The sequence below is a fragment of the Ruminococcus sp. 8Y-12 genome (assembly GCF_058119865.1).
Map to the genome: position 1 here is coordinate 403,698 of NZ_CM176623.1, position 115,343 is coordinate 519,040.

Sequence of the window (115,343 nt, forward strand, 5' to 3'; positions counted from 1 at the left end):
GTAGGGGTGGGTCAGCCTTGCGCTCTCGCTGACGGATGTACCCGTTCCGTAATGGGCAGGATACCGCCATCCCTCCTGGTAGATCTGATCCAGAGTTTTCCCGTCCCTGACCACAGCCTTCCCTGTCATCTGATCCAGGCTCAGCCCAACAGCCCCGTGGCTGGTCTCACCGCCAAGGTAGAAGCAGTCCTTCCCTGCCTCAGCCTGCCCGTTCCCCACAAAGGGGACTGCGGTGATGCCGTCCTCGTCCTGGCGCGCTCTCTGTACCACTGCCGCGTAGGAGGCGGTGATATTGATCTTTCCTGCCTCCTTTTCATACTGTCCCACAAAACCGGCCGCTGTCAAACCCACAGAGGTCAGTTCCCCTGTGGTGTAGCATCTCTCGATTGCAGTATCTCCCGTACACTTCCCCACAAAGCCGCCCAGAGCGGTCTCCTCATCTCCGCTCACCTGTCCGCTTGCGTAGCAGCCTTCCACCTGCACATTCCGCATATCGCCGGACAGGCCTCCGGCTGCGCCACCCCGGCCCTGCACATTGATGGCAGCAAAGGACTCCTGGATCTTACCTTTCCGGGCCAGACCGATCAGGCCGCCTGTGCTGGCCGCCCCGCCGGTAACTGTGTAAGACCTGTAATCAAATAATGCAGCCCCAGGCTCCGCTTCCGGTTCCAGGTAAACCTTGCAGTTTATTATCCGATTAGTATCCTGGGCCTCATAGACGCCTGCCAGGGCCCCCACATTTTCCCTTCCGCGAACCTTAGGGTTCACCAGATTTACATGGCTGATTGATCCGGAGAACATGGCAAACAGGCCCGCATCCCAATTCCCTTCTATCTTCAGGTTTAAGATCCGGTATCCTGTCTCAGTGGTATCTTTGAGCGCTCTCTCCCCGCTTTCTTTATATGCTGTAAAATCATATTTTCCGGATGGTATGGGTGTGAAGGCCGCCTGGTCATTCCCCCCCTTTAGCTCCCTGTCCCCGTCGGCATTTTCCGCCAGTTCTTCTCTGGGATAGCCCTCCGCTGCCAGTCCGTTATAGTAAGCCAGCGTATTGTTCCAGTCCATATCCTGAATCTGCCGAACAGTGCTGCCCTTTTTATCCCACCTGCTATCCGCGATCTGTCCCAGATTCTGCAGATGCCGGACATTGGACACTGTTATTTGGATGCCGTCCTCCTCCTGTTTGGCCGCAAAAAGGCTGTTTACCTTCTCTCGGTTTTCGAAGGACCTGCTGCCTGTGTCGTCCGGTCCGCTGACCGCAGTGGCTGTCACTGTTATATTTTCACCGGGGGACAGTGTCCCCCCGCTCTTTTTCGTAAAGCTCCTCTCCAGCATCTCCAAAAAAGAATGCCCCTCCGCCAGACTGTCCAAAAGCAGGATGCAACGGCTGCCCGCAAGCAGATTTCCCGCGTCGTCCGACGCAAACTGCTCTTTTGCGATATACCTCTCGTAGACTGCTCCCTCTTCCCCCTCCAGCACAACCAGGTAGCCGGCAAACTGGGCCGGCTGGCCGTAGGAGCTAAGCTTAATGAGCAGTTCCTCACCATTCACCACTTCCATAAGGGGCGTCTTCAGACTTGCCTCATACTCCACCTTTGCGGCAGCTCCCCCGTAGTATCCGATTCTGGCCCTGCCCTGGCTTCTCAAGTCGTCTGAACCGCAGAATTCTTTCGTGCCGCCCTGCAGTCCCCTCTTGCCGCTGCTCTCGTAGGAAAAGAGCGTCCTGTCGCCATCTGAGTAGGAGGCAAAGAACACTCCGTACACATAGCCGTTCACCGGGTCCAGCTCAATCACGATGGATGCCTGGGTACTTACCAGTTCATCATCCAGGCTCTGTCCCGCCTGACTTAAAAACGCCGCTGCCTTCTCTGTATTCATATAATAATATTTTATCTGCTCTGTCTGATCAGCGGCCGCTGCAGATCCGTCAGGCACCCTGGCAAGCGCCCACTCAGAGGTCATCTCATCCAAGTCCAGCTGTCCGTTGGCTTTCATTGCCGTCAGCTTGTTCTGGGCCGCCGTGTAGATCTGCCTGGCACTTTCGTTGGCCTTGATCATATCCATCTTCTTGAAATATCCCATAATGCTGGGGATTGCCACAGCCATAAGGATACCTAGGATGGTGATGGTAACAATCAATTCCACCAGGGTAAAACCCCTTTTATTTTTACTATTTACACTATATGCCATATGCACAACCCCATTCATTTCCCTATCGATAGTTATAACCCATTCTACTCTATTTCGACCGGGCCTTCAACCATTTCCCACATTTTCCTTGTGGACCCGTACTACTGCTCTGTGACCAGAAACTCTGTATATGACACTTAATATAGCAAAAAGAGGACAGGCACCAGTTTCCCCGGAGAAACCAGATGTCTGTCCCTGTATTTTTTCATCAAGCTCTATTTTTGGCACTGCTCTGTTCAAACTGGCTGTTGTACAGCTGAGCGTAAAATCCATTTTTCTTTAGGAGGCTCTCATGATCTCCCTGTTCAATGATGTGTCCGTCCCTCATCACTAAGATCACATCCGCCTCCCTGATGGTGGAAAGCCGGTGAGCTACAATAAAGCTGGTCCTTCCCCTCATCATGCGTGCAAACGCCTTCTGGATGCGTATCTCCGTCCTGGTGTCTATGGAGGAGGTTGCCTCATCCAGGATCAGCATAGGCGGCAGGCAGAGCATGACTCTGGCAATACACAACAGCTGTTTCTGCCCCTGTGACAGATTGCCCCCTGCCTCACTGATGAGCGTGTCATAGCCCTGGGGCAGTCTTTCAATAAAGCTGTGGGCATGGGCCGCCTTTGCCGCCTCCTCGATCTCCTGCCTGGTGGCGTCCGGCTTTCCGTAGGCGATATTTTCCGCAATGGTGCCTGTCTTCAGCCAGGTCTCCTGGAGCACCATCCCATAATTGGCGCGCAGGCTGTCCCTGGTGATTCTCCTCACCGGGCAGCCACTGACCAGGATCTCGCCGCTGTCCACATCATAAAACCGCATCAGCAGATTGATGATGGTTGTCTTCCCGCAGCCCGTGGGTCCCACAATAGCCACCCTCTGTCCGGGCTTTACCTTCAGATTCAGATCCCGAATCAGGGAAACCTCCGGGTCGTAGGAGAATGCCACATTGTAAAGCTCTACGCTCCCGTCTGTCTTCTCCTGCGTAAGCACTATGGCATCCGGTGCATCGGGGACCTGTGGCTCCTGGTCAATCAGGTCAAATACCCTTCCCGCGGACACCACAGCGTTCTGAAACTCCGTGGCCACGCCCGAAATCTCATTGAACGGTTTCGTATACTGGTTCGCATAGCTGATGAAACAGGAGAGCTGTCCCACCGTGATTTTTCCCATAATAGCCATCACAGCGCCTATGATCGCCACGCCTGTGGTTACCAGATTGTTGACAAACCTTGTAGCGGGGTTGGTGATGGATGAGAAGAAGGTGGCTCTTAAACTGCAGTCCCGCAGCTGCTCATTGATTTCCCCAAAGCGCTCCTGTGCCTCTTTTTCGTAGGAGAATGCTTTCACAATCTTTTGGCTGCCAACCATCTCCTCCACAAGCCCGGTCATCTCTGCCCTGGCTTCCGACTGTGCCCGGAACATGGTGAAGGTTCGCTTTGCAATAAAGCTGGCTACGAAAAAAGACATGGGTGTCATCACCACCACAAAGATCGTGATGGTCACATTGATGCTGAGCATAAATCCCAAGGTGGCCACTATGGTAACAATCCCGGTAAAGAGCTGTGAAAATCCCAGCAGCAGCCCGTCTGAAAACTGGTCCACATCTGTGATTACCTTGCTGATGATCTCCCCATACTGGTTGCTGTCAATGTACTTAAGAGGCAGCTCCTCCAGATGGTTAAATGCCTGGGTGCGAATGTCTTTGACCACACGGTAGGTAATCCGGTTGTTGCTAAGATTCATCAGCCACTGGGCCACAGCGGTAGCCGCCACCACCAGGGCAAACCGCACCAAAATGGGCACCAGCCCTGCAAAGTCTACCTTCCCCTTCCCAAGTATCAGGTCAATCCCCTGTCCGGTCAGCACAGGGGCGTAGAGTGTCAGGATCACGCTCACCACCGCAAACACCAGTGAAAGAATCAGCATAGGCAGATAGGGGCGGATCAGGCCCATGATTCTTATATAGATATTCTTATTCTTTCCTATTCCCTTCATCTGTGCAGCTCCTTTTCTGAAAGCTGTGACATGCAAATTTCTCGGTATACCTCACACGTTTTTAGCAGCTCCTCATGGGTTCCCAGACCCGCCTGTATGCCATCGTCCAACACCAGGATGCGATCCGCATTTCTGATGGAGGCTGCCCTCTGGGATACAATAAACACCGTCATTTCCTCTGTTCGCTCCGCGATAGCCCTGCGCAGCTTTGCGTCTGTGGCAAAATCAAGGGCAGAGGCACTGTCGTCCAGAATCAAAATCTCCGGTCTTCCCACAAGGGCTCTGGCTATGGTCAGCCGCTGCCGCTGCCCCCCGGAGAAATTCTTTCCTCCCTGCATAATCAGGGTGTCCAGACCCTCTGGTTTTGAATCTACAAATTCCCTGGCCTGGGCTATCTCCAATGCCTCATAGATCTCCTGTTCCGTGGCATCCTTTTTTCTCCAAAGCATGTTTTCACGGATGGTTCCGGCAAAGAGCACGGCATTCTGAGGTACAATCCCCACCTTTTTGCGCAGCTGTTCAAAGGGATATTCCCTTACATTAACTCCATCCACCCTTACGCTTCCGGCCGCTGCATCATAAAATCTGGGAATCAGGTTTACCACCGTTGACTTGCCTGAACCGGTGCCTCCGATAATCCCCATGGTTTCGCCCCGTTTAACGGAAAAACAGATATCGGACAGGGCATTTTTCCCTCCATTATAAGCAAAATCCACATGGCAGAACTCCACCCCGGCAGAGTCCCTTTGTCCCTCCACCATTGTCTTGCTCTCTTCCATCCCAGGCTTTAGGGCAAACACATCATTGATGCGCAGGGCGGAGGCGGAGGCTTTTGTAAAGGAGACAATCAGATTTGCAAGCGCTATCAGAGCCAGCAGAATCTGTGACATGTAGTTAATCAGGGCAATCAGCTCCCCCTGCGTGATCCCTCCCTCATACACAGTATGGCCGCCCAGCCAGAGCACTGCCAGAATGGCTCCGTTTATAACCACATAAGTGGCAGGATTTAGGAGGGCGGAGATCTTTCCCACCCGCAGCTGGGTCTGCATCAGCTGTGTGCTCTCCTGATCAAAGTCCTCCATCTCATCGCTCTGTCTGGAAAATGCCCGTACCACACGCACACCGGAGAGGCTCTCCCGGGTAAGGCGAAGCACAGAGTCCAGCTTGTTCTGCACCCTTTTGTAAATCGGAATCGTAGCCATCATAATCCCATATATAATCAGCGAGAGAAGCGGTACCAGCACTACGAAAATCCACGCCAGCTTTACATTCACTGTAAAGGCCAGAATGACTGCTCCCACCACAATAAAGGGGGAACGCAGAAACAGGCGCAGCACCAGGTTGACCCCCGCCTGGGCCTGATTGATATCACTGGTAATCCTGGTCACCAGGGTAGCTGTACCCATCACGTCCAGCTCTGTGTAGGAAAGGCTGTTGATGTGGCCAAACATATCCTTTCTAAGGGCTGTGCCAAACCCGGTAGCCGCCTTGGCCGCAAAGTACTGGGCAGTCAGGGAGCATGCCAGCCCCAGGACGCCAAAGGCCACCATCACCGCGCACATTTTCATGATATAGGCAATATCCTTGTCCCGGATTCCCACATCCACGATCCGCGCCATGACCAGGGGAACCAGCAGCTCAAAGCAGGCTTCCAGCAGCTTAAACAGGGGGCCTATGATGCTCTCCTTCCGATATCCATCCAGATATTTGATCAGTTTCCGCATTTGTTATCTCTCTCTTTCATTCTTCTTGGCTTTTCTCATCTCCTTAATCTGTCCGATAAGGCAGACCGGATTTTTACATTATACTATCTATTTTAGAGACTGTACAGGCTTATGTCATGGAAATATGGCCTCTTGTCAATCTGCAGGCAGGCTTTGGCCGATGCTCCCGTGAATAAAGCAGCTCCCTTCCGGGGCCGCAAGTTTAACGCCCACTTGCCTTCCCGGCAGGGAGCCTGCCGATTATTTTGCAAAAACCCTATTGTGCTCTTGCCGGTTCCATCTCTTTATGCATGGGGAATATTCGTGAATTCTGAAATTTCCCTGTTTATGGTACACAGATCCTCCACATTCAGATCATGCAGATTGGTATGTCCAGTGATTCGCGCAAAGGTTTTCAGCTCTTCTAAAGTACACTTCAGGAAATTTCCCACCCTGGACGCCGCCGCATCCTTCTGGAATCTGGCCCGGAGCGTCTCATCCTGGGTAGCCACGCCCACCGGACATCTGCCGGTACCGCAGATCCGGTACTGCTGACAGGCTGCCGCGATCAGTCCTGCTGAGGCCATGGCAACCGCATCCGCTCCCATGGCAATGGCCTTCGCCGCATCGGAGGATACCCGAAGCCCTCCTGTGATCACCAGGCTGATATCTGCTCCTGCCTCATCCAGGTACTTTCTGGCCCGGTACAGCGCATAGATGGTGGGTACACTGGTGGAATCCCTCACAAGCTTGGGGCTGGCGCCTGTGGCGCCCCCTCTTCCGTCAATGGTGATAAAGTCCGGTTTGGCATACACGCAGTACTCCAGGTCCCTCTCAATCCTCCCAGCCGCGATCTTGATCCCAATGGGACGGCCCTCAGAGGCTATGCGCAGCTGATCCACAAGTTCCTTCAGGTCCTCCCTGCTGTTGATATCCGCGAACTTGGAGGGACTGATCACATCCTTACCCAGGGGTTTGTTTCGTATCTTAGCAATCTCCGGGGTTACCTTATCCCCCGGCAGATGGCCCCCCATACCGGGCTTAGTGCCCTGCCCCACCTTTATCTCTATGGCATCGGCATTTCTCAGATTCTCCGGTGTCACACTGTAAAGGTTGGGGACGTACTCAAAGATGTACTTCTCTGCCGCTGCCATCTCCTCCGGTAGAATGCCGCCCTCCCCGCTGCACATGGCACTGCCAGCCATGGCCGTTCCCCTGGCAAGGGCTACCTTTGTCTCCTTGGACAGCGCTCCAAAGGACATATGGGAGATGTAAACCGGATTTTGCAGAACCAAGGGCTTTTTGGCATGTCTTCCGATTACCGTGGTGGTATCCACCTGCGCGTGCTCATCTAAAGGAGGCGGGTTTAGCTGTGCTCCCAAAATCAAGATGTCATCCCAGCCCGGCATGGGCATTCTGGTTCCCATTGCCTCAATAATCGGCCTTCCTGTGACAGCCATCTGGTGAATCTCCCTCATATACCGGCAGGACTCATCCTCTCTGGCATAGGCCGGATCATACTCCAGAGAATCTCCCTTCCTCTCCCTGGAATCTGCCTCCACGTCCGCCGGCTTCCCGCTTTCCTCTACTTTCCGGAAAACAGAGGCCGGATGACCACAAACCGGACATTTCTCCAGCTTCTTAAAGGAAGCCCCCTCCTTTTCCTCGTCATACGTATACCCGCATACACTGCATTTGTACTCAGCCATATGTTCACCTCATCTGATCGAATCAGGCGTTTCCCGAACGCCAATTGCTTTGCTGATATAAATATAACATATTTTGAATATAATTTTGAATTTTTTTTATTTTTTTATTGACAAATGTTTTTTCATTTGGTATCATATCAAACGTACCGCAAAGAGCGATACAAAATGCGCGAGTGGCTCAGTTGGTGGAGCGCGACCTTGCCAAGGTCGAGGCCGCGGGTTCGAGTCCCGTCTCGCGCTTTTTTTATACCCCGAAATCCGCAGTGTTTATGCGGGGTTGCGGGGTTTTTGATTTTCTTGCGGCAACGTCCGCAAATCAGAGTGATTATATCTCTTAGCAATAGTAATTTATCTGGCCAAAGAAACTATACCACTTATTAATTACATCTTGATTTCTCGCTTCAATTATTTCCATTATATTTTTTAATGTTTTTGACGCTATTTTCGTATTATTATTGCATAATAAACATTTACCTGCCTTAGTTATCCAAATCTTTGTTGTATCTTCAGAAGGTATGCCTATTGCAACATGCACATGAACAGGTTCAAGTGGTTCTCCCTCATTTGCCAAAAATAAACAACATAAGAACCAATCTTAAAAATTTGAGGCATTTTCAAAACCTCCGTCTTTTGCAAATCGTATTATTAAATGTGCTGTTGACTCTAAAATCTCCTGATACTTTTCAATATCCTTATTAGAAAAACCTACTACTTCTTCCCATGTATATCCTGGCAAATAACAAGTAGCCGAATAAAAGACGCCTTCTATCGGTTTTTCAATATATACTTTTACTTTTTCATTTTCCAGCAATTCAGAGTGTACAATCTCCGTATTGTCTTCTAGTTGCATAAATGGATACATCATAATTTTCACTCCAATCCTGTTCTTTACTGCGCTTCATTTATACTATTTTCATTAGCAAATATCAATGTTATCACGTCTATCTATATTTTACCACGCATTTTACTTTTTATCTATAAAAAAACTTTTCTAAACACGTATCAATAAATTGTGGTTGTTATCGTTGATGCGGCGGCTGTATTCGCCTTGCAGGCCTTTGCCTTGATCAGTTCATGCGCCGTTCCTTTTCCTTCCCGGAGTTCCTGGACGGTTTTTTTTACATAGGCCATGTTGGTTTCTGAAAAAAGGATCAGTGGCCTGTGTGATTTCAAATGGAATTCGTTTTTCGCGTAAAACTGCTTTCACAAATAGATTGATGGCTGTGGAGGTATTTAGGCCGACATTGGTGCAAAAGGCGTCAAAGCTGGAAGTCCCAGCTTAAACTGCAGAGAAACCTGTCCTCTCAACACTTAAGCACATAAGCCTCAAAATATTTACTCCCAGGGGGTTGTAAAAATTGGTCAATGAACTAAAATGATATTAACCAAACGAGTCAACAGCTGAGGTGAGGACATGTATGAAAAATTTCTGGAGCTGCCCGCTGACAAACAGCAATGCATTATCAACGCAGCCATGGAGATCTTCTCCAAAAACGATTACAAGCGCGCGGTGACGGACGACATTGCCGCAAAAGCCGGAATTTCCAAGGGCTCTCTTTTTTACTATTTTTACAATAAGAAATCCCTCTATCTATATCTATACCAATACACTACCGAGAAGATGGCAGGGCAGATCGTGGATGAGACCTACTGGAACATCACTGATTTCTTTGAGCTGCTGGGATACTGTGCCCGCAAGAAAGCGGAGATTTTGGTGAAGAACCCCTATATTTTGGACTTTGCCATGCGCTCCTTTTATCCCGACAGCGAGGCCCTGTCTCAGGATCTCAACACCTACAACCAGGATTTTTTGGACGGAATAATGGGCACTTATCTGAAAAATGTGGATTTTTCCAAGTTCCGGGAGGGGACGGACCCCCTCTACATTTTCCGCATGCTGATCTGGATGTCGGACGGCTATCTGCACGAAAAGCGTACCCGAAACCTGCCCATCCTGCTGGAGGACCTGATGGATGAGTTTAACAAGTGGATGAACCTGCTTCGTCCCCTTTTGTATAAGGAGGAGTACTTATGAATCACGCGATTGAGCTTAGCCATATCACAAAGGATTATGGTAACAACCGAGGCGTCTTTGATGTCAGCTTTACTGTAAAAACCGGGGAGGTGTTCGGCTTTCTGGGGCCAAATGGAGCCGGGAAAACCACTACCATCCGCCAGCTGCTGGGATTTATCCGTCCGGAAAGCGGGCAGGCACTGATACAGGGAATGGACTGTTTTTCCGATGCCCCCAGGATTCAGAACCTGCTGGGATATTTGCCCGGTGAGATTGCCTTTATGGATGATATGAAGGGACTGGAGTTTATCCGTTTTGCGGCAGGTATGAGGGGACTCAAAAGCCTGGACCGCGCGCGAAAGCTGATGGAGCGCTTTGAACTGGACCCCTCGGGCAAGATTAAAAAGATGTCTAAGGGTATGAAACAGAAAATCGGCATTGTATGTGCCTTTATGGCTGATCCCCAAATCCTGGTGCTGGATGAACCCACCAGCGGCCTGGACCCTCTTATGCAGAACCGGTTTGTAGATCTGATTTTGGAGGAAAAGACAAGGGGCAAGACAATCCTCATGTCCTCCCACATCTTTGAGGAGGTGGAGCGTACCTGCGACCGGACGGCCATCATCCGTCAGGGCCGTATTGTGGATATTGCGGATATGGAAAAGCTGGGCAAAAACAGAAAGCGCATTTTTGAGGTTTCCTTCTCAGACCCACAGGATGCCCTGGCATTTTCCCGGGAGTTTCCGGACTGTACCGTAAAACGGAATCAGGTATGTGTGAATGTATCCTCCGATATGGATGGATTTGTCAAGCTACTGAGCCGTTACACAGTCAAAGATCTGAAGATGCGCACTCAGACACTGGAAGAACTTTTCATGCACTTTTACGGAGGTGAAGACCATGCCAAATAAGACACTTTTTTTAAGGGAACTAAAGGCTAATTACAAGCTGCTTCTCATCTTTGCCGCAGTACTCACTCTGTATCCCGTTGTAATCATCACCATGTTCGACCCAAAGCTGGGTGACAGCCTCAATCTGATGATGGAGAGCATGCCAGATCTGTTTGCCGCCTTTAATATGCAGAATCCCGGCACCACGTTGCTGGATTTTCTCATTAACTATCTGTATGGATTTTTGCTGTTGATCTTTCCCATGATCTTTTTCATTATATTAGCTAACAAGCTGGTAGCCCGGTATGTGGACCGGGGATCTATGGTTTATTTGATCGCTTCCCCCCACAGGCGCAGCCGGATTGTTTTCACCCAGGGCGTATTTTTGGCAGCAGCCTCCCTTGTGCTGGCCGCTTATGTGACTGTCCTGTGCATCCTGGTCTGTCAGGCCGCGTTTCCCGGTGAGCTGGATATCTCGGGATTTGTGATGGTGAATCTGGGGCTGTGGGGACTGCACCTGTTTCTGGCAGGGCTGTGCTTTTGCTTCTCCTGCCTGTTCAACGACACCAGGATCTCCACAGGGCTGGGCGCGGGGTGCTGTATCGCTTTTGTACTGATTCAGATGCTCTCACAAGTGGGTGACAAGCTGGATTTTCTGAAATACGCCACTCCTCTGACTCTCTTTGATCCAAACAGGCTGGCACAGTCAGAGCCTGAGGCCTGGATGTACACCGGAATCCTTTACGCAGCAGGAATCCTGTTTTTTGGGATCGGGATCGGCGCTTTTGCAAAGCGAGACTTGACCCTTTAGGCAAATTGCACAAAAATGTCATTTTTGACCAGGTCATTTTTGAAAAATGACCTGGTCAAAATGGTTATAAAATGGTTGCGCTATAATATTGTCAAGATTATGTAAAAAAGTTTTTTTTTAGGGAAAATTATAGTATAATGAGTGAGAGTTAGTTTTCCATTAATTTTTTCGTAGAAAGGAATTGAACATGCGTAGAACAAAAATCATCTGTACACTAGGACCATCCACTGACAAAGATGGTATTATGGAGGCCCTGGTCCAGGAAGGCATGAATGTAGCCAGATTTAATTTTTCCCACGGCTCCCATGAGGAACAAAGAGGGCGCCTTCGCAAGCTGGAGGAGCTGCGGTCCCAGTACCGGAAACCCATCGCTGCTCTTTTGGACACGAAGGGACCTGAAATCCGGATCGGATGTTTTACAAATGAGGGCATTGAGCTGCAAAAAGGCCAGCTGTTCACGCTCACTGTTGACGAGATAGACGGAACGGAGGAGAAGGTTTCTATTACCTACAAGGACCTCTATAAGGATGTGAAACCGGGAGACTCCATCCTGATTGACGACGGCCTCATTGAGATGGAGGTCAGGGAGATACGCAAAAAGGATATTGTATGCCTTGTCAAAAACGGCGGCCGCGTATCCAACCGCAAGGGAATCAATGTGCCCGGTGTGGAGCTGAATATGCCTTTTGTCAGCCAAAAGGATTATGACGATATCCTATTTGGCATTAAAGAAGACTTTGACTTTATCGCCGCTTCCTTTACCCGAACTGCGGATGATGTCCGGGAAATCCGCAAGATTTTAAGTGATAACGGGGGAGACCACATCCACATTATTGCAAAGATTGAAAATCAGCAGGGTGTGGATCACATTGATGAAATCATCGAAACAGCGGACGGCATCATGATTGCCCGGGGAGATATGGGCGTGGAGATTCCTCTGGAGGAGGTTCCGGTTATTCAGAAGGAAATCATCCGCAAGGTATACAATGCCGGAAAGCAGGTTATCACAGCCACACAGATGCTGGATTCTATGATGAAGAATCCCCGCCCCACCCGTGCGGAGACCACGGATGTGGCAAATGCCATCTACCAGGGGACAAGCGCAATCATGCTGTCCGGGGAGACTGCTGCCGGTCTGTACCCCATTGAGTCCTTAAAGACCATGGTGCGCATTGCTAAGAGAGTGGAGCGGGATATTGACTACAGCCAGATCTTCCGCACAAGCAAGCGCACGGACCAGCCGGATATGACCACCGCTATCTCCCATGCAGCCTGTATGACCGCCATTGACCTGGGAGCCAAGGCCATCATCACAGTCAGCAAGTCAGGGGCAACCGCAAGGATGATCTCCAAGTATCGTCCCGGATGCCAGATCGTGGGCTGCACTACCACCCCGCATACCTGCCGCCAGTTGAATATGTCCTGGGGAATCGCACCCATCCTGATCAAGGAGGAGTACAGCTCTGAGATCCTCTTCCTGCACGCCATCGAAGCCGCACAGCGGGAGGAGCTTGTAAATGACGGGGATATTGTCACCCTGACAGCGGGTGTACCCCTGGGTAAGCCCGGAAAGACGAATATCATCCGTGCATGCATCGTAGGAGAATTTTAGATTTACCTGTGAAATAAAAAAGAATCCTGCGCGCAGGATTCTCCGCCTGCGGCGGGGCTGCCCCGGCTGCCATCTTCCACTCCGCCGCAGTGCGATCCCGCCCGGAGGGCTTTTTATACCATAGGGAATTCCGAAGGACTTTCCTATGGTATAAGAAAAGACGGACAGCGCATTTTTACCGCGCTGTCCGTCCTATTTTTACCTATTCGGATTTTTCTGATATCCTTCGATCCTTTCCTGCATCCGCAGTTTGCTCAGAAATACACCTACAATCCGGGCACATCTGGCAAGGGTAAGCACCTGACTTTTATCCCAATACCTATTTTCACCGCATTCGTCAAATCCGATAAACCCTTTCAGAAGCCTTCCGTCTGAGATACTGCACTGAAGGACTGCCTTGATTCCCTGATTCCCCAAAATTTCCCGCTGAGAGGAGGGCAGCTGATTGATGTCTGTGCAGTAAAAGATTCCTCTTTCGTCAAAATTCCCCATATAATTGTCATAGCCGTCACTGGGCAAATTCTGCAGTTGATTGATCTCAGGTACAATTCCCTCATTGCACCACTCAAAGGTATTGCTAAAATACTTTTGGTCAGAGCTAAACTCGAAAATATAAACACGGCTGACACTGAACTGCCGGCCCATGATCTCCATCAGCAGCTGAAGCGCTGCCTCTAAATCCCCGGCATCGTACAGCAGATCAAACGCGCTGTTGATGAGATTATTCTCAAGCCCGCCAGGAGCCCTTTCACTGTCAATGGCGGTGTGCAGCGTACTCATCCCGCCTACATGCCCTGCATACTCCTGGGCGCTCTCAAATACCGCCTTATTTTTCCCCCACTCTTTTGCCCGGTAGAGAGCGGTATCCGCCTTCTGAAACAGGGCCTTAAAGTCAATAGCGTCTTCGGGAAATATCGCCCCGCCCACACTGCAGGTGAATGGGAAATTTTCCCTAAGCTCTGAGGACAGCTTCTCCGTAATCTGAAGAATCTCCTCCGCCTTTTCCCTTGCATCCTCCACTTTTCGGATTCCATTTAAAAAGACGATGAACTCGTCACCGCCATATCGGCTGACAATATCACTTGATCGAAAGATCTTTTTAAGTCTCTGTGCAAAATTGGCAAGTACCGCATCTCCATAGAGATGTCCCTTGGTGTCATTCACAGTCTTGAAATTATCCAGATCGATGATCAGCAGTGCGTGAAGCCCCTGCATCTTATCTTCCATGATATATTCAATCAGACGCCTGGCGGCTCCCCTGTTATACAGCCCTGTCAGCTCATCCCGCTCCGCCTTCATCATCAGCTTTTCCGTACGCCTCTTATCCCTGTCTATATCCCGCAGCAGCCCGATATATTTGATGGGATGCCCCTTCTCGTCGTATTGCAGGGTGATGCGAAGCTGGTACCACTTGTAATCATCCTCCACGGTCTTCATACGCAAATCCACATCAGGCAGCCTGCGTTTCCCGGGAGTTTTACTGCCCTTCAGCAAGTCCAGCAAACGCTGCAGATCATTCGGATGGGCCGGAATCTCCCCAAGAGCGCCTGGAAGGCTGCCGAAAACCTCCTTCCATTTTCCGGAAATGGAAAGGCCCGAACCCTGAAAAGGCCACTCAAAGATGATGTCATTTGTCTGCTCCATAATAATCCTGTGGCGCTCCAGGCTCAGCATCAGCTCCCGCTCTGTCTCAATCTGCTCTGTTATGTCAATCACAATACAGTAAAATCCTACCTCACCATTCTCTAAGGTGACCCTCTGTCCTTTGTCGTACAGCCAGATTACCTTACCATCTCTGCACCGGACCCGGTACTCGATCAGTTTGGTGTTGCCTAACTTCATCTGTTCTTCCACATCCTGCAGCGTTCTCTTTAGATCTTCCTCAAGAATCAGCTTCTTCAGGCTGTTATGGCACTCTTCTCTAAGCTGCTGCTGTGTATAACCAATCATAGACAAAAAGCCCTCACTCATAAACTGCAGAGTCAAAGCCTCGTCCATCGTACAGCTGAACAACCCACCCGGTATGGAATTTATAATAAGTTGTAAATCTCTCCCCTGAGAGTTTTCTTCAAGTATCATCTCATTCTCCGTCTCTGAAGTATCCGGTATTGTAAAGATCTCCTATACTTATATTATAAATCAGAGTAGGACAATTGCATAGCCCAAAAAAGTTTTATTTCATCTGAGAAATCAGGCAGTCTCCAAACACAGAAGACCAGTCCTGTGCAAAATCATCCACCGCCTTTTGAATCATTGCATTTTCAAAGGCTCCCTGGACAATATCAAGCCCCATGGTGGCAGTCTGCGCACCTGCCAGAAAAGCTTTGTTTACCTGCCCCATATTCTTAAAGCTGGCAGCCAGGATCTTTGTGGCATAGCCGTAAGTCTTTATCATCTGTGCAAAGGAAGCGATCACCTCCTGTGGATCAATACCGCTGTTCTCCATGCGGTTATAATAAGGCGCGATGTAATCCGCACCCGCTTCCATGGCCAGAAAGCCCTGCATCTGTGTGTAGATGGCAGTTGCCGTCACATGTACTCCCCTGGCCTTCAGCGCACGTATTACCTGGAGTCCGGGCAAAGTGACAGGCACCTTGATATACACCTGATCATCCACTTTTTCAAGAATTGCCTCCGCGTCCGCCATCATAGAGTCAAAATCCTGTCCGGTTACCTGGATGTGCAGGGTCTTCTCCATGCCAATCAGCTTACGGATCTTTTTCATGTGAGAGAAGAAATCAATCTTCCCTTCCTTTTTTACAATACTTGGATTTGAGGTTACCCCTGTGATGGGAATAAACCTTCCATAAGTTTCAATCTGCTCCAAATTTGCGGTATCAAATAAATACTCCATTTTCAATTCTCCTTCATTTTATGATGTCAGAGTCAAAAGATATTTTGACCCCTGATATGCACAGGCAGCTCAGACTGCCCTAACATCCAACCCCGCTTGCTCCAAAAATGCTCTGACTTCTCCCGGAATCCCGGTATCTGTGATGACTCCGGAGACCTGCTCTGTTTTCAGAAAAGAGACTGTGCCGGACCTAGTGAATTTTTCTGATTCTGTAAGGACAATGGTATGCCTTGCAGACTGTGCCATGGCCTTCACTGTATCGGAACGCACCAGATTGTCACCAGTAAATCCATTTTCAAATGAATATCCGTCGGTTCCCACAAACAGCTTATCCACCTGAAACTGCTGCGCACACAGCTTTGTCAGAGGTCCCACCATTGCCTGGACCTGGGGCTGATAATCGCCTCCCAACACAACCACGCGCACACTGCTCCCCTTCACATAGGAGGCCATAAACGCGGAATTGGTGACCAGTGTCACTTCCTTTTTACTCTGGGCCAGCTGCTCCGCCAGAAGCATACAGCAGGAACCGGACTCAATCATCACCGTCTCCCTGTCCTGCACCAGCCGGGCTGCGGCTGCGGCAATCCGCTGCTTTTGCTCATAGTGAAACGCCATGCGGTAATTGATATCTCCCTCATCACGAAGCAGGGCATATCCCCTCTCTCTTGCCAAAATCCCTTTTTGCTCCAGGTAGTCCAGATCCTTGCGCACCGTCACCCTGGAAGTTTCCAGCAGAACGGCCAGCTCCGATACCTCAATCTTTCCCCTCTGACTCACCAGCTCAATTAGTTTGGTGTGTCGCTCCTTCAACATTATTCTCTATCCCTCTTTTCCAGTTTTGTCTATTAGTATAACCGAGACTTTCCTTCAAGTCAATAATTACTTTCGTACGAAACTAAACCATTTACATTTGCAACATATTTTGTTATAATTGAGTTCAGAAACCCGTAACGGATCTGTAAAGGAGAAAAATCCATGAAAGAATATCTGATCGCCCACGACCTGGGCACATCCGGGGATAAGGCTTCCCTGTTCTCCACGGAGGGTGAACTGGTCTGCAGCTATACAGTCCCCTATGATGTACACTATTTTCATAAAAACTGCGCGGAACAGAACCCAGAAGACTGGTGGCAGGCTGTGTGCACTGCCACTGCCAAAATCACAGAGGGGATTGACCCCTCCCGCGTGCTTGCCCTTTCCTTTTCCGCGCAGATGCAGTGCTGCCTTCCCGTTGACAAGGAAGGAAGACCCCTGCATCCCGCTATGATCTGGGCGGATCAGAGGGCAGGCCAGCAGGCCTCCCAGCTCTCCCGGCGCTTGGGGGCGGACCGTATGTACGCCATTACCGGCCACCGGGTCAGCGCCTCCTACAGCCTGGAAAAGCTCATGTGGCTGAAGGATAATAAGCCAGAGGTATACCGTGCCACCTGCAAGATGCTTCAGGCCAAGGATTTCATTATCTACCGGCTCACAGGCCGCTTTCTCACTGACTACTCCGACGCCTCTGGCACCAATGCTCTGGATCTGAAAAACCTGTGCTGGTCCCGGGAAATCCTGGACGCCTCCGGTGTCAGCCCGGATAAGCTGCCCGAGCTCTTCCCCTCCACGCACATTGCAGGAAACCTCACGGCCGAGGCCGGCAGCGCTCTGGGCCTGACGCCCTCCACCAAGGTGGTCTGCGGCGGGGGAGACGGCCCCTGCTCCGCTCTGGGCGCTGGCTGTATCCATCCCGGGGAGCTCTTCCTCACCTTTGGCACCTCCGCCTGGATCGGGGGAACTACACGGGAAGTATTTACAGATGAGGAGCAGGCTCTTTTTTGTTTTGCCCACATTATCCCCGGCTGTTACATGCCCTGCGGAACCATGCAGTCCGCGGGAAGCACCTACTCCTATATGAAGGAGACCTTCTTTCAGGATGTCGCTGCCCAGGCTGCCAGGAGCGGTCAGAGTGCTTACTCCCTTTTAAACCAGCTTATTGCCAATTCCCCTGCAGGCGCAAAGGGTCTGATCTACCTGCCCTATATGCTGGGCGAGCGGTCCCCCAGGTGGAACCCACACGCCTTCGGCACCTTCCTTGGCATCAGACCGGAACACAACCGGAATGACTATCTGCGGGCCGCTCTGGAGGGAGTAGCCATGAACCTGGAGCTCATTCTAAAGGCTTACCGCAGGTCCATGACTGCCGACCATCTGGTTCTGACCGGGGGCGGCGCAAAGGGGGACATTGTGGCTTCCATACTGGCGGATGTGCTCAAGGCCTCCCTAAGCCGCCCGGACCATGTGGAGGAGGCCACCTCCATTGCAGCTGCAGTGACTGCCGGAGTGGGTATCGGCCTCTACGAGGACTTCTCCCAGGTATCCCGCTTTCTGAAAATAAAAGACACGACTGCACCTTCCTTAGAAAATGCTGCCGTGTACGACAAATTAAAGCCTGTATTCGACCAAGCCTACGATGCACTGGTCCCTGTATTTGACAATCTGTTTCATATCTAAAAGAAACACGCCGCCTGCCCTTCCCCAATAGCGGGACACGGGCGGGCGCATTTCAAGCCCGTTTGCCGGTATCAGGACTTTTTCTTTCGTCTCTGCGGGGCTTGTGCGTCCTTATCATTCTGGCTGTTTCCCCCAACGTTCAGCACACAGCCGATCCCCATGATAATAAAAAAGATTCCTGCAACTATAAGTGCTGCCTTGGCCAAAAACACTTTTGCCACACACACACCTGTGATGATACTAAAAATACCCAGGGCCAGCAGTACGCCGCCTCTGACAATTGTTTTCATCCTATGCTCCTTTCCGAAATCGCTGTTCCATTCAGCACACAGCCTTTCCCTTGCGGTCAGACCTCATCTATTCACACTCCATTTCTGGCACAGAGATCCTGAAGACAGCACTTATCGCAAAAGGGCTTGGTGCGGGCTGTGCAGACATCTCTTCCATGAAAAACCAGTCTGTGACAGAAGTCGCTCCCCTCCTTTGGGGGAATCAGTTTCCAGAGGGCCATCTCCACCTTTTTGGGGTCTTTGATGTTGTCAACCAGTCCCATGCGGTTTACCAGACGGATGCAGTGGGTGTCTGTGACAATCGCAGGTTTTCCAAACACATCTCCCATAATCAGATTGGCACTCTTGCGTCCCACTCCCGGGAGCTTTAAAAGCGCGTCAAAGTCATCCGGAACCTTGCCGTCATACTCATCCCTCAGAATCTTCATACAGGCGCTGATATCCCTGGCTTTGCTTTTCCCCAGACCGCAGTGCTTCACAATCCTTTCAATATCCTCCGCCTCCGCATCTGCAAGGGCATTTACATCCGGATACTTTTTATATAATTCCTGCACCACCACATTTACCCTGGCATCTGTGCACTGAGCCGCCAGACGGACACTCACCAGCAGTTTCCATGCCTGGTCATAGTCCAGGGTACATCCCACATCCGGGTACTCTTGTTTTAATCGGGAAACAATCTCAAGCGCAAGCTTCTCTTTTGTCATGAATTTCTCCTTTCAACAGCTATTTTATACATTACTCCTCCGGTGAAAAGAACCTGCCCCTCCCGTTCTTCTTCTTCCAGGCTATACAGTCGGAGAGCGCACTCTGCAGCTTTCCAATAGAGATAGGCTTTGCCAGATGTCCGTTCATCCCCGACAGTCTTGCCTGCTTTACGTCCTCTGCAAAGGCATCCGCCGTCATGGCAATGATGGGGAGTTCCTCGATGGCCTCCAGTTTTGAGGCCCGGATCTGTCCGGTTGCCTCATAGCCATTAAGCTCCGGCATCTGAACATCCATAAACACCAAATCATAATAGAACGCCGGATGTGTGCAGACCGCCTCCACGGCTTCCCGTCCGTTCTCAACCGTCTCCACCTTTACACCCAGAATCTCCAGCATCTCCACCGCGATCTGGCGGTTCAACTCATTGTCCTCAGCCAGCAGTACCCGTATACCCGCAAAGGCATTCCTTTTCCCGGTCATTTCTGTTGGTGTTACCGGGGCAGGAGCCCCACATTTTGTCAGGCACAAGGTCACCTGAAATTTAGAGCCCTTCCCATACCGGCTCTCCACCTGAATATCGCCGCCCATCATGGAAACCAGGTTCTTTACAATGGTCATACCCAGCCCGGTTCCCGCTATTTTGCTGATCCTGCTGTCATCCGCCCTGCTGAAGGGTTCAAAGATGTGTTTCAGGTACTCCTGTTTCATTCCGATGCCATTGTCCCGGATGACAAACCGGTAAGTCCCCGTGTTCTGTTCCCGCTGCTCTGTCTCCTCCAGGCTAAAAATGATGTTCCCGCCTGCGGGGGTATACTTGGATGCATTCTCCAAAATATTGACCAATACCTGGCGAATCCTCCTCTCATCCCCGCTCACGCTTACATTCAGATCATCATCCATTTTGACACTAAGGGTCTGTTTCTTTTGTTCCGCAGATACCTGGACCATCTCTGCCACATCCATAACCAGACTTTTCAGATTAAACTCACTCTCCACCAGTTCTGCCGCACCGCTCTCTATCTTGCTCACATCCAGAACCTCATTTATGAGTTCCAGCAGATGAGTGCCCGAACCAGAAATTTTCTCCAGGTAGTCTTTCAGTTTTACCCTGTCCTCCAGATTCAGCATGGCAAGCTGAGTCATTCCCAAGATGGCATTCATGGGAGTGCGGATGTCGTGGCTCATCCTGGAGAGGAACTCACTCTTGGCCTGGCTGGCTGCCTCGGCCTTCTGCAAAGCCTCCTCCAAAAGCTGCTTTGCACGCCTCTCCTTCTCCAGCATTGCTTCCTGCATCTGCCTCTCCTGGTCTATGTTTCTGGAGAGGGTAATCTCCAGCAGGTCATCTGTGCTGGCGCTTTCCACCCGTATCACCTGGGTAAAGCTCCAGTGGCAGTGCCCCTCCTGGTCCATGTGGGGCACCTCCATAGCCACAATGCGTTCTCCGCGCATAAAGGCGTTGATCAGGGCAGAATGCGAGAATTTACTCTGAAACAGCTCTCTGTAATCCGGATGTACTGTGGACAATTCCCTTTCTATGAGTTCCTCAAAGCTTCCCTCATCCCCTGGTTTTTTGATAGGATAACGGTCGTATTCGATCATATGGTAGGTATTTCGGCTTAAATTTACCGCGATCAGCATCTGATATGCCTCTTTTGCGGCAGTTACCAGCTGGCTGATCTCCACGTCCCGCTGTTGTTCCAAAAGATATTCATCTTGAATATCCCGAAAGACAAGAACACACCAGCACTCATCCTCCCCCAGCTGTTCAATCCTGGCGGCAGTAAACTCCACCTGATGGTAAATATTATCCCTGGTCAGACGGCGCATCCTCCTGGTAATCTTTTTCCTTCCCTCTCTAAACTGTCCAAGCAGTGCCTCCCTTGAAAAACTCTCGTTGAACTGCTCCAAGTCCTCTGGGTGCACCACCCTCTGGGCATAATTGCGGTTCTCAACGCCAAAATTACCCTGCTGCGGAATTTCCGTCCACATCATATCCTTTTGGCAGTTGACATAATAGTCTGCCGTCAGATTTACAATAACGCACTCGTCAAATACCTTCACCAGACTCTGCGCATACATCTTCTCAATCTTTTTCAGTCCCTGCTGTTCCTCAAAATTCAGCCGATGCGGTGCTACAGTTATCACTACAGCGTGAATATGCCCCTCCCAAATAATCCGGTTAGCAGTCACATCCACCATTGTTTTCATCAGAGGATCATAGCATATGGAATGGATGGAGGATTTCTCACCCATGGAGTTCAGAGGACAATGGACACACAACTCCGGCCACACCTCATAGCATTTCGCCCCAATCACTGCCTTACCCCTGCTATGCTCCAGACTCCGGCGGTTAAAGTACAGAAGCTGATGGGTCTCCTCCTCTATGACATAGATGCTGATGTCGGTCAGAGAATCCAATAAATTGCGCAAATCACCAGCAGACATAGTTTTCTCCTCTCTTAAGTGACGCTTTCTGCCGCATTGCTGAAAAACTTATCTACATTATACACTTGTCACTCCAAAATATAAAGTATTTTATACCCTGTCACACCTCAAAGGCTGTGTATTCGTGGGAGAAATGGTAACCCAACTTTTCCGCAAGACCCACCGATGCCCTGTTGTGGGCATCCCAGCTTGGATACAGGCCGCGTTTTAAGCACTCTAATATCAGCCGGGCTGCACAGGCGTAAGCCAGTCCCTTTCTCCGATGCTCTTCCTTTGTATCAACCTCTATCTCGATTCCCTCTCTGTATCTGGTGTAGGAGGCTGCACCTGCTGCCAGTTCTCCAGCTCTCAGCGCCACAACACCCAGCCCCAATTTTCTAAATTCCCCGTAGTTCTCAAACTGGGACACCAGATCCCCGCCCCATCCGCTTTCTCGGCATTGTGCGAAGGCCTCCTCATCGATCAGCTTCATAGTATATTCCGGATTCAGGGATTCCACTGCAGATACCAGTCTAGAGCGGTCAAAGATCCCCTCTTCCTTTTTTATGGCGTAGCGGGTAATGGATCTTGCCCTTTCCCCGCAGCAGTTCAAAATCAGCCTCCCCCACTCTTCTGTACGCGGAACCAAAATCAGAGGCCTGCTCGGATCATTTTCCGTCATATATATTACCAGTTCCCGGGTGGGTACTCCGGCAAAAAAGACGAAGTCACCCAAATATGCGGCGGCTGACTGCGGTTCCCTAGAGTCATCGCCATAAACAGTTCCCATGACATTTTGCAGGCAGGACCAGATGATGGTCTCCTGCCATCCCTCAAATAACATTTTCGCCTTTTCTGTATTTTCCAATCTGAATACCGGCATAGTGTTCCCTCCTTTTTTGCAGCAAAAACATGAGATGCATCTACGCAACACCTGTTTCTCGCACACTGCAAACACTCGGCTGGTAATGCTGCGGGCAGCCCGCCTTCCCATCACAGCCTCAGCCCCTTGATATCCTTGATGCGGGAAAGAATCATATTACAACTGCTGCTGATCACCCCGGGCAGGGGGTCAATGACTTCCTCCATCAACTGCTCCAGCTCTTCGCCGGATTCAGCCACTGCATGGACGTGCAGTTTGTTCTTACCGGTAACACGATAAATCTGTGTAATGGTTTCATTCTTCCGCAGAATCTCCGTCACCTGTGCAAAGCTCTCCGGTTTTGTTTCTATCTCAAAGTAGCAGGACACGGCCCCGCTGATCTTCTGCGGGTTTATGATTGCGGTGTATTCTTCAATCACGCCGCGCTTTTCCAAAGACTGGATACGCATCTTTACAGCAACGCGGGAGATCCCTACCAGCTGTCCTATCTCTGAGTAGGACATGCGTGCATTTTGTATCAACAACCGGACAATCTTCTGATCCAGCTCATTCAGACCCCCAAGGAACATGGCAAACACCCCTTTTCTAAATCACTGATATCTTTATTATAGAAGTGTTTTCGTCAAAAGGCAATCTGATAATTGACAGTTTAGCCTGTTATCGTTATAATGATTACGAAACGTAAGAATATACTTACTTTTAGAAAGGAACAGATAAAAATGAGAGGGGATTTAACGAAAGGTCCTGTGATGAGAACCATGCTGTTGTTTGCACTGCCTATGATTTTGGGCAACCTTCTGCAGCAGTGTTATAATGTAGCGGATACTCTGATCGTTGGCCGTTTCCTTGGAGCGGATGCCCTGGCCGCAGTGGGTTCGGCTTTTACCCTCATGACCTTTTTGACCTCTATCCTGCTGGGTCTTTGTATGGGAAGTAGTACGGTCTTTTCGATCCGTTTTGGTCAAAGGGACTTTGATGGTCTGAAAGAAAGTATGTTTACCTCCTTCCTGCTCATCTCTGTTTTAAGTGTCCTGCTGAATTTGCTGGCTTATTTAAATATCAGCCGGATCTTGCTGTTTCTAAATGTTCCATCTGAGATTAGAGGACTGATGTTTGATTATCTGATGGTTATTTTTGCCGGCATCCCGGCTGTCTTTTTCTATAATTATTTTTCCTGTCTTTTGCGCGCGGTAGGCAATTCCGTGCTCCCTCTGCTGTTCCTGGCCCTGTCAGCTGTATTAAATATCGTGCTGGATCTCTGGTTTGTGCTGGGACTGGACAGGGGTGTTGCCGGGGCTGCCGAGGCAACAGTGATCTCCCAGTACGTCTCCGGAATCGGCATCGCGCTGTACACTTGGATCAGATGTCCCGGGCTACGCCTCCAAAAATCTCACTGTCATCTGCGTCTGTCCTGCTTAAAGGAGATCGCGGGCTTTTCTGTCCTAACCTGTGTGCAGCAGTCGGTGATGAATTTCGGTATTCTTATGGTGCAGGGGCTTGTGAACCGTTTTGGCGCCACGGTGATGGCCGCCTTTGCAGCCGCTGTAAAAATCGATTCCTTTGCATATATGCCTGTACAGGACTTCAGCAATGCTTTTTCCACTTTTATTGCCCAAAACTATGGGGCCGGGGAAAAGGAGCGGATACGCAGGGGATTTAAGGGTTCGATACTGACATCTCTTCTCTTTTGCTTTGTATCCTCGGCCGTCATATGGATCTTTGCCCGCCCGCTGATGCTTCTGTTTGTCAGCCCGCAGGAAACCGCCATACTTACAGAAGGCATCCGCTACCTGCATATTGAAGGGGCCTTCTACTGCGGGATCGGATGCCTGTTTTTGTTGTATGGACTTTACCGTGCTTTGGGAAAACCGGGTATGTCAGTCATACTGACCGTCATCTCACTGGGGACACGTGTGCTGCTGGCCTATATTCTCTCTGCCATACCGGTTGTCGGAGTCGCAGGTATCTGGTGGTCCGTGCCCATTGGCTGGTTTTTGGCGGATGCTGTGGGATTGGGTTACTTTGCTCTTCGCATGAGGGGGCGGTTTTAATTCTCTTATTCCTTCGCCTTTAGAGCCTCTACCATATCAATGTGAGGAATCTTTCTGGACACGATCCGGCTTATGATCCAGGAAATGCCCAATGTCCCGGCAATGCTGATCCCCCAAGACACTCCTCTCACCATCACAGGTACGTCCATTGATTCCGGAATGGTGGTGAGCATATAGCACATCAAGAGATATCCGGCAGGTATTCCCAGAAGTATCCCCGCTGCGGACAGCCACACGTTTTGCTGCACCATAATACTGCGTATCTTTTTGTCTGTAAATCCAAGTACCTTCATGGTGGCAAACTCCCGGTAGCGCTCCAGGTAGGAGAGCACACCCAAATTATAAAGCATAATTCCCCCCAGCAGTACAGCTCCGGTAACCAGAAGGGTAATCATCATCACCATTCCCTCCATCATATCCTCAATCCCGCGAGTCAGCTCCTTCTGGCTGGAAATGGTACAAGTCTGCTCGTAGTCTCCAAAGCCCTCTGCCGGAATATCACCCACGACCGCTATGGGTAAATAGCTCTGCCCGGTCTTCTCGTAGGCTTCCCTTTTCATGACAATCCCCTGGCTCATAGTGGTTCTTACAATTGCCTCCACTCTTGATTCACACCAGCTCTTTTCTCCCACATGCTTCCAGGAAATCATATCTCCTTCTTCTATTCCCAGACTCTCTGCTGTCTTTTTGGATAGGGCTGCCCCGTCCCCTATGTCCGTGAATGTCTGCAAATCCTCTGCGAGCCTCCAATATCTATTACTCTCAGGCACTGTCAGGCTTACTTCTTTCTCTTTATCTCCATGCCGGATCACTGCAAAGCCCTCCATCAGATACTCTCCATTTGTCAGACGTTTTAATTCCTCCTGCCCCTCTTTATCGGGAATGCCGGTGATTTTGCACGCATAGTTCTGTTGTTTGGTAAAAGTCCATTCCGAAAGATTATCAAAGGTATCGTATAGTGCAAAAGCACAGAACAATAGAGCGGTACACCCCAGCACTCCGCAGAGTGTCATAAAGCTTCTCAGGCGGTTTCTTAATATATCCCTTAAATTCCAGAGGCTGCCAAAGGTAAGCCGCTTACCGGCATCCCGTTGTCCCTGACTCTGCAAGCGCGCTGCCCGTCCCCAAGTACGCATCCCCGGCAGATTCCCGGTTGTCTGCAACCCAGACTCCCCTGACAGACACTGGGCCGCAGAACCCCGCAGATATTTTCTGCATATACAATAGCTGATGAACAGGGATACCCCCACGCAGAGCAGGGGCAGGACTGCCGCCTCACCCGGCAGGATTCCCTCCCAAACAGGCAGCACATACATGGTTTTTAAAAACCGGTAGATTATCCCGGGCAATACCTGAGTGCCCAGCACATATCCTGCCAGCGCGCCCAGTCCGCACACAGCCACGCTGTGGGAGAGATAATGCCGCATAAGCCTGCTCCTTGTAAAACCAAGGGCCTTTAAAATCCCGATCTGTGTGCGCTGATTCTTCAGCATCCGGTGCATGGTGGTTACGGTAATCATCAGGGCAATTAAGAGAAAGGCCGCTGAAAAGATATTCCCCATACTCTTATGCTGTTCAATCTCATCTTTTATCACAGATACTGTGGGATGGTCTGCTGCCTTAATGGTCTGTACCTCGTCACCCAGAATGTTTTTCAGCACATCACTGCCGGAATCCTCCCGTAGTTTTATTGCGATCTGATTGAAAAAAAGGGGCATCTCCCCTGGAAGAATCTTTGTACTTATCCACGCAAACCCACTCCTTTTATGGTTTGGTACCATCTCATCCCCGGAAACCCCATAGATGTATTCCGGGCTGTAAGCCAGTCCCCGTATGGTGCCGGACAGCTTCATTCCCTGTATATTCAGTGTGATTTGATCGCCTGTCTGGTATCCGTTCTCACCTGCGAAAAGTGCATCCAGCCAAATCCCCTCCTCTTTCCCGTCAAACTCTGCCCCCTCAGTGACATATAAACGGGAAATTTCATTGGATTTAGCTGCATAACAGGTGAGAGAGGCATCGTCTTTTCCCTGCACCGTGGCCGGCAAACACAGACGCCCCTCCGCTTGACGGATTTGCGGGTCTGCTTTCACCTTGCTCAATTCCTCCTCTGAGAATGTTTCTCTGTATGCCCACTCATCAGCAAGATTCTGCTCGCTGCGGAATGTATCAAAATGATTCCAAAGTCCGTTCCACTCACCGGTAATTCCTGAGTATAGAAAACACCCGAAAAACATCATTAGAAAGATCGCCAAAAACTGTACCCTGTTTTTTACAATATCCCTCCGCATCTTCCGAATCAGCATCACCAGTCCACCTCACTTATTTTTAAAGGGCGGGGATTGACTTCCACATCTCTCACCGCCCCGTTTTTGATCCGAATCACCTTATCCGCAGCCTTTGCAATACTGGCGTTGTGCGTGACGATCAGGATGGTCTTTCCCTCCTCCCTGCAGAGTTTCTGCAGCTCCTCCAGCACCATACACCCTGTTTCGCTGTCTAAGGCCCCTGTGGGTTCGTCACACAGCAGAATATCCGGATTTTTGGCAATGGCACGCGCAATGGAGACCCGCTGCTGCTCCCCGCCGGAGAGCTGTCCTGGAAACTTGCGGCCCTGCCCGCGAAGTCCCAGCTTATTTAGCACATCCTCTGCAGGCAGCGCCTCTTTTTTCAGTTCCCGCATAAGCCCTACGTTTTCCTGCACAGTCAGTGTGGGAATCAGGTTATAGAACTGAAAGACAAACCCCACTCTGCGGGCCCGGTAAAGGGACATCTCTTTTTCTGTGAGCACAGTGACCTCCTCACCAGCTACCTTCACACTCCCCTTGTCTGCCCGGTCGATTCCGCCCAGGATGTTCAAAAGAGTGCTTTTCCCCGCGCCGCTCGGCCCCAGGATTACGGTAAATTCTCCTGGCTCCACAGTGAAAGAGACCTCCCTCAGCGCATAAACCGCGTGACCGCCGTTTTCGTAAATTCTGCTTACATTGCGCAATTCTACCATACCCATCTAAACTCCCCCCTTATCCGTAATCAGACCCGCGCAGAGCATTCGGAAGACTTTACTGAATTCCTGTTTTGCCTGTTCCACATTCTTATGCTCCAAAAGAATGTGACGGACACAGGATATGAACGTATTGGTCAAAATATCCACATAAGCGGAATCACTGTCCTCCACTCCCAAGTGCCACGCAAGATGTTTCTTACACTCCCTCACAAACCAGTCACGTATTTGTACAAACCGGGTGGTTTTTAAGTCAAATAAAATCAGCAGCCTCTCATCCATCAAATATGTGAGATCACTGTCGTCGATAATGTCATCTATCTCATCCAGAGCGCTTTTCAGTTCATCATAAGAATAAATTCTTCTGTGCGCCTTCATGTGACTGTCTACCACTTTATGGATAGACTTAATAGGCTCTTCCATGAGAGTCTCCAATATTGCCTCTTTATTGGAAAAGTAATGATAGATATTGCCAATGGTGGTGTTTGCTTTTTTCGCAATGGTCCGCATAGAGCTGCCCTCATACCCATGGATCAGGAATTCCTTTTGGGCCGCCTCAAGGATGGTATCCCTGATTTCTTCTTTTTTTGTCTGCATCGTTTAAGCCTCCCTATGCGGTACATCTTAGACGTTCTCAGAAATGTTTTCAATAGATTTGCCATTTAAAAAATCAAAATATAACAACTGCTCATTTTTCATGGAGAAAGGCCTGCATACAGGCTGAGCTTGGCTGCATTTATTGCAGCAATACCATCTCATCCTCCATTTTTACAAACCCATACCTTTCATACAGTGGTCTTCCCATCTGTGTGGCTTCCAGTGAAATGAATGAAACCTTCCTCTTACCCGCTTCCTGGACCAGCAGCTCCAGCATATGGTACGCAATCCCTCTGCGCCTGTAAGCTGGATTTGTATACATATTCATTATATAGGCCTTCCACCCGGTCGGATTGTGGAAGGTGGGCATCACTCTGAAGAAGCTGACCCCTCCTGCTCCTATAAAGAGATCCCCGTCAAAGACCAGATATCCCACATGGTTTCCGGAGGCTAATGCCTCCTGATAGTATTCCCGTGACTGCTGCTCCACCAATGACATATCAACGGCCCCACTCAATTGATTGGCTGCACGAAGCACCTCTATCCTTGTATTCGTCAATAGGCCGATGTCTGGGGCAGCCGCCCTTTTGTAAGTGTAATTCATATTTGTCTCCTAAACCTTCCTCCTGTTATTTGCGGTTTGGCCTCCGCTTAATCTCCAGCAGTCTTATAAAATCTTTTATCATAGAAGTATCCTTTGGCATAAACATAATCCATTTTCCGTCATGAAACGTCTGGGATTCATCGTACGCCCTCTGAACCTCTGCTGAAAAGCTCTGCCGCTGCGTTTCAAATTTTTCCCGTTCCGCTTTTCCCAGGATCACCATAAACCCCATACCATCCCCGCCTGCGTACAGGCTGCAGAGCGTCTTTCCACCGCGACGGTATTTATACTCATATTTCCAGGCCTTGCCTCCGCTGTTCCAGATCCGATCCATATCATATTTCTCTTCAATAGCCGCACACAATTTCGTCCACACGGAAAAACCGTTTTCTCCCACAAGGCCCTTTATTTCCTCCATATCTGGTATCCAATCCAACATCTGTTCCCGCTCCTCTTTCTTGTCTGGGGTTGGATATCCCTTATCCGTCCAACACTCCAGTTACTATTTTTCAATGCCTCATTCTCTGGTTACCATTTTATCTTATCAAAGTGAATAGGTCAGCTGTGTGTCATGTTTTTATTCTTTGGACACAATAAGCGGGTTCCTTTAAACTTATCTGCTGCCCGGTTTAAACTGCCGCAGGATAGAATTCAGAGACAAAATTGGTATAAATATTAATCTCCAATGGATACTTGATCTGAAAAATGCCCGGCTCTTTCGCATTTATTGGTGTCAGCATCAAGGATGTCTCCTGCAGCCTGTCATCTGAATATGTATATCCAACACAGTCAAAATAATAGAGATATTCCCCTATCCATTCTGCATATCCGTCTGATCCTCCATCCAGAAAAGAGAGAAATTTCACTGGTTTCTCATAGTGGTCGGGATGTTCCAATACCTCACTTAACTGTACAGCATTCAAAGGCATTTCATCCATTACAGGGATAACTCCCCACTGTCCATCGATAAAGACCCATTTTTGAAGGTCCCTGATATAGGCCTCTGCCGCCACATGTCCGGCCCCATACTCCCTTGTTTCTACGTCCTGTGTTTTCAATCCAAGAGTACGTGTGGGTATACCCAATGCATTCAGACATCCGGAGATAACCACCCCATATTCCACACAGCGGTATTGTTGCCCCTCTTCCGTCACACCGTGTAAGATGGAGATCGGGTCACCTTGTTCCGGTACGTTATCTCCGTTATGGGACCAGAGGTTTGTAACCCATTCTGTTACGGTCTTCACCTTTTCAAAATCGTCCTTACACTCTGCGACTAACTTTTCCAGTCCATACTCCTCTTTAAGGGTTTCCAAATACTCCTTGTCATAGCTTGTCCAGGTATCACATCGAAACCCTTCTGTTTTATCGTAAGAGTAGCGATTATTGGGAAAAGCCATGTCTGCCTTCTCATTGTATTCGCATCCGGCTGTCAAAACAGCCAATATCATAATCAATGCTGCTGCTATATTCCATTTCTTTTTCACGTTCATTTCATCCTCCCTATCTCAGCACATATCTCGACTGCTCTCCCTTTGTTTGATAAATATATCTTACACGAAAGTACTGCTTTTTTCAAGGAACAGCGCCACCCTCCTTGGATGGAGGAATCCACTTACCAGGATAATCATACCATGTTTTGCTGAAAAACCTATTGACTTAAAGTTAACTCCAAGTTGTATATTTAACTCAGAAGCTAATCTACGCATCGAAAGATGTAGCCGTACTCTGTTAAATTACTGAGCATGAATTAAAACAATAACAAGGAGGATATTTATGAGTAAATCATTAGTTGCATACTTTAGCGCAAGCGGAGTGACAAAAATGCTGGCGGAAAAGCTGGCAGGAGAAATCAAGGCAGATCTGTTTGAAATTCAGGCAGAGAGGGCTTACACAAATGCGGACCTTGACTGGCAGAACAGTAAGAGCAGGAGTTCCATTGAAATGAATGACCCAAGCTGCCGCCCTGCAATCCGGTCTAAGATAGCAGATATGTCCCAGTACGATGTGATATTTGTAGGTTTTCCGATTTGGTGGTACAGAGAACCGTCCATTGTTGACACCTTCATGGAAGCCTATGATTTTAGCGGTAAGACCATAATCCCCTTTGCAACATCCGGCGGCAGCGACATGGGCAATTCCGATAAAAATATGGCGGCTCTTGCACCCAAAGCCAAGGTGGCAGAGGGCAAACGCTTTGCGGGACAGGTTTCCGGCAAAGAGCTTTCGGACTGGGCAGCAAATTGGCTGTGATTTTCACGGTCTGCGCAGTAAATGCGCAGACCTGCTGAATAATTATGATTCCTCTATAAGGATTCCTTGCGATTCTTATCAGCGGTACACTTCAAAGAATTCCAGGGTGCATCCTGTAAATTCAATATATTCGTTCCCCGACTCCTTTCCCGCAGTCTCCAGCAGGGCTTTGAATCCCGCTTTATCCACAGTACCCGTTTTCATCTCTTTTTCCACAGATTCTTTTGCTTTCTGATTTACACTTTTTATGAAATCCTCCCTGCCCTTCACTGTCAGCTTATCCGCATCTTTAATACGATAAGTAAATTCATATGCCCCCTCAATACCCCCTACCTCCATCTGATCTCCAAATACATCTTCCATCAGGGGGATATGGATGTCTCCGCTGCTGGAAAAGTCCGTATTTTTTCCGGTGTAGACTTCGCGCGTTCTGGTTTGGTACTCATCTAAGGCTCTCTGTACTGTGCCATGCAGATAGTCCCAGTTCTCATCCTTTTCTGATAAGGTGGACACAACCATCTCATAGGCAAAATTCATCCCATCCTCATCTTTCGTATCCTCGGAAAAAGCCTTGTTTATGGTGCGGTTATATTCTGAGACAGACATTTGTTCATAATTCTCAGGCTTTAACTGTTCCATCACAAGATTGTACTGCTTCTTCGTGTAAATGTATTCGCCCTCCGAGGTTGCCTCTGCAGCCTGGGCAACCGTATCCTCCACAGCCTCATACGGAGCGTCCCAATAATAGCTGATGTCGCTGTTTCCTCCCCAGATGATGCCTTCATCCATGGAGTTCAAGAGGTCTTCTAACTGAACGGCAAGGGCCTTTTTCATTGTCTCCTCCTGTTTTAATGCTCCGGCAGGCTGTTCCTTCATATATGCCTCCAGCTTGGTGCTGATACTGTCCAACAAATCATCCCGCTGGCCGACAGTCAGACTTTTGCTGGTGTCCAGATTGTAATCAAAGCCAAACTCTGCGTAACCCCCCGTCAGCCTCACCTTATCTCCGAAGACATCTCCGTAAGTCTCACATTCTGCATAGCCGCTGTGCCATGGGGATTTCTCTCTTTCGCAGGTGTTATAATGCTTTTTTTCACATTCATTCCAGGTATTTCCCAGAGTAATCAAAATAAAATCCGCATTTTCATCCTCTTCAGAGAGTGTGGCAAAGACTCTGCTTAAGATATCTTCTGTTTTGTGATATGCCTCTTCCTCATCCCAGTCCATTACCCTGCGGTTAAACTCCTCCACCGACAGGCTTTCATAGCCATCGGTCCGAAAAGCCAGCAGAAAATCATAATCTGTCTTCGTATATTTTTCCACAGATCCTCCCCATCTGTGTGCATGTCCCCTTGTGCTGCTATATTCCTGGGACTGAGGCATATTAACAGAGGAAGATACACACCCGGACATCACAAGGGCTGCAGCAGTGATGGCAAATACCATGATTATTTGTTGTTTCGTACGAGACATCTGATATTCTCCTTTCTCTCAATAGCTTTCTATATCCATTACCGTTCCCCCTGTGAAAGAAATCTTTCCGGTGGTGGCTTTCTCACCTGTTGATGTCAGCATTTTCTCAAACGCATCTTTTGTAAACGTATCAGAGGTACTTTTATCTGCATTATTCTGCATGACTCGTACAATGTTTTGCAGAAATTCATCTCTTTCCCGGACGGTAAGCTTATCCTGGTCTAAGATGCGGTAGGTAAATTCATAGGATACACGACGGCTTTCCGTCACCACCTCATCTCCATACACATCCTCCTTCAATTCACGATAGGCAGATCCATAAAACTCAGGATCATTTTGTTTCCCCGAATACACTTCTTCCATTCGCGCAGTATACTCCTCAAGGGACGCCTGTACGGTGTTGCACAAGTATGCAGCTTCAGGGTCATCCTCGGGAAGATAAGCTAAAATCTGTTCAAACAGAATCCTCCTCTCCTCATTTTCACTGGATAGTAAAGCGTAAATCCTGCTGTTGAATTCAGCTATGGACATCTCTTCATATCCCTCCAATTTGATGTCCTTCATCAGATCATCATATTGTGCTTTTGTATAGGAAGGGGACTGCAAATTTCCTCCCTCAGCCACGGCCTCCTCTACTATTTCCATTACAGCGCTGCTCTGAGTTTCTTGGGATGGGGTATGGTCAGCAGGTGCAGAAGTAGCAAAAACTATAATGGTAGTTCCGATCAGAGCTGCAGCCACCGCAAGGCTTGCGATTGATTTCTTGGGTGATTTCATAATAGCTGTAATCCTCTCTTTGAGGGCGCTTCTGCAAAAACAGTTAGCCAACGGTGTAAATGCACTCCGTTGTTCTTCCATATTTACAAGGGCCAGAGCATAGTCGCTCCGTGACTTTAGTCCATACATATGCACCACAGATTCATCACAGGAGAGCTCCAGATCACGATTAGCCAATATATACATTACCCATACCAGGGGGTTAAGCCAGTGCAAGCATAAGACAGCAGCCAAAAACCACTTGCTCAGTGCGTCAAATCTGCGGATATGGGACATTTCATGTGCCAGAACAAATCCCAGCAGTGTCTCGTCGGACCAGTCCGTCTTTGCCGGCAGCAAAATAACGGGCCATAGCACACCATAGGTAAGAGGAGCTTCTATTTGATCCGAAAAGCGCACAAAGACAGGCCGCCTCAGACGATGACATTCCATCCAATGTGAAATCCAGGGATCTTCCACAGGAAGTGAGGTTCTGTATATCTGCCGGTTCTTTATATGACAGATCAGGATTGCAAAGGCCAGCAGAACACCTCCGGTCAGCCATATAATCATCCAGGGTGAAGCGGTAAAAGCCGCCTTGTCCGTTGAAACTGCGACAGTCTGTGCCGCTAATTCCGGCGTTAAAATTCCGCTGCGCCTGAACTCGGTCAGTCCAGGCGTTACTGAATAAATACTTGCCGGGGAAGCTATTCGTACCGGCACCAATAATCGGATCAATGCCACAGCCCATAATAAGAGAAATGTTTGTTTGGGCAGCCTGTGCATTGTCAGAGAACGGATAAGAATGATCACTGCAATGATTACAGCTCCTTCCAGGGTCATCTCAATCAGGGACATCATTTATAACTCACCTCAATTCTTTTATTAATTCTTTCATGCGCTCAATCTCTTCCTTTGACAGTTTCTTAGCCCCAAGTAAGGAGGCTACTAATAGATCTGCTGATCCGCCAAAGTTGCGCTCAATCAGCTCCTCTGTTTCCTTTGTACATACCTCTTCCCGGGTCACCAATGGATAGCAGTGAAACCCCGGATCAATGCGCTTAATAATACCCTTATCAATACATTTGCGAATTACTGTATAAGTGGTGGTCTTACTCCAGCCCACCTGCCCGGATAATTGTCCTGCAATCTCCTTGGCAGTGAGGCTGCCATCGCTGCTCCAAAGACACTCCATCACACGCCGCTCTGAATCAAATAGTTTTAAGTCCATTTATCCTTCCTCCGTTCTACTACAATAGAATATACTGTTATTCTATTACAGTAGAATGGATATGTCAAGGTATAAAAGAAAAAGCTGATGACACGTTAATCTCTAACGTATCAACAGCTTATAGTGTCTTTCTAAGATCTGTAGGAATCAAGGATTCTGATTTCAGCCTTTCCGTGATATTTTCATTGTAAATGACAAACCATTATATACTCTTCCTCATTTTCATCAACCACTTCAAACCCTGCTTTTTTATACATTTTTGCTGCATAATTCACTTTTTGCACTGCAAGCGAAGTTTGCTTATATCCTCTTTGTTTCAATAAGCAAAGCATTTCTTTCATCAAAGCAGTACCTATCCCTCTTCCCCGGTATTCTTTATATAAGGAAATAGCAACCGAAGGGGTCGTATCATTGATGTGCCCGTAATCATTCATAATACGAACCCAAACAGCGCCGACTACCTTTGTGCCAACTTCCGCCACCAAACCTATATCATCCTTTTTCTTCCCAAAGTCTGTTAAATATACTTGCAATTCAGGCTGTTTTATGATTGATTCCGGCGGGACAGCCATACCTTCAGGCACAAAGATGGCCTCATACAAAAAGGTTTCAAGCAAACCATATTCTTCTTCTAATATTTCTCTGATGATATACTCCATGGAAACCTCCGATTTATGTTCTTATCTGTTTTAATCGAATATTATTCCACACATACCAACATCTCCACTTTGCACTGCTGTCATACATCTAAATAAGGTACAACTACATCATATAACTTTTTACTCCACTCTGCATGAAACTTTGCCATCTGAAGCCAGTCTGTTTCGTTTTCTATGCTTACACCTTGCAGCTGATATGCAATCTTCGATGATTTTATATCCTCGCCGCGGTTCCAAATCAAAGTTACTCCCAGAGTCTTCTCAATAACATCCTTATACTGAATGATCGAGTCAAAGGCCTTTTTATTTTCTTCCCTCTTTGGCTTGCCAAAATACAGCTCAACTCTGGCTGAATCATAATTTGCTACACAAGCAAGATTAAAACCACTAATACCAATGAAACCATTTATCCAATTTTCCTTTGATGGATTTACATTGCAAAATGAGCCGCCATTCCCATGAGCCTGTTTAATATGCTCTAAAGCATAAGTCCAGTATTTTCTGCGAAGTTCATGTCTGGTGCCGATTTCATCCTCCGCGCCTTCCGTTTCGTCGCGTAGATAAAATACTAAATCTGCAGGGTCTGCATCATATAATTTAAACACTCTGCTTAATACAGACAGCTTGCTCTGTGTGTTTGTGTTCGTCAAAACAAAGATGCCATCACCTATCTCGGCGCTCTTAGTAAAATCAGTTTCATTCATGCTAAAGTGTAATGCAATATTATCATCCGCGGATACAGCAAGTTTTGTAATGACGCTTTTATCTTCAGCGTAAAGAATCTGTAGTACCTTCTGGAACATTTCCACCCAGCTTGTTACCGGCTGTTCCGTGTTTTTGTAACTGAAACGCGCAATCAATCTTCCACTTAAAGCAGCCTCATCGTCAAGCGTACAAGAATCCAGCTGCTTTTCCTGTGGTTTGAAATCTGTGGATGGCGCCGCCCATATTTCAAGAGCACGCTCCAGAAGATACTGATTTCGCTCTTCAAGTTCCGAAAGCGTCCACTTTTCATTCTTCGCAATATATGTATTCATACGAATGCCGCTATCTTCAAAACCATTTTTCATGGTTTTCTTTTCCTCAAAAATGCGATTGCTATATTTAGAATTATAAGCAGTTAAAGTAAGGTTTGCAATTCTGTGCAGCCATGTCTCATGAATCTGCGCGTAATCATCACCCAATGCCTTTACCCAAGCAGGCGTTAAATGCTGCGGCATAATATGTTCAATGGAGTAAATACCATCATAGCAGTGTCTGTATACATCTTTATCTTCTGCTGTACCGTAATTCTCCAGACGTTCTAAGATGTATATCTTATTCTTGCTATTCATCTGAAAAACGGGTCTCTCAGTAAATCGAACAGCAAATTCATCATCATCCGGGAAACGAGCTCTTTCTTTTTTAGACAGAAGCGTATACTTAAACTTTTCAACATAGTCTGTATCCGTACCGTCGTATCGGATGATTTCTCGATGAAGCATCAAGAATATTTTATTCAGAGCATTTGTAGGCAGGTCACAGATCGTTCTTCTGAACAGATAGTTTTCTGCAATCAGAAATACATCTGTTACTTGAGAGCTATCCATTTTACCTTCATCGTGCAATCGAAGCACTTCAAGAAAGAACGGTCTGGTGACTGTCGTCTCCAATCGATTTAATCTATTAATGCAAGCATTCAATGCATTATTCTTAGTACCGCCAATTAGCAAGATCTCATAGCGCTTTGCATAAGCCAGCAAATCTTTCAGCAGGTCTTCTGCGACTAACAATGATGTCTCCACGTATTCCTTGAAGCTAATATAGATCTTCTTCTGAGATGGGATGGCCAATTGTTTTACACTGAGGTAATCTCTCACAAAAGCGCTCACATCATACTTGGTGCATTTCTCGATACGATTCCAATACTTATCGTAATATTCATCCTGCTCCTTTGCCGGAAGTCCCATCAGAATGAAATTTCTGATTTTATCACCTTCGCTCAGGTCAAGGCCTGTCGAGTTGAGGCTCTCAAAAATAAGCTGTGGATTATCCTCATTGTTTAATGTGATATTGATAATTTCCAAACTGCAGATTGCATCAAAAAGCTGGTCAATTGTGATTTCCTGCCTTTGGATTCTATCGTAGAAGTAGTTATAATTTGCAGTTAGATTGGACTCTCTGATATGTTCATCTACACGGTCAAAGAGCTTACCAAAAGCCTCCTGGTCATTTTTAACTGGTTTTAATTTCATGCGGGTTTCCCGTGGCTGATATTTATCAACTAGGAAGTCTTCATAAAGCTGCTTGCCAAGCGATTCATCCTCTGGAACAACAACATTGTTCGAAATCAGATTATACATTGCTAAAAACAGCAAAGATACAGTCGTCAAGCGCTGCTGACCATCGATAACAAGGAACTCCGTATTTCTCCCAGAAGGCTCGTAAACCGATACAAGACTACCGAAGAAATGGCTTCTTCTATCGTTTTTAATTACTTTTATAAGGTCATCGTAAAGCTGCTTGCAGTTCTCCATTTTCCAGTCATAATTACGCTGATAAACTGGGATTATAAAACGCTTCTTTGAACCTTCCATGTACTCTATTAATCTGCACTCTGAACCTTTCATTTGGTTTTATCTCCTTTATCCAATGTTGTTTCAATCCACCAGGGATCAACAAATACAGTCCATTTTTCATCATCCGCAAACCATTACCTCTTTGCCGTCCGACAAAATACGATTCACTTTCTTGCCGAAACAAACAACACGGTACCTGTTATGTAGGATTCAATATCAGTAAATCCAGCTAATTCGAAGAACGCTTGCAGCTCTTCCTTGCTATATACCCTCACATCACCTGTTTTGGTAAATGGAAATACCACCGTGTTGGCAAGCCACCGCACCACTGGAGAAAAAAATGGTTCCGCAATAAAAACTCTCCCTTTTTTCTTCAATACCCGCATACATTCATTGGCAAATTTCTGGGGTGTTTCAAAGTGGTGAAATGCACAAGACACTGTTATAACATCCATACTCTCGTTTTCAAAACTGAGAGGAGTGCAGGGACCAACTGCAAATGTACAAGCCGGGTATCTTTCTCTGGCGACAGCAATCATATTTTCAGAAATATCAACACCAAAAGCATTGACTTTCGCCCTTTTGGAAAGTTCTCCAAGCAGATACCCATTACCGCAGGCAACGTCCAGAATATTATCTCCGTCCCTGAGCACAGCCTTATTAATAATTTCTTTTTTATGGGGTCTTGTGTAATTGCCCTCCGGGGCAGAATCATATTCCTGCGCCATATCATTATATACTTTTTTGGACTGTTCCGTCTTTTTTCCCAAATCCACTCCTCCGAAAGATACACTTTCTGCATTCTTTATTATTGCTTAGGAAAGCGATCCGGCCTTTCCTAAGATTACTGTACATACGAATTGCTGAGTATATAAAATTCCTCCTGGCTTGTCTGATGCCGCTTCTCCATCTTTTCTAAAGTATCGTCAAAACGCTGTGCCTTTTCCTCATCAAGCTGCATAACCGGGCTTTCATAATAAACCCATTTTCTTCCATCAAAAGTACCCTTTACCAGTTCCTTTACCATCATCGCAGCCGGATATCCCCCGTTTTCCGTACATATGTTATATTTTTTACAGCTTTTGAAACCACGTGCGACATAATTACCAGGATTTCCAAATATCACAATGGCATCATATCCAAGAGCCGCCGCTTTTTCAAAAGAGTACTCCATCAGCATTTTTCCATACCCCATCCGCTGGTATTCCGGTAAAATGCAGACCGGCCCAAAGGTTAAAACCTGTTTTTCCTTCTTTGCCTCATCAACCAGCTTTGCTTTTGTATACATGATATTTCCAATCAATCTGTCATCTTCTTCCATCACAAAGTCCAGTTCCGGCACAAAATCTTCATGCCCACGCATGATATGGACCAGATAATGCTCCACGCACCCAGGAACATATAAGTTATAAAAAGCCTTTCTTGTAATGGCTTCTACTTCCTCATAATCTCCTATTTCTTCATTTCGAATAATCATTTTCACTTCTCCCTTTCATGCTGGCTTCAGCCTTTTTTCCTTTAATTTAAAAGTCATCTAAACTATAGTCTATAATACCTTCAACTACAGATAGCGAATAATCTATCCGTACTTATACACGCTCCGTAATCCACTGATTCAGCACCATCAATTGCTCCGGCGTGTGAAACCAGTGTTCACCGTTTTTCATAATCGTAAGAGATGCATGGAACTGCTCTGCAAATTCATCCACTGTCTTAAGCGCTGTCATATTATCATTACCAGCATAAAGAATATCGGTCTGGCACTGCCATTGTGTAATGAGATGTGCTTTTACATATTCATAATATTTCCATGATAATATCTCTCCAAAATCCGTAGGAATTAAGGATTCCTTTTTTAATCTTTCTTCGGACACGCCTGCCCACTGCATCATATTCTGAATCAACTTTTCCATGTCCAGAACAGGTGAGACAAATAAACACCTCTTAAATTCCGTACCATCAAAGCTCTGCATAGCAAACCAGGCACCGATACTGTTCGCCCTCAGTCCTACGGTTTTAAAGTGCTGCTGCATATACTGCAGAACGGTTTTCAACTCCGGCACAACGCACCATGGGTTGAATCTGTCTTTTTCCTGTTTCCTCTCCCCATGTTCCGGCAAGTCAATGCTCAAAACCTGCCAGCACTTTGTGCAGGCTATTTCTGCAAAGGATTCCGCTTCCTCCTTAAATCCAAGCTTTCCATGAATATATAGAAAACACCTATCGGAAACCTCCCCATAGAGAACTGCCGGAATCTGATCAATCATTATCTTACTTTCTCTCATAGTATTCCCCCATCTACCCTTTTCTTCCCAAGTACCTGCAAATGCAGCATAACAGCCGAAAAGCCCAATAATATCGCCGGCAATCCACAGCAGCACCCAAAATTACACTTTCTTTGAGCAAAGTTAATTTGATTTATCTTTATCATATTCCAATGCCCTGTACTCTTTTTGCAATTCCTGTGACAGTTCTTCTTCGCTTGGAAGATATAGCTTATACTTTGACGCAAAAATCTGCGTTTCATTTTCTGGTAAGGTATACTTTACTATAGATTCACTTTTATCCGCACAAAGAACAATTCCTATCGGTGGATTATCCCCCTCATTCATCAATTCACGTTCATAGTAATGTACATACATCTGCATCTGTCCTAAATCCTGATGTGTCAAATCTCCGATTTTTAAATCAATTAATACAAAGCATTTCAAAATGTAATTATAAAAGACAAGATCTATTCGAAAATGCCGTCCCTCAAATGTAAGCCTCTTTTGTCTGGCGACAAATGAAAACCCTCTCCCCAATTCTAAGAGGAATTTCTGCAGATGTGTTATCAATGCTCCTTCAAGGTCGCTTTCATAGAAATCATCATTCGGACTTAAACCCAAAAACTCTAATACATATGGATCGCGTATAATATCCTCTGGTATTTTTACAGGCTCCATTTTCTGGATTTCCTCCGAAACCTTTTCTTTATTCTGACTAGATAGTAGTCTTTCATAAAAGAAAGAATTAATTTGCCTTTCCAACTGCCGTGTGCTCCAATTTGATTTTATTGCTTCTTCTGTATAGAATTCACGGGCATTTTTATTTTCAACGCGCATAAGCAGTCGATAATGTGTCTAGCTTAATTCGCTACGCAGTGCGTAGCTTTTTGGAAAAGTAAGATAAAACTGACGCATATTTTTAAGATTTGCAGCAGTGAATCCCTTTCCAAAATCTGCGGTCATCTGTTTGGATAGTTCTGCTATTAGGCTAGTTCCATATTCCGCCTTTTCCTCACCACCTTGCTGCTCTACGATAATTTTTCCTATATTCCAGTATGCTTCCACCATCGCAAAGTTTGCAGTTTGATATACTTTGTTTCTGGCTCGGAATAGAATTCTTTTAATTTGTTCATAAAACTGTTGTTCCATAGCTTCTCCTTGTCAAACTCTCTCTTTATTCTTTGTATAAGACATGATAAACTCTTTAGAAATAAATAGCAAAATGGAAACAATCTTTCTCATTTCCTAAAAAACAAATATATTCCTCTATTTTATAACCTATAGAACTAAATGAGAGTTTTTGATAAGCCAATCCATATTTGTATTCCAAATTAGAATTATAGGTAGGAATCCTTGGTCTGAGTAAAAAAGGAAAATATCATAATCTTCTTTTAAATTTAAGTGTTTGTCCACCACTTCCTATACCGAGTTAGATTATTTTTGAAAGTGAACTCACACAATGAAGCCATCCTAAGATAAACCCTACTTTCCTTTTATTACCATTATCAATTTCAGCTTATAACCAATTAAAATCATCTTAATATTTCTTCCATGTCTCACCTGCAGAATATTTACCTGAAGTCCCTTTCCAATTTTTCAATACTTTATTTCTATCTTAAATAAACTCTTTGATAATATATACTAGTCGATGTGTGGTTCCACCCTATTTTCCCCCTTTTCCTTATATGTTCTATTTATTACCTTTCTCATTTATACAGCTCAAACTTTTCAGTATCAAAAATGATTTAATATTTTATATCGATTTACACAAACACTCTACATCAAGCAAAGATGTTAAGAATCTCATTATTATGAAACGAGAATGAGAATGCCTGATATTATTATAATTACAATAATGGATCAGGCAACTATCCTCATTCAATATAAATAAAACTATTATTTCAATCCACAGGAATATTTTTCCTGACATTTTTATTATATCACTCATATAAGTATATTTCAATAGGTTTATTTATAAAAAAATTTCTTATTGTATTTATCTGTTTAGAGTAGTTGAAAAATTCTCACAGAACAACGAAAGACTATAAGTAAGTACATATATATTAAAGAAGAACGTTATTGTATAAACACTTTTTATACTTCTTACCTTATCTATTAAAATTTTTTCGCTAGTCAGTTTGAGCTTTTGCCAAATAGTAAGGGTTTTGCAGGATTGTCTTTTCTTTCCAACAAAACCCTCCTTTTATACTCTATGACGTTACCCCATCTCCACCCAGACGGAAACTTATCCATTTCACCTCTCATAAAAACACAACTCCATTTTCTCCAAACAATCCCAGCAAACCCGCATAGAATCAAAGTTTCCGCACGAGAAGCACGGCGGTCTCCACATGCGGTGCGATTTACCCCTTTCAGAGGTTTTTCACCCCTTTGAAGCTTGATTTACTCCACCAATTTTAGGCTCTTTTTCTCCCTGTTTTTAAAATCGTTTCCCCATATAACAATCATGGCTACAAGTGTTCTCAGCTATGCTTAGATTGTCTATTTGTTAAAAAGCAAATTAATGTATTTTTGTATCCTATTTTTTCTCTCTACTACTCTTTAATTTGTTTTCTAACTTCATTTAATTGTTTCTGGAACGGGGTTAACGGCTCATTACTATTTTCCCTTAACTCCCTGCTGGCCGTCTCCTCGTCTTCATAAACTCTGTCATATCTGCTTTTTATTTTCCCGACCTTGATATCTTCCATCAAATCGTTAAGAAAACTTTTAAAATCCCGGTTGTCATCAACCAACCGGTTTATCGTATCCCAATCAAGGGAATCCTTCTCCTTCGCTGAAAAGAGTATTTCACTCTGCATAAAGTTTCAGCGTCCAACCGGATTACTCCAATTTCAAAGGCATTATTTAGCCTCCGCAACTCATCCATCAGTTCCGGTTCCTCCGATATATGGAGCGCAGCCAGGTATCCTTCATGCGTCCAGCTTTAATTGGATACCGCCTGGAAATAGCATTCCCGCAGGTTTGACAAACTCAAACTAATCTTCATCTCAAAGGAATACAATTTATATGGATTGACCTTCAGCACATCGAACAGCTTCAGTGTATTTTCCGTATAAGAATTAAACGGAAAATGAACCCCGACAATATCGGGATGCAGCCATCTGTTCTTGCCGCCTTTCTCCCTCTTGGAAACTTCGAGGTAGATTGTTTTTGTCATACATTTAAAATGCTCATCTGCGCAGACAAAGCTGGACAGAAGAATATGTTAATCCCGTTCATGAAACCTGCCCGTATCCCTGCTGCCATCCGTTTCCTGAATTTCCTTCGGGTCTGACGTGAAAGCTTTTCCATTCAGATAAAATTTCGCTGGCCTTTTACTAACCTGTGTAAATATCGACTCGGGATTATTTTTTAAATCAACGTAAATCCTGGCCGATAAAGTGCGGACAGGAGTCTTTCCGGAGGAAGCCAGTCTTTCATCAAGCCCCTGTTTACATCCTTCCTCCCACATTTCCTCTACGGATAATGGCCTGTCTGAATTCTCTAATACCTCTTTCGCAAAATCAATTAAACCAAATGCCATCCCCATTTCTCCTTTACCCTTTTTATGGATGAATATACCGGGGAACTCCCGAACGATGTGATTTAAGAACTGTAATGCCAGATAAGAATAGTTTAAATGATGAATCTACATTTTACAAGAGTCATTTCTTCGGTTTTGAGGGTTTCCTATTCCATTTCAGCACTACGCCCCGCTGCTCTGCTATGGACTGGAGCTGCTTTACCGCAAAAGCTGACTTTTCTTTCAGCGTAAAACTTTCCAACTGTTTTTCTTCCACAAGATGCCCTACCACTGTTTTCAAATCTTCTAAATCCAGGAGGTTGACCGCCAGACAAAAGAAGCTTTTTCTTCTACCGTCATTATAGCCTTCCAACAGAAGCTTCAATATTTCCAGCTTCTGCATTTGCCCATAATTGTAGGCTTCCACACCCATTACCTTCATTTTTTCAAAATCCTGCTTCCAATTCCGGTGTGTGATAAAGATATCGTACTCATCTGCCCTCCCATATTTATCACAGGGAAACTCCTGACATTGATTACAGTATTCTATCTTACCATGCTGGATACTGCACTTTGCTATTTTACAGGATTGGTTCCCCTCTCCGCCTCCACAGCCCGGACAATGTCCGTCCAGCTTCATAGGGCATAGCCCGCAGTTCAGGCCGCAGAGGGAGAACCATAGGTTGTCTCTTACGAAATCTTTCAATTTTTTACTCCTTTGAGATTACTTTCCGGTATTTGGCTCCTCAAGCATCTATCTCTTCACCGTTTGACATCCTCTGTATCGGGAAGAACATATAGCCCTGTCCATTCTCTGCCGGACAATTAAAATCATGGACAGCGCCAGCTAATTCCATCCCCTGCTCTTGCATATATGAAATGACTTTTGGAAATATATTTTCTTCTGTACATTTCACATAGAGATACTCATATCCCGGAATCGTCCACTTTGTCCATCCTTCTGGAGCCTTGGCCCCATCAATCACCTCTACCCCTGCAAGGTAGACTCCCTGTGAATAATTTTCTTCCCAGGGTTTGAATGAATGGGAAAAATCAGACATGATGCCCCAAATTCCACTGATATTTCCAGCCTCATCTTTCTTAGCAAGATGCTCTATCTCTGCAAAATGGCTATTTGCCTCATTCCACAACCGCTGTATAAATCCTTCCCCATCATCTGTAGAACCTTCTTTACCAATCACGGAAAAGGGGGCCTTAATACATCTTTCTATCTCCATCTGTCCACCTCCAATTTTTCCTTTCCTTCCCAAGTATCTGCACACATGTTTTTTGTAACTTATGTATTCCTCTCCAAAAGCCACAGGCAAGTATTTCTCCTCCTGAAGTATCTGCAAATGCAGCAGGACAGCCGAAAAATACCGAATTCCTGCATTTGTTTCGCAGAATGTACCAACGCCTAGTAAAAATTCGGCATTGGTTCCTCTGGGTATCCGCCTTCCATGTTGAGAACATATGGCCATTTTCCTGTATCTGCTACTATAAAACCGTAAATAATTCCCATATGGCGATGCCAGTGTCTGAATTGCCCCAAAATAAGACAAAATCTGGTAATATCGCACTTTTCCGGTTTCGAAGAAAGTTCCTCGTCCTTTAAATCTCTTATATACACTTTTATTTTTTCTTCAATCTGACAAAAATAATTCTCTAATTGCTCTCTTTTCAGGCATTCGTCCTTTGGTATGATATTTAAATCTGCCAAAGTTTCCGTATGAAATTCAGGATTTTGATAGGAGGAATCGCACGGATTCATATACCATCTATCCATAGAATATAAAGTATGATAAAGGTACTTCCACATAGGAATTCCATCATACCGCTTATTCCAAAGCTCATTTGGAATACAATTTATCAGGTTCTCTGTTTCCCATAAAGCCCTGTTTGTTAAGAAACGGATATCATCGCTCAACATTACATTCACCTCCCCCTATACCTTTCCACTTTTGGCTAATTCCAGTTACTATATTCCAAAAAAGCAATTCGTTAAAACTAATTGGTTACATATTTTACAAAATCCTCATTTTCAAAATCTCCGGCGTTATCCCCGTCTCCCTATCTGCGGAAACTTATCCATCTCACCATCCGCAAAAACACAACTCCATTTTCTCCAAATAATCCCCTAAATCCGCCTAGAATCAAGGTTTCCGCACGAGCAACGCCACGGTTTCCACATGAGTATCATTGTCCATACTTTTACTCGCTCCGCCTGAAAATCATGCTTACCTCTTAATTTAGGAAAAACAGCATTTCAATCATTTCTTTCCATTTTTCTTTGCTGCACTGTGAATATTTTTAATACTATCTAAATATTCTTCCTCAACCGGAGACAAATTTTGCACCTGATATTTTCTATACTCCTCTGTTGCTTTTTCAATTGCCTGTGCATGGCTAAATGTTCCTGCACCCTGCAGTACTTTTTCGCCTGTCGTTTTCAAGACATTATCCAAATGTTCTACATAATCTGCCATATACATAGGATTATGCCGCATAGCCTGAATTTCTGCAAAATCAAAATATCCCGACACAATATTATTTAAAATTTTTAATTCTTCATCATTGAGATAATTCTTTGCAATACTTATATCCTTTAGTGCCGGAAAATCACCTGAAAAGCTTCTCAATCCCATAAATGGCTGACTCGCATCTGCTCGCTCATATATAACTTCTGCTGCCGTATGACCATGAGCCGCATAATGCAATTTGTTTTGTACCATTTTGAAGAATGCCACGGACTCACTACTTTTGGGATTGTAATCAACACTTGTTGCATACAAATCCAGCACCTGTCGATACATGACCTTCTCCGATGAACGAATGTCCCGTATGCGGTCTAATAACTCTTTCCAGTAATTTCCGCCTCCCAAATTTTTCAATCGTTCATCATCCATTGTAAAGCCTTTTATCATGTACTCTTTTATTCGTTCAGTAGCCCAACGGCGAAAATTTGTTGCAATCTTGGATTTCACTCTATATCCAAGAGAAATAATCATATCAAGATTGTAATGGATTGTATTGTAGTTTTTTCCATCTGCTGCAGTTGTTCGGAATTTCCGAACAACTGACTGTTCATCTAACTCGCCTTCTTCAAAAATGTGCTTAATATGCTCACTGATATTAGATTTGCTAGTTTGATAGAGTTCACATAATTGTGCCTGTGAAAGCCAAACAGTCTCATCTTCAAATTTGACATCAATTTTTGTATGTCCGTCTTCCGTTTGATATATGAGAATTTCGCTCCCAGTTAGATTGGTGTTGTCTTTTTTACTCACCACCATTCAATCCCCCTTTATATTGGATATTGCCATTTCTATAAACTTTCTACTTCATTCTATATACAACTCTCTTAGGTAGCTTTACTCTCCGTAGCCGTCAAATCAAGCTTATCCATCTTAAGTTCTACCTCAATATGATAGTCTGAATGAAGTTTGGACAATAGACATACCGTCTCAACATGCGGTGAAACGGATATTTTATACTACATGGCAAAAGCATATTCATTACAGAATAGTTGGGTATATTTCTTCGTCAATTTTACTTCTCATACCTCTTTTGAATAAAAATCACCCCTTTATGAATAAATTTACCCCTTTTAATACCCCTCCCATAAAAATAACTCTTTCTTTAAGCAAAGTTATTTTGATTTTTCATTGTCATATTCCAATGCCTCATATTCCCTTTATATTTCCTAAGAATGCTCTTCTTCACTTGGAAAATAGCCTATACTTTAACGCAATGCATTAATATATATTAAATTATCAATAATTAAATTCGAGGCATTTTTTCCTTTATTTCTTTAAATTTAATATTTTGCTTTTCTACCTCTTCTATTTCTTTTCTCAAGTTAAATTTAATAACAGGCTTCTCATCATATATTCATTCTTTATCTTCTAAACTAATAGCAAATAATTTTAAATTATCATTTAAAACTCTTTTATATGGTAACGTGGAATTGCCCCATTTATATAAATACCTGTCGCGACGCCTGAATCATTTGTCCGTAATTCTGAAAGTCAATTATCTCTTTTGTACCATCAATAATACTATCTACATATTCACCAAAGTCATCTAACTTGGTATTATTAGAGGGAAGAATCATCAGAAACAGCTGCGTTGATATAGGAAAAAAAATAAAATTATTGCTATCAGTAATATAATTATCTTCAATTTTATATGATTTTAGTTTTTCATTATATAGAACAACTGGATTATCACTTGTAAAAATTTTTTTATCATTAAGCTTAGATCTAATTAAAATCCAATTTCTATCCATTAATATTTGGCGAGAAAGATTTAATGTAATTTCGTGGTTTGCTAATTCAAGATATTGATTTTTAGCAAATGCCTCTAACCCTATTTTAGAGATATAAGTTTCTCCTGTTCGCTCTTTTAACAAATCCAACTTTTCTTTTGTATTTTTTAAAATAAGCGGAATCTTAGGACTAAAAGAATTATAACTATGCCTTCTCCACTTTTCTGTTCGAAAGAGTTGTGTAATAATAATTATTGACATCTTGTTTTTGACTTCATCCACTAAAATTTTCTCCGTAGATTTTAACTTAGTACTTTTATTTATGATTTTCTCAAATGTTTCTGGCAAACTATTTTCTATATTCATAGAATAAAACTCTTCCCAAATCAACTCATTGTTTCTTAAATAATCTCGATAAAAATCTCTCTTAACAGCTAAATCTTTGGGGGATGCATAATATTCACAAATTTTCAATTTATCAAATACCTTAATTTTACCACTATCATTAACAAAATATTTTAAATAGCACTGGGGAACAATATGATGTCTTCTCGGTATATTATTCACTTATATCTCCTTAATTACAAATATTAAACTATTCTTCTCTATAAATAAGTCTGATTTCACGTATATTTTTTCCACCGATGTTATCATCTAATTAATCATCAGCCATTAAAAATCCTTCTTTTTCGTAAAATTTTCTTGCTCTCAGGTTTTCTTCTAGACCCCACAAAAATATATATCTATAATCTATTTTCTTCAACTCGACAATAACTGAGTCAAAAAGGATTTTGCCAAAACCTCAGTTCATATAATCCGATAATAGATAAATAAAAATAATTTCTCTCCACCCGTCAAACTAATTAAAACGTGATTCACAAAAACTACTTGTTCCCACAATCCTTCCGTTATCAACGCTAACCAGCATACTCCAACTTGATTTTTCTAAATTTATAATCCAGCGGTCTTCTGGAATCGATTCAAGATAATCCTGTGGTATTATGCCTTTATATACATATATCCAACTTTTAATCATTTATCCTGCTGATTATCATTTTGTCATCAATCGGCGTAATATACCGGACCTCCGCAACATCCTATATTTTCTCTAAGTCCCGTTTACTACACCTAAGGTAAACCGTTCATAATAAAAGTAGTATTTGGAATGTGAAAGAAATGGCCGACCACGATTTTGCTACATAGTATATCTTTTGCTAAACAGTAAGGGTTTTGCCAGATTGTATCTTATTTCCAACAAAATCCTCATTTTCAAACTCTCCGGCGTTATCCCCGTCTCCCTATCTGCGGAAACTTATCCATCTCACCATCCGCAAAAACACAACTCCATTTTCTCCAAATACTCCCGCAGCCCCGCCTAGAATCAAGGTTTCCGCACGAGAAGCGTGACGGTTTCCACATGCACCGTCATCCCAAACTGATCCACCGCCTGTCCCCTCACCATCTCATACCCTCTCTCCCTCAGATACTTTAAATCCCTGGCCAGAGTAGCGCTATCACAGCTTACATATACCACCCTTTTAGGTCCCATCTCCACGATGGTATCCAACAAGCTCTGCTCACACCCTTTTCTGGGAGGGTCTACTACGATCACGTCTGCATAGACTCCATGCTCTTTATATTCCCTGGGAAGCACTTCCTCTGCCTTTCCCACATAAAATTCCACATTCTCAATTCCATTTATCCGGGCGTTGTTTTTGGCGTCCCGGATCGCAGCCGGGACGATCTCCACCCCGTACACCTTCCTGGCCTTTTGAGCCAGAAACAGGGAGATTGTCCCGATCCCGCAGTAGAGGTCCCAAACCGTCTCATTTCCAGTGAGTCCCGCGTACTCCAGAGCTTTGCGATAGAGCTTCTCCGTCTGCACAGGGTTGACCTGGTAAAATGAGAGAGGGGAAATCTGATAACGGATATCTCCGATATAGTCCTCGATATACTCCTTACCCCACAGAGGCAGGATCTTTTCCCCCAGAATCACATTGGTGCGTTCCCTGTTCACATTCAGTGTGATACTGGTCATACCCTCTAAATCTGTCAAACTCCTCACCAGCTTCTCACTTTTGGGCAGATTCTCCCCATTGATGACCAGACAGACCATGATTTGCCTGGTCTGAAAACCGTAACGTATCAGCACATGGCGCACCAGGCCCTCCCCGGTATCCTCATGATAGGCAGATATGCCCTCCTCTTCCATAAAAGCAATCACTTTATCCAGGATCTCTTTGTTTACCTCCACACCCAGGGCACAGCTGCGGTTTTCGATTATACTGTGGGTCCTTCCCGCGTAAAATCCTGTGACGATCTTTCCATCCTTGTTTACTCCCACTGGGAATTGGGCTTTGTTTCTGTAGTGAAAAGGCTCATCCATTCCAACGATGGGCTCCAGTTCTATATGCTCATAGCCCCCGATGCGCTTTAGATTGTTTTTCACTTTGTTCTCTTTGAACTTGAGCTGCTCCTGGTAGGCCATTTCCTGGATCTGGCAGCCACCGCATTGACGGGCCACCGGGCATTTAGGCTCAACGCGAAAGGGTGACGGCTCTATGACACGGATGAGTCGGGCGTATCCGTAATGTTTTTTCATCTTCATGATCTTGGCTTCCACCACATCCCCGATGACTGCGTCCTTTATAAACAGAGCAAAGCCGTCCATCTTTCCGATGCCGGCTCCGTCTGTTCCTATATCTTCTATCTTTACTTGTATGATATCGTCTTTCTTCATATACTTGTTTTCCTGATGTTGGACTCAAACAGCCGGTTGTATCCCAGCCAGCTGCTGTTCTCTCCTCCACTTTTCAATGCTTCTTTAAAGGTTTCCATTTTTGCATCCGTGTTGTCCGCAAAGTTCAGGGCTACTGCCTCCGCCAGAGCAGGCTTTTTGGGTGATCCGTACTCCAGCTCTCCATGGTGCGCCAGAATGCAGTGCTTCAACTCTCCTGCTAATCTTCTTGGAAATCCCGGGATGCGCAGGACACTGGCTCCCACCAGCTCCGCTCCCATGTAGATATGACCCAAAAGCTGCCCCTCGTCCGTGTAGTCGTTTTCCGGAAATACAGACAGCTCCTTCATCTTTCCCACATCGTGAAAGAGGGCTGCGGTAAACAGCAGATCCCTGTTTAGAATCGCGTACTGCTTTACATAGAAGTCACACAGTTTGACCACGTTCAGCGTGTGCTCCAAAAGTCCCCCCACAAACCCGTGGTGGACACTCTTAGCCGCTGAGTGAAATTTAAATGCCTTGATGAACGCTTCATTGTCTACAAAATAGCTGTCTGTCAGCTGCTTCAGGTAGGGATTCTCAATGAGAGCCACGTAGTCCAGCAGCTCCAGGTACATCTCTTCAATGTCCCGTTCACTCACCGGAAGATATTCCTGGGGGTCATACTCCCCCTCTGCTGCCTTGCGGACCCGCTTGATGTTCAACTGCAGAGCCCCCTGGAAACTGGTCACATCCCCCACCACATCCACATAGTCCAGGGCCTCAAATTCATCGATTCCCTGTGAGCCGGGGTCCCAAATCTTTGCGTCAATGCTTCCTGTCTTGTCCTGCAAAATTACATTCTCGTAAGTCTTTCCATTCTTCGTCACCGCCATCTGTTTAAACTTGCACAGATAAATATCCCCCAACCGGTCGCCTTCTCTTAATGTCTCAATATACTTCATGTCCCTTAAACCTTTCTAATCTTATCTTCTTTCCCTAATGACCTCTTCCGGGTCTATTTTCTCTGCCACAACTACCCCGAGGCTCACGATCCTTTTTCTTAACTTCCCTAAGGCTCCTGCTGCATCTATCCTCTCCCTAAGGTCACCGCCACTTCCATATCCACATATCCATCCAGGGTACTGCGTTTCAGCCCTACCATAACGATCTCATCCGGCCTGTGCTTCTGCAGCTCCTCCACGTACTCCTCCATGGTCCTCACCGGCTCTCCGCCGATACTTACCAGAATGTCTATACCCACCTTGATTCCGGCGTACATGGCCGGGGAATCGGCTGCCACGCCTTTGATGTAGATGCCGCAGGGCATATCCTGATCCTTAGAGATGGTTTCTGTGATTTCCTTTCCGGTAATTCCCATGTAGGTCCACTCTTCATTGTTGGCCAGGGCCTGTATCAGCTCCCTGATGTCTGAGAGCGCCAGAGCACTTAGGGTGATCTGGTCACTGCCCTGACGGAAGGTCTGCGCAATGATGCCAATGATCTTTCCGTCCAGGTTCACCAGGATACCGCTTCCCTGACTGCTTCCTATGATATCGGTGGTCAGCACCTCGTACTCCTGGTCCACCGTGGAGATGGGCACTGCAGAGGTGATCATTCCAAAGGATATGGAATTGCTGTTGCCCACAGGGCTTCCCAGGGCAATCACCGGGTCTCCCTGCTTCACCACATAGGAGTCACCCAGGTTGGCCTTGTGAATGGTCTTCTTCGTCTCATCATCCAGATAAACAAGGGGCACCTTTACCACAGCCATTCCGGAGGCGCTGTCCTGCTTCACCAGTGTGGCCTCTGCAGTGGTTCCGTTGCTGAAGGTGACTATGATCCGGTCGGCTCCCTCGATGGTGCGCTTCTCCGTCAGAATAAAGAGCTCCTGCCTGTTTTTCTCGATCATCAACCCCGAGGCCTGCACATGATTCTCTATCACTTCATTGAACCAGTCCTCATTGCTGCTCTCACCGGTGACTGTGACGATTGAGGTTGCAGCCTCCTCCGCCACAGAGGCCATCTTCCAGTACAGCTGTTTATAGTCTGAGATATCCAGCTCCTTTTTCTGTATTATGGTCTCTTCCTTTTTTACAGGGGCTGTCTCACTCTCTGTCTGGGTTTCAGTCTCTGTCTGCGTTTCCCTTGGCGTCTCTGTCTGCGTTTCACTTTGGGTCTCGCTTTCGGTCTCATCCTGAACGATCACGATCTGGGCCGGGTCGTCCGGCTCCCCGAACTGTTTTTCCGCCCACGGCATCACTGCCGCAAAGGTGAAGCCTGCTACCGCCCCAAAGATCACTGCCAGCGCTACTGCCTGACAACCCCGTATAAACCACTTCTTTTTATAGAAGGGTTTCTTCTTTAACTGTTCACTCATAAAAGTAAATTCTTTTCTTTCCTTCTCCGGCATAAAAGCAATCTCCTTTTATTCTAACATTCCCCCTGGTTATTCCCCATATATTCGCCTATTTTACCAAATATATATGAACAATCTATGAATTTGGAGAAATTTTAGGTTTTCAATTGTTTTATTATGGGTTACAATGAAGTGATGACGAAACAGACTTTAAGGCAAAACAAACAGGTGAATGATATGAATGCAAAAGCATTAAAAACTTTAGAATACGATAAAATAATTGACCAGCTGGCTTCCTTTGCGGGCTCTCCCCTGGCTAAGGAGATCTGCCGCAGTCTTGTGCCCTCCACAGATCTCCATGAGATCCGCGCGGCTCAGAGGGAAACCAGCGATGCCCTGTCACGTATATTCCAGAAAGGGAGCGTATCTTTTTCCGGTGTGTCAGATGTCCGCGGCATTTTAAAGAGGCTGGAGATCGGCAGTATACTGAGCATCGGTGAGCTGCTTTGCCTCTGCAAGCTGCTGGAGGCGTGTAACCGGGTGAAGGCCTACTCCCGCAGGGAGACTGAGGAGGGTGAGAGGGATTCTCTGGATGACATGTTTGAGGCCCTGATGCCTTTGACTCCCCTCTCCGCTGAGATACGCCGCTGCATTGTCTCTGAGGACGAAATCAGCGACGATGCCAGCAACACGCTGCGTCAGATCAGACGGTCCATGAAGCAGGCCAACGACAAGATCCACTCCCAGCTGACCTCCATGGTGAACGGCTCCGCCAGAACCTACCTTCAGGACGCAGTTATTACCATGAGGAACGGCCGCTACTGTCTGCCCGTGAAGGCAGAGTACAGAGGGCAGGTACCGGGCATGATCCACGACCAGTCCTCCACCGGCTCCACCCTCTTTGTGGAACCCATGGCTGTGGTGAAGCTGAACAATGACTTGAGAGAGCTGGAGCTGAAGGAGGAGCAGGAAATCGAAGTGATTCTCTCCAATCTGAGTGAGATGGCTGCCGGGGAGGCTGAGATCATCTCCGAGGACCTGACCCTGCTCACAGATCTGGATGTGATCTTTGCCAGGGCCATGCTCTCCCGCTCTTACAATGGGACAGAGCCCATTTTTAATGAGAAGGGATGGATTCATATAAAGAAGGGACGCCATCCCCTTCTGGACAAAAAGGCTGTGGTTCCCATTGACATCCATCTGGGAAAGGATTTTGACCTCCTGATTATCACAGGCCCCAACACCGGCGGAAAGACGGTTTCCCTTAAAACAGTGGGGCTTTTCACCCTCATGGGGCAAGCCGGACTGCACATTCCTGCCTTTGACCGATCGGAACTTTCCATCTTTGAGGATGTGTTCGCAGATATCGGGGATGAGCAGAGCATTGAGCAGTCTCTTAGTACCTTCTCCTCCCACATGACAAACATTGTATCCATCCTGGAGCGGGCAACGGAGAAATCCCTGGTGCTGTTTGATGAGCTGGGGGCCGGAACAGACCCCACTGAGGGCGCTGCCCTGGCCATTGCCATACTCTCCAGCCTGCACCGCAGGGGAACCCGTACCATGGCTACCACCCACTACAGTGAGCTAAAGGTCTTTGCTCTATCTACACCGGGCGTTGAAAACGGCTGCTGCGAGTTCAATGTGGAGACGCTGCGCCCCACCTACCGTCTGCTCATAGGCATCCCGGGAAAGAGTAACGCCTTTGCCATTTCAGGAAAGCTGGGACTTCCCCAGGAGATCATTGAAGAGGCCAGGACACATCTGTCGGAGCAGGATGAGAACTTCGAGGATCTGATCACGGACCTGGAAAACAGCAGAGTTACCATAGAACGGGAGCGGGAAGAAATCAACCGTTACAAAGAAGAGATACACACCTTAAAGGAACGCCTGCAACAAAAGCAGGATAAACTGGAAAACAGCAGAGAGGCCATCCTGCGCAAAGCCAACGAAGAGGCCCAGGCCATACTCCGGGAGGCCAAGGAGTACGCCGACACTACCATGCGCAACTTCAATAAGTTTGGAAAAGCCAATGTCTCCGCCAAGGAGATGGAGAAGGAAAGGGAGCGCCTGCGCACGAAGCTCTCCGGTGTGGAAAAGAACCTGTCCCTAAAACCAGACAAAAAGCCCAAAAAAGAACTGAGGTCCAGGGATTTACAGATCGGAGATTCCGTAAAAGTCCTGAGCCTGAATTTAAATGGAACCGTCAGCACCCTGCCCAATGAAAAGGGCAACCTTTATGTGCAGATGGGCATTCTCCGTTCCCAGGTCAATATCAGTGATCTGGAGAAATTGGATGAACCCTCTGTCACAGCTCCGGGCTATCAGAGAACCGGAGCCGGAAAGATCAAGATGTCCAAGTCGGCTTCCGTGGGAACGGAAATCAATCTGCTGGGCAAGACCGTGGATGAGGCCATCTCAGAGCTGGACAAATACCTGGATGATGCGTACCTGGCCCATATGCCCTCTGTGCGTATCGTGCACGGGAAGGGAACCGGCGCCCTGCGAAAGGGCGTACACAACTACCTGCGCAGATCCAGGATTGTAAAAAGCTACCGCCTGGGAGAATTCGGAGAGGGCGACGCGGGTGTGACTATCGTAGAGTTTAAGTAACAGTTCAGGCAGGTGTGCGCATTTACTGCGCATATCGTTAGAACATGATTCAAGAGTGTATAAATACCATCGCCGCAGGCGATTTTAATGGATTTATGCAAGATCAGGGCAGCTTGAATAAACTGTTACAAGTTTAAAAAATAGACGCTGTTTGGAGGATGTAAAATGGTTGCAAGACAGAAAATAATGATTGTAGACGATGACAATAATATTGCGGAGCTGATTTCCCTGTATCTCACCAAGGAGTGCTTTGACACCAGAATTGTAAACGACGGGGAAGCAGCCCTCAGGGAGTTTGATTCCTTTTCTCCGAACCTGATTCTGCTGGACCTGATGCTTCCCGGCATTGACGGCTACCAGGTCTGCCGTGAGATCCGCCAGCGCTCCTCTGTGCCCATCATCATGCTCTCCGCCAAGGGGGAGATCTTTGACAAGGTGCTGGGGCTGGAGCTGGGTGCGGATGACTATATGATCAAGCCCTTTGACTCTAAGGAGCTGGTGGCCCGCGTAAAGGCTGTGCTGCGCCGTTTCCAGCCTGAAAAAACGTCACCCGGCAGGCAGACCGGAAAGATTGTGGAGTATCCGGATCTGGTGGTCAACCAGACCAATTACTCGGTTGTCTACCGGGGCGAGACTGTGGACATGCCTCCCAAGGAGCTGGAGCTCCTCTATTTCCTGGCCTCCTCCCCTAACCAGGTGTTCACCAGGGAACAGCTTTTGGACCATATCTGGGGGTATGAATATATCGGAGACACCCGCACTGTGGACGTACATATCAAGCGCCTGCGGGAAAAAATCAAAGACCATGACAGCTGGTCCATATCCACCGTCTGGGGAATCGGCTATAAATTCGAGGTGAAAAATCAATGAAAAAACGGCTTTACCTGAAGTTCATCATTGCCTATCTCTGTTTTGGCATTCTGAGCTTTGTAGCTGTGTCCATTGTCACTGCCAGCCTGATCCAGAACCACCTGGTAAAGTCCAAGACAGAGGCCATGTACAAGGCCGCCAATATGGTGGCTGCCGGCAGCCTGGTTCAGTCCTACAAGGAGGAGACCTCCCTGCAGGATATTTACTCCAGCCTTTCCTCCCTGGCTGCCTACCAGTCCACAGAGATTTGGCTGATGAATACTCAGGGGGATATCCTCCTGGATACCTCAAGGGAATACGACCCGGACACAACGGAAACCATTGAAGAGTTTGACCCCACACAGCTTGCGGGAAGCTATTACCAGCAGGGAGACTTCTTTGGTCATTTTTCTGATGATGTCCTCAGCGTAGTGGCCCCCATTACCTCCAACTACCGGGCCAAGGGCTATATTGCCATGCACTACAGCCTCAGTCAGCTGGATTCAGAAAAAAACAGCTTTTTAAATGTGAATTATATTTCACTGGTGATTGTTTTCCTGCTCTCACTGATCATCATTCTGGCCTTTACCTTTATCGTGTATCTGCCCATCAAGAAGATCATCGCAGGAGCCAATGAGTACGCCAGCGGAAACTTAAATTACAAGCTCCCGGTGGAGACGGACGATGAGATCGGCTACCTGGCTGCCTCCATGAACTATATGGCAGGGGAGATTAATGAATCCGGAGAATATCAGAGAAAGTTCATCTCCAATATCTCCCATGATTTCCGCTCCCCCCTGACCTCTATCAAAGGATATGTGGAGGCCATGCTGGATGGGACGATCCCGCCGGAAATGCAGGAAAGGTACTTAAAAATTGTCCTCTCTGAGACCGAGCGCCTCAATAAACTCTCCAGCAGCCTTCTCACCTTAAATAAGCTGGACGGCAAAGGGACTATGCTGGAGATCACAGACTTTGACATCAATACTGTCATCCGCAACACTGCGGCCTCCTTTGAGGGCACTTGCCAGAAAAAACAGATTTCCATCCGCCTGCTCTTTGACTCTGAGGTCCTGAGCGTGTCCGCTGATATGGGAAAAATCCAGCAGGTACTGTACAACCTGATTGACAATGCAATTAAATTCAGCCGCCCGGACTCCACCATCTTTATTGAGACAACGGAGCGACATGAAAAGGTCTTTGTATCCGTCAAGGATACAGGGGAGGGAATCCCCAAAGACAGCATTAAAAAAATCTGGGAGCGTTTCTATAAGACAGACCCCTCCAGGGGCAAAGATAAGAAAGGCACCGGACTTGGGCTGGCAATCACAAAGGAAATCATACAGGCCCACAACGAAAACATCAATGTGGTAAGCACTGAGGGCGTGGGCTCTGAGTTTACCTTTACCTTGCCAAAGCCTAAGCTAAAAGAATAGGGAATGTGAAAAAAAATGTGGGGTGTCACCCGTCAGCGAAAACTTAACTGCTGGGTGACACCCCATTTTATTTTATAATTGCACAGGCCTGTTGACTGCTGCTTACTTTCTATCTATGTTCCCTGACCACCTTTACCAGCTGAATCACAACCGTGGGAATCACAGCCAGCAGATAGACCGTTCCCACCTGTACCGCTGAGAGCGGGTTAATGGAAAATGCACTGTGCAGAAACGGCACAAAGAGTACCAGGTTCAGAAGCACCATACCGGCCACAAACGCTCCCAGGCTGTACCAATTACCCGAAAATCCGATTCGGAAAATGGAGTGGTTGCTTCTGCAGTTAAATCCGTGGAACAGGCGGGCTGCCGTCAAGGTGGCAAAAGCCATGGTACTGGCCAGGCCCCCATTTCCCTGCTTCATGCCAATGTGAAAAGCGGTCATGGTACAAACAGCAATCAAGCCACCCTGCAGAAGAATCCGGATCATAAAGTCTTTTGTGAGGATTCCTTCCTTTGGGTTCCTGGGTTTCTGAGAGAGCAGATCCTTCTCCGCAGGCTCCATGCCAATTGCAAGAGCAGGAAGGGAGTCGGTCAGCAGGTTGATAAACAGTAGGTGAACAGGCGCAAAGGGCATGGGCAGCGCCATCAGGGACGCATAAAGCACGCCCAGGATACCCGCCATATTTCCGGAAAGCAGGAACTGTATGGCATTTTTGATATTCCGGTATACATTCCTCCCGTTTGCCACAGCCTTGATGATGGTGGCAAAGTTATCGTCCGTCAGGATCATGGATGCAGCGTCCTTCGATACCTCCGTCCCCGTGATGCCCATGGCCACGCCGATGTCAGCCTTTTTAAGAGCAGGCGCGTCATTGACACCGTCTCCTGTCATGGCTGCGATATTTCCATTCTTCTGCCAGGCCTCCACGATGCGGATCTTATTTTCCGGTGAGACTCTGGCGTAAACGGAAATCTTTTCAATGTTCCGGTCAAGCTCCTCCTCGCTCATGGCATCCAGCTCGGTCCCTGTCACTGCCATATCCCCGTCCTGGAAGATGCCGATCTGTTTTGCAATGGCGCTGGCTGTGATTTTGTGGTCTCCTGTAATCATGACAGGCCGTATTCCGGCGCGCTTGGCATCCGCCACCGCTGCTCTGGACTCCTCCCTGGGAGGGTCCATCATGGAGATCAGCCCCAGGAAAATGTAGTCGGATTCATCATCCAGTGAGAGGGTATCCTCCTCCTCCACCTCCCGATAGGCAAAGGCCAGAACCCTCAGTCCATTTTCAGAAAAGCGAAGATTCTGCTCCAGGATCTGTTTCTTGTCTTCTTGCGAAATTGGACAGACGCCCTCTGAGGTTCGTATTCGTGTGGTCCTATCCAACAGCACATCCACAGCCCCCTTTGTGAGCAGAGTGGGCACCCCGTGGAGTCTGTACTTTGTAGTCATAAGCTTCCGATCGGAATCAAAGGGAATTTCCTCCATCCTGGGCATAAGCTCCCGGATCACCGCATCGGGGATATCGATATCCCTGGCCATCTCCACCAGAGAGAATTCCGTAGGATCACCGATCCCCTTTCCATCCACAATTGTGGAGTCATTAGCAAGGATGGCATCGTACATCAGATACCGGTGCAGCTGATTGGTCAGATCGATCTCCTCGGGTTTCAGCACTGTTCCGTCCAGATAGATTTCCTGTACGGTCATCTTGTTCTGGGTCAGGGTCCCGGTCTTATCTGAGCATATAACGGAAACGCAGCCCAGGCTCTCCACCGCCTTCAGCTCCTTGATAATAGCGTGCTCCTTAGCCATTTTCTGGGTCCCCATGGCTTGTACAATGGTTACAATGGAACTGAGGGCCTCCGGAATAGCAGCCACAGCAAGAGCCACGGCGAACATTAAGGAATCCAGAATCGGCATCCTGCGGTAAAGGCTTAAGCCAAACACTGCCACGCAGATCACCATGATCACCATAGCCAGCTTGCTGCTGAACTGGTCCAGGCTGATCTGCAGCGGAGTTTTCTTCTCTTTCGTGGCATTCATGAGGCTGGCTATCTTTCCGATCTCCGTATCCATACCGGTTCCCGTCACCACCACGGTAGCGCGGCCGTAGGTGACCAGTGAACTGGAAAACACCATGTTGATTCGGTCCGCAAGCGGGGCCTCCTCTGCAATGAGGCGTTCGTTTTTGTCCACATTGGTTGACTCACCGGTGAGAGAGCTCTCGTTCACTTGAAGGGAAAAGCTTTCTAAGATCCTTCCGTCTGCCACCACCAGGTCTCCGGCTTCCAAAAGAAGAATATCTCCTGGAACCACTTCCTTAGAGGGAATCTCCAGCTTCTGTCCGCCTCTTTGCACCTTGGCGCTGGGAGAGGACAGAGATTTCAGACTGTCCAAGGATTTCTCCGCTTTCTTGTGCTGAATTGTCCCCAGCACTGCATTCATGATAATCACAGCAACAATGACCACTGTGCTTTCCACATTTCCGGAAATCATGGAGATAATTGCCGCTATGATTAATATTACTACAAGCAGGTCTGCAAACTGGGACAAAAAAACCTGCAGGGTACTTTTTCTCTTCCCCTCCTGCAGCACATTTTCCCCCTTTTCCTCCAGCAGTTCCCCTGCCCTTTCGGGTGTAAGCCCATCAAGCCGGGTCTGCATCTTCTCAAGCACCTCTTCCCCCTTCATCTGATACCAATTGCTCATGGCTTTTCCTCCTTTTCTCCATTGCACAGTTTCTTTTCCTGCGAAACAAAATATACACTCCATCATCAACCCACAACATAACAAAAGACTTCCAATATACTTATTTATAAGAATCCGCAGATTCCCGTAAATAAATACATTAAAAGTCTCGTAACCAAAAAATATGGCATGCACCACCAGGCTGAATCAACCGCGATTGTTGACAGTGCATTAAAACTACTCCCCTTTAACAGAAGTATTTAATTTTTGCTGTTAAATAAGTATAACGGCTTACCGGGTGGTTGTCAACCATTTTTTGGATAACCTCTTCGACATCTGACAACTCTGGTTACTGTGAACATGTGCACAGTAACCAGCTCTATGTACACTCCTGGTTTTTAAGGAACCGCTCCAGCATCTGCATCTCGTCCTCAAAGAGGCAGTGCCAGGTGCTGTCCGCCTTTATTTTACAAAGACACTCTCTTAGTTCCATCCATAGGACAGACTCCACCTCCTCCTTCTGTATCCGCATCCGCTCCGGCTCCAGTTCACAGAAATACACATACACCGCGCTCAGCTCGTGGTTGTTCCAGGGCTTCCCATAAAATTCTGAATGGATCAGTGCATCATGCATTCCCACCAGCTGCAGCTGGTTCGGACAGGCCCTGACTCCCAGCTCCTCCCACAGCTCCCTGACGGCTGTGTCCAGGTAATCTTCCCCCGCCGGGAGATGTCCCGCGGAGGAGATGTCATAGCATCCCGGAAAGGAATCCTTGTCGGCGCTTCTCTTTTGAAGCAGAATCTCCCACTCTCCTCTTTTGTTTTTCCGTACCAGCCACACATGGGAAGTTCCATGCAGATCTCCGTCCCGATGTACCAGAGACCGCTCCTTGACCTGTCCGGTTACTTTTCCGTCTGCTGTGCGTATATCAAAGTACTCCATCTTTTTCCACCTCTGCGTACGCTCTCACGATTCCCATCAGGATTTCCACCACTTTTTCCATCCCCTGCACAGTGATGTGCTCGTAAGGCCCGTGGAATGCGTATCCCCCTGTTCCCAGGTTGGGGCAGGGCAGCCCCATGAAGCTGAGCCTGGCTCCGTCTGTGCCTCCCCGGATGGGATTTGTCACCGGCTCCACCCCTGCGGCTTTTGCTGCTTTTCGCGCATTCTCTATGAGGTGAAAACAGGGTTTGATCTTCTCCGCCATATTTCGGTACTGTTCCTTAATTTTCAGACAAACCGTATCCTCCCCGTATTTTTGGTTAAGCGCATCCGCAATCTCATGAAGCCTCTGCAGCTTTTCTTCATATTTCGCCTTATCGTGGTCACGGACAATGTAGGACAGGGATGCTTTCTCCACATTTCCCTCCATCTCCAGGAGATGGTAAAAGCCCTCGTAACCTTGCGTATCTCTGGGTGTCTCTTTCTTTGGAAGCATCTGATTGATCTCCATGGCAGCCAGGGCTGCATTGACCATAGTATCCTTTGCGCTCCCGGGATGGACATTAAAACCGTTTATCTCAAATGTCGCGCCTGCGGCATTGAAATTCTCATATTCAATTTCACCCTCCGCCCCGCCGTCCACTGTGTAGGCAAAGTCAGCTCCAAAGCCATCCACGTCAAAATAATCAGCCCCTGCCCCAGTCTCCTCATCCGGGGTAAAACCGATGCAGATCCTTCCATGGGCCGTCCCGCCCTCCATGAGCCTCTGGGCCAAGGTCATGATCTCAGCCACTCCTGCCTTATCGTCAGCCCCCAGGATTGTGGTTCCGTCACTGGTAATCAGTGTTCTCCTCTTCAGGTCAGCAAGGCCTTTGAAAACCCTGGTTTCCAGAGTACGTCCACTGTCTCCAAGAAACAGATCCTTCCCATCGTACTCCTCATGAATCAGAGGTTTTACCTGCTCCCGGGCAAAATCTGACACCGTATCCATGTGGGCGATAAATCCAATGGACGGACATCTCTCACATCCCTCACTGGCTGGTATGGACGCGTACACATAGCATTTCTCATCTACCCTGGCATCCGTGATCCCCATCCCCCTCAGCTCTTCTACAAGCATACGGGCCAAATCAAACTGGCACCCTGTAGTGGGCACTGTACTGCTTTTTTCATCACTGGCTGTGGGTACCTGCACATAGCGCAGAAACCGCCCGGCCACACTTTCCCTTTGTATCGTCATAGGCCTGTCACCTCCATTTTCTTCGCTACTATTGTATCAAGACCACAGTGGAAAGACAAGGCCCCATCTATTTTTCAGACAAACCCTCTTTTTGCCAAAATCCTCTTTTCCGCAGAGGAAAAAATAAACTTATCAATACAAATGCCAACCACAATAATTACCAGCATAACTAGCATCACCTGGTTAATGTCCGCCAGATCCCGGCCCAGAATCAGAGTATAGCCAAGCCCCGTGGAGGCAGACATGACCTCCGCAGACATAAGGGCTCTCCACGCAAAGGACCAGCCCTGCCTGAGTCCCGCGATCAGGGCGGGCAGGCTTGCAGGGAAAATCACTTTCAAATACAGTGCCTTTTTCGAAGCTCCCATGGTTCTGGCTGCTTTTAGATAAATTGGATTGATACTCCTCACCCCGTTTTCTAAAGCCAAAGAAACACTGAACGCAGATCCCATGATCACAACAAAGAGAATGGCCTGCTCCTTTAGCCCGAACCATAAAATAGCAAACGGCACCCAGCAGACACTGGGCAAAGACTGTATTCCAAGTATCAGGGGCTTTAAAGCGCTGCCCACAGCCCCAAACTGTACCATAATGATACCTACTATAACACCGATCACAATGGCAATCAGAAAGCCGGACGCAGCCCGCAGCAGACTGTAGAGGACAGCCATCAACAGGGTTCTGTCCGCACAGAGGCTGACCAGAGTTTCCACCACACCCAGAGGGCTTGGCATGGCGTAAGGTTTCCATATTTCCAGCACATTTACCCCAACTGTGTACGCGCACTGCCAGATGGCAAGCAGTATGATATAAATGAGGATCTGTGTTCCGATTTTCCTATTCCTGGTCATATTCTTCTTTTGCAATTTTCACTACCTCCCTCTGTACCAGCTCCAGTATTTCCTTACGTATTTTAATAAATTCCGGTGAATCAATTTTTCTGGGCCTTGGCAGATTCACCTGGTAGATATGTTTGATCTCCCCCGGATTGTCCGAGAGCACCACAATCCGGTCTGCAAAGAACACTGCCTCCTCCACACTGTGAGTGATAAAAAAGACGGTCTTTTTCGTTTTCAGCCAAATATTCTGCAGTTCATCCCGCAAAATATTGGTGGTCTGCTTGTCCAGGGCTGAGAAGGGTTCATCCATCAGAAGTATCTTGCTGTCCAAACACAGCGCCCGGGCCAGGGCGGTCCGCTGCTTCATCCCTCCTGACAGCTGGTGAATTGGATAATCCTTAAAGTGATAGAGCTGGACCATCTTCAGATAGTACTGTGCCCTTTTCTCCTGCTCTGTCCGGTCAAGCCCGGCCAGTTCCATGCCAAACCGCACATTCTCTGCCACGGTCAGCCAAGGAAAAAGAGCCGCTTCCTGAAACATGACGATCCGGTCCGCCCCCGGCGCCTTTACCTCCTGCCCGTCTACCAGAACACTCCCTTCCGTAGGTGTCTCCAGTCCCGCGATCAGGTTTAAAAGAGTGGACTTTCCGCATCCTGACGGGCCCACCACACAGATGAACTCCCCTGGTTCTATTTCCAAATTGATATCCTTCAGGGTCTCCTTTTGGGTTCCCTCAAAGCTCTTGCTCAGATTCTTTATTGAAACGGTCATCTTTACCTCCCTGTTTCCCGTATTTTTTTGTAATTATTGTAGCTATTTAACAGGTCTGCTCGTTTACTGCGCTGACTGTAAGAAAAACCATTTATTTAAGCAGACTGCTATCAATGATATCCTCGTTGGGCAACTCGTCTATAAATCCTTCCTGCTTATTCAGCTTGGCAAACTCTGTTATCGAAGCCTCCGGAATCACGGTGGAAAAAATCAGCCTCTCATATGCCCTCTGCAGCACTTCATCCTCAATCCCCTTCTGCGTCGCTTCCTCGATCTCCTGGTTTGCCAGTTTCCCCGCTTCTTTGGGGTTGGCATTTATATAATCTGTTGACTCCTGGTGCGCCTCTATAAACTTCTCCACCACATCCCTGTGCTCTTCCAGGAATTCTTTCCGCACCACCACCACAGCTGTGGCGTAATTTCCCTCCATCCACACCTGATCATAGTCCAGCAGAACCTTGGCCCCATTCTGTTCCAGAATGGTTCCCCAGGGTTCCGGCACCAGAGCGGCGTCAATATTATCCTGATCCATCAAATTGGCCACATCCGCATTGGAGGCTGCTACCACATTTACCGTGCCCCCCTCCGCTTTCGTTTTCAGGCCATTCTCCTTCATGAGGTTGAGCAGGGAAAGGTGCTGGGTATTGCCCAATTGGGGGATGGAAACATTTTTCCCGTCCAGATCCTCCACGCTCTCAATGCCTGCACCGTCCCTCACCACCAGCACCGCCCCGGCATTTGCAGCCCCGGCAATGATCTGCACATCCCCCTGGGATTTGATATAAGCGCTGATTGCGGGTACAGGTCCTATATAACCCATATCGATCTCTCCTGCGAAAATGGCTTCCACCTCAGCGGGACCTGCATTAAAAGAAATCCAGTCCACTTCCGCACTCTCCCCCAGCTTTTCTTCCAGCAGCCCCTGGGACTTCATCACCAGAGCCTGTGAGTGAGTTATATTGGGAAAGTAGGCCACCCGTACCTTATCCTCATTCTTTTTTCCGCATCCTGCCAGAGCCGCGGCTGCACACAGAACGAAGCCTGTGAGTTTTACGTTTTTCCAGATATTCATATTTCCATTCCTCCTGCATTGACAAATATTTTTATGGTTTTATAATGAAAACATACCGAATCTTTTTCCTGCGGCCTGTACAGCAAAGGCAGAAACCTGCCGAACAGTTGCCGCGAACACCCAGATAGTAACACATAGAGCGGAAAGATTCACCCCAAATTACACAAACGTTTTCACGGAGGTTTACATGTCTTTAAAGAAAATTGCCCAGATAACCGGAGTCTCCCCTTCCACCGTTTCCAGGGTCCTGAATAATAAAAACCATAAATGTGCCTCAGAGGAGATAAAGGATAAAATATGGTCCGCTGCCAGAGAGCTGGGGTATCTCCCCAATGAGAGCGCAAGAAACCTGAAAAAAGGGGCGTCTTCTGCCTCTGCGCCCTTAAAGGTCTCTGTTCTGCTGTCCAGATTTGACTCCCTGGAAACTGATCCATTTTTTAAAGAGGTGTTCCGCCACATTGAAACAGAACTCTTTGAGCAGCACTGCATCCTGAATCACGTGCTGTACGCCCGGGATCTGATGGACAGCTCCTTCTGTGACAGCGGCTCCACCAGCGGGCTCATGATCTTAGGCCGGTGCCCCCAGTCCCTTCTCCCAAAGCTCAAAAGCCATTACCGGAACATTGTGGGAATCGGCCGCAATCCTACGGAGTATGAGATTGATGAGATCGTATGCGACGGAGTCATGGCTGCACGAACAGCAATGGAGTATCTGATTTCCCTTGGACACAGGAAGATTGCCTATATCGGGGACTGCAGCTCCGAGACCCGTTTTACCGGTTACCATGAGTCTCTCATCTCCCATAAAATCCCCTTCCACTTTCAGAACGTTCACCCCACAGCCCAGACAGAGCCTGAGGGCTATCTGGTGATGCGCTCCATCATGGAAGGCACGGATAAACCCACTGCTATTTTCTGTGCAAACGATGTCACAGCTTTGGGGGTACTGCGGGCCTACCATGAATTTCCTCAGACAGAATACCAGCCCTCCGTGATTTCCATTGACAATATCGAAGCTGCGCAGGACACCACCCCTCTGCTCACCACCATCAATATACCCAAGGAAGATATGGGACGCCTGGCGGTTACGCTGCTGATCAGCCGCATTCGGGGAAAGCACACGGAGAATGTGCGCCTGGAGGTACCCTGCAGGCTGGTGGTAAGAGAGAGCTGTTATCTCTTAAGATAGGATACGGTGTTTCATAAATTACTATAAAAAGAATAGAGCCTGCCCGGGAGATTCTCTATGAACCTCCCGGACAAGCTCTAAAACCATTTGAACATTTACTGAATCTCAATTAGTTTCGGCTTATCTTCAATTTTCTTCTGTGTCTCTTTGGGAACAACCAGTCTCAAAATTCCATCCTTAAATCCGGCCTTGATGTCTTCCTGCTCCAAATGATCTCCCACATAGAAAGTTCGCTTGCACGTTCCTGTATAGCGCTCCTTGCGGATGTAACGCCCCTTCTCATCCTTCTCTTCTTTGTTGTCTGTCCTGTTTGCGGAGATGGTCAGGTAGCCTTCCTTCAACTCTGCCTGGATATCTTCCCTGGCGTATCCCGGAAGCTCGATGTCTAACGTGTAAGTGTTTGCGTCCTCTTTTACATCTGTCTTCATCACCTGCGCAACATTGTTGTCATAGCTGCGGCTGAAAAACGGGTCTCTAAACATCTCATCAAATAAATCAAAAGTTCTTAACATAGTTCATTCCTCCTTGAATAATTTATCTAAATGTTTACTTGTTTTATTTGTTATATATTTTATAGCACAGATTGTTAGCACTGTCAAGAGGTGAGTGCTAATATTTTTAATTTTTTTTTGCAAACCCTAAAATAAATGGTTTGCAATTACTTTTCCTCCTAGAGAGGAACTATACTCAGACAATACGCTTCGCAAACATCTCCGCATTGATATGCCAATATCCATCCTCTTTTACGGTTACATTCTGCCAATGAAAACGGTTCTCCTCAATCTTGGTAAAAACCCACTTTCTCCTTTCATCATCAAGGTACGTCAGTACGATCATACCGTCTTGTTTTCTTGCTTCAAGCCGTATTATATTTCCTGTGTAACCATAAGCAACATCCCATGCGTGCGTTTTGGGATTGTAAATGCGAAGTGAAGTACCATATTCATAATCTGGCAAGATAATCACATCCTGAATCGCCATTCCTTCAAGAACCCATGAAAAATGCCACTCTCCTTTTATTTCGAAAGAATCGTTGCGGTCAATATAGTCGATTTGCCAGCTGCCAATAAGCTTTCCAAAATAATTGTACTCATCGGGCAGTTCTATATTTTTACTTTTGCTTACCAGTGCTTTTAAAAAATCTTGCATATTCTAATTCCTCCTTAGTCAGATCCAATTTTCCAGCTGTACTAACCTGAGGTTAGCTTTCTAAAATTGCCCTAATATATTTATATTCTTTGCAATGTTTTCAAAATACCCGCTCAAACTCTTTCAATTTCTCCCTGGCCTCAGCGCTGAGGCTGCGGGGTACCTGAATCTCCACCACCGCGTACTGGTCTCCATGGACGGAGGGATTCTTCATGGAGACAATGCCCTTCCCTCTCAGACGGACCTTTGTTCCGGGCTGGGTTCCCGCTTTGATGGTACAGAGTACCTCCCCATAGATTGTACGGATCTTTACCTCCCCGCCCAGGGCAGCGGTTGTAAATGGGATGGCAACCGTGGTATACACATCCATTCCCTCCCTTTTAAACCCAGGTTTCTCTTTCACTGTAATTTTCAAAAGCAGATCCCCGGCCCGGCCGCCACCAGTGCCAGCCATACCCTTTCCCTTTAGTCGGATTGTTTTTCCTGTATCTATGCCCGCAGGAATATTCACCTCATAAGTGCGCATGTTTCCTGCGCTGTCCTGCAGACGAATGATTTTATTACCGCCCAATGCTGCCTCATCAAAACTCACCTCCACATCTGCATGCAGGTCTGATCCTTTTGTGCAAAATGCGTCTTCACCAAATCTGCTGCCTTCAAACCCTTTTCCCCCATATTCCTCTCTCTGAAATCCATGTCTTTGAAAGCCCCCGCTATAATACCCCCTGGTACCGGTGCCGCGAAATGCATCTCCGAAAAAATCGCTGAATAAATCATCCATATCTCCATTTCCCTGGAAATGAAATCCCTGATATCCCCTGTATCCATTCGCCTCTGCGGCCCCCTCCTCAAAAGCGGCGTGGCCAAACTGGTCATACTGTTTCCTCTTTTCCTCATCTCTCAGAATATTATAGGCCTCTGTGACCTCTTTGAACTGCTCTTGGGCCCTTGCATTTCCTGTATTGCTGTCAGGGTGATATTTTTTTGCCAGCTTCCGGTATGCCTTTTTGATTGCGGAGGCATCGGCATTCCGGTCCAGACCTAAGATTTCATAATAATCTCTCTTAGCACTCACTGTCCTCACCTTCCTTCTTTTATAATAAAAACGCATGGGTCTCGTAAAAAATAAGAGGCCAAGCAATTGACCTCTCGTTTTTTACGTCCTCCAGGCATGCCTGTGTTTTGTTCTATATGTAATATAACATCTATTATCAGTGATGTCAAGAGAGGCGCATTCATTTTTTTGTTTATTTATTTATTCATTTCAATCCACGCTCGGTAATTTAACAGAGTACGACCACATCTTTCGATGCTTGATTGATTTCATGTCAGTGGGGAATACCGATTTCTCTCCACCTATAGAGGCGGGAGAAGCCTCACTTATTTTGTTGAAAACTCATGTGCCTGACTGGCTGGAAAAGGCCGCTGAGCAGGGTTATAAATTCTTTATGAAAACGCGCTCTACCTCATCAGCCACCTCTTTGCAGGCATCCGTACATCTCATAATGTGATCATATATCTCCCGCCAGGCGATGGTATGAAACACATCAACAGTATTACAGTGGAGAGCTCTCATACTGTCCAGAAGCAGCCGGTTCTCCTCCTTTGCCAGGGCATTGATATGTAAAATCCGTTCCCTCCATTTCCTGGAATGTTTGAAATCAGCCAGCTCCTTTAGAAGCTCACACATCTCTTCACAGCACCGGATAGCAATCTTTAGCATGCTGACTGCCTCCGGGCGTATGATCTGTATATCATTCATATACATACGAAGAAACACTTTCTCGACGCTATCTGTCACTTCATTGATCCGGCTGCTCAGTACCAGGATATCCTCCTTATCCATTGGGGTTATGAAGGCTTTTGCCAGCTTCTCCACCATCTGAAGTCTTTTTTCATCCGCCGCCCGCTTCATTTTATGAATTTCTTCCATGACAGCAGACGCTTTACCTGCCTTAAAATTTGCCAGGTGATCTCTGAGCATAAGGGCTGTCCTGCGGGAAATTTCCCCACAGGCGGTTAAATTTTCGAAATAATAAGAATCCTGCCTATTGGACATGCTGCCTCCCCTCCCTTAGCGATTTCTCTTAAAAAATATACATAAACAGCTTTGCTGTCACAAAGCTGATCAGTCCGCAGCCTGGAAAAGTAAAGACCCATGTCAGCATCATGTCCTTTACAACGCTGAAATTAATGGAAGAGAGACGTTTCACTGCCCCCACCCCCATAATCGCGCTTGTCTTTGTATGTGTAGTGGAGACAGGTATACCCAGCAGGCTGGAGTACAACAGGCAGGCTGCTCCAGCCAGATCAGCCGCAAATCCCTGATAACGCTCCAGCTTTACCATATCCATCCCCACTGATTTGATAATTTTTTCTCCTCCCACACTGGTTCCCAGCGCCATGACCACGCTGCACAGCAGCATCATCCATACCGGTATCTCCATACCTGCCACAGAACTCTGTCCATTGGAGAGTGCCATTCCCAGAAACAGCACGCCGATAAATTTTTGTCCGTCCTGAGCCCCGTGCATAAAGCTCATGGCAGCCGCACCCGCAATCTGGGCTCCTGCAAAAAAGCGGTCTGTTTTGCGCAGCTCCAGGCCATGACACAGACTCGTAATGATTTTACTGATTACCCAGCCGTTAATAAATCCCAGAAACAGGCTGAGCGCCAGGCCATACAGCACCTTCACCCACTCGCTTCCATTTATCCCGCCGATTCCCTGGTTGATTGCAATGGCTGCTCCGGACAGACCTGCAATCAGACTGTGGCTTTCACTTGTTGGAATGCCAAACCAGGATGCCGCCACACTATACACTACGATCGATACCAGAGCAGCACACAGTGCAATCAGGGCATCCTGGGTGTTGTTTCCGAACTCAACCATATTGCTGATGGTAGATGCAACAGAATTGTTAATCTGAGTCATGACAAACACTCCCAGAAAGTTGCATGCAGCGCCCATCCAAATAGCAGTTCGGACTTCGAGGCATCGGGTAGTCACACAGGTCGCAATGGCGTTGGGCGCATCGGTCCATCCATTGACAAAAATAACCCCCAGCGTGAGCACGATCGTAATCGCTAATATCGGATTACACGTTATTTCTCTCCAGAAATAGAAGAACGAAACATCCATAGATAGGTATCCCTTTCAGCCTGAATCAGATGGCATTTTCAAATTCATCGATATTATCGGCTTTCCCGATTACCACAATGATATCTGACCCTTTAAAGCGGTAATCAGGCTTAACTTCAATGGTAGTCAGTATGCTCACATCTACCTTTTCTCCAATGCATACAATTACCACATCACAGTTTTGGATGCCAACCTCTCTCAGTGTCTCGATGCTCAGATTCTCAGATACAAAAGCATAATCCGTATACTGGCGCATCTCCTTTATCTTTCCCTCATCCCGGTCCACGACAATAACCTCTCTGCCGGACTTGGCCAGTGTGACAGCAAGCGCTGTGCCAAAACGGCCCAACCCGATTACCCCATAGGAGGCAGATGACGATTTTTTTCTCATATTTAAATTCCTTTCTATGTTTTAACCAATTGTAATAGTCTCTTCTGAATAGCGTGTATTGGGTTCCGGATGATTGATCCATATGGAAAGGAGCGTAACTGCCCCCAGTCTTCCAATAAACATAACTAGAATAATCACCATTTTGCCCGCAATACTCAGTTCCGGAGTGATGCCGGTTGACAGGCCTACCGTTCCAAAAGCGGAAACCACCTCAAAAAACAGCTGTATAAAGCTGCATTCCGGTTGGAAAACACACATAAAAAAAGTTGCCAGGCATACTACAGCACCGGAAAGGATTGTAAGCATACACGCCTTTGATATATTTTGCTTTGATATGCTCCGGTGAAACGCGTTGGCTGTCTTTTTCGTATACATACTCCTTGTGGCTTGAATCAGCACAAAGAAGGTACTCGTCTTTATGCCTCCTCCGGTTGAGCCCGGAGAGGCGCCGATAAACATTAGTATACACAGAACAAACAGCCCCGCATTGGTAAAGGCTCCTATGGAATAGGTGGAAAATCCGGCTGTTCTGGCAGACACACTTTGAAAAAAAGCGCCCAGCCACGAAATATTTTCCGTGGCCTTGAGCAGAATGGTTCCCGCGATGAGCAAAACGGCGCTGGTGATCAACACCACTTTGGAATGCAGGGAAAGTTTTCGAAAACGCCTTTGCTTCAGCATATCCAGGATTACGAGAAAACCAAGTCCCCCAAAGAATATCAAGGTACAGGTAGTCAGGTTTAAAAGGAGATTGTTCTGATACGGAATCAGGTTGTGCATTCCCCCCAGGATATCAAATCCGGAATTGTTAAACGCTGCAATAGAGTGGAATATACTGATACCCAGAGCATGTACCGGCGGATAATCCTGGCTGAAAACCAGAAAGCTGAGCAATGCTCCCCCGGCCTCAAAGCACAGCGTCATCAGCAAAACGGATTTAACTAACCGTACAATCCCCTTATAGCTGTCTATGTTCAGAGCCTCTTTTACTAAAAGCCTGCCTTTAATGCTCACACGCTTGCCGGCAGCAATCATAAGTCCAACCCCCACAGAGGTTACCCCTAAGCCGCCGATCTGTATCAGCGCTGCAACCACTCCCTGCCCAAAGGCAGTGAAGTGCTCCGCTGTGTCAATGGCAATAAGGCCAGTGACGCAGACCGCACTGGTGGACGTAAACAACCCATCAATAAACGAAACATTTGCCCCCTCCCTTACGGAGACGGGCATTAAAAGAAGCAGTGTCCCCAGAAGAATCACTGCTGCAAACCCCATGGTTATCAAGCGGCCCGGAGGCTGACGCTTGAAAAAATTGAGAATACATCTCATTTTATGCACCTTACCTTTTTAACGCGCACGCTGCCTATGGCACTTCCACTTATCCAAAATAGGTCCCCCAGGTATTGCATCAATAGAAGGGTACGCAAAAAGAGACCAACAGGCCGGTCAGCGAATACTGGTTAACAGTTGCAAAAGTGCCTACACCTCTTTTTTCCATCTTTTTTCTGTCTGGTGATTATATCGCACAAGAAGCGTGCCATAGGATATAGATATGATTGAAGGTATGCAAAAAATGCCCTCTTTAGAGATATCCACAAAGAGAAACTTGATATTGATAAAACCGTTAAAATTAGCACCAGGTTCTTAAGCGTTCGTTCTTTTAACTGCCGCATCCTCACAGCCGTGTTTTTCTGCTCTGGCTGTATGAAGTCTGCCGCATTGATATGATCACTTTCCATATGAATCACATCTCCCTGTTGAGAGGATTCTTCATATACCCGATGAATTCGTTCTGTATCCGCTGCCCTTTCTAAGGGCAGCCAAAAGGGCAGAAATGTACTGATTAGAATAATACACAAAACAGCGTAAATAGCCTTATGCTTTCCTCTCATTCTTCTGCCCTCCACGGAAAATTATATATAAATTAACACCAAAGATATGAAATGTCAAGACAAATCGGAACTCTGCCTGTCTCCCAGATAAAAGCGATTTTTGTCCACCCTGATCAGCCTCTCTCTCTGCATTTTGCCCAGCTCATTTGACATGGCAGAGCGGTCCACGCTGAGGTAATCTGCCAGTTGCTGACGGTTGAAAGGAATAGTAAATTCCTGGCTCTCATTCTTCATAGCCTGATAGGACAGATAGGACAAAAGCCTGCCCCGTATCAGCTTGGAAGACGTATGGAGAATCCTGCGTGACAAATTTAAATTCTTCTGTGCAGATATGGATAGTAAATTCCGAACCAGCTTGTTATGATGGGAACAGGAATTGGAGCATACCTGAAGCATCTTTCCTACATTTATAAAAAGTACATCTGTGGGTTCTGCAGCAATCACATTCACCATCAGCTTTTCTCCGGGCAGGCAGGCGTAAGTCTCCGCAAAGACCTGCCCGGGCTCCACCCTGTCTAAAACGCTGCGGTTGCCCCAGATATCGTCGTTTTCAATAAGCACGCTTCCGTCAAGCACGATTCCCACGGCCGCAGCCGTGTCACCGATGTGGTAAATCATTTCTTCTTTTTCAAAATGACTCTTCCTGGCTCCAAGGCACTCCAGCATACGCTCCACTTCCTGTGCTGATGTTCCCTTGAAAAGGGCCGTTTTCGACAGACTGAGAAAATCCATTTCCATCTCCTTTTTGTTGTTTTAACAACATATCTTTTCCAATCAATATATTATACTTAGCACGTAAAGTCAAGGACAGACAGGTATGAGCAAGGAGGATGATAGCCGTGATTGCAAATACTTTAGATATGTCCTTTTAAAAAGGAGAATAACGATATGGAGAATAAGATGTTTTGTTATCAATGTCAGGAAACTGCTGGATGTACCGGATGCACACAATCAGGGGTATGTGGAAAAAAACCGGATGTGGCGGCCATGCAGGATCTTCTGGTATACGTTACAAAAGGGATTTGTGCGGTAACCACCCAATTGGCCACAGAGGGTACGAGTGTATCCCGCGAAGTGAATCATCTCATAAGCACCAATTTATTTACCACCATTACCAATGCAAACTTTGACAAAAAGGCTATTGTCGCTCGCATTCTGGAAACGCTGGATAAAAAGCAGGAGCTGCTTAAGCTGGTACAGAAGAAAGAGCTTCTGCCAAAAGCTGCCCTCTGGAATGCCGGGGAAGATGCGTTTTTGGTAAAGGCAAAGGAGGTGGGCGTACTTTCCACAGAGGATGAGGACATTCGCAGCCTGCGTGAACTGATCACCTATGGGCTGAAGGGGCTGGCCGCATACTCCAAACACGCCAATGCCCTGCTTATGGAGGACCCAGAAATGGATGCCTTTCTGCAGCGCGCACTGGCTGCCACACTGGTTGATTCCCTGTCCGCAGATGATCTGATAGCCCTCACGCTGGAGACCGGAAAGTACGGTGTCAACGGGATGGCTCTTCTGGACCGTGCCAATACCGAGGCCTACGGCAGCCCTGAAATCACAAAAGTAAATATCGGTACAGGCACGCGCCCGGGCATACTCGTTTCCGGCCATGATCTGCATGATCTGGAAATGCTCCTCAGACAAGCTGAGGGGGCAGGCGTAGATGTATACACACACTCTGAAATGCTGCCTGCCCATTACTATCCTGCATTTAAAAAATATTCGAATTTTGTGGGCAACTATGGAAATGCATGGTGGAAACAGACAGAAGAGTTTGAAAGCTTCAACGGTCCGATCCTTATGACAACCAACTGTATTGTCCCTCCCAGGGACAGCTATAAGGACAGGTTGTATACCACCGGAGCGGCGGGATATCCCGGATGCCGGCATATACTAGGAGAAATCGGGGAAGAAAAGGATTTTACAGGGATCATCGAACATGCAAAACGCTGTACGCCTCCTGTGGAGCTTGAGCAGGGTGAAATTGTTGGCGGCTTTGCACACAATCAGGTTCTCTCTTTAGCAAATGAGATTGTAGCTGCAGTTCAGTCTGGGGCAATCAAAAAGTTTGTGGTCATGGCAGGCTGCGACGGACGCGCAAAATCCAGAGATTATTACACGGACTTTGCCAGGGCACTCCCCAAAGATGCCGTCATCCTCACCGCCGGTTGTGCAAAGTATAAGTATAATAAGCTTGATTTAGGTGATATTAACGGAATACCGCGGGTACTGGATGCGGGGCAGTGCAACGACTCCTACTCCCTGGCTATAATTGCCTTAAGGCTAAAGGAAGTGTTCGGACTAGAGGATATCAATGAACTTCCCATTGTCTATAACATTGCCTGGTATGAGCAGAAAGCTGTCATTGTTCTTCTTGCTCTGCTATACCTGGGTGTAAAAAATATACACCTTGGCCCAACCCTCCCCGCCTTCCTCTCGCCTAATGTGGCAAACGTCCTTGTAGAGCGCTTCGGCATCGCAGGTATCCGCTCAGTGGAGGAGGACATGGAACTGTTTTTTGGGGGAAACGCAATCTAAACGATTTTATGGGGAAATGTAGCGGCGCACGTCACGCAGGGCACAAGAGGTGTCCGGAGCGTGACGTACGTACTATTTACCTACCGGTATCGAATGTTATGGTCCCAAGCTCTGTCACCCGATCATTCAGAGACACTTTCTCCTTCTCCTCCAAAGTTTCCTCATCGATCTCGTAGCTATAAAATCCTCCGTCTGCGTCCCTGGTGTAACTGTCGATGCCATCGGCATTGAACATGATAAGCTTTAGTGTCACAATCCCTGTCAGCACCTCCCCCTCCTTATCACCATTCTCTCTTCCCATCTGGACGGCATTTCCCTCACCGGACTCCACGTCAAACCACACCATGTTTCCATTTTGATCCTTTCCGTACAGGTAAAGATCAAACAGATTTTCCTCAAGTTCTTCTCCTTCGTATAGGAAATCAATCCTTTCACCCATGGCGCTGCTGGTATAATATAAGAATTCCACTTCTTCAGATTCAAATGTAATTTTCTGATTCAGAGGTAATTTTAGCGTATCATTGGACAATTTCCGGCTGTCAGCAGAAAATTTATATTGACAGGTCTCCCCCTGCCAACTGCAGACTGTCTGTATCTCTACCTGTGATTCTTCTATGTCTTCTGCATCTCCACGTTCATAGCACCACACAATCTGCATAAAGGACTGCTCGGAAACCTCGATCTCATTGCCTTTTAGCTTCAGCACCTGACCGTTCATATCTGTGCGGATATCAAAGACATCCGGATTTGCCTGCACGGCTGACTGCGGTTCCCGGTCCTGCTCCTGGTCTCCCACCTTTTCCGCAAATATAGTTCCGCTTCGGGCTGCCCCCTTCTCTATGCTCATACTTTCGCAAAGCTTATCCATCTCCTCCTGGCTGCCCTCTAAGGCTGTGGATACATAAAGGTATTTTTCATCCATCAGAACCGACTTGAGTGTGACCTGAAGCCCACCCAGCTGATTTGTCTCATTTACCACATCCTCATACTCATCAAGCCTATCGCTCACCCCCCAGAACTGAGCCAGAGACATTCCAATGCTCTTTACAGCGGCCACCACCTGGGTGCGTACCGGTTCCCAACAGAGTATAACTGCCAGTGCGGCTGCCGCCGCCAGTCCCGCTCTCCCCCATACCTTCCGTCTGCGGTTCGCGGACTGTTTCGCAAGCTTTTCTATCCGCTTCCTCTGTGCTCCTGTCATAGGGATCTCCTCAAACTCATCCAAATCGATCTGCGCCCCATTCAGGCAGCGATAAATCTTCTCGTTCATTTTAACTCCTTTCCTGCTGAAACCTACTGCGCAGCTTCTTTTTCCCGCGGGAGATATGGTTGTAAATTCTGTCCTTTGACATTTTGTGCCTGCTGCTCACTTCCTCTATATCCAATTCCTCCACATAAAGGTCATAAAATAGCTGCCGGTCCTTTGGATTTAAACTGGATAAAAGCAGCTCCACTTCCTCTGAGAGCTCCTGCTTCTCCGCAGTCAAAGGCTCCTCCCAGGCGCCTGCTGATGCCTCATCCAGTGCAACGGTATCCAGCATTCGAATCTGTTTTCTTTGATAATCAATGGCGCGGTACACGGCAATGGCTGCTGCCCAGTTTTTAAAACTGCTTTTGGACGGATCATAACAGTCCGCATGATTCCAGATATTCAGAAATACATCGTCCAGACATTCTTCCTGGAGTTCCAAAAATGCGTGAAGCTTTTTTCGTATGATACCCCTCAGCAGGCCGCCGTAGCATTCCATCACATAGCGCAGTGCTTTTTCATTGTGCTTTTGCAGCTGATCTACATAATTCTCCTCTGTTATTTTCATGATCTGCTCCTTTTTCATGACATCATTTGTGATACACTAATGAATACGCAATTCACAACAGATTTCTATCCGCGGGATACCATTTAGGCCAAACTTTTTCGCTATTGGGTATATTCGCCCCTATTTGCGCATACACAGGCATGAAAACAGGGAAGAAATCCACACTGACAGACTTCTTCCCCTGTTTTATCCACATGATTCACTTTTCCATCCTCATTTTCCCCCGGTACTTATTTCGTGAACGATGTTCGAGTGTGACCGAACACAACCGCTTTACCATCAAAGCTGGACCATACGGTACATGGTATTTTTGTGAAATAGTATGTAGAAAACAGCATCCCCGTTATAGAAAGGCGGTATGTAATTTCAAACAGTGCCGCGTCCATCTGAAAGTATAGATCCTGTTTTCCTATATCCTGACCGTCAAGCCAGGACTTCTGCTCCTCTGTCAGCACACTCCTGGCCTTCTCTCTCTCAGTCTCCGAGAGTGTACCATAGTAAAAGTCCACCCAGGAGTCCTGCCATCCATTTTCCTGAACCTGCTCCTCCAAAAACACCCTGAGCTGCTGCCCATGACCATCCAAAATCATGTTCTTATATTGTGCAAACCCGTCTTCCACCCGCGCGGGACAGAGAGCCCCTCTTTTCTTCAGATTCTCCAACGTGGTTTTTCTCATCCTCTTTTCCTCCCCATCTTGCGCTGTTCACTGGCTAATACCGGTTATATACATCCTCCGCAAAGCAAAGCAGATCCTTAATCTCTAAAACCCTCCCGTCATTCAGCACTGCCCTTCCGCTCATTCTGCCGAACACCTGATGCTGGTCGGACTTCACCACCAGTGCATTGATCACAGCCGACCGGTCCAGGAGGGGGACAAAGTCCATCTCAAAGCGCAGGTCACTGGATGTGATTTTCCAGGGGTACATGTAGCCCTCCTTGGGTATATGAAAGGTGACATCCTCCAGCTTGTGTCCCTGTCCCTCATAAAATAGGATGTTTTCAGTGGCCGCCCGGGTGTCTCCAAACCCATATCCCAGATTGAAGCCAAAAGGTTTCCCGTCCACCAATCCATTGCCGGAAGACCAATACCACCTGTTTTGGTATGTCCATACCCCTCTTCCCCAATCCAATGTGCCGAAATCCGACTCAGGGTGAAAGCGATATTCCCGTCCATCGTACCGCATCACACCTCTTGCAGGCATACAGTTGATCTTCTGGTTGTAGTAGAATGCTTTCCGGCTTTTCTGCCATGGTGTTGCAATCACCATGGTGTCCGTCTTCGGCCGTTCCAGGGTGATGTCACAGGAAAACGGCTTTTTATCCTTAAAATTTTTAAACTCACAGCGAATCCGCCGTTTGCCGGGACTCACCTGAAATTCCATATGCAGCCGTTTATCCCGGTATATGGTGTACCCCTTCTCCGATGTGGAGGGCAGATGCAGCTTTCCCATGGGAAATGGCGTCAGTATTGTGCTTGTCTGTTCCCAGGGTATACGGAAGTCAAACAGAGTGACAGACTGAAGTCCAAAATACCCGTTGTCAGAAATGGTAAACGCTGCCCCAAAATCCTTCCCCAGCACAAGGTAATAGTCCCATTCCTTAATCCGAAATGCCGGCGCTTTCACTTTGTTCCTGTTGTAAACCTGAAGCAGCTGCCTGGACCACCCCGGTTCCCGCAGACTGCCGTCATACTTTAAGAGTTCCTGAACCTTCGTAACCTCATGATTTCTCATCACGCATCCCCCGCTTTCTATACTCTGATTGTAACGTATTCTCACCCTGAAAGCAACCTTCGATCCCCTCTTCATTTCTTAGAATGTCTTATTTACATTCTGCCCTTTCCCTTTTATAATGAAGGTAATACGACATAAAATTACCCGTCGCGCCAAACGCGAAGGGACCAGGATGAGGGAAAAATATGAAAGAGCTGGAACGTATTGAAAAATTAGTACGCATTCACAGGCAAAAAAGGCGCAAGAAAATGCTGGCCATCTCCGGAGCAGCCGCACTGCTGCTGGTCATAAGCGGTACCGCGCTCTATCTTACAAAGGATACCTGGCTGAAGCCAAAACCTGCAGCCGGGTCCTCAGTGGAGTCATCCACTGGAATCAAGTCAGAACAATCCGCTCCGGCCGGGGCAGCGGGACAAGTCTCCGGAAATAACGGGTCTTCTTCAGACTCTGCATCCGCCCTGCCCGCAGAAGCAAAGATCACCGTCAGCCTCATGGGTGACTGTACCCTCGGCATGGATGAGGCCTTTGCATTTGACACCAGCCTCAACGCCTACTATCTTTATCGGGGAGCTGACTATTTCTTTGATAACGTTCGCTCTATTCTGGAGGCTGATGACTTGTCAATCGTCAATATGGAGGGAACTCTGACGGAATCCACAGCCAGAAACGGAGAACTCTACGCCTTTAAAGGGGAGCCCGAATTTGTGGAAATTCTTACCTCTGGCTCCGTAGAGGCAGCCAATCTGGCCAACAATCACAGCCACGATTACGGGGAAGAGAGCTACACAGACACACAGAGAATCTTAAATGACGCTGGTATTACCACCTTCGGATACGATGACACTGCCGTAGTTGAGGTAAATGGTGTACAAGTGGGACTGGTGGGGATCTATGAGCTTGCAGATCATCTGGAGCGTATGCAGCAGCTAAAGGACAATATCGCCCAAGTGAAAGCTGAGGGGGCAGATTTGGTGATCGCTGTCTTTCACTGGGGAAATGAGCGGGAAACCATTCCTGATTCCAATCAAATAATGCTTGGACACGCTGCCATTGACAATGGGGCTGATCTGGTGGTAGGGCACCATTCCCATGTGCTTCAGGGCATAGAGAAGTACCGCGGGAAAAATATCGCATACAGTCTGGGGAACTTCTGCTTTGGAGGAAACACTGCTCCCGCAGATATGGACACCATCATTTACCAGCAGACCTTTACCTTTAAAGATGGGGAGCTGGTGGAAGATGACAATACAAATATCATTCCCTGCAGAATTACCTCCGAGACAGGCTTCAACAATTACCAGCCCACTCCGGCCGAGGGGGAAGAAGGAGAACGAATCATGGAAAAACTGCAGGAGAGAAGCAGTCAGATAGACTCCCAGAGACTCTGAGACTCAGATCCCTTCTGGCTTTTTCAGCAGAAAGGTCAGCGTGTTGCCATGGGAATAGTCAGGAGCAAAGCAGTAGCCAAGCCCCCGAAACTGCTCAAGCTCCTCCCGGCTGCTGACCCCCTCATTGGCCATCCAGCGCACCATCTCTCCTCTGGCCATCTTTGCCAGAGTTCCCTTTGTTTTCACCCTTCCATCCGTCAGTTCTCCAAACACACAGGTCACGTACTGTATATCATCTTTCAGGTATCTCTCCACTGACCGGCTGTACTCCTTGGAAGCCAGGTTGACCACCAAATGCACTTTTTTCGTCAATTTCCTGTAAATATCATCTCCCCAGAACTCATAGAGATTATTCCATGAGGCGTCCGAAAGCTTTGCCTGCATCTCCAGACGATAGGGCGTCACTCCATCCAGGGGCTTTAGGATTCCATAAAAGCCCGACAGGATTCTCAGATGCTCCTGAACATAGTCCCACTGCCCTTCTGTGAAAACGCCGGGAGCCATATATTGATACTGGATTCCCTCGTAGGAGAGAAGCGCGGGGGTTAAATTCCCTTTAAGATTCATGCTTTGGTATCTGTCATAGTTCAGCTGCGCAATCTGGCGGTTGCAGCTGAGCAGATTCTGCAGCTTCTCAAAGCTGAGGCTCTGCAGATATCCCTGCAGTATCCCAGCTCGGTCCAGAAACGCTGGGAGTTCCCTCCAGGGAACCTCATCTGTTCTAATCCTCATTTTCTTGGCCGGGGAAATGATGATCCTCAACATTTATTCTGTTCCTCCCTCTCCTGATCTCCCCTCCCTGCGCCGGTCAGCTTCTTATTCTGGTACATTTGACTGTCTGCCGCCTGAAATATCCTGGCTATTTTAACATCCTTATCACCGCTCCCTTCACCGCAGGCCATGCTCAGATGATATGGATGTGTCTCATTGTATCTCTTGATTGACTGGCAAAGCTTTTCCTTCCCCTCATCCAGCGCCTTCTCTGTGCACTCCTCCAACAGAACTGCAAACTCATCGCCCCCGATCCGGTAGCACTTTCCCATTTGCCCAAAGGCCTCCCGGATACAGTCTGCAGCTGCGCAGATGATTTCATCTCCAACCTGGTGTCCATACCTATCATTGTAATACTTCAGGCTATTCAGATCCAGGATCAACAGTGTAATTCTGCCTCTATCCGTTAACGCCTCCAAACGGTCCGACTCCCTCTCATATGCGGCCCGGTTATTAAGCTTGGTGAGAAAATCCATGTAAGCCAGCCTTTTATATGCCAGGGTTTCCGAGTGAGCGCGCATCAGATTGATGCATTTTTTAAGTGCGGACACTCCCAGGCATATTACAAAGACCACAAGCCCTATCATGGACACATTCGCGTACCAGTTTAAGTGATTCGTATAGAAGAGCAGTACACTGCACGCTGTAAAGAAACACAGCACGTTCATGCCCAGGATCATCCCCCGCACTTCCCTGTTCCCATACCGGAACTGTTCCCGAAAGGAGACGGCCAGAAAAACCACGATATCCAGAAACATCAGTAAATGAACGGCTACGATTGAGAGATACAATTCACTGATCCCTGAAATATACAGAAAAAGATTCCCCAGGAACAGCACAATGTGCAGAATACCCGCTGCCTGAAAAAATTTTTTTCCGTGGCTGCATAGTTCACCCGCATACAGGAGAAACGGGACGGGCATTAGCATAAAAGAAAAGAAGGAAAGCAGGTAAGTCCATGCACGGTTCCCATTAAGCAGCTGCAGAACCTTGGAATCCGTCAGCAGCCATACTGCGCAGAGGGTGAGAAACAGCCCCGCATACAGTATGCTCTGAATCCCGTATTTAACCTTTTTAACAGCCCCCCAAACCGCAAAACATATAAAAAGAGAGCCAGTGAATATCATTAGTCCAGTGAGCACAACAAGCCCTATATTTTCCCTAAGAATGTAAATGACTGCGGAACTCTTGTTGGATAAATAGACCGAAGGTGTCAATGACACAGTGTGATTTACCTTATGGATATATTCCAACATAACCGGGGCCTTAGAACACTCCTGCGGAATCTCAACGTAGTTGTAACAGCTTCCAAAATAGCTGCCAAAAGGAACCTGTCTTTGAACTCCGAACTCATAGACAAGCCTTCCGTCCACCCAAATCCTCAGCTGCTGCATATTGGTCTCTGTCCAGAGAATCGTATCTCCCTGTATCTTCTCTGGCAGGTTTCCCTGTAAAACGACTGTGTTTCCCTTCTGTGACACCTGCCAGTCATCGAGAGTCCGTATCTCCTCCCGATGAATCCGGATATCCTCTGTCTCAAACACTGCTGCTGTATAGCCCACTACCGCTGCCATCACACATACAGCAAGCAGAAACAGCAACAGGATAAATCTGCTTTTTTTCTCCATTTTATAAATCCTTACTTTCTTCCACTACCATCCAGGCGCGCCTCGGCGTGCTTGCTGCAGGCGGCCCGTCTTCCTTGCTAACATTACACTCTGCATCTGAGCCGGTCTGCAATCCACTGTTGACTTTATCTGCTGCCCAGATAAAGGTTGTCACAATTCTATCACAATTAAGGGTGGTAAATGTTACGCAGATGTTAAATCCAAAGGTCCCGCACCACAGAAAAGGCTGAATCATTCAGACAGGAAAAGAGCTGCAGCACCAAAGCCTCCCTCGGCCCTGCTGCTGCAGCCCCTGCCACAACTTCTGATCAAAGATTAAGATTCTTCCGGTTTCCCACCCTCAGCCTGGACATGGCCCGGGCCAGGGACATCTGGGACATATAGTATTCCTGCTGGCTCTGCTTCTGGCGCAGCTGCTCCTGGGCCCGCTCCTTGGCCTCCTGGGCCCGCTTCAGGTCAATGTCTTCCGGCCGCTCCGCGGTGAGCACCAGCACCGTGACGCGGTTGTTGATGATCTGAGCAAAGCCGCTGCTGATGGCAGCGCTGACCCACTCATCCTTGTCTGTCAAAAAACGCAATTCCCCGGGAACCACGGCAAACATCATATCTTCGTGGTGCGCCTGGATGGCCTTCTCCCCATCCGGCTGGGGAAGTACAATAAACTTGCCCCTCCCCTGGTAAAACACCTTATCACTGGCTACGATTCTGAGACCAAATGTATTCATAGTCCATCCCTCCTGGCTGCTAGGCATTCGCCGTAACTGACTCCTGTGATTTCGCCTTTTCAATTACATCCTCAATGGTTCCCACATTGAAGAAGGCCCACTCCGGATAGTCGTCCATCTCACCGTCCACAATGGCTTTAAATCCCCGGATGGTATCCTTAAGCGGCACATACCTGCCGGCAACCCCCGTGAATGTTTCTGCCACATGGAAGGGCTGGGAGAGAAATTTCTGGATTTTTCTGGCCCGGTAAACCGTCATCTTATCCTCCTCGGAGAGCTCCTCCATGCCCAGAATCGCGATGATATCCTGAAGCTCTTTATATTTCTGCAGGGTCTCCTGTACTCTCCTGGCTGTCTCATAGTGCTCCTCCCCCACCACATCGGCCTCCAGGATGCGGGAGGTGGATTCCAGAGGGTCTACCGCCGGGTAGATTCCCTGCTCCACGATCTTTCTGGAGAGCACTGTGGTGGCATCCAGATGGGCGAAGGTGGTCGCCGGTGCCGGGTCAGTCAAGTCATCCGCCGGCACATAGACGGCCTGCACGGAGGTAACGGAACCGTTTTGGGTAGAGGCGATGCGCTCCTGAAGCTCCCCCACCTCCGTAGCCAGGGTCGGTTGGTAGCCCACTGCAGAGGGCATCCGGCCCAGAAGTGCGGAAACCTCAGATCCCGCCTGCACAAAACGGAAAATGTTGTCTATAAAGAGCAAAACATTCTGGTTCTCCTGATCCCGAAAATACTCTGCCATGGTAAGCCCGGTCTCCGCCACCCTCATACGTGCTCCTGGCGGTTCATTCATCTGTCCGAATACCAGGGCGGTCTTTTCCAGCACCCCGGATTCCTTCATCTCTGTCCACAGGTCATTTCCCTCACGGGAACGCTCTCCCACTCCGGTAAATATGGAATATCCTCCGTGCTCTGTGGCAATGTTGCGGATCAGCTCCTGGATCAGCACGGTCTTTCCCACTCCTGCCCCACCGAAGAGGCCGATCTTTCCTCCCTTTGCGTAGGGGGCCAGCAGGTCAATGACCTTGATTCCCGTCTCCAGAATCTCCACAACCGGGCTCTGCTCCTCAAAGCTGGGCGGGTCCCGGTGAATCACCCAGTGTTCTGTGTCCTTTAAGTCCTCTCCCCCGTCAATGGTCTCTCCCAGCACGTTGAAGAGGCGTCCCAAGGTCTTCTCCCCCACCGGAACCCTGATGCCTGCGCCGGTTGCAGTCACCTCCATATCCCGGTGCAGCCCCTCGCTGGAGGCTAGCATAATGCAGCGCACAGTGTTGTTTCCCAGGTGCTGTGCCACCTCCATGATGCATTTCCTGTCACCATTTTCCACTTCCAGGGCATCCTTGATATAGGGGAGGTCGTTGTTTTCAAACTCCACATCCACCACAGGTCCCATGACCTGTACGATTTTTCCTTTATTCATGCTTATCCCTACCTCTGCTTTCGTCTCTGCGCTTTTGCACCGCTGATTACCTCTGTGATCTCCTGAGTGATGGCTGCCTGCCTGGCCCGGTTGTAGCGAATAGACAGCTCCCGGAGCATATCTTTCGCACTCTTGGTGGATGCCTCCATGGCCATCATGCGGGAGTTGTGCTCGCTGGAGTAGGATTCCACCAGGCAGCCATAGATGATTCCGGTGAGATAGTTGGGTACCATGGCTTCCAACAGTGCCTCCGCGGAGGGAGACATGGCAATCATCTCATTGTGCACATCCACCAGATCCGGAATCCTGCCTCTGAAGTCCGCTTTTTTGAGCGGGAGCAGCTCCAGCTTCTGCGCCTCCATGGAGACTGCGCTGTTCATACTGGTAAAAATAATGTGAAACTCATCCAGTTTCTCCTCCCGAAACAGGGCAACCACCTCATCAGACATCACCCTGGCCTGATGCATGGTGGGTTTCTGTACTGTATAGCGGAAATCCGTGTTCATCTCTATCTTCTTCCTGACAAAATAATGGCGTCCCAGCTCCCCAAGCACGTACAGCTTGTGCTGACCCGGCTTCTGCAGTTCCTCCTCCGCGATCCTGATCACATTGTGATTGTAGGCTCCCGCCAGCCCTTTGTCTGCGGTAACTACAAAATACCCAATCCTCCGGTCCTCTGGTTTCTTCTGGGGTCTTTCGTCAAAATACGGATGTTCGATGTCAGGCACATGGCGCAGAACCCTGCCGATGGAATCCTGCATGGCGTAGAAAAAGGGCTCCGTGTCCCTGAGAATCTTCTGTGCCCGTTTCATCTTGGAGGATGAAATCATGTACATGGCATTGGTAATCTTCATCGTGTCCTGAATGCTGTTGATTCTGTCCTGAATTTCCTTTACATTCGCCATACGATCACCTGCTCTTACTCTTAAATTCCAGGGCTGCCGCTGCGATCCGCTCTTCCAGCTCGTCGGTGAGCACCTGCTTCTCCTCGATCTCCTGTCCAATCTCGGGGTGAACCCGCTCAAAGTAAGCCAGCATCTGGTTCTGGAACTCCTTGATTTTCTTTACCTCCACGTCCAGCATCACCTTGTGGGTGGCGGCACACAGAGTAATCACCTGCTCATGCATACTCAGGGGACGGCAGAGGGGCTGCTTTAACAGCTCCATGAGTCCCTTTCCATACTGAAGCTGTTCCTTGGTGGAGGCGTCCAGATCTGAGCTGAACTGGGTAAACACCTCCATCTCCCGAAACTGGGCCAGGTCGATCCGGATGCTTCCGGATGCCTTTTTCATGGCTTTTGTCTGAGCTGAACCTCCCACACGGGATACGGAGAGTCCCACATTAACCGCAGGACGCATGCCCGCAAAAAACAGGTCGCTCTCCAGGAAGATCTGCCCATCCGTGATGGAGATGACATTGGTTGGAATATAGGCGGACACGTCCCCAGCCTGGGTCTCAATGATGGGCAGGGCTGTGATAGAACCGCCCCCCGCCTCCTCACTTAAACGGCTGGACCGCTCCAGCAGTCTGGAGTGCAGGTAAAAAACGTCTCCCGGGTAAGCCTCACGCCCTGGGGAACGCTCCAGCAGCAGAGACAGTGCCCGGTAGGCCACTGCATGTTTGGAGAGGTCGTCATAGACAATGAGCACATCTTTTCCTTTGTACATAAAGTACTCTGCCAGGGCCGTTCCCGAATAGGGTACAATATACTGCAGGGGAGCACACTCACTGGCTGTGGAGGATACCACAGTGGTATATTCCATGGCCTCATACTTCTTCAATGTTCCCACAATCTTGGCCACTGTGGACGCCTTCTGACCAATGGCCACATAGATGCAGATCACATCCTTGCCCTTCTGGTTTAAGATAGCGTCAATGGCTATGGAAGTCTTTCCGGTCTGCCGGTCCCCGATGATCAGCTCCCTCTGGCCCCGCCCTATGGGAAACATGGAGTCAATAGCCAGGATTCCGGTCTCCAGAGGAACGCTCACAGACTTGCGCTCCACTATACCGGGCGCCTCGTGTTCAATGGGCCGGAATCCATCCGCTTGTATCTCCCCTTTTCCGTCAATGGGGCCACCCAGGGCATCCACAACTCTCCCAATATACCCTTCGCCTACAGGAATACCCGCCTTCTTTTTGGTGCGGGCCACCTTGGTCCCCTCTCTTACCGTATCCTTTCCAAAGAGAATGCAACCGATCTCATTTTTTCTGATATCCTGCACCATCCCCTTCAGGCCCGTCTCAAAGGTTACGATCTCCCCGTACATGGCGTGATCGATTCCATAGACCGTTGCAATCCCATCCCCGACCCAGATGACGGTTCCCACTTCCTGATCTTTACAGACCGCATCATAATTTTCTATCTCTTCCTTCAGAATGGATATAATTTCCTCTGAACTGATTGCGCTCAATTCCTTCACCTCCGGATCATTTTCTGTTTCATCTGCCTCAGACGTCCTTTCAGGCTTCTGTCATACTCAAAGTTGCCCACCCGGATGACAAATCCACCCAGCAGCTCTGGAGCCTCCTGCATGGAAAGCCGAACCTGGCTGCATTTATATTTTCTCTTTAAAAATATTTTCATCTTTTCCCTCTGCTCTTCATCAGGGAGTGTGACATAATACAGCGTGGCACGCAAAATGCCCTCCTGCTCATCCGCATATGCTTTGTATGCCTCAAATATCTCCTGTACCTGGTCAAATCTCTGATGATCACTCACCTGCTTCAAAAACTTATGTAACTCCTCTGGAAAAACCTTCTCAATAATCCTGTGCTTTTTTCCGGACTCCAGGGTGGGATCTGTCAAAACCATTTTCAGCTGCGGGACCTGCAAAAGCTCATCCGCTGCTGCCTTTACACACTCCCGTTTTACATCCAGCTGGTACAGCACCACGCCGTAGTTAATTGCCGTCTGTGTCATGGGTATCACCTGCTTCCTCCAGAAACGCATCGTAGAGGCGGCTGTCGTTTTGGGCGCTGCTCTTTTGGGACAGCAGCCGCTCTGTGGCCGTCATAGCCAGGCCCGCGATCTGAGACTGGATCTGGGATAACGCCTGTTCCCTCTCCGTCTCCACAGTGGTCCGGGCCTCCTTTAAAATCCTGCCCGCCTCCCTGTCGGCATCCCCTAAAATGCGCTCATATTCTGACTTAGCCTCCGCCCTAGCCTGATCCACAATTTTACCGGATTCGTCTTTCGCACCCTGCAGCGCAGCCTCATACCTGTTCTTCATCTGCCGGGCTTCCTCCTCCGTCTGGGTGGCATTTGCCAGCTGTTCCCGGATCATGTTCTGGCGCTTATCCATAATGGCGGTAATGGGGCCATAGAGAAACTTTTTCATGCATACATACAGAACGATCAGGTTGATGATGGTAAAGAGAAGATTCCAATCTAATCTCAGCATCCTTTTTCACCTGCCTTTTTTATTTTAAGAAGAAGATAATCAGCAGTCCGATTACAAACCCGTAGATGGCGGTTGCCTCAGCCAGCGCACACCCAAGCAGCAGTGTGGTTCTGATCTTCCCCTCAGCCTCCGGCTGTCTTGCGATTGCATCCACTGCCTTGGACGTTGCCATCCCGATTCCGATTCCTGCTCCAATACCTGTCAAAACTGCGATTCCTGCTCCGATTGCAATTAAAGTTGTCATAATTTCTGTTCTCCTTTTTTGTTTTCTTTCTTAATGGGTTGTCATAGTAAACGGTTCTGTCCGCAAACGCGGAAACCAACATAAATAAAGGTCACTCGATGGATTCACTGATAAATAGTGCTGTCAAAAACACGAAGACATACGCCTGTATCAGACCGTCAAAAATGTCAAAATAACAGCTAAACGGCACCGGGACAATCACTGGCACGATGCACTTGATCAGCTCCATGACCACAAAGGACCCCAGGATATTTCCAAAGAGCCGCATGCAAAGTGAGACTGGCTTAATAAAGATCTCCAGAATATTGATGGGCAGTACCACAGGCACCGGTTCCGCAAAGCTCTTAAGAAACCCCTTTGCGCCCTTTTTGTGAAAGCCCGCATACTCTATGAGGAAAATGCTCATGATCGCCAGGGCTGCCGTCACATTCATATCCTTTGTGGGCGGTTTAAACCCCAACAGCCCGATCAGGTTGGACACTGCCAGAAACAGCGCCACTGTCATCAGGTATGGAATATAAGCTTTTCCACCCTCGCCAAGAAGATCTTTGAAGAAATTTTGAAGCCATCCCACTAAAGCCTCAAGGGCCAGCTGCTTTTTTCCGGGATTTTCCACCCTCAAATTTCGAACAAAAATGATGGAAAGCAATGTGAGCACTGCAATGATGATCCAGGTCACCACTACCGCCTCGTCGATTGCTATTCCACCAAAGATGGGTATGGTAAATACCGTATCCACATTCAGTTCTTCCATTAAGCGATTTGCTAATTCTTCCGTATTGCTCCCTTCCTTCTCTCGCTGCCGCGTTATTTATTTGATAGCTATCAGTTAAAGCTTTTATAAAAATATTTTCTAAACATTATCACCATTCATTTTCTTTGTCAATCGCTTGAAAATCTTCTTAACACTTCATTAACAGGGGATTGTTCGGGTGTGATTTTAGTTATAATTACTTAAATTCCTATTTTCATTTTTCATTTTTTATTCACTTTTCAAATTCACTCTATTCCAATTGTCTAAGGTTTAGACGTTCTCTTTTTTCTGTCATACAAGTTTAATGTCAAAATTGACAAATTTTTGTCAAACTTTTCACTCGTCCTCTAAATTTTTTCAAATTTACTCTTCCTATATTCGAAAGCCATGATATAATAAACATGAAACTATTTTTGTAACTATTCAACAGGTCTGCGCACTTACTGCGCTGACCGTAAGAAAATGATTCAGGTACCTGTTTTCTATCTATTTTATGTGCTGAAGCGCACAGGAAGAGCTGATGAAAAACGAACATCTTTGGAAGGTTTTGATCCTCTCTCTTCTCCTCTCCTGCATATTTGTGCTTCCCGTTTCCGCGGAAGGTCCCAGTGAGGGCAGGCTGTTGTTTCAATTCCGTTTTATGGGTATGGAGGAGACGGACTACCGAATGGACTTCCTCCGGGAGCAGTTGGAGTATTTTGGATTTGAGGAGGACAAGCAGTTAAACGAGACACTGATTACCCAGCTATTGATGCTGGTGGACTCCCGCTTTGAGTGGGAAACGGATAAAATCGGATTTGGCATTTCCGATGTGGATTTTTCAGGGGATTTGGATGATATCTGTGCAGCTATTTTCCCGGAGGACCACCAAAGGTCCTACATCTGCCAGATGGTAGATGAATACAATTGGCAGATTTTTTTCCAGTATCTGAGTACCCTGCAGGTGACTCATTCGGGATACGAGCATCTCCTGTTTTTAGGAGATTCCAGGTTTGTAGGCATCCGGGATTATACCGGGTATGACGAGCGGTGCAGCTTTATCTGTGAAATCGGGACAGGATATTCCTGGTTCACGGGAACTGCTTACCAGGAACTGTTAAGCTATGCAGATTCCTTAGGGGAGGCCTGTGACCGCACTGCCCTGATCATCAATCTGGGCGTCAACGACCTGGTGGGGTCTGGTCCCTTTGACGGCCTTGCCTCCCAGTACGCGGCCTTTGTAAATGAATACATTGTTCCTCTGGGATTTGATGTGTACTATATGTCTGTGAACCCGGTGGATGATGCCCTCTGCAGCGGGGCGGGTTACACCATCACCAATGATAAGATTATGAATTTCAACGAAAATCTCAGTGCTTATCTCAGCGCGGAGGTGACTTGGATAGACACTTACTCCTGGTTCCAATCCAACGGACTTGGGTTTTCTTCAGACGGGCTGCACTATACAGGGGATACGAATCAGGCGATTGTGAATGAGATTACATGGGTCCTGAGCTGAATGTTCAAAAACGACCGGGTCATTTTCGGAAATGACCCGGTCGTTTTTGACATTTTTGGTAAATTTACACAAAGAGGAGGGGACAGCAGCTCTGTAAGCCTGCTGTCCCCTCCCTCTTTGTTCATGAAGTCTTTTGAGATCTATTCTGTTATTTCACGCGAACTTTTCTCACCTTACTCCACTTGCTGTATACTCTCTTTCCTTTGGAGTCTGTCGTGTAAGCTCTTGCTCTCACATAGTAAGTCTTCTTCTTCAGGGACTTGATCGTATAAGAAGTTGTCTTCACGGTCTTTGTTTTTAATCCGCCCTTGAAGGTCTTTTTCTGTGAGTACTGAATCTGATAGCCTACAGCTGCTTTGTCCTTGTTGAGAAGAACTTTTACTTTGCCCTTTGAAGGACTCTTTACGGATTTGATCTTCGCAGTTCTTCTTACTAAGGCTAATGCATCAGAATCCTTCTTTGCACTCTTCTGTGCATCTGCCACTGCCTGTTTTGCCAAATCCAGCTCTTTCTGTCTTGCTTCCGCTGCTGCCTGGGCTGCCTGTGCTGCTTTCAGTGCCGCTTCCGCTGCTGCCTGGGCTTTCTCTGCTGCTATTCTGGCTTCTTCTGCATCTTTCTTCTTCTCTGCTGCCTCTGCTGCCGCTTTTTTAGCCTCTTCTTCTGCCTTCTTAGCTGCTGCTGCAGATTCTTCTGCTGCTTTGGCTGCTGCCTCTGCTGCTGCCTTAGCTGCCAATGCGTCTGCGCTGGCTGAAATTGCATCTGCCTTAGCTGCCTCTGCTTCTTTCTTGGCTGCAATGGCATCCGCTTTGGCTGACTCTGCCGCTGTCTTGGCTGCAACTGCCTCTGCCTTAATGGTCTCTACCTGCGCTTTGATGGTCTCAACCTGTTCCTTGATGACCTGTGTCTGCGCTTTGGCATCTGCCGCCGCTTTGGCTGCTGCCACAGCATCGTCTTTCTCGCTGATTGCCTGATCTCTTGCCGCTTCTGCCGCTTTCTTAGCTGCCTGTGCATCTATGTTAGCTGATTCTGCTGCTTTCTGTGCTGCCGCTGCTGCTGCTGCAGATTTTTCAGATGCACTCTGTGCTGCTACTGCCTTGTCTTTTGCTTCCTCAGCTTTCGTTCTGGCGGTTTCCGCATCTGCTTTTGCTTTTTCTGCGTTGCTCTGAGCTATCTCCGCTTTGGACTGGGCTTCTGCTGCTTTGGACTGAGCTGTCTCTGCCTTTGTCTGGGCTGCCTCTGCCTTGCCCTGTGCTTCTGCTGCCTTGGACTGAGCATCCTCAGCCTTCTTCTGGGCTGCCTCTGCTGCAAGTCTTGCTGTCTCAGATTTTCCTGCCTCCGCAGCTGCTTTGTCTGCGTCTGCTTTTGCCTTATCTGCTTCTGCTTTTGCCTTTACTGCCTCATCTGCTGCCTTCTTAGCTTCGTCTGTCGCTGTCACTGCTGCGTCTGAAGCTTTTTTAGCCTCTTCTGTTGCAGTTTCTGCTGAGCCTGCTGCTGACTTAGCATCATTCTCTGCCTTGAGTGCGTCTGATTTAGCTGATTCTGCACTTGCTTTTGCATTCTCTGCCTGTGTCTTTGCTTCCTCAGCTGCCTTTTTCGCCTCTTCGGCTGCCTTCTTGGCCTGCTCTTCGGGGCTCAGATCATTTACTGTTACTACGCATTCCGCTTTCTTGGTATTATCACTAAATGATGTGACTGTTATTGTTGCCTTACCAGGAGCTACTGCGGTTACCACTCCATTGTTAACCGTTGCCACGGATTCGTCTGATGAACTCCACAGCACTTCTTGTACGGTTGCATCATTCGGCTGTACCGCTGCCTTCAGTGTTCCCTTATTTCCTGCTACCAGAGTAAGTGTTGTTTTGTCAACTGTCACTTTTGTTACTGGTACTAACGTTACCGGTGATGTGATGGCGAATGCACTGTTTGTCATTTCTGTGTCACCACAGGTCAGCTTCAGTACAAAGGAACCGTCTGCATTGGTGACATCTGCTGCCACACCTCTAAGTGCATCATTCTCCAGAAGCGCTTCCTGAAGCATATCATCGATCATTTCTTTAGCCTTTGCAGCCTTCTGCTCATCGTTCATGCTGTCTGCATCATCAAGAATCAGCATATCACCAATTACACTTGATGCGGCCTCTACAGATGCAATGCCAAGATTCATTTCTTCAAATATGGTATATTCCTGTTTTGCAAACGGAATTCTGTATGTCTTGGTCTTGCCGTTCAGCTCAAATCTTACATAAGCAATACCAGTCAGTGAAGACGGTTTAGAAATAGTAATTTTCACATTGTCATCACTTGCGTGTGCCTCAATATCAGGTACGCTTGTTAAGCCTGAAGGAGGATTAACATTGTACAGATCATAGGTCATGATTCCGTTCTTTCCTGTGGATGCCATCGGCAGGCTCGGAAGTGTCATCTCTGATCCATTGATGGAAATACTCAATGTCGGCATAATCGGACGTTCAATTTCCTTTGTATCGGAAGTGAATCCAAGACCGATTAAGTCAAACAGATTTCCGTCACCGCCTTCTGCAACCAGGAAGACTGCATGTTTGCCGTCCAGGTTGTCAACTGCATCGGATACATCAAGCTGGAATCTCTGTGTTTCCTGTGCAGATCCTGCCGGTACCTCGATCTCACCGATCTTTGTTCCCTTCCAGGTTTCGTTATCCCACGGGCCGTCCAGCCATACATTTACCTTGAAGCTCTCTGCTGTCTTCGGTGTCAGGAACACGTTGAACTTGGTGTTATTTCCAGGTTTTGTTCCCTCAAACGCTTTGATTCCCTTCTGGTCTTCCTCTATGCCCTCGAATCCAAAATATTTGTATCCGATCTTCGCGTTGTTTCTCACATTCTCAATCGGCATGTGGCTGTCCCAGATCTCATAGGAATCCTGGAGCGTTCCGCCGTCAACGTAGGATGCGATACCTGCGGAGTAATACTTGTAAGGATCAAGTCCATACAGGTGGAATCCCTCTGAGGTGATCTCCGCTCCTGTGTACTCTCTTCCCTGGCTGTCCTTTGCTGTCCATGTGTTGTCCTCTGAATACGGGTCATATGCCTTGATGCTTACTTTTCCGCCATCTGCAACGGATTTCTCGTCCCAGTCAATCTTCACCGGTGCTACCACTGCCTGACGGGCATTTCCATTTCCTCTCGGCGGTCTGTGGTAGAATACATACCACTGGTCATTGATCTGCTGCAGGCCTCCGTGAGTGTTGTGGCCCCAGGTACGTCCTACCAGTCCGGTTCCTGCTTCATTTAATACAGGTCCTCGTGAGTCTACCAGTACTCCTCCGCTCTTCCACGGTCCTAACGGGGTATCTCCATATGCGTAACGCAGTGCGGAGTTGGTGCTTCCCATTCCGTAATCCGGTCCCGAATATCCGCTGAACGTTAAGACGTATTTGTTTCCTACCTTACGGATTTCAAACGCCTCGAAATAGTTGAAGGATTTCAGGTCTTCCCCTGGGAATACATACGGATATTCAATATCCGGTTTCCGGATATTACCATAGCTGGTGCTGCACGGTATGAAATCATGTATTCTCTCGGTTCCTGGCCTTACTGCCCACATATTGGTCTGATCCAGTTCGCAGGCCTCTGCTTCCTGCCAGCCCCAGTATGCGTATGCACGGAATCCAATCTCGTAATCCGGATCTTCCGGATCATCAATGTAATCAACCAGCACTGCCGGGTCAAATCCAACCAGGCTTCCAGGCAGTGTTGCGGTTCCCGCCTCATTCAGGTTGATCGGGGTAAACGGTCCAACCGGGCTGTCTCCCTTACATACCATGGACAGTCTGTTTCCGCCACGGCTGTGGGGGTACAGATAGTATTCCTTGATGGTACGGTCTCCGTTTTCATCTCTTCTTCTGACTTCCACGATATCCGGTGCATAGATGAGATCCCACTGCTCATTTACATAGTGTGTAAAGATCGGGCCTTCATCGCGCCACTGGGTCAGATCTTCTACCGGTGCGGACCAGGCTCTTACGTCCGGGCCACAGTACTCATTACGCCTAAGGTCATGGGAACCGATAATGTATGCACGGTATTTCCCTGGGTTGTCAGGATCTTCAAATACATTGGGTTCGCCGTCCGGCAGGTGCTCCCACAGAGGCAGATATGGATTGGCTGCTGTAGCCTGCTCCAGGATGCTGCCTGTTACTGTCACAAGGCAGTCCGCTCTCTTAGAGGGATCGGTTGCCAGTTTTGCGGTAATCATTACGGTTCCTGCAGTCACTGCAGTCACCACACCGTCTTTCACTGCTGCAACGGATGGATTGGATGTACTCCACTCCACATTTTTGTTTGTCGCATTTGCAGGTTTTACGGTTTCGACTAATGTCTTCTTCGTTCCTGCCTTCATGGAAAGTCTGGTACTATTCAGTGTGACTTCGGTAGCTGCCACTTTTTCGTTAGTTACGGTTACGGTACATTCCGCTTTCTTTGTGGGGTCGCTCACAGAAGCTGCTGTAATCTTTGCCTCTCCAACTGCCACTGCGGTTACCACGCCATTTTCAACAGTTGCCACCTTTGCGTCTGATGTACTCCATTCCACGCTCTTGTTTGTTGCGTTTGCAGGCTTCACTGCTGCTTTCAGTGTACTCTTTACTCCAGGCTCCAGTGAAAGCGCTGATTCATTCAGAGTAACCTCTGTTACAGGTATCTCATTTACCGTTACCGCACACTCTGCTTTTATTGTTTTGTCGCTGTCCGCAGTTGCTGTAATGGTTGCTGTACCTACTCCCACTGCGGTTATCAGACCTTTACTGTCAACCTTGGCTACTGACGGGTCTGAGGAACTCCATAATACGCCCTTCCTTGTAGCATCATCCGGTTTCACAGTTGCGATCAGTTCTTCTCTTGCGCCTGGTGATAATGTGAGTGCATCTTTATTTAACTCAATTCCGGTTACCCGAATGGAAGTAGTGTCTTCAACGTACAATACTGAGACATCTGCAAGATGAACATTATTTGCGTTTGCACTATATCCATTTTCGTTAATTCCAAATGCGATCTTCTGCGTATCTGCCCAGATTTCGCAGGTGCCGGTTACGGTAACCCAGTCGCCCTGTACTCTCGGTCCGGCAAACTTTTTATGAAGAGCATCATTGTCCTCTACAAAGTTGCCATCCACATTGGCAATCATGATATTGAATCTGGTATTCTGGTTATTGTTTGCTGCTCCGCTGCGCACCTTATAACTATATTTGAGCACATCGCCTACTTTAAAGTCCCCGGTAACCTCCTGTTTCACCATGTAGAAGCTATTCCAGTTATTACCTTTTTTATCTACTTCCAGGTATTTTCCTACTGTCTCGTCATCCTTTACAGAAAGACCATTGGCACCACCCCAATGACCTACCCACGGGCTAACACCGGCTGTAAACTTGCCATTTCTGATCAGTTCAACGCCCTCGGAAGGAACATTCGTCAGATCCTTGATGGCCTTTTCAAGATCATTGATAAAGCCGTCGCGTTCCGGGAAGGTAAGGCTTGCATATCCCAGTCTCTCTTCCGCCTCTGTAATTGCATTCTGAAGAGCTTCAAAAGCTTTCTCATCGTACTGCGGAGGATCATTTTTGTAGGTTTTTGCCTTTTCTATTGCTTTTTCAAGTGGTTCTCTCTCATCACAGAGGTTGTATGGAAGTAACGCATCCATAGCCTTGTTCAGCTCGCTGGCTGCCCCATCGATCTCGCTCTGAGCAGGAACCTTGGGATCATTCTGAAGAATCTTCTGTGAACTCTCTTCTACTGCTTTAAATGCATTCCATGACTTACGTGTGTACGTTGTGTACTCATGTTCTGCCCAAAGCTTTTCACCCGTATTTTCCGGGTTTGTAAGCTCTGCTGCTTTTTCAAGAGCTGCAATCAGTTCAGCCTTGTTCAGTGCTACCAGTGCTTTCATAGCTGACTCAATGGCAAAAATATGCTCTGCGGTTTCCGCATCCGTATAATTTCCGGCCTCTTTGTAAGCCACAGCTTCTGCGATTTTACTGCTGAGTAACTCATAGCTCTCCGGAGTGTAGTCCCCTTCTGCTACGCTGTCAGCTTCATCTACCTTTTCCTGCAGTTTTGTGATCTCAACAGGAAGGGCTGCCAGTTTCTCGATACCTGCCTGAACTTCAGCAATTGCGTCATTCAGCTGTTTTTCCGTTGTTTCATTACTCTGATAAGCAGCTACTGCATTTGGCAGAACCGCTTTCAGCGCGTCAACACTCTCTTGGCTGTAAAGGCCTGTGTCGATTCTGTCTGTTGCCTCTGTAATCTTCTCAAACAGCGGAGTCTTGTCTACACCTGTATTCTCGTTCGGAGCAGGAATGTAGAAGTAGGTTGTGTAAGCAGGAACGCCTGCGAAGTAATGCGGTACAAATGTCTTTGTTGCTGCTTCCCCGCCTGAGGTTCCCGGCGCTACCTTTACACTCATATTGTGAACATTGCGGGTTGGTTTCTCATTGTTTGTTCCGCCTGTCATGGTTGCACGCTCGTTCATAAGTACGTTTGTGCCTTCCCCTATTGACATATAGGAATCCAGCTCAACTCTGGACAGCTCTTTCACATCCGTTGCAGCCATAACCAGAGGACCATTCATCAGGGAACCGTACCACTCGCCGTCACATTTTCCGGGCAGGTAGTCCACGTTAAAGCCATAAGGCATGGTAACTACTACCGTATCCTTATCATTCCACTCTCTTACGCCGGTTGAAACATAAGAGCTTGGCTCATAGCTGTCTGCTATGGATTTGCCGTTCAGTTTGATATCGAAGTCTTTCGTAGCCCAGTAGGGAACACGGAACTTCATCTCAAATTTGCCTGTAGCTGCACCTGGAGCCACCGTAAAGGTAGACTCTTCGGACGGGAATACGCAGGACTGGGTAATCGATACATCCTGAGCGTCCCATCTGGCTGTGGTAGGAATGTACAGGCCAACATAGAAGGTCTGGTTGTCTGCGGAAGTAAAGTATGCTGCTTCCTGATATTTCACATGGTTCTCTGTTCCGGTACCAGAACAGCAGGTACTTCCCGGGTTCGTAGCATTTCCGGTGCTTCTGCTTCTCTGCGTGTTCGGATAAATAGAGTAACCGTAGGACGTCTGATTTGATTTGCTTCCCGGTACAATGGAACCTACGATCTGGTTGTAAAGCAGACGCTCATAGTAATCCATATATTTTGCGTCATCTGGATTGTAGCCGTTCAGATCCTTGGTGAGCTTGAGCAAATTATATGCTGCACAGGTCTCACAGATCTTACCGCCATCATTGGTATTTACCACACCTATCTGGTTGTAGGTTCCTGCAAATTTCTCCTCGTTGCTATCATTTCCTCCAACACCGCCGATGGTGAAGGAATAGCGTCCATAGACGTAATCCCAGAAATTCTCAGCTATGTTGTAATATTTCGGATCATTGCTTCCCTTGAAACTCCAGAGCGTTCCAACGATCTGCGGAATATGCTGGTTGCAGTGCAGGGTTCTGATGGAGTCAATATTGTTTGCAAGTGAACCAAAGAACGGAACATTTCCTGTGTCACTGCTGGCACCGTTGTTGTCAAAGAAGGTAGATGCCTCAAGAAGTTTTGCTGAATCGTCTGAGTCACCTTTCTTTTTCATGATATCAGAAAGTCTTGCCAGGGTTTCATTCATACCGCCGAACTCACCAGCGATATAAAGTCCCCACATGGTATCTCTGTAACCCGGTGTATTGTTATTCGGGCGTTTTCCTTCGTGTGTACAGTAGTTAAGTCTGTTCCATACCCACATACCCATATCTTTTGCAATGAGAAGAGCCTTTTCTGCAATAGCCTGCTCTTCTTGGTTTCCGCCGTTCAGAACATTGTAGATTTCCACAAGTCCTGCCAGCTGTTTGTGCAGAGCATAGTACGGCGCCCAAACACCGTAATCTGACATATTTCCATTATAAGGAGCATAGTTCTCAATCAGGATCAAATGCTCCGGCTGAATTGCATTAATATATCCATAACCAAAAAGCTTAGGATCTCTGGGAGCTGTCTTGTCGTCTCTTAAACGAACATTAGTCATTGCCCTTACTTCATCGTCATTGGAATATCTGTCGCGTGCTTCCCTGAACCTTTCCACTCCGTCTTCATCGGTAATCTTCACAAAGGTCATTTCCTGCATCTCACGCATCTCGTCCGTCATTCTCTTCATTCTGGAAAGAAGCTGCTCTCTCTCATCCGGTTTCGCATCAGAAGCATAAGCGAGCGCCAGGCCTGACAGATAATGACCATAGCCGTGTCCTTTCAGCTTGGTAGTGGGAGAATCCCAACCACCCGGAGTTGCATAACCCTCAGTACTCAGTCCAAAAGTATCTCTGTAATTGTAGAGCATACGGGTTACGTCAACGCCCAGGATGTACTGAATATGGCTCTCCGTATTCAGAGTCAGTCTGTTCTGTTCTCCGTCAGGATCATTGTTCAGAGTTACCTTTGACAACGGCAGTGTCTCCGCTACCGGTTCGTTAGATGGAACCTCATTGTTCTTCTCTGCTGCCACAACAGTTATGTTTGCTGCAACCTGATATCCATTGACGGTTGCATTGTCACCCTGAATATTTCCGTTTAAGGTGTACTCATGGCCAACCGGATATCCTGCCTGAGTAGTCTGGTCAGCTACACTGTATCCTTCCCACTTAATTCTGCGCAGTTCGGAATCTCCGTTGCTATAGTATACCTTAATCTGGTTCGGCAGTTTCGGAGCATTGCCTGCCGGGCACTCAACGTTAATGGGGTCATAGGAAACGATTGCTCTTCCCTCTGGCGGGTAAGCCGGAATCCTTACTTCCCACTGGCGTGTCTCTACGGTAGTTCCGATGGTTGCCGTTGCTGTCAGTATTGCTGATACATCTGACTGTCCGGTTGGCGGTCTCACAACGGTTCCGTCATTCCACAGGTATTTGGTGTTGTCTGAAGACCATGTGATGACAGAGCCAAACCGTCCCTCTGCCGGAAGGTCAAAGTTTGTGGTTCTGCCTTCTGTGCTTCCCAAATCAATGGCTGCTAAGTCTTCATCTACCATAGCTTTGTCAGACATCTTGGCTTTTACGGTAAAGTCAAATACTTTCGTTGCCGTGAAGTCGTCTTTCACTGCTGTGGCAGTAATCTGTCCTACCGCGTCCTCCTGGCCGATTTCGGGGCGGGTTACGGTGCCGTCAACTGCCAGGGCCGTATTGGTTGAATCGGACCAGGTAATTGTACTTCCGTATGTACCCTCTGTCGGAAGAGCTGCATCATCGTACAGTTCGCTTAAGAAGTTCTCATCGATCTCAGCCAGATCAGCTATTGCGGGATCTACATAACCGAATACTTCCCACTCACTGATACCTACGCCTGGAGCGGAGCCTGAGTCTCTCTCAGCAGTTATGCTGAGACGCAGTCCTGTTGTGACAATGGTTTCTTCAAGTTCAAGGGGATTCCACACCGTATTGGTTCCCCAACGGCCTGGTGCCGGCCATGGCTTGTTGACTTCTGCACCGCCTGAAAAGTTGGCTGAATTTCCATCCGTTCCAATGGATCCACAGTCAATCCACTCACCATCTTTCTGGTACTGGAGCTTGCAGTCTCTGGCCCAGCGAACACCGGCATCTGTGTAAATCCACCACATTACTCTAGTAGCTTCAATAACATACGGCTGATCCCACGTATACTGAATCCATACCGGATTTCCGGGATTTCCATACTGAGTTCCCCATGTATTCCAAACGGTATTGGTACCGCCGTTGCCAAGTGTTCCGTTATTGGCATTGCGGGCAACAGACGAACCGTTTGAATATACTGCTTCCACTTTTGCGCTCAGTGCAATATTTCCATCCTCAGCCCCATAGGGGTCATACTTTGTCAAATCCAGTCCTGTTGCTGCAGATACCGGAAGCGCCGGAAGCGCTGACAATAAAATTGCACTTAGCATGGTAATGACCATGAGCAACGAAATTGCTCTGTTCATTATCTTTTTACTCCTTCTGAATAACATAGATATCTCTCTCTTCATCTCGCACTACCCTCCTAAAGAAATTGTGTAAAACCGCCATTCTCATTACAGAAAATTTCTCTTCTGTTGATCCTGTTCACCTCCTTAATTCGTCCCCCAATCAGGTTTTTATTTGTTCCCATAGCAATGCAGCTATCTTTACTGACTTATTCATAATTTATAAGTCAAGTATGTTTAAATTTTAGTACAAGATCGATTTTTTGTTTACACTATTTCTTTTTGGAAATGTATGAAAATCTTTCCAATTTCCCTCTCATTCATAAAATTATTAAAAAAGTTATATTTTTTTATGATTTCTGTAAGTTTTTTTGCGTTTTTCAATTGCCGGTCCATTTTTTTCTTACATTTTGTACGAATTTTATAGAACAATGTTTTACTGCAGGCCAGGCTTCTTTTTGTGCATCATATTTAACCATCCGCAGGCTCCTCAAAAAAAGACTGGCAGTTTCACCAACCGATGAAATCATACCAGTCTTTTTTCATTAAACTTTGCTAACCCACCTTAGCTTGGTTGGAAAGCCCATATTTCCTCAAAAGCTTTCTGTACCCCGCTCTTTTCCTGCCAGGCACCTTCACCACAGCCTTCTTGTAGATTCCTTGGAAAGCCCGTTTGCCCACACTTTTCAGTGCTGTGCTTTTGATGCTGATGCGCTTTAAGTCCTTACACTTGTAAAACGCCTTGCTTCCGATCTTTTTCAGTCCCCTGCTGTTTATGGTCAGCTTTTTCATCTTGCCGCACCCGGCAAATGCACTGCTTCCGATCTCCTTTACGTTCTTTCCGATTACCACATACGTTGCCTTTTTATGATTCTTAAATGCCAAGCCCGCCACTGCCGTTACCTTGTAGCTGCGTCCTCCCAATTTTACCTGATCGTACACGCGCAGCGTCTTTAAGTTCTTTTTCAGCGTTTTTACAACCGTCACTGTCCTATCTGTCGTGCTAGTCACCTTGTAGCTATAGTTTCCGTTTCTGTAGATCCCTCCCCGGACAATGTTCTGGTTGTCATTATTGTCTTTCTCGTGCTCTCTTTTCAGTTCCTCAAATCTGGCTTCTGCTTTGGTCAGGACCCCATAATTCCCCACCAGCGCCTTCTGCTCCGGTGTCAGAGATTCATAGGCTCCTCTGGCTTCCCGGATTCTGGAAGAGCTTTCCTCGGCCAAATATACTGCTCCGATCTTTCCGATCTTTGCCTCTACGCTTCTGGCTGCATTCCTGTCTGCCTCCTCCTTCTCTGCACGTGCCCTCAGAATTGCATAGGTATCCTCCGCTCCGGTCAGAAGAGAAACGTTGCTGACCAGTGTCTTCTGGACATCACTCAGGGCATTGTATGCTTTTCTGGCCGCCTCAATAGACTCCTTACAGCTTTGTGTATAGTTAACTGTCCCTATAGACGCAATGAGGCTTTGAACTTCCCCTGCAACTCGCAGGTCCTCCTCAGCCTGGGCCTTCAGAACTGCGTACGCATCCTCAGCCTGGGTCAGAATGTCATAATTGATTACCATGCTCTTTTGGATTGGTGTCAGGTCATCGTAGAATGTGCGGGCTGCATCGATCCTGCCCTTGCTCTCCGCCGTGTATTCCACAGTTCCGATTGCAGAAATACGTTCCTGTACGGCAGCTGCCTTTTCCCGGTCCGTCTTTTCATCATTTACATACTGTTCGTAGCGCACCTCCGCTTCCACCAGGGTACTATAGTTCTCCACCAGCTCTTTTTGGACATCGCTTAAGGACTCAAACGCCTCTCTGGCTTCCTCTATCTTCGCTTTGCTGGCTTCTGTATACTCCACTTCCCCTATGGCCTCTATCTTGCCTTCCACGGCCTCTGCTGCCTTCTGGTCCGCCAATGTCTGCTCGGCCTGAGTCTTCAGCTCTTTGTAGCGTTCTTCCGCCTGTGTCAGCATACTATAGTTTTTCACCAGCTTCTTTTGGACACCGCTCAGAGCCTGGTATGCCTCTCTGGCTTCCTCTATCTTCGCTTTGCTGGCTTCTGTGTACTCCACTTCCCCTATGGCCTCTATCTTGCCTTCCACGGCCTCTGCTGCCTTCTGGTCCGCTAATTCCTGTTCGGCCTGGGCCTTTAGCTCTCTATAACGCTCTTCCGCTTCTGACAGGACGGGATAGTTCTCCACCAGCCTCCTCTGGGCCTCACTCAGGGCCTCATATGCCTCTCTGGCTCCTTCTATCTTCTCCCTGCTGGCTTCCGTATACTCCACTTCCCCTATGGCCTTTATCTTATCTTCTACGGCTTCTGCCGCCTTCCGGTCCGCCAATGCCTGTTCGGCCTGAGCTTTCAGCTCTTTGTAACGCTCTTCCGCTTCTGCCAGGATGCGGTAGTTCCCCACCAGCCCCTTTTGGACATTACTCAGAGCCTCGTACGCCTCTCTGGCTCCCTCTATCTTCGCTTTGCTGGATTCTGTGTACGCTACCTCCCCTATGGCCTCTATCTTGCTTTCTACAGCTTCTGCCGCTTTCTGGTCCGCCAATGCCTGCTCGGCCTGGGTTTTCAGCTCTTTGTAGCGCTCTTCCGCTTCTGCCAGGGTGCGGTAATTCCCCACCAGCTTCTTCTGAGTCTCACTCAGGGCCTCGTATGCCTCTCTGGCCCCCTCTATCTTCCCCCTGCTGGCTTCCGTGTATTCCACTTCCCCTATGGCCTTTATCTTGCTTTCTACGGCCTCCGCAGCTTTCTGATCCGCCAATCCCTGTTCGGCCTGGGCTTTCAGTTTTTTGTAGCGCTCTTCCGCTTCAACCAGGGTGCGGTAGTTCCCCACCAGCTTCTTCTGAGTCTCACTCAGGGCCTCGTACGCCTCTCTGGCTCCCTCTATTTTCACTCTGCTGGCTTCTGTGTACTCTACTCCCCCTATGGCCTCTATCTTGCCTTTTACAGCCTCAGCTGCCTTCTGGTCCGCCAATGCCTGTTCGGCCTGGGCCTTCAGCTCTTGGTAGCGCTCTTCCGCCTGGGTCAGGTCTTTGTAGTTCCCCACCAGCTTTTTCTGGGCCTCACTCAGGGCCTCGTACGCCTCTCTGGCCCCCTCTATCTTCCCCCTGCTGGCTTCCGTGTACTCCACTTCCCCTATGGCCTCTATCTTGCCTTCCACGGCCTTCGCTGCCTTCTGGTCCCCATCGTCACCGCCGGAGCCCTGGATATCTCTCATGGATACCCCATCCACGAAAAAGGTCACCAGATCCTGGGCTGTGGGGTTTGAGCTAAAGTTCGTCTCAACGAACACTCTCACCCTGCTCAGATCTGCATACTCCGGTATGGTATAGGTCCCCCGCAGGATTGCCCACGAGTCTGCCTTAGTGGTCACGCTGGCCATGTTTTCGATACTCTCATTACCCACATAATTGTTTCCGTAAAAGATACTCATGTGAAAGGTCGTATTTCCTGCAGCCTGGGCATTTTCAGATAAATTGTACCTTACGGCAGCGCTCACCTCATAGGTCCTGCCTTTTGCCACCTTTCCGGTGATGTCCTGGATGGCTCCCGAGGCGGTCCGGGTGCGGCCGCTGATCTTTAAGGAGCGGGAACCGTCATAGACGGTCGTGTACCCCAGCCCCAGTTCTGCCTCCTCATTGGGTGCCCAGCCCTCCTGGTCCTGCTCAAAGCTGCCGTTTGTGATCAGATTTTCTCCGGGTGTGTCAGACCCCGCCTGGTTTATAGCATCCACGATGCCCTCAAAGGCCGGTTTCCTGCTCAAATCTCCCAGGAACAGCAGGCAGTCCTTACTGTCTATCCAGGACAGGTCGTCTGTAAGTCCCCAGAAGGTAACACAGGTAATCTTTGCGCCGCTTCTCTTTTCCCTGAGCAGAGCGCTGAACAGACTTTTTAAATATTGCCCCTGTGACTCCATGGTCGCTCCTCTTCCCAGTACAACATCCATCTCTGTGCAATGGATCTCAAGTCCCAACTCACTGCTGAACTTGCGCACAGCCGTGATATAGCCGCTGTCTCCCTCAAGAGGTCGGTCCGTGTTGATATGGCTCTGCATACCTACTCCATCAATATTTCCAGCCTCCTTGATAGGTTTGAGCAGCTTAATAATCCCGTCTCTCTTGGCCGGAAAATATTCATTATAATCATTGTAAAAGAGCTTTATGGTACGGTCCGGAGCGTACTGCTTTGTGTATTTCCTGGCAAATTCAAAAGCCTTTTCCACAAAACTGTCCCCTATGGTCTTATACCACATGCTTCCTTCCGTGCGCAGCCCCGCCGGGCCGGCGCCAAAGTAGTCAGCCACCGCCTCATTCACTACATCCCAGGCATAGATTACCCCGGGGTAATTGCTTTCCGTCCATTCGATTACACCCTTAATGTAATTCTCCATGCGCTTAAGCATCAGCTCTTTGCTGGCAAGCGCTCCTCCGGTATCATAGTTTTCATAGAAAAACCAGTCCGGCGTCTGCGCATGCCATACCAGAGTATGCCCTCTCATCTTCAGTCCGTTGTTCTTTGCATAATCCAGTCCTGTTTTACAGGAATTAAAGTTCAGGGCAGCGCTCTCCCTGTATCGGTTCAGATCTCTTTTGCTGGTGTTCTGATCCAATATGTAGCCTGGTTTCATCTCATTTTCCATAGTCAGGCTATTGAACTGCTGCTTTATGAGGTCGCTGTAAACCTTTGTCGTCAGCACACCATTGGGTGAAGCCACGCCGATCATGAATTCATCCTTGTACAATTCCTTCAAAGACGGATAATCACTGATGTCGCTGAAGGATCTTATGGTTGCCCTGGCGTCATCCACATAGATATTCATAAAGTCATTCCCCGCCTCCGGACTTCCCGTCCAGGGCGTCTCGAAATAAAGAAACGCATCGGAAGTGTTAATGTCACCCGGTATGATTACGCTGCCCTTCACTTCCCCCCATTCATTCTTCTTGAGCTTACCGCTGGCAAAGTTAAAAAATCTCCCGCCAGAGGACAGTGTCACCTGGATGGTCTTGGTATCCGGTCCTGATGTGTACTTGGCATAGGAGGTAAATTCCAGTATCTGGTTGTTCTTTAAGCTGGCTCCTATGTCCGCCTTCGCCCCTGCGTAAGTGGCAGGCCTTCCTGAAATTTCCATGCAGTAGTTCCCATTTTTCGCTCCGCCGGCAACAGCCTTTACGCTGGCCCCGTCTTTTCCGGTCCACGGTGCCGTTGTTCCTGACTCAAATCCAGTGTTCAATACTTCCAACTGCTGCATACCAGAATCGGCTGCATTTACCTCCTGCTTTACACAGATTCCGCCCAGACACAGCATACCTGTCATCAGCACGATTGCCGCATTTTTTATACATTTTTTTAATAGCATCTCTACTCCTTTCCTTTTTCATCACCCCATCTACACTGCGCTGCTCCTGCGGTACTCACCCGGAGTACACCCCACGGTCTTTTTAAACAGATAATAAAAGTAATGCGGGTCCTTGTAACCCAGACATCTGCTGATCTCTGTGGTTTTCATGCCTGTGCAGCGAAGCAGTTCCTTGGCCTGAATGATTTGGAATCATATTTACGGCATCCAGGTTCCGGTTTGCCAAACCAACACTGTGACCGGTTTCAATAAATAGTCCGTAACCCCAATCTCAACGACCTTTTGTCCGTTTGCTAAAAAGCATCAGAGGCGCTGACCTGTTGCGGCAGTGTCTCTGATGCTTTTTTAGCATAAACTCTTCTGCAAAACTACCTTTTTTTTGCGATAAATGTACTAAATTTTATCCATTTACCGTGGACCTTATTTTGGAAGAAGAATGGTTACCATATTATTTTACTCTCACTTTTCTGACTTTGCTGTAAGATCCGTATACTTTTTTACCTTCTGCGATTTTGTAAGCGCGTATGCGTACCCGATAGATCTTACCGCTCTTCAGCTTCTTGAGGGTATAAGTAGTTTTTGCCTTGCTGATCTTTTTGGTCTTTGCTCCCTTAAACTTACTGCTTGTGGAATACTGCAGCTCATATCCGGAAGCATCGCTTACCTTAGCCCAGCTCACCTTAATGCTGCCTTTTCTGGATCTCTTCACAGACTTCAGGTTTACCTTCTTTACCGTCACCTTCTGGCTGTTCTTGTTCAAAGCATTCAGGAACTCTTCTTTAGCCTTTTGTGCCTCCAGGTTCGCCTTCTCTGCCGCTGCCTGGGCTGCCTGTGCTTCTTTCAGAGCTTTCTGGGCTGCCTCAAGGTTACCTGCTGCCTCTGCCGCTGCCGCTTCTGCTGCCAGACGGTCTGCCTCTGCCTTCTTCTGGGCTGCTTCTGCTGCCAGTCGGTCTGCCTCTGCCTTCTTCTGGGCTGCCTCTGCTGCTATACGTTCTTCCTCTGCCTTCTTCTGGGCATTCAAAGCCTCTGCCAGCACTGCTTCCGCCTTCTTCTGAGCTGTCTCCGCTTTTTCCATCATTTCCTGAGCTTTGGCTGCCTTCTCCTCAGCCGCACTCATAGCCTTCTCGGCATCTGCCTTGGCCTGCAAAGCCGCCTTGCTGCTGTCTTCTGCCAGCTTCTTGGCTGCTTCTGCTTTGGCTGCTTCTTCCCGGGCTTTTTGCTCCGCTTCCTTAGCCGCCGCGCTGTCTGCACCTGCCTGGTTCTTAGCTGCCTCGGCCTCCGCTTTGGCCTGCTCTGCCGCCTTCTGGGCAGTCAAGGCATCCGCTTTTGCTTTCTCTGCCGCCGCTTTGGCTGCATCCGCCTCAGCTTTGGCTGTCTGGGCCTGCTCTTTTGCGGTTTCAGCTTCTGCTTTCGCACTCTGGGCCTGCTCTTTCGCTGCCTCAGCCTCTGCTTTTGCCTTCTCTGCTGCTGCCTGTGCCTCCTGTGCTTTCTTGATAGCTTCCTCTAAGTCTGTGTCGCCGCCAGGCTCATCCCCGTCTTTGAGGAATTGCCAGTAATCCAGCTCAAACAGCTGGCTTATGCCGCTTCCGGCTCCCTTGAATACAAAATAGAGATCATGAATGCCCTGGGCGCCTTCTACGTTACAGCTATATTCCTCCCAAGTGTTTCCGTCGCCTGCCGGAATAACTACTTCACCCACTAATGCACCGTCTGCTTTATCCAGATGAATCTCCAGAGTTCCCCCTGCCAATCCGGCTGCCTTTACTTTAAAGGTCTTTGCCCCTGACTGCAGATCTGCCTTTGAGATGGCTGTCCAGTCACCATTGTTGATCTGTGTCAATTTCAGGTTGAGACTTTCCACAAAGCCTCCAAGCTCGCTGCAGTCTCCAGTGGTAATGCCTTTGCTCCATCCTAAGGTCTCAGCCTCTACTCTGGCATAAGCATCCAGGTTCTTTTTCTGAGCTATTCCATTCCATGTACCCTTGATTGTCTTAATATGTCCGTTCTGGTCATATTCAAACGCATCGATATGGGTAGAACGGTAACCGCCCTTCGGAAGATTCAGAGCCTTTCCTACTGTCTGAGCATGGTAAATAAAATAGTTCTGTCCGCCAAATTCAAAGAATGCGTGATGGTTGTTTCCGCCGATTCCGAAGAAATTGGCCGGGTTGTCAAATACCTTTCCAACGAATGTGAACGGACCCATGGGGCTGTCGCTCTCCATTGCACAGATGTTTCCGCGCCCTGTTTCCGGAAGGTTTGTTGAGAAGTTGGAGCAGTAGGTGTAATAGTACTTGTTGTTGTATTTGTGGATTCCGGAATCCTCAAATAACCCCGGTGCGTCTATCATTGCCGCATCTCCGTCTACTTCCACCATGTTGTCTTTCAGTTTTACTACGCGTCCGGTCTTGGGGTAGTCCTTCTGATCCTGGGTGGGGTTGTTGCCTCCCGGGATACCTCCGCCGTAATACAGATACCCTGTACCGTCATCGTCCACCAATACTGCGGGGTCAAACAGCCATGTAACGCCGTCCGCTGCCTGCATTCCTCTCTTGATCAGCTGGCTTCCTGTGGCCGGCTCCCTGAACGGGCCAATGGGAGAATCTGCCTCAAGCACGCCGATTCCGTTTGCATTGTCCGCAAAGTATAAGAAGAACTTGTCTTTTCCGTCAATTACCTTGTGGCATGCTGCCGGAGCCCAGGAATTGTTGGCCCATTTAGCAATACCATTGGGGTCCTTTTGCGCATTTTTCCCTGCAACCGGGATGGCACCGTGATCCACCCAGTTCACCATATCGTCTGATGAGATCACATTGATGGTGGCAATGTTTCCGTAGTTGTTGTCCCCTGTGGGATATCCGTTGCTGTCCTTCTCTGCTAAGTTATACTGCTGGCTGTCATTTGTCATATAGACATAGACCCTGCCGTCGTAAGTGATGGCATACGGATCAGCGCCAAACTTGTGATCCATCAGCGGATTTGTCCTGCCCGGTGTCTTTGTGGTTCCGCTGGTCAGGATATCGCTCTTACCGATAAGTGCAATATTGGTCTTTGTTCCGCTTACATCGTATTCAATATTTTTTCCGATTCCTCTAATGCAGTCTGCGGCTAACTGAACATGTTTCTCCCCTTTGACTGCCTCACTCACTGCCAGCTTGATTACCGCAAATCTGCCGCCCCTGTGTCTTACATTTTGTCCCTCTACTCTCAGCTCCAGGCTGTTTGCCGTGGCCTCATAGGCACAGGTTCCGGTTACATTCTCTTTGTCAAAGTCCACGCCCACAACCTTCATATTCTCAGGTACGGAGAATGTGGCCTCAATTGCAGTGCAGTCTGTATCCGTGGTGTCCATCATCACAGGGATCTCTACCTCTGTTCCCTCATCTCCGAAGATCTCCAGGTTTTCCTGCTCTGTCCAGGCATCCTTTACTGTCACTGCGCCTTCCTGTACTTTGCCCGGCTCTACTCTGAAGTAGTCGAAGTCCGTGTAGCCGCCGGCCTCTATTGTGGCGTAGTTGAACAATCCAAACCTGGTGCCTACAAAATGAGTTAACTCAAATCCAACTTGTGAGGTTTTTCCAAGTTTTGTCCAGTTTTTGCCATCATCTAAGCTGTAGTAGAATGAAATTGTCTGTTGCCAGGAGGTTGTACAGTCAAAGGCCATTCTCAGCAGAACCTCGTCCTGATTAATCTCCATCCTGGCATTCTCATTTTCCTCTTTCCAGCTGTCGATTCCGTTTTTGTTTTTCGAATCTGTATTGGACTGAACCAGATAGTACTTGCCCTCTTCCTTTTTCACTCCGATATAGCCGTACTTTTCCTGAATACCGGCAAGACCTGCTACATCTCCGTCTTTCATATTGCTGATATTCATTTTTACGTAGGCATTGCTGGTGGGGCCGAATACTCTCTGTGTAAGTGTATTTCTGGTGTGGAGTATACTCCTGTCCGTACGTGCATTTCGGATTCTCAGGTATCCCGGATTCTCTGTCAGTGACCAGTTTGCATTGTCCGGGTTGTGGTTCCACTGCCATTCCAGTTTCAGCTTGGAGCCATCCGGGCTGGTAAACCTGCTTCCCTCGCCTGTTATAGACAGATCGTCCGCATAAAATGTCATCAGATCCTTTGATGCATCAGGCGACCCAGTCCAGGGAGTCTCGAGAAAGACGGTTACTTTGCTCAAATCCGCATCCGCTGGTATCGTATAAGTTCCTGACAGATCCCCCCACTGCCCCTTGGTGACATTTGCGCTGGCAATATTTTTGATGGTTCCGTCTCCATATACGATGGACATAAAAAATTGTTTGGTGTCCGGGTATGCGCTGCTGGGAGCGTCCGCCTCATCGTAACGGTACTGTATCTTTCCGGATATGGTGTACTCTTTGCCTGCCTTTACCTTTCCGGTGATATCCTGTGTAACGCCTGATCCGGTATTTCTTCTGTCGGAAACCTTTAACGCCTGCTTTCCGCCGGCTACAGGTGAGTTTACAAGGGTCAGTGTCGTTCCCTCACGGTTTGTCCATCCTGTAAGTCCGCTCTCAAAGTTTCCATTCTGGAGAACTTCCATCGCCATTGCACCGTCCTCTGACTGGTTATAAAATTCGTCAGAATCCACGATGGTGGTTCTGGGCTCCCCTGTCTTGGGCATATCACCCGTAAGCGGCATCATTTTGTTGTCTCCGAGAATGGGATACTTGATTCCATTCTTGGCGCCTTCTGTTGTCCAGGTGACCGGTGTCAATACCGGAGTTCTTCCAAGGGCGCCGCTGTCCTTGAATACAAATCCATACCATTCTCCCTCAGGGGTATCCACAATCTGTCCCTGGGCTGCGCCCTGGTCATTTAAGACAATATGGCGCTCATAAGGACCCATGAGATTATCTGATGTATAGCAGAGCTGCGTTCTGCATCCTTTTACCTTTTCTCCGTCCTCAGTAGTCAGATCAGAAGGCCAGGTGATCAGAAACAGATAGAACTTTCCATCTATCTTCATGAGATGGGAGCCTTCTCCCAGCGGATTATTGGTCAGCTCCGGCCAGAGCTTCTGGATCAGAACCTTATCCGTTCCCTTCACTACATTGGTATAGTCCTCATTCAGTTCAATGATCTTGATGGGTGTGCCGCCATAAATCATATACCCTTTATCCGTCTCTTCGTCGAAATAAAGGCTCATGTCATGGTACACTCCGTCAAACTCTGCTTTTTCCCATGCCCCATTTTCAATGTCGTCGGTCCTGTAGATATAGGTCTTATTTGTGGTGTAGGAGGCAAAGCTGCAGTAATAGGTGCCTTTAAAATACCTCAAGCTGCTGGCCCATGATCCTTTTGAATAAGCATTTCCATTGTTGTTTTTCAGATCTCCGTCGCTGTTGCTTAAGTTCATTTTGTTATCGTTGCTCATGGTCTCATAGACATAGTTGCAGATCTCCCAGTTGACAAGATCTTTTGATTTCATAACCGGGACACCGGGCGTGTAGCTCATGGTGGTACTGGTCATATAGTACGTATCACCCACCCGGATCGCATCCACATCCGGCACATCCGAATTAATCACAGGATTGGAATACTGCAGCCCATCTGCTGTCATGGTTGAGGTGGATGCTTTTACCTCGGCCATGCCAAGGGGCAGTGACGTCACTGCCAGCGCCAGGGACAGCGCTAGTGTCCCGGCTTGTTTCCATAGCTTGTTCTTGTCTTTTTTCATTTAGTAAATCCCCCATTTCTTTTCTTTATTTTGCTCGCACTTTTCGGCTTTTACTGTACGGTCCATAAACTCTCTTACCGTCCACCAGCTTATAAGCGCGTAAACGCACATAATAAGTTTTTTTGCTCTTTAAACGTTTTACGGTGTAACTTGTTTTGGAGCTGCCCACTCTCTTTGTCTTGGCATTGCGGAATTTTTTATTTACGCCATACTTTATCTCATAGCCGGAAGCCTTGCTGACTTTAGACCAGGCAATCTTTATCTGGCCCTTTTTGGGACTCTTGGCTGATTTGAGTGTTGTCTTCTTTACTGCTACTTCTACAGAGGCATCCGGTTTCTCTGCAACCGGCTTTATATCCTCCCTGGCCTTTTCCGCTGCCCTTTGGGCCTCCTGGGCCTTCCTTTTGGCTTCCTGGATCATGCTTTCGAGCTCCTGGGCCTTTTTCCGGGCCTCCTGGGCTTCCCTTAGATTCTGTTCCGCCTCTGCTTTATCCTGCTCTGCTTTTTGGCGGTTCTGTTCTGCCTCTAGTCTATCCTGCTCTGCTTTTTGGGCTGCCGCCTCTGCAGCCAGCCTGTCGGCCTTGGCCTGCTCTTTGAGCGCTGTGGCCTGAAGCTCTGCTGCCGCTGCTGCTTTCTGGGCCGTTTCGGCTCTCTGCATCATTTTATCTGCTTCATCTGCCCATTTGCTGGCCTGCTCTGCTGCCTTATCCGCAGCTTTTTGGCTGTCCTCTGCTGCCTTTCTTGCAGCCTCTGCCTCCGCTGCCATGGCCTCTGCCTTCGCCTTCGCCTCCTTTGCAGCCTCACTGTCTGCACCTGCCTGCTGTCTGGCCTCTTCCGCCTGCTGTCTGGCCTCTTCCGCCTGTCTTTCGGCTTTTTCCGCCTCTGTCTTGGCAGCCTCTGCGTCCTGCTGGGCTTTTTTTGCCTCGCTTAAAGCGGTATCTGCTTCATCCCGGGCATTTTGGGCCTCCTGTTTCGCAGCCTCGGCCTCTTTCTGGGCCTGTTCTGCTTCCTTGCTGGCCTTTTCAGCAGCTGCCTGGGCTTCCTGGGCTTTTTTAATAGCCTCCTCCAGATCCGAAGCGGAGCTTTCTGCCTCCTCTTTTAGCTTCTGGTAGGTCTCCTCCGCAGCTGTCAAGGTTCCGTAATTATTTACCAGACCCTTCTGCACATCCGTCAGAAGATCATAGGCTTTTCTGGCCTCCTCTATCCTTGCCTTGCACTCCTCTGTGTAGACAACGGTTCCGATGGCGCCGATCTTTGCCTGTACTGCCTCCGCAGCCTTTTGATCTTCGTCCTCCTCCTGCGGGTCCACTTCTTTCATGGACACCTCATCCAGGAAGAATGAGATCAAATCCTGCTCCGTAGGCGTTGCCCTGTAGTCTGTCTCAAAGAATACCCGAACCTTGCTCAGGTCTGCGTCCTGTGGAACTGTGTAAGTTCCCTCTATGATTCCCCAATCCCCTAAGCTTATCTTCTGGGTGGCCATATTCTGGATGCTGCTGCCGTCCACATATCTGTCCCCGTAGAAAATGCTCATATGGAAAACCGCTTCCTTGGGTGGGTTTGGATTGTACGCCTCCCCCTCTTTGAATATAATGGCACCGGATACTTTATAGGTCTTTCCCGGTTTTAATTTCCCTGTGATGTCCTGGCAGGGGCCGGATGAGGTCTTGGTCCGGTTGACTACCTTGAGGGATCTTGCTCCCGCATAGAGTGTGGTATATCCCAGCTCCAGGGATGCGGAATCATAGCCTTCCCAGTTTGTTGTGCCGTCCTCAAATCCAGGATTCTTGATGATCTCTTCTCCCTTGGCAACCCCTCCCCGAACAATGTTCAGAGAATATTCTTTAAATGTTGTGTGATCTTCTCCATATGCTTTTAAGGCTATGGTTGTGTAATCCCCGCTCAGACGGACAGTCTGCGTTTTGGTGTCATTGATCAGCACATTGTCCATATACAGCAGGCCCATCTTGTCTGCCAGTGTGAAATCCAGTTCTGCCAGATTGATTCCTGTGGGTATCTCCAGGATAAAGTTGTCGCCGTCCTTACTTATCTCTCCCTGGTTGGAAGTGATTTCTGTAATTTGTGCATTGCTGGAGTAGGGTCTGGCAGTATAGAGTCCGCCCGCCAGGCGCGCGCTCTCCTGATCCTGCTTATTGCTCTCAAACCGAACCCTGACCACACTGTGTGTCTCGTCTCCTATGGTAATCTCTTTTGCTTTGTTTACCTCTGCCTCCGGAATCTCATAGTATACTCTGTAAGGGTTGTCGTCTCCGTCGTAGGACAGGGTTTCCTCTGCAATAATGGTATCTCCCACTGTGATCTTTATGGTCTTTCCATTGTCCTCTTTTACAAACTGGCATAGCAGGGAATTTTTCTGTCCCTTTTTCACTACCATGTTATAGCTGAAATGGCCGCCCGGCTTTGCATACCTGGTGCTTCCGATTCCCTCCAGGTTTCCGAACTCGGTGTCCTTTTCCTCCATCTGGTGAATGTCATCGTTCTCATACTGGGGATATCCGGGCTGAATGGAATCCAAAAGGCTTGCGGCAAATCTTCCCTCTTCCTTTTCGGACAGAATCTTGTCCTCGGAGGTTCCTTCATCACCGGCCTGGAAATACCAGTAGATTCCATACCGCTCGTCATTTAAGGTATTAAACGGCACAAAGGTCAGTCCGTCGCTGAATACATTATCCGCGTCCGTGCCTGTGATTTTAAAGGATAGCTCTCCGTCAGTTCCGGTTTTCTCGAAATAGAGGTCTGCCTGGTCCATAAATTCTTTTATGGACTTACCATTTTTTATCAGCAAGGTCTCGGTTCCCAGGATCTGTCTTGTAGTCTGTCCGTAAGACACATTCAGTCTTGCCTGCTCGTTGCCCACCACCTTATATGCGGGCGCCGTCAGATTTGCTCCGGCCCAGGTTCGGTCATTCCATTGCTCTCTTCCCAATTTCGCCGCCAAAACAGTTGGCCCATATTTAAAGCCATAAACTGTGCTGTTGTCCGGAAGTCCATAGGCTGTCACTTTCATCGGATAGGTAAGGACTGCCTTGTCCCCCTGCTTCCAGGTCCGGTCAACACAGATATATCCCCCGGAAACCGTAAAGTCCGTATCCGCTCCATTGATTGTCAGCGCAGGCGCTCCTGCAATCCAGTCAGGTACTCTCAGGTAAAGCTTCATCTTCACATCAGACGCCTGGTTCAGCATATTGATGTCAAATTCCGCTGTCTCACTTCGTGTCACATCGCTTTTCTGGACTACCTGTATCTGCTTTTCATCCCAGGTTACCCTGGAATCCACGTACTGGTTTAC

The 115,343-nt window shown here is 47.7% G+C and carries 90 protein-coding genes, 1 tRNA gene and 1 pseudogene (2 of these 92 cut by a window edge); 15 read left to right on the forward strand and 77 right to left on the reverse strand.

Features of this window, described 5'->3' with window-relative positions; all coding sequences use genetic code 11:
• The 4 genes from AC0THY_RS01520 to AC0THY_RS01535 form a co-directional block, all read right to left on the reverse strand.
• Positions 1-2,190, reverse strand: the 5' portion of a protein-coding gene (locus AC0THY_RS01520; RefSeq protein ID WP_489992712.1) for a type II secretion system protein. The gene continues 8,211 nt to the left of window position 1, outside the view; 2,190 of the gene's 10,401 nt are visible here — the first part of the coding sequence; its start codon is at positions 2,188-2,190; the stop codon falls past the left edge of the window.
• Between the two features lie 208 nt (positions 2,191-2,398).
• Positions 2,399-4,174: an ABC transporter ATP-binding protein gene (locus AC0THY_RS01525; RefSeq protein WP_489992713.1), complete on the reverse strand. Its 1,776-nt coding sequence runs from the start codon at positions 4,172-4,174 to the stop codon at positions 2,399-2,401.
• The gene (locus AC0THY_RS01530; protein WP_489992714.1) at positions 4,171-5,898 is read right to left on the reverse strand and encodes an ABC transporter ATP-binding protein; all 1,728 of its coding nucleotides are present in this window, start codon (positions 5,896-5,898) and stop codon (positions 4,171-4,173) included. Before AC0THY_RS01530 ends, AC0THY_RS01525 begins: the two co-directional genes overlap by 4 nt.
• Positions 5,899-6,182: 284 nt before the next feature.
• On the reverse strand, positions 6,183-7,586 hold the full coding sequence (locus AC0THY_RS01535) for a glutamate synthase-related protein (RefSeq protein WP_489992715.1): 1,404 nt from the start codon (positions 7,584-7,586) through the stop codon (positions 6,183-6,185).
• Between the two features lie 167 nt (positions 7,587-7,753).
• On the opposite strand from AC0THY_RS01535, the gene AC0THY_RS01540 reads away from it, so the two are divergent.
• Positions 7,754-7,826, forward strand: a tRNA-Gly gene (locus AC0THY_RS01540).
• A gap of 94 nt (positions 7,827-7,920) precedes the next feature.
• On the opposite strand, the gene AC0THY_RS01545 is transcribed toward AC0THY_RS01540, so the two are convergent.
• The 3 genes from AC0THY_RS01545 to AC0THY_RS01555 all read right to left on the reverse strand — a co-directional run bounded on the left by AC0THY_RS01545 (position 7,921) and on the right by AC0THY_RS01555 (position 8,805).
• Positions 7,921-8,157: a DUF4160 domain-containing protein gene (locus AC0THY_RS01545; protein WP_489992716.1), complete on the reverse strand. Its 237-nt coding sequence runs from the start codon at positions 8,155-8,157 to the stop codon at positions 7,921-7,923.
• A 24-nt stretch (positions 8,158-8,181) separates the two neighbouring features.
• The gene (locus AC0THY_RS01550; RefSeq protein ID WP_489992717.1) at positions 8,182-8,451 is read right to left on the reverse strand and encodes a hypothetical protein; all 270 of its coding nucleotides are present in this window, start codon (positions 8,449-8,451) and stop codon (positions 8,182-8,184) included.
• 207 nt (positions 8,452-8,658) lie between these two features.
• A complete protein-coding gene (locus AC0THY_RS01555; protein WP_489994128.1) occupies positions 8,659-8,805 on the reverse strand; it encodes a hypothetical protein in 147 nt (48 codons plus the stop codon).
• Between the two features lie 195 nt (positions 8,806-9,000).
• On the opposite strand from AC0THY_RS01555, the gene AC0THY_RS01560 reads away from it, so the two are divergent.
• From AC0THY_RS01560 to pyk, 4 genes are all read left to right on the forward strand, one after another.
• Entirely contained in the window at positions 9,001-9,621 is a 621-nt protein-coding gene (locus AC0THY_RS01560) for a TetR/AcrR family transcriptional regulator (protein WP_489992718.1), read from the forward strand.
• Positions 9,618-10,511, forward strand: coding sequence for an ABC transporter ATP-binding protein (locus AC0THY_RS01565; RefSeq protein ID WP_489992719.1), 894 nt, complete (start codon positions 9,618-9,620; stop codon positions 10,509-10,511). The genes AC0THY_RS01560 and AC0THY_RS01565 overlap by 4 nt, the downstream gene beginning before the upstream one ends.
• Entirely contained in the window at positions 10,501-11,301 is an 801-nt protein-coding gene (locus AC0THY_RS01570; protein ID WP_489992720.1) for an ABC transporter permease subunit, read from the forward strand. The genes AC0THY_RS01565 and AC0THY_RS01570 overlap by 11 nt, the downstream gene beginning before the upstream one ends.
• A gap of 187 nt (positions 11,302-11,488) precedes the next feature.
• Positions 11,489-12,913 carry a pyruvate kinase gene (gene pyk, locus AC0THY_RS01575; RefSeq protein ID WP_489992721.1) on the forward strand — a complete coding sequence of 475 codons (1,425 nt, stop codon included), beginning with the start codon at positions 11,489-11,491 and terminating at the stop codon, positions 12,911-12,913.
• Between the two features lie 198 nt (positions 12,914-13,111).
• Here pyk and AC0THY_RS01580 read toward each other — a convergent pair whose 3' ends face one another.
• The 3 genes from AC0THY_RS01580 to AC0THY_RS01590 form a co-directional block, all read right to left on the reverse strand.
• Positions 13,112-14,992, reverse strand: coding sequence for a diguanylate cyclase (locus tag AC0THY_RS01580; RefSeq protein WP_489992722.1), 1,881 nt, complete (start codon positions 14,990-14,992; stop codon positions 13,112-13,114).
• A gap of 94 nt (positions 14,993-15,086) precedes the next feature.
• A complete protein-coding gene (locus tag AC0THY_RS01585; protein WP_489992723.1) occupies positions 15,087-15,767 on the reverse strand; it encodes a fructose-6-phosphate aldolase in 681 nt (226 codons plus the stop codon).
• 69 nt (positions 15,768-15,836) lie between these two features.
• Positions 15,837-16,583, reverse strand: a complete 747-nt coding sequence (locus tag AC0THY_RS01590; RefSeq protein ID WP_489992724.1) for a DeoR/GlpR family DNA-binding transcription regulator — start codon at positions 16,581-16,583, stop codon at positions 15,837-15,839.
• Positions 16,584-16,745: 162 nt separating this feature from the next.
• Here AC0THY_RS01590 and AC0THY_RS01595 point away from each other — a divergent pair, with 162 nt between their 5' ends.
• On the forward strand, positions 16,746-18,263 hold the full coding sequence (locus AC0THY_RS01595) for a xylulokinase (RefSeq protein WP_489992725.1): 1,518 nt from the start codon (positions 16,746-16,748) through the stop codon (positions 18,261-18,263).
• 71 nt (positions 18,264-18,334) lie between these two features.
• On the opposite strand, the gene AC0THY_RS01600 is transcribed toward AC0THY_RS01595, so the two are convergent.
• From AC0THY_RS01600 to AC0THY_RS01620, 5 genes are all read right to left on the reverse strand, one after another.
• A complete protein-coding gene (locus tag AC0THY_RS01600; RefSeq protein ID WP_489992726.1) occupies positions 18,335-18,553 on the reverse strand; it encodes a hypothetical protein in 219 nt (72 codons plus the stop codon).
• A gap of 71 nt (positions 18,554-18,624) precedes the next feature.
• A complete protein-coding gene (locus AC0THY_RS01605) occupies positions 18,625-19,260 on the reverse strand; it encodes an endonuclease III domain-containing protein (protein WP_489992727.1) in 636 nt (211 codons plus the stop codon).
• A 31-nt stretch (positions 19,261-19,291) separates the two neighbouring features.
• Positions 19,292-21,706, reverse strand: coding sequence for an ATP-binding protein (locus tag AC0THY_RS01610; protein WP_489992728.1), 2,415 nt, complete (start codon positions 21,704-21,706; stop codon positions 19,292-19,294).
• 100 nt (positions 21,707-21,806) lie between these two features.
• Positions 21,807-22,568 carry a GNAT family N-acetyltransferase gene (locus tag AC0THY_RS01615; RefSeq protein ID WP_489992729.1) on the reverse strand — a complete coding sequence of 254 codons (762 nt, stop codon included), beginning with the start codon at positions 22,566-22,568 and terminating at the stop codon, positions 21,807-21,809.
• A 110-nt stretch (positions 22,569-22,678) separates the two neighbouring features.
• Positions 22,679-23,137 (reverse strand): Lrp/AsnC family transcriptional regulator, encoded by a 459-nt coding sequence (locus tag AC0THY_RS01620; RefSeq protein WP_489992730.1) that lies wholly within the window; start codon positions 23,135-23,137, stop codon positions 22,679-22,681.
• Between the two features lie 150 nt (positions 23,138-23,287).
• On the opposite strand from AC0THY_RS01620, the gene AC0THY_RS01625 reads away from it, so the two are divergent.
• The gene (locus tag AC0THY_RS01625; RefSeq protein WP_489992731.1) at positions 23,288-24,619 is read left to right on the forward strand and encodes an MATE family efflux transporter; all 1,332 of its coding nucleotides are present in this window, start codon (positions 23,288-23,290) and stop codon (positions 24,617-24,619) included.
• Positions 24,620-24,624: 5 nt separating this feature from the next.
• Here AC0THY_RS01625 and AC0THY_RS01630 read toward each other — a convergent pair whose 3' ends face one another.
• From AC0THY_RS01630 to AC0THY_RS01655, 6 genes are all read right to left on the reverse strand, one after another.
• Positions 24,625-26,925, reverse strand: coding sequence for an ABC transporter permease (locus AC0THY_RS01630; RefSeq protein WP_489992732.1), 2,301 nt, complete (start codon positions 26,923-26,925; stop codon positions 24,625-24,627).
• Positions 26,925-27,626 (reverse strand): ABC transporter ATP-binding protein, encoded by a 702-nt coding sequence (locus AC0THY_RS01635; protein ID WP_489992733.1) that lies wholly within the window; start codon positions 27,624-27,626, stop codon positions 26,925-26,927. The genes AC0THY_RS01630 and AC0THY_RS01635 overlap by 1 nt, the downstream gene beginning before the upstream one ends.
• A complete protein-coding gene (locus AC0THY_RS01640) occupies positions 27,627-28,217 on the reverse strand; it encodes a TetR/AcrR family transcriptional regulator (RefSeq protein WP_489992734.1) in 591 nt (196 codons plus the stop codon).
• 139 nt (positions 28,218-28,356) lie between these two features.
• The gene (locus tag AC0THY_RS01645; protein ID WP_489992735.1) at positions 28,357-28,821 is read right to left on the reverse strand and encodes a GNAT family N-acetyltransferase; all 465 of its coding nucleotides are present in this window, start codon (positions 28,819-28,821) and stop codon (positions 28,357-28,359) included.
• Positions 28,822-28,846: 25 nt separating this feature from the next.
• Complete coding sequence (locus AC0THY_RS01650) at positions 28,847-29,260, reverse strand: DUF3788 domain-containing protein (RefSeq protein WP_489992736.1); 414 nt, start codon at positions 29,258-29,260, stop codon at positions 28,847-28,849.
• Positions 29,261-29,450: 190 nt separating this feature from the next.
• Positions 29,451-30,314, reverse strand: a complete 864-nt coding sequence (locus AC0THY_RS01655) for a transglutaminase domain-containing protein (protein WP_489992737.1) — start codon at positions 30,312-30,314, stop codon at positions 29,451-29,453.
• Between the two features lie 283 nt (positions 30,315-30,597).
• Between AC0THY_RS01655 and AC0THY_RS01660 the strand changes: the two genes are divergently transcribed.
• Positions 30,598-31,074 carry a flavodoxin gene (locus AC0THY_RS01660; protein WP_489992738.1) on the forward strand — a complete coding sequence of 159 codons (477 nt, stop codon included), beginning with the start codon at positions 30,598-30,600 and terminating at the stop codon, positions 31,072-31,074.
• 78 nt (positions 31,075-31,152) lie between these two features.
• Here AC0THY_RS01660 and AC0THY_RS01665 read toward each other — a convergent pair whose 3' ends face one another.
• The 22 genes and pseudogenes from AC0THY_RS01665 to AC0THY_RS01770 form a co-directional block, all read right to left on the reverse strand.
• Positions 31,153-32,547, reverse strand: a complete 1,395-nt coding sequence (locus AC0THY_RS01665; protein WP_489992739.1) for a hypothetical protein — start codon at positions 32,545-32,547, stop codon at positions 31,153-31,155.
• An 18-nt stretch (positions 32,548-32,565) separates the two neighbouring features.
• A complete protein-coding gene (locus AC0THY_RS01670; protein WP_489992740.1) occupies positions 32,566-34,164 on the reverse strand; it encodes a M56 family metallopeptidase in 1,599 nt (532 codons plus the stop codon).
• Between the two features lie 7 nt (positions 34,165-34,171).
• Positions 34,172-34,534, reverse strand: coding sequence for a BlaI/MecI/CopY family transcriptional regulator (locus AC0THY_RS01675; RefSeq protein WP_489992741.1), 363 nt, complete (start codon positions 34,532-34,534; stop codon positions 34,172-34,174).
• 182 nt (positions 34,535-34,716) lie between these two features.
• Positions 34,717-35,193 (reverse strand): GNAT family N-acetyltransferase, encoded by a 477-nt coding sequence (locus AC0THY_RS01680; RefSeq protein ID WP_489992742.1) that lies wholly within the window; start codon positions 35,191-35,193, stop codon positions 34,717-34,719.
• Positions 35,194-35,273: 80 nt separating this feature from the next.
• Entirely contained in the window at positions 35,274-37,802 is a 2,529-nt protein-coding gene (locus AC0THY_RS01685) for a DUF4268 domain-containing protein (protein WP_489992743.1), read from the reverse strand.
• A 113-nt stretch (positions 37,803-37,915) separates the two neighbouring features.
• On the reverse strand, positions 37,916-38,527 hold the full coding sequence (locus AC0THY_RS01690) for a class I SAM-dependent methyltransferase (RefSeq protein WP_489992744.1): 612 nt from the start codon (positions 38,525-38,527) through the stop codon (positions 37,916-37,918).
• A 68-nt stretch (positions 38,528-38,595) separates the two neighbouring features.
• Positions 38,596-39,228, reverse strand: a complete 633-nt coding sequence (locus AC0THY_RS01695) for a GNAT family N-acetyltransferase (protein ID WP_489992745.1) — start codon at positions 39,226-39,228, stop codon at positions 38,596-38,598.
• A 112-nt stretch (positions 39,229-39,340) separates the two neighbouring features.
• Positions 39,341-40,036, reverse strand: coding sequence for an alpha/beta hydrolase (locus tag AC0THY_RS01700; RefSeq protein WP_489992746.1), 696 nt, complete (start codon positions 40,034-40,036; stop codon positions 39,341-39,343).
• A gap of 123 nt (positions 40,037-40,159) precedes the next feature.
• Positions 40,160-40,696, reverse strand: coding sequence for a PDDEXK nuclease domain-containing protein (locus AC0THY_RS01705; protein WP_489994129.1), 537 nt, complete (start codon positions 40,694-40,696; stop codon positions 40,160-40,162).
• Positions 40,697-40,756: 60 nt separating this feature from the next.
• A pseudogene (locus AC0THY_RS01710) lies at positions 40,757-41,167 on the reverse strand (DUF1016 N-terminal domain-containing protein); the annotation flags it as partial.
• 1,406 nt (positions 41,168-42,573) lie between these two features.
• The gene (locus AC0THY_RS01715; RefSeq protein ID WP_489992747.1) at positions 42,574-42,840 is read right to left on the reverse strand and encodes a hypothetical protein; all 267 of its coding nucleotides are present in this window, start codon (positions 42,838-42,840) and stop codon (positions 42,574-42,576) included.
• Between the two features lie 125 nt (positions 42,841-42,965).
• Positions 42,966-43,199: a hypothetical protein gene (locus AC0THY_RS01720; protein ID WP_489992748.1), complete on the reverse strand. Its 234-nt coding sequence runs from the start codon at positions 43,197-43,199 to the stop codon at positions 42,966-42,968.
• A 48-nt stretch (positions 43,200-43,247) separates the two neighbouring features.
• The gene (locus AC0THY_RS01725) at positions 43,248-43,565 is read right to left on the reverse strand and encodes an HTH domain-containing protein (protein WP_489992749.1); all 318 of its coding nucleotides are present in this window, start codon (positions 43,563-43,565) and stop codon (positions 43,248-43,250) included.
• 121 nt (positions 43,566-43,686) lie between these two features.
• On the reverse strand, positions 43,687-44,250 hold the full coding sequence (locus tag AC0THY_RS01730; protein ID WP_489992750.1) for a DUF3795 domain-containing protein: 564 nt from the start codon (positions 44,248-44,250) through the stop codon (positions 43,687-43,689).
• A gap of 40 nt (positions 44,251-44,290) precedes the next feature.
• Complete coding sequence (locus AC0THY_RS01735; protein WP_489992751.1) at positions 44,291-44,782, reverse strand: GyrI-like domain-containing protein; 492 nt, start codon at positions 44,780-44,782, stop codon at positions 44,291-44,293.
• 179 nt (positions 44,783-44,961) lie between these two features.
• Positions 44,962-45,474 (reverse strand): hypothetical protein, encoded by a 513-nt coding sequence (locus tag AC0THY_RS01740; protein ID WP_489992752.1) that lies wholly within the window; start codon positions 45,472-45,474, stop codon positions 44,962-44,964.
• A gap of 340 nt (positions 45,475-45,814) precedes the next feature.
• The gene (locus tag AC0THY_RS01745; RefSeq protein WP_489992753.1) at positions 45,815-46,837 is read right to left on the reverse strand and encodes a virulence RhuM family protein; all 1,023 of its coding nucleotides are present in this window, start codon (positions 46,835-46,837) and stop codon (positions 45,815-45,817) included.
• A gap of 683 nt (positions 46,838-47,520) precedes the next feature.
• On the reverse strand, positions 47,521-48,378 hold the full coding sequence (locus AC0THY_RS01750; RefSeq protein WP_489992754.1) for a DUF4238 domain-containing protein: 858 nt from the start codon (positions 48,376-48,378) through the stop codon (positions 47,521-47,523).
• A 91-nt stretch (positions 48,379-48,469) separates the two neighbouring features.
• Positions 48,470-48,601, reverse strand: a complete 132-nt coding sequence (locus AC0THY_RS01755; RefSeq protein WP_489994130.1) for an N-acetyltransferase — start codon at positions 48,599-48,601, stop codon at positions 48,470-48,472.
• A gap of 591 nt (positions 48,602-49,192) precedes the next feature.
• On the reverse strand, positions 49,193-50,551 hold the full coding sequence (gene rlmD / locus AC0THY_RS01760) for a 23S rRNA (uracil(1939)-C(5))-methyltransferase RlmD (RefSeq protein ID WP_489992755.1): 1,359 nt from the start codon (positions 50,549-50,551) through the stop codon (positions 49,193-49,195).
• Positions 50,548-51,492, reverse strand: a complete 945-nt coding sequence (locus tag AC0THY_RS01765) for a 3'-5' exoribonuclease YhaM family protein (protein ID WP_489992756.1) — start codon at positions 51,490-51,492, stop codon at positions 50,548-50,550. Before AC0THY_RS01765 ends, rlmD begins: the two co-directional genes overlap by 4 nt.
• A 125-nt stretch (positions 51,493-51,617) precedes the next feature.
• Positions 51,618-52,940, reverse strand: coding sequence for a S1C family serine protease (locus AC0THY_RS01770; RefSeq protein WP_489992757.1), 1,323 nt, complete (start codon positions 52,938-52,940; stop codon positions 51,618-51,620).
• Positions 52,941-53,123: 183 nt separating this feature from the next.
• On the opposite strand from AC0THY_RS01770, the gene AC0THY_RS01775 reads away from it, so the two are divergent.
• The 3 genes from AC0THY_RS01775 to AC0THY_RS01785 all read left to right on the forward strand — a co-directional run bounded on the left by AC0THY_RS01775 (position 53,124) and on the right by AC0THY_RS01785 (position 57,784).
• Positions 53,124-55,499: an endonuclease MutS2 gene (locus tag AC0THY_RS01775; RefSeq protein WP_489992758.1), complete on the forward strand. Its 2,376-nt coding sequence runs from the start codon at positions 53,124-53,126 to the stop codon at positions 55,497-55,499.
• Between the two features lie 165 nt (positions 55,500-55,664).
• On the forward strand, positions 55,665-56,369 hold the full coding sequence (locus AC0THY_RS01780) for a response regulator (RefSeq protein WP_489992759.1): 705 nt from the start codon (positions 55,665-55,667) through the stop codon (positions 56,367-56,369).
• Entirely contained in the window at positions 56,366-57,784 is a 1,419-nt protein-coding gene (locus tag AC0THY_RS01785) for a sensor histidine kinase (protein WP_489992760.1), read from the forward strand. The genes AC0THY_RS01780 and AC0THY_RS01785 overlap by 4 nt, the downstream gene beginning before the upstream one ends.
• 109 nt (positions 57,785-57,893) lie before the next feature.
• On the opposite strand, the gene AC0THY_RS01790 is transcribed toward AC0THY_RS01785, so the two are convergent.
• The 6 genes from AC0THY_RS01790 to AC0THY_RS01815 all read right to left on the reverse strand — a co-directional run bounded on the left by AC0THY_RS01790 (position 57,894) and on the right by AC0THY_RS01815 (position 65,339).
• Positions 57,894-60,494: a cation-translocating P-type ATPase gene (locus AC0THY_RS01790; RefSeq protein WP_489992761.1), complete on the reverse strand. Its 2,601-nt coding sequence runs from the start codon at positions 60,492-60,494 to the stop codon at positions 57,894-57,896.
• 358 nt (positions 60,495-60,852) lie between these two features.
• A complete protein-coding gene (locus AC0THY_RS01795; RefSeq protein ID WP_489992762.1) occupies positions 60,853-61,416 on the reverse strand; it encodes an NUDIX hydrolase in 564 nt (187 codons plus the stop codon).
• Positions 61,403-62,656 carry a peptidase T gene (gene pepT, locus AC0THY_RS01800; protein WP_489992763.1) on the reverse strand — a complete coding sequence of 418 codons (1,254 nt, stop codon included), beginning with the start codon at positions 62,654-62,656 and terminating at the stop codon, positions 61,403-61,405. Before pepT ends, AC0THY_RS01795 begins: the two co-directional genes overlap by 14 nt.
• Before the next feature lie 74 nt (positions 62,657-62,730).
• Entirely contained in the window at positions 62,731-63,522 is a 792-nt protein-coding gene (locus AC0THY_RS01805) for an ABC transporter permease (RefSeq protein WP_489992764.1), read from the reverse strand.
• On the reverse strand, positions 63,494-64,267 hold the full coding sequence (locus tag AC0THY_RS01810; RefSeq protein WP_489992765.1) for an ABC transporter ATP-binding protein: 774 nt from the start codon (positions 64,265-64,267) through the stop codon (positions 63,494-63,496). The genes AC0THY_RS01805 and AC0THY_RS01810 overlap by 29 nt, the downstream gene beginning before the upstream one ends.
• 91 nt (positions 64,268-64,358) lie before the next feature.
• Complete coding sequence (locus tag AC0THY_RS01815; protein ID WP_489992766.1) at positions 64,359-65,339, reverse strand: aliphatic sulfonate ABC transporter substrate-binding protein; 981 nt, start codon at positions 65,337-65,339, stop codon at positions 64,359-64,361.
• 187 nt (positions 65,340-65,526) lie between these two features.
• On the opposite strand from AC0THY_RS01815, the gene AC0THY_RS01820 reads away from it, so the two are divergent.
• On the forward strand, positions 65,527-66,528 hold the full coding sequence (locus AC0THY_RS01820; RefSeq protein WP_489992767.1) for a LacI family DNA-binding transcriptional regulator: 1,002 nt from the start codon (positions 65,527-65,529) through the stop codon (positions 66,526-66,528).
• A 95-nt stretch (positions 66,529-66,623) separates the two neighbouring features.
• Here AC0THY_RS01820 and AC0THY_RS01825 read toward each other — a convergent pair whose 3' ends face one another.
• The 9 genes from AC0THY_RS01825 to AC0THY_RS01865 form a co-directional block, all read right to left on the reverse strand.
• Positions 66,624-67,040: an Hsp20/alpha crystallin family protein gene (locus AC0THY_RS01825; protein ID WP_489992768.1), complete on the reverse strand. Its 417-nt coding sequence runs from the start codon at positions 67,038-67,040 to the stop codon at positions 66,624-66,626.
• 175 nt (positions 67,041-67,215) lie between these two features.
• Complete coding sequence (locus AC0THY_RS01830; protein WP_489992769.1) at positions 67,216-67,677, reverse strand: hypothetical protein; 462 nt, start codon at positions 67,675-67,677, stop codon at positions 67,216-67,218.
• A gap of 100 nt (positions 67,678-67,777) precedes the next feature.
• Entirely contained in the window at positions 67,778-68,752 is a 975-nt protein-coding gene (locus AC0THY_RS01835) for a DnaJ C-terminal domain-containing protein (protein ID WP_489992770.1), read from the reverse strand.
• A 360-nt stretch (positions 68,753-69,112) separates the two neighbouring features.
• Positions 69,113-69,736: a DUF47 domain-containing protein gene (locus AC0THY_RS01840; RefSeq protein WP_489992771.1), complete on the reverse strand. Its 624-nt coding sequence runs from the start codon at positions 69,734-69,736 to the stop codon at positions 69,113-69,115.
• A 28-nt stretch (positions 69,737-69,764) separates the two neighbouring features.
• The gene (locus AC0THY_RS01845) at positions 69,765-70,817 is read right to left on the reverse strand and encodes an inorganic phosphate transporter (RefSeq protein WP_489992772.1); all 1,053 of its coding nucleotides are present in this window, start codon (positions 70,815-70,817) and stop codon (positions 69,765-69,767) included.
• Positions 70,818-70,842: 25 nt separating this feature from the next.
• Complete coding sequence (locus AC0THY_RS01850) at positions 70,843-71,208, reverse strand: NAD-binding protein (RefSeq protein WP_489992773.1); 366 nt, start codon at positions 71,206-71,208, stop codon at positions 70,843-70,845.
• 21 nt (positions 71,209-71,229) lie between these two features.
• The gene (locus AC0THY_RS01855) at positions 71,230-72,534 is read right to left on the reverse strand and encodes a TrkH family potassium uptake protein (RefSeq protein WP_489992774.1); all 1,305 of its coding nucleotides are present in this window, start codon (positions 72,532-72,534) and stop codon (positions 71,230-71,232) included.
• A 131-nt stretch (positions 72,535-72,665) separates the two neighbouring features.
• Complete coding sequence (locus AC0THY_RS01860) at positions 72,666-73,097, reverse strand: hypothetical protein (protein WP_489992775.1); 432 nt, start codon at positions 73,095-73,097, stop codon at positions 72,666-72,668.
• A gap of 54 nt (positions 73,098-73,151) precedes the next feature.
• On the reverse strand, positions 73,152-73,829 hold the full coding sequence (locus tag AC0THY_RS01865) for a Crp/Fnr family transcriptional regulator (RefSeq protein WP_489992776.1): 678 nt from the start codon (positions 73,827-73,829) through the stop codon (positions 73,152-73,154).
• A gap of 156 nt (positions 73,830-73,985) precedes the next feature.
• On the opposite strand from AC0THY_RS01865, the gene hcp reads away from it, so the two are divergent.
• On the forward strand, positions 73,986-75,632 hold the full coding sequence (gene hcp, locus AC0THY_RS01870; RefSeq protein ID WP_489992777.1) for a hydroxylamine reductase: 1,647 nt from the start codon (positions 73,986-73,988) through the stop codon (positions 75,630-75,632).
• A gap of 76 nt (positions 75,633-75,708) precedes the next feature.
• On the opposite strand, the gene AC0THY_RS01875 is transcribed toward hcp, so the two are convergent.
• The 4 genes from AC0THY_RS01875 to AC0THY_RS01890 form a co-directional block, all read right to left on the reverse strand.
• Positions 75,709-76,902 (reverse strand): hypothetical protein, encoded by a 1,194-nt coding sequence (locus AC0THY_RS01875; protein ID WP_489992778.1) that lies wholly within the window; start codon positions 76,900-76,902, stop codon positions 75,709-75,711.
• Between the two features lies 1 nt (position 76,903).
• Entirely contained in the window at positions 76,904-77,449 is a 546-nt protein-coding gene (locus tag AC0THY_RS01880; protein WP_489992779.1) for a sigma-70 family RNA polymerase sigma factor, read from the reverse strand.
• A gap of 230 nt (positions 77,450-77,679) precedes the next feature.
• The gene (locus AC0THY_RS01885; protein ID WP_489992780.1) at positions 77,680-78,126 is read right to left on the reverse strand and encodes a hypothetical protein; all 447 of its coding nucleotides are present in this window, start codon (positions 78,124-78,126) and stop codon (positions 77,680-77,682) included.
• A 34-nt stretch (positions 78,127-78,160) separates the two neighbouring features.
• Positions 78,161-79,183 (reverse strand): DUF2804 domain-containing protein, encoded by a 1,023-nt coding sequence (locus AC0THY_RS01890; RefSeq protein ID WP_489992781.1) that lies wholly within the window; start codon positions 79,181-79,183, stop codon positions 78,161-78,163.
• A 185-nt stretch (positions 79,184-79,368) separates the two neighbouring features.
• On the opposite strand from AC0THY_RS01890, the gene AC0THY_RS01895 reads away from it, so the two are divergent.
• Positions 79,369-80,571, forward strand: a complete 1,203-nt coding sequence (locus AC0THY_RS01895; protein WP_489992782.1) for a CapA family protein — start codon at positions 79,369-79,371, stop codon at positions 80,569-80,571.
• Between the two features lie 3 nt (positions 80,572-80,574).
• Here the strand turns inward: AC0THY_RS01895 and yaaA are convergent, their stop codons facing one another.
• From yaaA to AC0THY_RS01945, 10 genes are all read right to left on the reverse strand, one after another.
• Positions 80,575-81,333 carry a peroxide stress protein YaaA gene (yaaA, locus tag AC0THY_RS01900; RefSeq protein WP_489994131.1) on the reverse strand — a complete coding sequence of 253 codons (759 nt, stop codon included), beginning with the start codon at positions 81,331-81,333 and terminating at the stop codon, positions 80,575-80,577.
• Entirely contained in the window at positions 81,330-82,970 is a 1,641-nt protein-coding gene (locus tag AC0THY_RS01905; protein WP_489992783.1) for a GGDEF domain-containing protein, read from the reverse strand. Before AC0THY_RS01905 ends, yaaA begins: the two co-directional genes overlap by 4 nt.
• 308 nt (positions 82,971-83,278) lie before the next feature.
• Entirely contained in the window at positions 83,279-83,695 is a 417-nt protein-coding gene (atpC, locus tag AC0THY_RS01910) for an ATP synthase F1 subunit epsilon (RefSeq protein ID WP_489992784.1), read from the reverse strand.
• A 19-nt stretch (positions 83,696-83,714) separates the two neighbouring features.
• Positions 83,715-85,121, reverse strand: a complete 1,407-nt coding sequence (atpD, locus tag AC0THY_RS01915) for a F0F1 ATP synthase subunit beta (RefSeq protein ID WP_489992785.1) — start codon at positions 85,119-85,121, stop codon at positions 83,715-83,717.
• A gap of 8 nt (positions 85,122-85,129) precedes the next feature.
• On the reverse strand, positions 85,130-86,026 hold the full coding sequence (atpG, locus tag AC0THY_RS01920) for an ATP synthase F1 subunit gamma (RefSeq protein ID WP_489992786.1): 897 nt from the start codon (positions 86,024-86,026) through the stop codon (positions 85,130-85,132).
• Between the two features lie 4 nt (positions 86,027-86,030).
• Positions 86,031-87,536, reverse strand: a complete 1,506-nt coding sequence (gene atpA / locus AC0THY_RS01925; protein WP_489992787.1) for a F0F1 ATP synthase subunit alpha — start codon at positions 87,534-87,536, stop codon at positions 86,031-86,033.
• Positions 87,537-87,541: 5 nt separating this feature from the next.
• Complete coding sequence (atpH, locus tag AC0THY_RS01930) at positions 87,542-88,045, reverse strand: ATP synthase F1 subunit delta (RefSeq protein ID WP_489992788.1); 504 nt, start codon at positions 88,043-88,045, stop codon at positions 87,542-87,544.
• Entirely contained in the window at positions 88,026-88,526 is a 501-nt protein-coding gene (gene atpF, locus AC0THY_RS01935; protein WP_489992789.1) for a F0F1 ATP synthase subunit B, read from the reverse strand. The genes atpH and atpF overlap by 20 nt, the downstream gene beginning before the upstream one ends.
• A 19-nt stretch (positions 88,527-88,545) precedes the next feature.
• Positions 88,546-88,770: an ATP synthase F0 subunit C gene (gene atpE / locus AC0THY_RS01940; protein ID WP_489992790.1), complete on the reverse strand. Its 225-nt coding sequence runs from the start codon at positions 88,768-88,770 to the stop codon at positions 88,546-88,548.
• A gap of 91 nt (positions 88,771-88,861) precedes the next feature.
• Entirely contained in the window at positions 88,862-89,524 is a 663-nt protein-coding gene (locus AC0THY_RS01945; protein WP_489992791.1) for a F0F1 ATP synthase subunit A, read from the reverse strand.
• A gap of 520 nt (positions 89,525-90,044) precedes the next feature.
• On the opposite strand from AC0THY_RS01945, the gene AC0THY_RS01950 reads away from it, so the two are divergent.
• On the forward strand, positions 90,045-91,022 hold the full coding sequence (locus AC0THY_RS01950) for an SGNH/GDSL hydrolase family protein (protein ID WP_489992792.1): 978 nt from the start codon (positions 90,045-90,047) through the stop codon (positions 91,020-91,022).
• 148 nt (positions 91,023-91,170) lie between these two features.
• On the opposite strand, the gene AC0THY_RS01955 is transcribed toward AC0THY_RS01950, so the two are convergent.
• From AC0THY_RS01955 to AC0THY_RS01975, 5 genes are all read right to left on the reverse strand, one after another.
• Positions 91,171-100,992, reverse strand: coding sequence for a beta-L-arabinofuranosidase domain-containing protein (locus AC0THY_RS01955; RefSeq protein WP_489992793.1), 9,822 nt, complete (start codon positions 100,990-100,992; stop codon positions 91,171-91,173).
• A gap of 537 nt (positions 100,993-101,529) precedes the next feature.
• Entirely contained in the window at positions 101,530-106,329 is a 4,800-nt protein-coding gene (locus tag AC0THY_RS01960; protein ID WP_489992794.1) for an endo-1,4-beta-xylanase, read from the reverse strand.
• A 30-nt stretch (positions 106,330-106,359) separates the two neighbouring features.
• Positions 106,360-106,515 carry a helix-turn-helix domain-containing protein gene (locus AC0THY_RS01965; protein WP_489994132.1) on the reverse strand — a complete coding sequence of 52 codons (156 nt, stop codon included), beginning with the start codon at positions 106,513-106,515 and terminating at the stop codon, positions 106,360-106,362.
• 262 nt (positions 106,516-106,777) lie between these two features.
• Entirely contained in the window at positions 106,778-112,033 is a 5,256-nt protein-coding gene (locus AC0THY_RS01970) for a family 43 glycosylhydrolase (protein ID WP_489992795.1), read from the reverse strand.
• A 25-nt stretch (positions 112,034-112,058) separates the two neighbouring features.
• A protein-coding gene (locus tag AC0THY_RS01975; protein WP_489992796.1) for a beta-L-arabinofuranosidase domain-containing protein crosses the window boundary here: on the reverse strand, positions 112,059-115,343 show its 3' portion. Its footprint extends 2,250 nt past the window's final position; the window shows 3,285 of its 5,535 coding nt (coding positions 2,251-5,535); its start codon lies off the right edge, out of view; the stop codon is at positions 112,059-112,061.

Coding starts and splice junctions, on each gene's coding strand:
- AC0THY_RS01905 (WP_489992783.1), bottom strand. CDS start 82,970: ATGGAGAAAAAAAGCAGATTTATCCTGTTGCTGTTTCTGCTTGCTGTA.
- AC0THY_RS01645 (WP_489992735.1), bottom strand. CDS start 28,821: ATGAATTACACTTACAAAAGGGCGGCTGCCCCAGACATCGGCCTATTG.
- atpD (WP_489992785.1), bottom strand. CDS start 85,121: ATGAATAAAGGAAAAATCGTACAGGTCATGGGACCTGTGGTGGATGTG.
- AC0THY_RS01665 (WP_489992739.1), bottom strand. CDS start 32,547: ATGTCTCGTACGAAACAACAAATAATCATGGTATTTGCCATCACTGCT.
- AC0THY_RS01740 (WP_489992752.1), bottom strand. CDS start 45,474: ATGTTGAGCGATGATATCCGTTTCTTAACAAACAGGGCTTTATGGGAA.
- AC0THY_RS01670 (WP_489992740.1), bottom strand. CDS start 34,164: ATGATGTCCCTGATTGAGATGACCCTGGAAGGAGCTGTAATCATTGCA.
- atpE (WP_489992790.1), bottom strand. CDS start 88,770: ATGACAACTTTAATTGCAATCGGAGCAGGAATCGCAGTTTTGACAGGT.
- AC0THY_RS01850 (WP_489992773.1), bottom strand. CDS start 71,208: ATGAGAAAAAAATCGTCATCTGCCTCCTATGGGGTAATCGGGTTGGGC.
- AC0THY_RS01775 (WP_489992758.1), top strand. CDS start 53,124: ATGAATGCAAAAGCATTAAAAACTTTAGAATACGATAAAATAATTGAC.
- pepT (WP_489992763.1), bottom strand. CDS start 62,656: ATGACGATACAAAGGGAAAGTGTGGCCGGGCGGTTTCTGCGCTATGTG.
- AC0THY_RS01895 (WP_489992782.1), top strand. CDS start 79,369: ATGAAAGAGCTGGAACGTATTGAAAAATTAGTACGCATTCACAGGCAA.
- AC0THY_RS01780 (WP_489992759.1), top strand. CDS start 55,665: ATGGTTGCAAGACAGAAAATAATGATTGTAGACGATGACAATAATATT.
- atpC (WP_489992784.1), bottom strand. CDS start 83,695: ATGAATACATTTGGTCTCAGAATCGTAGCCAGTGATAAGGTGTTTTAC.
- hcp (WP_489992777.1), top strand. CDS start 73,986: ATGGAGAATAAGATGTTTTGTTATCAATGTCAGGAAACTGCTGGATGT.
- AC0THY_RS01890 (WP_489992781.1), bottom strand. CDS start 79,183: ATGAGAAATCATGAGGTTACGAAGGTTCAGGAACTCTTAAAGTATGAC.
- AC0THY_RS01580 (WP_489992722.1), bottom strand. CDS start 14,992: ATGATACTTGAAGAAAACTCTCAGGGGAGAGATTTACAACTTATTATA.
- AC0THY_RS01605 (WP_489992727.1), bottom strand. CDS start 19,260: ATGACAAAAGAGAAGCTTGCGCTTGAGATTGTTTCCCGATTAAAACAA.
- AC0THY_RS01560 (WP_489992718.1), top strand. CDS start 9,001: ATGTATGAAAAATTTCTGGAGCTGCCCGCTGACAAACAGCAATGCATT.
- AC0THY_RS01530 (WP_489992714.1), bottom strand. CDS start 5,898: ATGCGGAAACTGATCAAATATCTGGATGGATATCGGAAGGAGAGCATC.
- AC0THY_RS01655 (WP_489992737.1), bottom strand. CDS start 30,314: ATGAACGTGAAAAAGAAATGGAATATAGCAGCAGCATTGATTATGATA.
- AC0THY_RS01815 (WP_489992766.1), bottom strand. CDS start 65,339: ATGAATATCTGGAAAAACGTAAAACTCACAGGCTTCGTTCTGTGTGCA.
- AC0THY_RS01635 (WP_489992733.1), bottom strand. CDS start 27,626: ATGGGTATGGTAGAATTGCGCAATGTAAGCAGAATTTACGAAAACGGC.
- AC0THY_RS01700 (WP_489992746.1), bottom strand. CDS start 40,036: ATGAGAGAAAGTAAGATAATGATTGATCAGATTCCGGCAGTTCTCTAT.
- AC0THY_RS01950 (WP_489992792.1), top strand. CDS start 90,045: ATGAAAAACGAACATCTTTGGAAGGTTTTGATCCTCTCTCTTCTCCTC.
- AC0THY_RS01880 (WP_489992779.1), bottom strand. CDS start 77,449: ATGAAAATAACAGAGGAGAATTATGTAGATCAGCTGCAAAAGCACAAT.
- AC0THY_RS01745 (WP_489992753.1), bottom strand. CDS start 46,837: ATGGTGGTGAGTAAAAAAGACAACACCAATCTAACTGGGAGCGAAATT.
- AC0THY_RS01680 (WP_489992742.1), bottom strand. CDS start 35,193: ATGGAGTATATCATCAGAGAAATATTAGAAGAAGAATATGGTTTGCTT.
- AC0THY_RS01615 (WP_489992729.1), bottom strand. CDS start 22,568: ATGCCGGTATTCAGATTGGAAAATACAGAAAAGGCGAAAATGTTATTT.
- AC0THY_RS01600 (WP_489992726.1), bottom strand. CDS start 18,553: ATGAAAACAATTGTCAGAGGCGGCGTACTGCTGGCCCTGGGTATTTTT.
- AC0THY_RS01945 (WP_489992791.1), bottom strand. CDS start 89,524: ATGGAAGAACTGAATGTGGATACGGTATTTACCATACCCATCTTTGGT.
- AC0THY_RS01660 (WP_489992738.1), top strand. CDS start 30,598: ATGAGTAAATCATTAGTTGCATACTTTAGCGCAAGCGGAGTGACAAAA.
- AC0THY_RS01955 (WP_489992793.1), bottom strand. CDS start 100,992: ATGAACAGAGCAATTTCGTTGCTCATGGTCATTACCATGCTAAGTGCA.
- AC0THY_RS01790 (WP_489992761.1), bottom strand. CDS start 60,494: ATGAGCAATTGGTATCAGATGAAGGGGGAAGAGGTGCTTGAGAAGATG.
- AC0THY_RS01535 (WP_489992715.1), bottom strand. CDS start 7,586: ATGGCTGAGTACAAATGCAGTGTATGCGGGTATACGTATGACGAGGAA.
- AC0THY_RS01810 (WP_489992765.1), bottom strand. CDS start 64,267: ATGACCGTTTCAATAAAGAATCTGAGCAAGAGCTTTGAGGGAACCCAA.
- AC0THY_RS01620 (WP_489992730.1), bottom strand. CDS start 23,137: ATGTTCCTTGGGGGTCTGAATGAGCTGGATCAGAAGATTGTCCGGTTG.
- AC0THY_RS01685 (WP_489992743.1), bottom strand. CDS start 37,802: ATGAAAGGTTCAGAGTGCAGATTAATAGAGTACATGGAAGGTTCAAAG.
- AC0THY_RS01525 (WP_489992713.1), bottom strand. CDS start 4,174: ATGAAGGGAATAGGAAAGAATAAGAATATCTATATAAGAATCATGGGC.
- AC0THY_RS01825 (WP_489992768.1), bottom strand. CDS start 67,040: ATGTTAAGAACTTTTGATTTATTTGATGAGATGTTTAGAGACCCGTTT.
- AC0THY_RS01770 (WP_489992757.1), bottom strand. CDS start 52,940: ATGCCGGAGAAGGAAAGAAAAGAATTTACTTTTATGAGTGAACAGTTA.
- AC0THY_RS01705 (WP_489994129.1), bottom strand. CDS start 40,696: ATGGAGCCTGTAAAAATACCAGAGGATATTATACGCGATCCATATGTA.
- AC0THY_RS01735 (WP_489992751.1), bottom strand. CDS start 44,782: ATGGAGATAGAAAGATGTATTAAGGCCCCCTTTTCCGTGATTGGTAAA.
- AC0THY_RS01885 (WP_489992780.1), bottom strand. CDS start 78,126: ATGAGAAAAACCACGTTGGAGAATCTGAAGAAAAGAGGGGCTCTCTGT.
- AC0THY_RS01720 (WP_489992748.1), bottom strand. CDS start 43,199: ATGACAAAAACAATCTACCTCGAAGTTTCCAAGAGGGAGAAAGGCGGC.
- AC0THY_RS01785 (WP_489992760.1), top strand. CDS start 56,366: ATGAAAAAACGGCTTTACCTGAAGTTCATCATTGCCTATCTCTGTTTT.
- AC0THY_RS01795 (WP_489992762.1), bottom strand. CDS start 61,416: ATGGAGTACTTTGATATACGCACAGCAGACGGAAAAGTAACCGGACAG.
- AC0THY_RS01970 (WP_489992795.1), bottom strand. CDS start 112,033: ATGAAAAAAGACAAGAACAAGCTATGGAAACAAGCCGGGACACTAGCG.
- AC0THY_RS01860 (WP_489992775.1), bottom strand. CDS start 73,097: ATGAGAGGAAAGCATAAGGCTATTTACGCTGTTTTGTGTATTATTCTA.
- AC0THY_RS01590 (WP_489992724.1), bottom strand. CDS start 16,583: ATGTTGAAGGAGCGACACACCAAACTAATTGAGCTGGTGAGTCAGAGG.
- atpH (WP_489992788.1), bottom strand. CDS start 88,045: ATGACACAGACGGCAATTAACTACGGCGTGGTGCTGTACCAGCTGGAT.
- AC0THY_RS01960 (WP_489992794.1), bottom strand. CDS start 106,329: ATGCTATTAAAAAAATGTATAAAAAATGCGGCAATCGTGCTGATGACA.
- AC0THY_RS01765 (WP_489992756.1), bottom strand. CDS start 51,492: ATGAAGTATATTGAGACATTAAGAGAAGGCGACCGGTTGGGGGATATT.
- AC0THY_RS01855 (WP_489992774.1), bottom strand. CDS start 72,534: ATGAGATGTATTCTCAATTTTTTCAAGCGTCAGCCTCCGGGCCGCTTG.
- AC0THY_RS01565 (WP_489992719.1), top strand. CDS start 9,618: ATGAATCACGCGATTGAGCTTAGCCATATCACAAAGGATTATGGTAAC.
- AC0THY_RS01725 (WP_489992749.1), bottom strand. CDS start 43,565: ATGGCATTTGGTTTAATTGATTTTGCGAAAGAGGTATTAGAGAATTCA.
- AC0THY_RS01595 (WP_489992725.1), top strand. CDS start 16,746: ATGAAAGAATATCTGATCGCCCACGACCTGGGCACATCCGGGGATAAG.
- AC0THY_RS01820 (WP_489992767.1), top strand. CDS start 65,527: ATGTCTTTAAAGAAAATTGCCCAGATAACCGGAGTCTCCCCTTCCACC.
- AC0THY_RS01585 (WP_489992723.1), bottom strand. CDS start 15,767: ATGGAGTATTTATTTGATACCGCAAATTTGGAGCAGATTGAAACTTAT.
- AC0THY_RS01675 (WP_489992741.1), bottom strand. CDS start 34,534: ATGGACTTAAAACTATTTGATTCAGAGCGGCGTGTGATGGAGTGTCTT.
- AC0THY_RS01640 (WP_489992734.1), bottom strand. CDS start 28,217: ATGCAGACAAAAAAAGAAGAAATCAGGGATACCATCCTTGAGGCGGCC.
- AC0THY_RS01695 (WP_489992745.1), bottom strand. CDS start 39,228: ATGATTATTCGAAATGAAGAAATAGGAGATTATGAGGAAGTAGAAGCC.
- AC0THY_RS01715 (WP_489992747.1), bottom strand. CDS start 42,840: ATGCAGAGTGAAATACTCTTTTCAGCGAAGGAGAAGGATTCCCTTGAT.
- AC0THY_RS01610 (WP_489992728.1), bottom strand. CDS start 21,706: ATGTCTGCTGGTGATTTGCGCAATTTATTGGATTCTCTGACCGACATC.
- AC0THY_RS01625 (WP_489992731.1), top strand. CDS start 23,288: ATGAGAGGGGATTTAACGAAAGGTCCTGTGATGAGAACCATGCTGTTG.
- AC0THY_RS01865 (WP_489992776.1), bottom strand. CDS start 73,829: ATGGATTTTCTCAGTCTGTCGAAAACGGCCCTTTTCAAGGGAACATCA.
- AC0THY_RS01650 (WP_489992736.1), bottom strand. CDS start 29,260: ATGTTGGATTGGATACCAGATATGGAGGAAATAAAGGGCCTTGTGGGA.
- pyk (WP_489992721.1), top strand. CDS start 11,489: ATGCGTAGAACAAAAATCATCTGTACACTAGGACCATCCACTGACAAA.
- AC0THY_RS01550 (WP_489992717.1), bottom strand. CDS start 8,451: ATGATGTATCCATTTATGCAACTAGAAGACAATACGGAGATTGTACAC.
- AC0THY_RS01875 (WP_489992778.1), bottom strand. CDS start 76,902: ATGAACGAGAAGATTTATCGCTGCCTGAATGGGGCGCAGATCGATTTG.
- rlmD (WP_489992755.1), bottom strand. CDS start 50,551: ATGAAGAAAGACGATATCATACAAGTAAAGATAGAAGATATAGGAACA.
- AC0THY_RS01845 (WP_489992772.1), bottom strand. CDS start 70,817: ATGGATGTTTCGTTCTTCTATTTCTGGAGAGAAATAACGTGTAATCCG.
- AC0THY_RS01630 (WP_489992732.1), bottom strand. CDS start 26,925: ATGCTGATTCGGAAGATGCGGAGGGATATTGTAAAAAACAGGGTACAG.
- AC0THY_RS01570 (WP_489992720.1), top strand. CDS start 10,501: ATGCCAAATAAGACACTTTTTTTAAGGGAACTAAAGGCTAATTACAAG.
- AC0THY_RS01840 (WP_489992771.1), bottom strand. CDS start 69,736: ATGTCCAATAGGCAGGATTCTTATTATTTCGAAAATTTAACCGCCTGT.
- AC0THY_RS01830 (WP_489992769.1), bottom strand. CDS start 67,677: ATGCAAGATTTTTTAAAAGCACTGGTAAGCAAAAGTAAAAATATAGAA.
- atpG (WP_489992786.1), bottom strand. CDS start 86,026: ATGGCGAATGTAAAGGAAATTCAGGACAGAATCAACAGCATTCAGGAC.
- atpF (WP_489992789.1), bottom strand. CDS start 88,526: ATGCTGAGATTAGATTGGAATCTTCTCTTTACCATCATCAACCTGATC.